Source organism: Mesobacillus foraminis, assembly GCF_004340465.1.
In the GTDB taxonomy this organism is placed as follows: Bacteria; Bacillota; Bacilli; order Bacillales; family Cytobacillaceae; genus Mesobacillus_B; species Mesobacillus_B foraminis.
The window spans coordinates 1-115,343 of record NZ_SLVV01000007.1 but is presented as its reverse complement, the minus strand read 5'-3'; the positions used below and the strand labels follow the sequence as shown (position 1 = coordinate 115,343).

The following is a 115,343-nucleotide window of genomic DNA, read 5'->3' as shown; positions in this document are numbered from 1 at the left end:
AGGATTCTTTCCTTCGCATCCATTTGAAGCTGAGATCCCTGTATCAGCGAATGGAGATGAAACAGCCAATTATCAAACTTTGAAAAAAACTGCTCCTGGACTCCTTCAGGAAGCAGCGAAAACGACCCTTCCAAATATCTGTCATAAGCTAGCTCAAGATCATTTGGTTCATAGTCGGCAAGGAGGTTTTCCCAGTTTCTTAATTCAGCGAGTACTTTCTTTTCCCTTTCCGTAAGTGACATTCTTAACCCTCCAGCATCGTGTTTTTATTAGTATAGCACACCCGAAAAATAAAGCATTCTTCCGCCCAGTGCAAATAAAAAAGCAAAAGCCGGCGGCCTTTGCTTCTTTTTCAATTACTTTGTCAGACGGAGAATATCTCTTGCAATCATGACTTCTTCATTTGTCGGAATAACCATTACTTTAACAGGAGAATGCGGATAACTGATAAAGGCTTCTTCTCCATGTACCTTATTTAAAGCAGGATCCCAATAGACGCCCATAAATTCAAGACCTTTAAGAACACGCTCGCGAATAGCAGTGCTGTTCTCGCCAATTCCGGCTGTGAAAATAATAGCATCCACGCCGCTCATGCGGGCAGCATAAGAACCAATATATTTGTGGATTCGGTCACCGAAAACCTGAAGGGCTAATTCTGCACGCTTGTTCCCTTTATCCGCTTCTGTCTGAATATCGCGAAGATCACTTGAGAATCCGGAAACACCAAGCATGCCGCTCTCCTTGTTTAATACATCCAGTACTTCGTCAGCTGTTTTATTTGTTTTTTCCATTATATAAGGAATTAGCGCAGGGTCAATATTACCTGAACGGGTCCCCATCGTAACACCCGCCAAAGGTGTAAAGCCCATTGAAGTATCAATCGATTTACCCCCTTCAATGGCAGCGATGCTTGCACCGTTGCCAAGGTGGCAGGAAATCAAGCGCAAATGCTCAATCGGGCGTCCCAGCATTTCAGCAGCACGCTGGGAGACATACTTATGGGATGTACCATGGAATCCATATTTTCGGATGCCAAACTCCTTATAGTAGTTATAAGGCAAACTGTACAGGAAAGAATTCTCAGGCATAGTTTGATGGAAAGCTGTATCAAAGACAGCTACCGCCGGAACATTTGGCAATACCTGCTGGAAAGCACGAATTCCTGTAAGGTTGGCTGGATTATGCAGTGGTGCGAGTTCCGATAATTTATCGATTTTAGCCAAGACTTCATCTGTAATTAATACAGAATCATCGAATTCCTCACCGCCATGAACTACACGGTGCCCGACCCCTTCAATTTCATTGAGTGATTGAATGATTCCGTTGCTGATCAGCTTATCCAGCAGCATTTTAACCGCAACTTCATGATTCGGAATATCCAGCACATCTTTGATTTTTTCACCATTTACCGAGATAGTGAAGATTGAATCCTTTAGACCGATCCTCTCTACTAATCCTTTTGTAATAACCTCTTCACTTGGCATCTCAAATAATTGAAACTTTAAAGATGAGCTGCCTGCGTTAATCGCAATCATTTTAGCCATAGCTTGTACCGCTCCTTTATGTAGAAACTTGTGCAATCATTCATGATGAGTCCATATTTATTCTGTGCAACAAGCTCATATTATATCTCTCAATTTCCAATTAAAACACTGTCCAATTTACATTTCAAGCCACTTTCGGCTTGTCAGCGTTTCCATCTAAAATGAGTTTTTATTCAGACTTCCTAAAAATTCAGTCACCTTAATTTACCCTGAAATTTTCTGGATAAGCGGATTCATTCTAGCTTTTTATGCAAAAAAATAAACCGGTTTCCCGGTTTATTCGCTTTTTTACTTTTTATTGCCAATTAACCAGCTGTCTATGTCTGCAAGGATCCTGTTCATTGCCGGGCCATCAGACATCTTTGGAAGATCAACAAGGAGTGCACTTTTTGGCGGAGTGGTTCCTTCTCCTTTTCTTTGCAGTATTAATATACTTTTAGCACTCTGTTTATTCTTAAACATTGCTTCCGGGAGCTGAATGATTCCCTGGATGATCAAATTATTCTTAATGTACTCGTGAAGGTGGCTTGATTGCTCGCTCTCAAAGAGACCATTTGGTATAACCAGGAACATAAATCCCCCCTCTTTTGTGTGGCGTGCACTTTGTTCAATGAACAGGTGGTGGGCATATGTATGCCCTGTTTTTGCATGAATTTCAAATTCAGCTGCCCTGACATCATTTGGGTAGTATCCGACTGGAAGGTCGCAAACGACCACATCCACAGGGTCGATGAATAAAGGAGCAAGGCTGTCCTGATTAAAGAGCTGGACCTGATGCATTAAAAGATTTGCATTTACATAGGCAAGTCTGATCAGGATGTCATCGATGTCTATTCCTGCCGACTCGACACTTTTGTCCAGCTGGTTCAGCACGGTGGCCAAAAGATTGCCTGTTCCAACCGCCGGGTCAAGGATGCGAATGGCTGGTTTTTCAACAAATTTATTAACAAGGTAACCAATAAACATTCCAACAGAATCCGGTGTCATTTGGTGATTGGACTGAACGTTTTCCTGCATCCCCTTTAAAATGGCTAGCTGGAAAGCCTGACGGATCTGTTCTTTAGTAAATTCCTCAAGATTTACTTCACTATATGCCTTTAGGAGTCTTCTCTCGGTTAATTCACTTAACTCTTCCTGAAGTATTTTTTCATGGAATAAATTTTCCCCGGTTTCTGCAAGACCCTCGAGATATGTACAAGATAATTCGTCTTTTAAGATGTCCGCCGTGACATTAAAAACCGTGAACAGTTTTTCAACTAATGCTATGCTCACTTTTTTTCCTCCTGCAAAACTTGATTTTACTATTTTAACCTTGATAAGCCTCTGAAACAAGCGTCAGGACTCCATCATTCGCGCATAAGAAAAACCGCAGAGTAATCTGCGGCCCTTCATTCTTATTTCGCCTGGCCTGCTGCCTGGACTGCTGCTTCATAATCAGGATGGTTTGTCGCTTCGCTTACATATTCTGCATAGGTTACTTTATCGTTGGAATCCACAACGAATACTGCACGAGCAAGAAGGCGCAGCTCCTGAATTGCTACCCCGTACGCTTCCCCGAAGGAAAGGTCGCGGTGGTCAGAGAGAGTTTGAACATTATCAATTCCGTTTGCTCCGCACCAGCGTTTCTGCGCGAAAGGAAGATCCACACTCACAGTAAGTACTTTAACATTATCGAGCTTTGCCGCTTCTTCATTGAACCGGCGTGTCTGTGCATCACAAACCCCAGTGTCTATTGAAGGGACAACACTGATCAGGCGCACAGAACCCTTAGAATCTTGAAGAGTCACTTCTGACAAATCGTTAGCAAGCACGGTAAAATTTGGGGCTTGGTCTCCCACCTTTACTTCGTTTCCAAGCAGTGTAACCGGGTTCCCCTTAAATGTAATAGTAGCCATTTTCCTCATCCTCCACAATCCAATAATATGTACAGTGTAAATATATCTTTTAATGGGTAATTTTTCAAATAATAATGACTATTATCAAAATAAAAGTTAACCTTCCTAATTGGAAAAGTTAACCCGGCTTGAAAATTAAATATCATAATCCTCTTCTGGAGGTTTGGATCCGCCTGATTTGTCTTCCTTCTTTTTACCGCCCTGATTCTTGGACATCAACTGCTGTATTTTTTCAACGGCCTGAGGTGCAGCGTCAAGAATTTTTTCTATTAAATGAGTAGACTCATCAAGGTGCAGCATTCTCACACCACTTGAGTTAACGATTAAAAAGGCGATTGGGGTTATAGAAACACCTCCGCCGCTTCCGCCGCCAAATGGATGCTTTTGGCCTTCGGACGATCCTTTATCACCGTCCATGACAAACTCGCTTCCTCCTGCCGCAAAGCCAAAGCCTACCTTGGAGACCGTCATGATTACACTTCCATCTGGAGTTTCAACCGGATCCCCAATGATGGTATTTACGTCTATCATTTCTTTTAAGTTTTCCATTGCAGTGGTCATCAATCCCTGGATTGGATGATCGGACATTCTATTTCCTCCTCAGTAAAGGTTTAATCACTAGATAGAACGGAAAGAGGCTTCGTTTTAAAACTCGGCCTTCCACCTCTCCAATATTTAATCAGTTTTATTCCTGCCCAAATAGCATTCCCGATTCGAATTTGAAAAATACATTTCAGCTGTATTTGTGACATGAATTGCTGAAAATTAGGAGTGACGGTGACCACAGGCAGCTCTGCAAGTCTCATATACCTGCTTAACAGCCCGATGATTCCTCCTTTCATGGCCCAAACTGTCCCACTCAGGACCGCTGTAGAGGCGGCATCTCCAATCCCAATAACCGTATGCCATTCCAGCTTTTTAATCGTTACTTTTCTTAGAAATTGCCGAACTAATACATGCATCCCCACTATATGTTCGAGTAAAGCTTTCAGGTCATGAAAACCTTTTAACACTTCATCCTGCTCTAATTGCTTTTCTTGTGTTTCTCCTGGTTCCTCATCTGGCCCCAAGCCGGCTTCTTCTTCAAAAACTAAGGAAGGGCTGTCATCATCGACTGCAATCATCGGGATTTCTTTTTTATAACGAATGAGGCCTCCCCAGGCCTTTACTTCCATGTTTATAAAATCATTATCCTTGCCGTGGTAAAAATAGATAATTATTTTGACCTTTGTAACAGTGATTACCACAATCAGGGCTAACGCAAGCAGCGAGAGCAACAACAGCCACTTCATATCTTTCACAACCTTTCAGCCTATTATTATCGGCATAAGAGCATAAAAATAAACCTGCCTTAAAAGGCAGGTTTCAGACTGCAGACAAACTAAATAAGAATCGAGCTTGTCAACAGTCTTTTGTGTTTATGAATGGGACTGTTGACTTCCGTTCCAGGCGTTTCGCTTTCCACGGGGCGGGCGGTGAGCCTCCTCGTCGCGAATGCTCCTGCGGGGTCTCACCTGTCCCGCTGATCCCGCAGGAGTCTTCACGCCTTCCACTCCAGTCAACAGGTTTCTTGCAGTAGATATAGCAGGTAAACTGAGCCTATTTTAAAATAGACATATATAAAGTTTCAGGTGATGAAGGTGCTTTCGAAAAAATCCAGCGGGACCAACTTGAGATCGTTGTTTTAGATCAATTCAGCAGGATCATTGGCCGAGAGACGGAAGCTTGATTTCTGACTTTGTGAAGGAATGTGTTCGGAAGTGGACCGTCAAAGCCTCGAACCGTCATTTTAATAAACTCACTTTTATTTAGTATACCTTTGACATCTGCTTCATGTGCCGGACCACCGACAAACTGAAACCTGCCTTAAAAGGCAGGTTCGCATCAGTGTTCATGGATGACCGTTGTATCTGCAAATAAATCATGAATCCCTTGTTTTTTAGGAAGGAATGCTACAACTATATAGGCAATCATGATGAAGCCTGAAATGAAACGTCCAACCCATTCACGGAATAGGACGGTCCCCCAAGAAAGGGATTTTCCTTTCAGAGGGACTACCTTAAGTCCAAAGACCATTTTTCCTATGGTCTGGCCAAAGTATTTAGTCATCAGGACAAAATACAGGTAAAATATAATCGCTGTCGCAATCCCGACCGGCTCAAATATACCTTTATCCAACGGTAGTCCAATGGCTCTGAAGACAGGATAAATCAACAATCGATTCAGGCTTCCTATTACAATCAAATCGAGCAAATAAGCCCAAAGCCGCATCCAGAAACCTGCATAGCGATAGACTTGAAGGCTCCTGCCATCGTTATGATTTTCTTCCCCATTTATCTCACTTGGCACCGGCATAGGCGCAGTGCCTTTTTCCTCATATTCGTAAGTATCCACTGAATGATTCTCCTCCTTATTCAGCATATAAATACATTAGTCTAGGAGAATTGGGCTGAGAAAGCAGCTTCATCAGTCCTGCCATTTCCAGGTCCTCCCCCATCATTTTCCTGGTACTCATTCCAATCAGGGATCCAAAGCCCATATTTTCTGTATAACTGACCACTTGAGCTCCATTAAGCTTATGGTCCTTTTTGAGTGCATCAATTACATCTTCAAAATGACCAAATCCATCGATTAAATTCAGTTCCTTTGCCTGTCTTCCATCATAAATGCGGCCATCTGCAATTTTTTTAACCTCATCTGCTGCTATCCCCCGGCCTTCGGATATTACTTTGACAAAACCTTCATAGGAATTATCAATCATGCTCTGGAGTATCTCTCTCTCTTCTTCCGTCATTTCTCTGGAAGGACTCATTATATCCTTATAAGGACCGCTTTTAATCGTAACAAAATCCACTCCATACTTTTCAGCGAGCCCGGCATAATTGACGCTCTGCATGATCACTCCAAGAGAACCTGTCAGTGTTTCCGGACTGGCAAATATTTTATCCGCAGGTGCAGAGATGTAGTACCCTCCAGAAGCAGCCATGGAGCCCATTGATACGTAGACAGGCTTCTTTGTTTCTGCCTGTATTTCTTTTATCTTATCGTGGATTTCAGCGCTTTCCACCACGCCCCCTCCAGGCGAATTAACCCTTAGAACAATCGCTCTTACATTCTTGTCTTCTTTAGCGTAATCGAGCCGTTCCATAAAAGTCCTGTGATTATAGCCAGGGCTTTCAAAAAATGCACTTGGGCTTCCAGTATCCTGAATGGTACCCTCCACGTCCAGCACAGCAATTTTCTTGTATTCATTGCCTTCTTCAATAACTTCCTCCATCACTTGTTCTTCACTCGTTCCAAACATGTCTGTAAATGTTGATTCCGCTTTGGTAAATGTGAAAGATGACAGAGCATTGACAGCCACTGAAAGTACAAATAACAGTGCAGCTATTGCAACAGCCACCCACCTTTTTTTATTCATGTTAATGTTCCTCCTTTAACCCTTTTGGCTTTAAGTTTCAAACTGTTCAACAAACATGGTAAACTGTTGTCAATCCCCCCTATTTTAACAAAAGATGGGGATAAAAGGGTATTTGTTAATCTTAATAATGATCATAAATTGTCAGGAGGAGTTATTTTGCCTAATCGCCGTAATGTTTATTTTTACCATAAACCAGATGCTGAGATGAAGGAAAAGGTTGCCCCACTATATGAATTGGCAAAAAGATATGATTTTACATTAGTAAAGGATTACCGTCACGCAAATATTATTGTAAGCGTTGGCGGAGATGATACGTTTCTTCAGGCAATAAGGAAAACGGGCTTTAGGGAGGACTGTCTTTATGCCGGTGTTTCCACAACAGGGAAGCGTTCCATCTATTGTGATTTTGAATATGATGACCATTCCACAATGATCGAGGCCGTGACCAGGTCATCGGTGGAAGTCAGAAGGTATCCTACCATCGATGTAAAAATAGATGACGAAACATCTTTCCTTTGCCTCAATGAATTCAGTGTCCGTTCCTCGATTATAAAAGCATTTGTCATGGATGTTTTTATCGATGACCTGCATTTTGAAACATTCCATGGAGACGGAATGATTGTTGCAACACCGACGGGGAGCACCGGTTACAATAAGTCAGTTAATGGAGCCATTGTGGATCCGCTCCTGCCTTGCATCCAGGTAAGTGAGCTTGCTTCGGTTAACAATAATCAATACCGTACACTGGGGTCCTCTTTTATACTGGGCGGCGACCGGAAGCTTTCCCTAAAAGTGGTCCAGGACGGGAACGATTATCCGATAATGGGAATGGATAATGAAGCCCTCAGCATTCAGCACGTCGAAAAAATTGACGTGCAATTAAGCGGGAAATACGTCAAAACAGTAAAACTAAAAGACAACTCATTCTGGGAAAAAGTAAAGAGAACGTTCTTGTAAGGCAGGTAATCTGATCGTGACTGCAGTTCTAGGCACACGCCGCAGAGCATTCGCGATACAGGAGGCTCACCGCCCCGCGGAAAGTGAAGCCCCTGAAACGCAAGTCAGCATTCCCCGTTCAAAAGTTAAAATAAAAACTGCAGACAAGCTCTTATTCCATCGAGTTTGTCTGCAGTCCGGGAGCCCTTTTTAAAAATCAGGGGCTCTTTTTTACATATGGGAACTTTTTTCTTTACGCCACTTCACTTCGAGTGCAATGGCAAGCTTTGTCCTCGATAATGAGTAGATGGTCAAAGCAGCCCAGATAAAAGTAAAAGCAAGTAAATGTGTTTTAGAAAAGGCCTCTCCGTAAATGAAGATTCCAAGGAGCAAAGTCAAGGTTGGGGCAATATATTGCAGGAGCCCCAGCATTGAAAGCGGAATTTTCTGTGCCCCCTTTGCAAAGTAAAGAAGCGGAACAGCTGTTGCAACACCCGCGCCAATAAGCAGGAAACTCGTACTCCAGGAAACTGTAAACAGCGTACTTTTATCATTTATAATAAGAAGAAGCAGATAAATAGCTGCAATTGGAGTCACGACCATTGTTTCCAGGGCCAGCCCTACAGCAGAATCAACTTTAATCAATTTCTTTGCTAATCCATATAGTCCAAATGACAAGGCCAATGTCACAGCAATGAACGGAAATTTCCCATAGGAAATCGTCATGATCAGTACCCCAATGGCTGCAAGCGAAAACGAAAAGATTTGTGCTTGCGAAAGCTTCTCTTTAAAAAAGATAAGACCCAGCAGGACGGAAACAAGAGGATTAATATAATAACCCAGACTTGCTTCAATCATCTGACCGGTATTTACAGCCCAAATATATAGGAACCAGTTAATGCTGATCAGGATGGAAGCAATCGAAAGAGCAAGCATTTGACGCTTATTTGCGGTGAATCCGCGAATGGTTTTAATAAACACCTGCCACTTATTCGTTAGAAGTAATACTAAAAGCATAAAGACAAACGACCATAAAACCCGGTTGGCCAGTATCTCTTCTGCCCCTACATGATCAAGGAACTTCCAATAAATCGGAAGGATCCCCCACAAAATATAAGAAAAAGCAGCGTAAATAACTCCTTTTTGCTGTTCTGAGTTATTATTCATGCCGCAACACCCCCATAATATTTCTAGACACGAAATAACTTCATTATAAAGGGGGGTTAAAGTACTGGCAACCTTTTTTCACCAAAAATGCAGGCGATAAACTCGCCTGCATTCTCCCCTATACTTCCAGTTCTATTTGGCGAAGTTCGACACGACGGATCTTTCCGGATGTGGTTTTCGGCAATTCATCAAGGAATTCGATTTTACGGGGATATTTATAGGGTGCTGTCAGCCCCTTTACATGCTGCTGAAGCCTTGGAATAAGATCAGGGTCATTTCGATCGACACCATCCCTTAAAACAACAAAAGCTTTGACCACATTGCCGCGGACCTCATCAGGTGAGGCCACAACCGCACACTCTTTTACAGATGGATGCTTGACAAGGGCATCTTCCACTTCAAATGGTCCAATTGTATAGCCGGAAGTGATGATGATATCATCAGCCCGACCTTCGAACCAGAAATATCCCTCTTCGTCTTTTTTCGCCCTGTCTCCGGTGACGTAATAATCCCCCCGGAACTGCATGGCTGTCCGTTCAGGGTCTTTATAATAACTTTTGAACAATGCTGGGGTACTGATATGGACGGCAATATCGCCCACTTCTCCCGTTTGGCACGGCTCCCCGTTTTCATTGACAATCTCTACTCTGTTCCCGGGTGTCGGTTTACCCATGGAACCTGGCTTTAGCTCCATCTCCTTGGTAATTCCTACAAGGAGAGTATTCTCCGTCTGCCCATATCCATCTCGCACATCGATATTAAAGTGCTTCCTGAAAGTATCAATCACTTCCCGATTTAATGGCTCGCCTGCTGAAACGGCACTGTGAATCGCGCTAAGCTCGTACTCAGAAATATTTTCCACTTTTGCCATTAGCCTGTACTCTGTAGGCGTACAGCATAAAACATTAACTTGATAGGATTGCAGCATGTCAAGGTATTTTGTCGGTTCAAACCTTCCATGATAAACTAAACCGGTTGCCCCAGAGCCCAAAACGGAAAGGAATGGACTCCAAATCCATTTCTGCCAGCCTGGTCCAGCAGTCGCCCAGACAATATCTCCTTCTTCAATCGACAGCCAGTTTTTCGCAGCCGTCTGTAAGTGAGCGTAGGCCCAGCCATGTGTATGTACGACTCCCTTTGGGTTTCCTGTAGTGCCGGATGTATAGGATAAAAACGCCATATCCTCCCGGTCAGTATCAGCCATTTCCAAATATTCCGCAGCGGTTAGCTGTTCCTTATCCAAATCGATCCAGCCATCAACGTGCTTTCCAACGGAAAACTTCAATAGACTGCTGGCTTCCTCAATCCCGGCAAACTCCCCGACAAACGGGTAATAAGAGATGATTGCTTTAACATCCCCGTGAGTAATTCGGTATTGATAATCCTTCGTCCTCAGCATTTCAGAACTTGGAATAACGACAAGCCCTGATTTCAGCGCCGCAATATAAACCTGATATGCATTGATTAGCCGCGGTACCACTATTAATACTGTATCGCCTTTCATTAAGCCAAACTTTTTAAATACATTTCCGATTCTATTGGCGGTGTCGATAAGGTTTTTATAGGTAATTTCTTTTCTCTCTCCTGCCTCGTTTTCCCATTGAAGTGCCAGCCTGTCCGAATTATGAGCAAACTTCTCGATCTCTGAAATTAAATTATATTTTTGAGGCGCAATCAATAGTTCCCTATCCATTATTAAATCCTCCCCCAATTAGCACCTAGTAATAATACCTAATTCTATTATACAGATTTTGTGGATTTTTTAAATGAATACTTGGGAAGGAACAATAAAAGGAGGCAAGGATTTCTCCTGCCTCCTGTAGCCATTTTATTTATCTGTGATTATCTAGAGAAACCGCTCATTTGTTGTTGAGCCATAGAAACTAGACGCTTGGTGATTTCTCCCCCAACAGAACCGTTTGCACGGGAAGTTGTGTCTGCACCAAGGTTTACACCAAATTCTTGAGCAATTTCTTGCTTCATTTGGTTAAGAGCTTGTTCAACGCCAGGAACTAAAAGGTTGTTTGAGTTGTTGTTAGCCATGTGATTTTCACCTCCTTGTTGAGTATAGAGTGTGTAGAATCACATGACTTCATTCAAAATAATTGTTGGAAAATGTTCACAAAAAAGGAAGGATCGTACGGTGTACGATCCTTGCATAAATAAAAGCCTAAAATAAGTCGTCTTCAAGCAAGGACTGTTCCATCCCAGGATTAATGGTCAATGTTTCCGTATTATTCACCGCTTTTTCAATCAGCGGTTCAAAATCAAAAAAGCTCTCAAAATGCTGTACTTTTTCCAGCTTGGGCTTCGTCTTTGGCGATGAGGGAACGAAGACCGTACAGCAATCCTCATAGGGCAGATTGGAAATTTCCAGTGTTTCTATTTCCCTTGCAATGCCCATTATATCGGTCTTGTCCATCGTAATCAAGGGACGGATAATAGGCGTACTTGTGACTTCATTAATGGCGTACATGCTTTCAAGTGTTTGGCTTGCTACCTGCCCGAGACTTTCTCCCGTAATAATAGCAAGTCCTCCATGCTTCTCGCGGAGTCTGTCCGTAATCTGAAGCATCAGTCTCCTCGTCGTAGTCATAGTATAGTTTGCAGGCACCTGCTTATGGATGCTTTGCTGTATTTCTGTAAATGGGACAATATGGAGTGTGAACTGACCGCCAATTTCCGCTAGCTTTTTGGATAAATCAATCACCTTTTGCCTTGCCCGGTCACTTGTGAAAGGAGGACTGAAGAAATGCACACCCTCAACGTCAAGTCCGCGTTTCATTGACAAATAACCCGCCACAGGACTGTCGATGCCTCCGGAAAGCATGAGCATTGCCTTTCCGCTCGAACCCACTGGCAGTCCGGCAGCCCCGGGGATTGTTTCCGCTGACAGGTAAACAGCCTCACTTCTGACCTCTATCTGAAGATTGATATCTGGATTCCGTACATCGACCATTAATCCAGGGATGTTTTTTAATAAATGTCCCCCAAATTCATGGTTGATTTCATTTGTGTCCAATTCGAATTTTTTATCGGACCTTTTGGCCGTTATTTTAAACGTTTGGCCTTCCCTGTATAGACGGGAGAACAGATTAAGAGCGGCTGCTTTCATTTTCTCAAGATCTTTTTCCACTTTAATTGCAAGGCTGAAGGATTGGATTCCAAACACTTTTTTGAGCCTACTGGCAACCTCATTGCCATCCTCTCCATTTAGGAGGACATACATCCTGTCCCTGTCGGATTCAATTACAGCATTGGGAAAATCACTTAAAGTAAGTCTTACACTTTTGCGCAGCTTATCAATAAATTTATTTCTGTTTCGGCCTTTTGTTGAGATTTCGCCGTATCGGATTAGAATTCGATCATATATCATTTATTTTATTACCTCTCCTAGTTGGATTGCCGTATCTGAAACAGCCTTAAGCAGAATTTCCGCTTCCTCTAAGCGGTTGTCATACGAAAGGCTTACTCTTATTGCACTTTCAGCAAGGCGTGCCGGTACGCCCATGGCAAGCAAAGTCTTGCTTGGTGCATGCCTTTTGGATGAACATGCGCTGGTCGTCGACACGTAAATTCCTTTTTGTTCGAGCGCATGGACAAATACCTCCGCCTTCAATCCCTCAATCGAAAAATTGAGGATATGAGGAGCCGCAGAATGTACCGGAGTATGAATTGTTACCTCAGGCAAAATTTCCAGACCGGCTCTTATTGTCCCCAAAATCTGTTTTAAATGGGCAGACTTTTTATCCTGAAGGTCCAGTGACATCCTCAAAGCTTTAGCCATCGCCACCATGCCCGCAACGTTTTCCGTGCCGCCGCGTTTTCTCCCCTCCTGGTCTCCACCTGAGAGAAGCGGAGAAATGTTGACTCCCTCTCGAATAAATAAAGCTCCCGTGCCTTTTAAGCCGTGGAATTTATGGCCTGATATCGTACATAGATCAATCCCGCAGTCATACAAATCCAGCGGCAGCTTTCCCGCTCCCTGCACATGATCGACATGGAATAGGATTTTGGGGAATCCTTGAAGCATCTGGCCAATTTCCCAGATGGGCTGTACAGATCCAACTTCATTATTAATATGGATGACTGAAACGAGGATTGTATCTTTTCGAATTGCTTTTTTTATATCAGCACTGCTCACCTGACCTGCAGCATTAACTGGGACATATGTTACCTCAAACCCTGACTCTTCAAGCTGCTTTACAGCATTGTGTACGGAAGCATGCTCGATCGTTGTTGTAATAATATGCTTCCCGCGCCCTTTATGAGCAAGCGCGGTTCCCTTAATGGCTAAATTATTGCCTTCCGTGCCTCCTGAAGTAAAGACAATTTCAGAAGATTTGACACCGAGAAGCTTGGCTGTTTGCGATCGAGCCTGAGATAAAAGCTTCTCTGCCTGGCCCCCTGCTTGGTGAAGGGAGGAAGGGTTCCCATAGTAGTCAGAAGATACTTTTACAAATGCATCGAGCACTTCTGTATATGGTTTTGTTGTTGCACTATTGTCAAAATAAATCATGCTGCTCCCTCCTTTTTACCGGAACCTGTTTTGCTGACAAAGAATTTTAACATAAATGCAGTGGTTTGAAAATGCCTAATATATGCAAAGGCCGGTTTAACAGACGGTAGCCAAACAGTTATCAAGATCATAAAACAGCAATAAATAAAGCCTCCAGGGTTTTGGAGGCTTTACTTTAAAGCTGCTTTTCGTAAAAAAGGTCTTCTATTTTCTTGAGGGCCCCCGGTTCTACTTTCTCAATTGCAGTTGCAGCCTGTTCAAGGGCCTGGCGGTATTCATATTTCCTGAAAGACTCTTCGGCTTCCTGCAATCCCTTGGACACTGAAGGATATCTGCTGCGATACCGGTTCCCGTACTGGATAAGCCTTTCTGCCAAATGGACATTCTCCACCGTTTCCATGGTAGTATTTGTCAGCTTTTCAACGGTTAATTCTGCAATTTCCAGATGTTGCTGAACAGCAGGTATATCCAAAGGTTTTTGTTCCAGTTTATCCGAAACCTTTTGGATGCTCTCTTTGGCATCATCGAGCAAATATTTATAGTTTTGGGATAATCCTGGGAGGTTGCTCTTTGTAACAAGCTTGAGGATCTCCGTTACCTTTCTTGCAAGTTCCCTGACATTTTCCCTTGCTGCCATCTCATCTTTTCTCAGCGCATTGAGCTTTTCCTTAAACTCCTGTTGCTCCTGCAAGCAATCATCAAGTTCCTGCTTTAGTTCGGTTAGTTCTTCTTTAAGAAAGCTTTGGGCTGTTTCCCCCTGAGCAATTTTTGCAGCAAGAAGCTCATATCTCCTTGTTAACTGCTCCAGCTGGCCGTCTGCAATAAAATGGGCATCAAGCTGCCTGTCCGGCAAGTGATAACTTTGTTGAACGGCTTCCATTTCTTCCTGTATCTTTTCACTTTCATCAATCGCAGCGATTAAAAGATCACGTGTTTCTTGATGATTTTTATGGATAAATTGTTTGGATAAAACCTCTTTTTCAAGTAGGTCAAATAATTGATCCAGTGTTGATTTTAATTCATTGACGATTTGCCCAACTTCGGCTATTTCCCCGTTATCGATCCTTTGGCGGCAGTCGGAAACCTTTTCCTCAACCTTTCCAATTTCCGGTTCAATCCCAAGATGATCAAGAACATAGCCCTGCTGTGCCATTTCCCGGCAGCCCTCTTTCAGTTCGCTGATTTGAGCCGGCAAACCCGTCTGGCAATCGTGCAGCAGCTGAGGGATTGTCTCCATCTTAAGGGAAATATCCTGAAGAATGATCTGAATACCCATGACAATTTCGCGTGCTTCCAGGTAATTTCCATTTTCCGTTTTTTCATCAAAATCCTTGAATCTCTCCACTAGACTGTTCAGCTGATCTTCAAGGCCCGCTTCCGCCTTTCCGTAACTATGGCGGTGAGCAAGGAGATTTTTCCGGCTTTCCCGGTAAACCTCTTTTAAAGTCTCAATCTCCGACCTGTTTTTTTCCTCACTTCCAACCAGCTCATTTAATTCATCGAGAATATTTTTGATACTGGCTTCAATTGATGTAAGCTTTTCGTCAATCCTGGCCATCGCTTCCTTTGCCTTCTTAAATCTAAGCTTGTCCGTATAATCCTCGGCATCAAACAAATATTCCTCGATTCCCGGCAGATCGGAAGTTACAATGTCATCCCATTCTTTCCGCCAGCGCTCGAACAGTTCTTCTGTCTGGCCAGTCATATTCAGCTGTTTGACTTTGGATAGTTCATCAAGTACTGGGCGATTCATAATATCAATCTTCCAGGCTTCATATCTATCAACTTCAGCAAAATACTTCCTCTTCATTAAATATCCTGTTAGGAAAAGAATTATTAATACACATATTGCGCCGATTAAATATACCATTGCTATCCCCCTGGGTCTCTTGCAAAAATCAGATCTGTTACCGATGTATATAAAAAAGTAAATGTTAATTTTATTTATTTATGATACCATGTAAACGACATTTTTTGACCAGTAAATTCATTTTTTTGTTCAAATTATCGAAAATCATCATAAGGTGTCATGATTATCCCCTTATAGACTGCAAGGAGGTGCTGCCATATGGTTAAAGACGGCCATGTACATACCCATTTTTGTCCGCACGGAACAAACGATCCGTTTGAATCCTACATCGAGAAAGCATTATCTCTGGGATATACGGAAATTTCTTTTACCGAACACGCCCCGCTCCCCCTTTCTTTTACCGATCCTACCCCGCTGAGAGACAGTGCAATGGATCATAGTGACCTCGAAGAATACTTCGCGGAAGTTAACGCACTTAAGAAGAAGTATGGAGATAAAATCAAAATAAATGCAGGGCTGGAGGTCGATTACATCGAGGGCTATGAAAAGGAGACCGCGAAGCTTCTTGATAAAATTGGACCTAAGCTGGATGACTCCATCCTTTCTGTCCATTTTTTAAAAGATCCTTTCGGATACTCCTGTATCGACTATAGCCCCGACCATTTTAGGTACATGATTTCTGCCTATGGATCCATTGAACAAATCCATGTGAATTATTACCGGACACTAATCCATTCAATCCTGGCAGACCTGGGTCCTTACAAGCCTAAGCGGATTGGCCATATAACGCTGGTAAACAAATTCCAGCTAAAGTTTCCTGCACCTCGCACTTTCTCAGAGGAAATCACACAGGTGCTTAAAGCCATGAAGGAATACGGCTATGAACTGGATTATAACGGAGCAGGCACCTCCAAGCCGCTCTGCAGGGAGCCCTATCCTCCTGCAGAAGTCATTGACCAGGCAGTTTCCCTTGGCATTCCGCTGGTTTACGGGTCCGATGCCCACCGTGCAAAGGAGCTGGGGCAAGGGCTGGATTTAATGAGCAAAAAATTAGAAAACCGGCAATAGCTGCCGGTTTTCTGTTTATACAGAAATAATCCTTCTTTCTGCTAATGGCTTGGCTTCACAAAGTGCCGATTCAATCCACTTACAGATTTCCCGGCTGTATTTTTCGGCAAAATACTTTTCATGGGGCAGGATATGCAGTACTTCATTTACATAATACATATTTAAAAATGGCGTCGTCAAAAATCCCTTCAGCTGGAGGATGATATAAAGAACGGTATGGTTCTTAAATTCCTTTGTCCTCATTCCTTTCTCCAGCACCTTTTTCAGGTAATACCGTTCCTTTACATAATAGGTCGACATAACCTCCCTTACCATTTGCGAATCCAGTGTCATCTCCCTTAAAACAAAGCGTGTCAGCTGAAGATTCCTGCACTGGTATTTTAACAGGTTATCAACAATCAATTTCAGGCAGGACTCTGCACTTTCATCGAGCAGCTGGTAGCCTGCTTCTAATTCTTTTAGGTAATCTTCAAAAAAAGCTGTAAAACAATATTCCAGCAGTCCATTTTTATTTTGGAAATAATAGGCGATATTTGCTGGGTTTATTTCTGCTCTCGCAGCAATATCCCGGATGGATGTGCCGCTGAAACCTTTTGTGTTAAAAAGAAATACCGCTGCTTCCACAATAGCCTCTTTAGAATTTTTCCGCATTCTCCTCACCTGCCTCTTTTGATTGTCTTCTCCTTGCATTCCTTTTAAGTCCGCTCAGATAGCCTTATCGTATTATTTTCTTGAAAGCTTTGTTTTTTCCTTTATTTATCTATCGACAATTTCACGCGTTTTTCCTGTCTTTCTGGTAAAATGTATAATACATTTTCAAAAAAAAGGGGGAAAAACATTGTTTGAAGTCGAATCCTATAAAGGGGACCGCAGTGGAAATTACGATTTGCTGATTAAACAGCTAAAAGCACTTCTTGAAGGCGAAAAAAATTCCATCGCTAATTATAGCAATGCGGCAGCCTTACTGAATCAATTTCTCGACCGGATTAATTGGGTTGGGTTTTATTTAATAGAAGAGGGAGAATTAGTATTGGGGCCTTTCCAGGGTCTCCCGGCTTGTGTCAGAATTCCGATTGGCCGTGGAGTTTGCGGAAGTGCTGCAGAAAAGCTCGAAACAGTCAGGGTTGAAGACGTTCACCTCTTCCCTGGACATATTGCCTGCGACGCAGCTTCCCAATCGGAAATTGTCATCCCAATGCTTGACAACGGCAGGCTTGTCGGAGTGCTTGATATTGACTCCCCGGAGAAGAATCGTTTTGATGAACTTGACCAGGAAAAATTGGAGGAATTTGTCTTCGTTTTAATGCAGCTTTATAAAGGATGACACAAAAGGCAGCTGGAAAGCTGCCTTTTGCTTTCAATTGAAATTTTTCAGCCTTTTTCCAGAGCTTGTTTAAGGTCTTCCCAAATATCCTCCCATCCCTCGAGCCCGACTGAAAGCCTCAGTAAGTTATCCGTAATCCCCATTTGTTGTCTTGATGCTGCGGGAACAACAGCATGAGTCATTGTAGCTGGATGCTGAATTAATGTTTCCGCATCACCAAGGCTTACCGCTATTTTGATCAGCTTCAATCTGTCCATAAATGCCTGTGCATCATCTTTTGTCCCTTTTATTGTAAAAGAGACCAGACCGCCAAATTTTCGCATTTGTTTTTTTGCCGTCATGTAGTCCTCATTTGTGGGGTCTCCTGGATAAAAAACACCTTCTACAGAAGGGTGGCGTACAAGAGCTTCAGCCAGCTTTTCAGCATTCTCACAATGGCGGTCCATTCTGACGGCCAGTGTTTTTAAACCTCTCAATAACAGCCAGGCGTCAAAAGGGGAAACAACTCCCCCAATATCTTTCTGGGTAGTCTTAGAGATTTTCTCCATTATTTTGCGGTTCCCGGCAGCAATTCCTGCAATCACATCCCCATGACCACAAATATATTTAGTAGCACTGTGGACTACAATATCACAGCCTAGCTCGATAGGCTTTTGAAGATAAGGGGAACAGAAAGTATTATCAACAATAACCGGGATCCCCTTTTCACTTGCAGCCTCGGAGGCCAGTTTCAAATCGACCACCTTCATTGTCGGATTGATGGGTGTTTCGATATAGATACAGGAAGTATTATGCTGAATAGCACTCAGGAAATCTTCTTTGGTCCGCATTTGGGAAAAAGTATGGGTGACGCCAAATTTTTCTTTCATTAATTGGAGGAGGCCAAAAGTACAGCCATAAACACCTTGGGAACAAAGGATATGGTCTCCCCCCTTAACCAGTGAAAACAGGACAGCAGATACAGCCGCCATTCCAGAACCAAAAGCCAGGGCCTTCTCTGCCCCTTCCAGTACAGCCATCCTGTCTTCCAGAATTTTTACGGTTGGATTGCCAAGCCTGTAGTAAACAAACCCCTCCTCTTCTCCTGCAAACCGCTTTTCTCCCTGATCAGCACTATCGAAAGTAAATGTACTTGTTTGATATAATGGCGGTACAAGGCTGCCAATATGTGCATCATCGTTATAACCCGCATGTATGATTTCCGTCTCCAACAACCTCTTTTTCACGCTTTTCCCTCCACCTCATCCTTGCATTGAGCCTTTGCTATCAATATATGTTTTGTCAGATTGTTCGGAGAGGATTTTCTTTCGTTAACATAGAACTTTTCAGGACAACCGGAAAACGATCAGGCCGCTTACCGTTGCAGGTTTCAGGAATATAATAAAAAGATGCCTTGACTTCAGCCTTTCAATAGTTATATAATACTCTTTGTGTAAAATATCGCAGCCTATGTGAACGCCTTTATGACGGAATTTTGTTCCTCAAGAAATGCAATATGCTTTTTTTGATGGTGCATCTCGTAACCCGCTGCTGCTAGGGCGAAGGTGCATGAAAACAAAATACGCATAATTGAAGTCTCACACACTGTTTTTATTTTACAAAATAAAAACTAAGGAGGAGTCATTCATGGCTCGTTATACCGGCCCAAGCTGGAAACTATCCCGCCGTCTTGGAATTTCACTAAGCGGTACAGGTAAAGAATTAGAAAAACGCCCTTACGCTCCAGGTCCTCATGGTCCTAACCAGCGTAAAAAGCTTTCCGAATACGGACAGCAATTACAAGAAAAGCAAAAGCTTCGTCATATGTATGGAGTAAACGAGCGCCAGTTCCGCACTCTATTTGACAAAGCCGGCAAAATGGCAGGCGTACACGGTGAAAACTTCATGGTTCTTCTTGAATCACGCCTTGACAACGTTGTTTACCGTCTTGGCTTGGCTCGCACTCGCCGTGCAGCTCGCCAGCTTGTAAACCACGGCCATATTCTTGTTGACGGATCTCGCGTAGACATCCCGTCTTACCGCGTAGCTCCAGGCCAAACAATCAGCCTTCGTGAAAAGTCACGCAACCTTGATGTTGTTAAAGAAGCAGTTGAAGTGAACAACTTCGTACCTGACTATCTTACTTTCGATGCTGACAAGCTAGAAGGAACATTCACTCGTTTCCCTGAGCGTTCTGAACTTCCAGCTGAAATTAACGAAGCTCTTATCGTTGAATTCTATTCTCGTTAATAGTGAAAAAATCCCTGCCGCCTTTGGCAGGGATTTTTTTGTGTGTTTGAGGTTTTAGAACACGTTCCCTTCTCTTAATCATAAATTAGACACCGGTTTTTCAATAAATGCATTTAATCTATGTATAAATCAAACTAATCGAAGCATAAGTAAAAAAAGTCGATCTATAAATGTCCCCGAACAATCGATAAATTAAAACTGCCTCCTCCTTACTCGTAAATAGACCTCCTTTCACTCCGGAAATCCGCTGTTTCCACTTCAAATTCCACGGAACTGGTTCATCAGGGCACATTTTCACAGCTTAGACGTTAATTTTCATTGGTGAGATTGCAGGATTTTACCCAAAAAAGAACCCTCCGAAGTCCGGAGGGTTCATCAGCTTAATATTTAATTAGGAAGTATTTCTTTTTTCCCCGGCGAATGATCGTAAACTGTCCTTCAATGCGGTTATTTTCGCTCAGGACGTAGCTGACATCCGTAACACGGTCACCGTTAATGGAGACCGCCCCATTTCCTACATCTTCACGCGCCTGCCGTTTTGATGGGCTGATTTTGGCGGCTACGAGCAGATCCACTAAAGTCAGTTCTTCATCCGAAGCAGCCTGAAATGAAGGTACATCCTTGAAGCCTTGCTTGATCTCTGCTGCAGAAAGATTCTTTACTTCCCCGCTGAAAAGGGCATGGGAAATCTTGATCGCCTGCTGCAAAGCCACTTCCCCGTGAATCATTCGGGTCATTTCTTCTGCAAGTGCTTTCTGGGCTTTTCGTAAATGAGCTTCCTCCTGTACCGACTTTTCCAGTTCCTCAATTTCATCTTTTGTAAGGAAGGTAAAGTATTTTAAGTATTTTACAACGTCTGCATCCGCCGTATTGATCCAGAACTGATAGAACTCGTACGGCGAGGTTTTTTCAGGATCGAGCCACACTGCTCCGCTTTCCGATTTGCCAAACTTGGTTCCATCCGCTTTTGTTACGAGAGGAATTGTAAGCCCGTATGCCTTTGAGCCTTCCGGAGCCATTTTCCTGATCAGCTCAAGGCCAGTGGTAATATTTCCCCACTGGTCACTGCCTCCAATCTGGATCTTGCAATTGTGATTCTCGTAGAGGTGAAGGAAATCCATCGCCTGCAAAATCGTGTAGGTAAATTCCGTAAACGAAATCCCAGTTTCCAGCCTTGAAGCAATGGTATCCTTTGCCAGCATGTAATTAATGCCCACATGCTTCCCAAAGTCCCGCAGGAAGGTCACAATATCCAGCTTGCTGGTCCAATCATAGTTGTTCACCATGATGGCGCCGTTCTCTCCTTCAACGCTAAAGATCTGCCTGAGCTGTTTTTGAATGCCCTGGACATTTCTTTCTACGTCATCCAATGTTTGAAGTTTTCTTTCCTCACTCTTGCCGCTCGGGTCTCCAATTAATCCAGTCGCTCCTCCGACAAGCACGATGGGACGATGGCCATGATTCTGGAACCGCTTCAGTGTTAAAAATGGCAGCAAATGGCCAATGTGCATACTGTCCGCAGTTGGATCTACACCACAGTATAGAGACACCTTTTCCTTATCAAGCAGTTCTTTTGTGCCTTCCTCATCTGTCTGCTGGTAAATAATCCCGCGCCACTGTAAATCTTTTAATAATTCCATTCTATTTTCCTCCAAAAGTATTCATCTGCGCAAAAATAAAAAGCGCCCCTGCAAATAATGCAGGGACGCTGTATGCGCGGTACCACCCAACTTGAAAACAAAATGTTTTCCACTTAAAGAATAACGGTCAAACCGTCCGCTGCTACTGCTTACTTTTCACAACGGCGCTCAGGGAGGTAATTCATCGTTCTATATGTACCGGCTCGCAGCTGCCGCCGGCTTTCTGGAACAGGGATAGAAAAACTACTGTTTTCCCTTCAAAGCTTTCGATATAAAGTTATTAAAGCATTTTTACCACAATAACAAGATATTTGTCAAATAACATTCTGAAAATATAAGGAAATTGTAAACGCTTGTCATATTTCCCCTGCTGTTTATGCTATAATGTATGTGATTTTAGGGGGAATGTTTATGAATCAAGAAAAACGAGGCTGGAAAGATAGATTAGCATCCTGGCAATCATTTTTTACGAATAAAAAAACAGTAAAAAGCGCCCGGATCACTTATGGTGTCGTCTGGAACCTGCTGCTCCTGCTTGTCATCGTTATGGTGGTGGGTGCTGGATTTTCCGGAGGAGCCGCAGCAGGCTATTTTGCTTCTTTAGTAAAAGATGAGCCTGTGCGCTCTTACGAAAAGATGAGAAAAGACATTTACAATTATGAAGAAACATCGGATTTGTATTTTGATGATAATGTTTATCTCGGTAAACTAAGAACAGACCTTTACCGTGAGGAAGTTAAACTGGATGATGTGTCGAAGCATCTTGTCAATGCCGTGGTGGCTACGGAAGATGAATATTTTTATGAGCACGATGGAGTTGTTCCTAAAGCGATTCTCCGTGCACTGTTCCAGGAAGTGACAAACTCTTCCACACAATCAGGCGGAAGCACCCTGACACAGCAGCTCATTAAAAATCAAATTTTAACAAATGAAATCTCCTTTGAAAGAAAAGCGAAAGAAATTCTTCTGGCGCTGCGACTGGAGAAATTTTTCGATAAGAAAGAAATTCTGGAAGCCTACCTGAATGTTGCCACCTTTGGGCGAAATGCGGCAGGAGACAATATTGCCGGAGTCCAGTCGGCAGCAAACGGAATTTTCGGGGTCGACGCAAAAGACCTGTCCCTTCCACAGGCTGCCTTCATTGCCGGGCTGCCGCAGAGCCCGTTTGGCTATACCCCTTTCAGCTCTGATAACGGAAAGCTCAAAGAAGACCTTGAGCCCGGGCTGACCCGAATGAAAACCGTACTCTCCAGGATGCATGCCGGCGGCTTCATCACTGAGAAAGAGTACAACACTGCCGTTGCCTACGATATAACAAAAGACTTTATTAAAAAAACCGACAGCGGAAGCACAGTGGATGAATATCCTTACCTTACATTTGAAATTGAGAAACGGGCCGTCAATATTTTAGCCGGAATATTAGCAGAAAAGGCAGGCTATGAACAAAAAGACCTGGAAAAGGATAAAAAGCTTATGGGAGAATTCCAGGAACTGGCGGACCGGAATCTGCGCCAAAATGGCTATAAGGTTCATACAACAATCAATAAGAAAATTTATGATCAAATGCAGAAAACCGCCAAAAACTTCCGATTATATGGAAATGACAAACCGGAACAAGTAAAAGACCCTGAAACCGGGGAAGTAAAAACGATTCAGGAGCCGGTTGAAGTTGGGGCCATCTTGATTGAAAATAAAACAGGGAAAATTATCAGCTTTGTCGGAGGCCGTAATTTTGAACGGGAGCAGCTCAACCACGCAACAGACGCCAAAAGACAGAATGGGTCGACCATGAAGCCGCTTCTCGTATACGCTCCTGCAATGGAACTTGGACAGATTCAGCCTGGCACCGTTCTGCCGGATGTGGAAGTTTATCTGAATGGTCCCGGCAGCCCTTGGCCGCACAACTACGACAGAACCTACAGTGGACTGACAACGGCGAGAAAAGCATTGACGAAGTCCTATAATGTGCCAGCGGTCATAGCCTATAAAAACATCCTTAACCAGAAGCCAACCCAATACCTTGAAAAGATGGGCTTCACTTCTTTAGCAAAGGATGACCATACAAATCTCTCCGCTGCCATTGGTTCAATAGCTGGTGTGACCGTTGAAGAGAACGTCAATGCATTTGGGACGTTTGCAAATGGAGGCAAATTCGTTGATGCTTATTTAATTGATAAGATTACAGATAAAGATGGAAATATTGTCTTCAAGCATAAACCGAAGCCTGTAGATGTCTTTAGTCCGCAGACCGCGTATCTGACTCTCGATATGATGAGGGATGTTATCAACCAAGGGACTGCAACTCCACTCCATAACCGCTTGAAGTTCAGCTCTGACTGGGCAGGAAAAACCGGTACGGGGCACAACTATTACGATTCTTGGTTTGTTGCAACGAACCCAAATGTCTCTTTTGGCGTATGGAATGGCTATGATACTCAGAAATCGCTCGAGCTCAGATACAATGGAGTCAGCTATGGGGCAAGGAATATCTACCTGTGGGCTGATTTGATGAATGCAGCGTATGATGTGGCACCTGAATTGGTTGACCCTGACAAACGGTTTGAAATGCCAGGAGGGATTGTCAGAAGGTCCTTTTGTTCAGTTTCAGGCTTGCTTCCATCTAAAGCCTGCTCGTCAGCAGGACTTGTACAGACTGATCTTTTCAATGCCAAGTTCGCTCCAACCAGGGTTGATGACAGCCTGAGTACAAACAGATTTGTCCGCGTTGGAGACAGACGCTACTTCGCCCTAGATTCCACTCCATCAGAGTTTGTAGAAACAGGCGGAGTAACCATTGATCCAAGCTATATGGAAAGCCTTATTGGCCATAAGATCGGCAATGCTGCCCAGCTTATGCCTCGACAGGAGAATTCAAAAATCCTGGTTGCAAGCTCAAAGCTGTCGGATAATGGCAAAACTCCTGCTCCGTTAGCGATTAGCGGATCCGGAAAAGCTGTTAGTTGGGGCACACACCCTGAAAATGATATCATCGGTTATCGAGTTTACAACAATGGCAAAAAAGTGGCCACGGTAAGGGCTGGATCTTCCCTTTCCTATACTGGCGGAAATGGTTCTATTCATGTAACGGCAGTTGATATCGCCGGAAGGGAATCTGCAGCTTCCAATATTGTCAAAATTGGAGAAGAAAAACCGAAGGAAACACCAAAGCCGGCAGACGAAAAAAAGCCTGAGGCAGCCAAGAAACCTCAGGAGGAAAACAAACCTCAGGTAGAGAATAAGCCTGAGGAAAAGAAAAAACCTGAAGCCGGATCCAATCCCCCGGAAGAAGCACCTTCCGGGCAAGGAAACGGTCAATAAAAAACAAGGCCGCGCCAGTGACTGGCGCGGCCTTGTTTATTTATGAGCTGCTCTAAAGCTATCTTCACAATACCTCAATCTTCCATTGTGGATAGATCACCGGTTGGCAAATCCAGTTCCCATGCTTTTAGGACACGGCGCATGATTTTACCGCTGCGAGTCTTTGGAAGTTTATCCCTGAAGTCAATTTCCCTTGGTGCTGCGTGGGCTGCCAATCCTTGTTTTACAAATTGCCTAATCTCTTCCTTCAATTCATCGGATTGCTCATATCCATCTCTAAGAGCGATAAACGCCTTAATAATTTCTCCTCTTACAGGGTCCGGTTTACCGATCACACCGGCTTCTGCGACAGCTGGGTGTTCTACCAGCTTGCTTTCAACCTCAAACGGTCCTACTCTCTCCCCCGATGTCATAATGACATCATCTATCCGGCCCTGGAACCAGAAATAGCCTTCCTCATCCATGTATGCGGAATCACCGGAGACATACCAGTCTCCCGGCATAAAATAAGACTCATATTTTTGCTCATTATTCCAGATGGTATGCATCATCGAAGGCCAGCCTTTTTTAATGGCCAGATTCCCCATCCGGTACGGCGGAAGCTCCTGCCCCTGATCATCAACAATGGCAGCCTGGACTCCAGGAATTGGTTTCCCCATTGACCCCGGCTTAATTTCCATGCAAGGATAGTTGCAAATGAGCTGTGCGCCTGTTTCGGTCATCCACCATGTATCGTGGATACGAAGATTAAATACCTTCATCCCCCAGCGAATGACTTCCGGGTTCAATGGCTCTCCGACACTGACTATATGGCGCAGACTGCTGAGATTGAAGGCCTTTACGATCTCATCCCCCGCCCCCATCAGCATCCGGAACGCTGTTGGAGCACTGTACCAGACTGTCACTTCATATTCTTCAATCATTTTGTACCAGGATTCCGGACTGAAACGGCCACCAATAATAACATTTGATGTCCCTGTAAGCCATGGGCCAAAGATGCCGTAGGAGGTCCCTGTGACCCATCCCGGGTCAGCGGTGCACCAATAAACATCGCCCTCTTTCAAGTCAAGAACCCATTTTGCGGTCTGATAATGCTGGATCATTGAATTATGTACGTGCAGCACGCCTTTCGGCTTCCCGGTTGAACCCGAAGTATAATGAAGGATGAGTCCATCATTCCTGTCCACCCATTCAACTTCAAGAAACTTGCTCGACTGCTCAAACTTTTTATTAAAATCCTGGATTTTGCCGGACTCTTCCACATTGCTTCCTACCACGAAGATATGCTTTAATTCAGGCAGTTCATCAACAGGAACCCGGTTTAAAAGCTCGGGAGTGGTGACAAGGACCTTGGCTCCGCTGTCCTGAAGCCGGTCGCGCACGGCCCCTTCCATGAACGCCTCGAATAGCGGACCTACAATTGCTCCTAATTTAATTGCTCCCAGGACAGTAAAATAAAGTTCCGGTGAACGAGGCATAAAAATAAATACCCTGTCACCTTTATCGACATCTCCATATGCCTTCAGAACATTCCCGGCCTTATTCGACAGTTCCTTCATCTCTTTAAAAGTGTACTTCTCTTTGCGTGTCCCGTCTTGGTAATATAATGCAATTTTATTTTTCCTGGCCCCCTCCGCATGCCTGTCGATTGCCTCATAGGCCATATTAACCTTCCCTGTTTCTGACCAGGAGAATACTTTTTCAGCATCCTTCCAATCAAACTGGCCATACGTTTCCGCATAATTTAACAAGTTATGTTCCCCTTGAATAACTGGTAGCGCTTCCACTTTCATCGACTCATCTCCCCTTTAACACAATTTGTTTAAAGATTATTATAGTATAAAATTTTTATTTTCACAATTTTTTAAATTATGGAGTGCTAATACTAATCTTTTTCATCAGCGGACAGGTGTTTCATAGAATATAATACTGAAAGCGCTTTTAATTAATAGAATTTATGTATAATAGAATTAGACAATTTTGTTTTGGTGGTGAAGTGGATGGAACATAAAAAAACATACAATGCAAAAGAATTGAAGAGTCCGCATGGAAGTTTAATCGTGGAAGGGCCTGTTTCTCCCGAAATACTTGCCAGCTATGAATTTCACCGCGATCTTGTTGCATTTCGCCCCCCTGCCCAGCAGCACAAAGCCCTTATTGAGATTGCGGGTCTGCCAGAAGGAAGAATCATTATAGCCAGAAATGAACATATGATTGTGGGGTATGTGACATACCTTTATCCAGATCCTCTTGAGCGTTGGTCGGAGGGAGGCATGGAGGATTTGATCGAGCTTGGCGCCATAGAGGTAATTCCGCAATTCCGCGGTGCTTCCGTCGGGAAAAGCCTCCTGACTGTTTCAATGATGGATGATGCGATGGAAGATTACATCATCATAACAACCGAGTATTACTGGCATTGGGACCTTAAGGGAACCGGACTGAATGTTTGGGAATACCGGAAAATAATGGAGAAAATGATGAATGCCGGCGGTCTGGTATGGTATGCCACTGACGATCCAGAAATAAGCTCCCATCCTGCAAACTGTCTTATGGCGAGAATTGGGAAAAGAGTGAGGCCTGAATCAGTTGAAAAATTTGACCGTTTGCGTTTCATGAACCGTTTCATGTATTAATCTCGGAGGTCTTCTATTTTTAAGTTTGTAAGGGGGATTAACATGATTGTTGAAGAAATAATGATAAAACAAGTAACCACCCTAACAGCAGATCATACAATTGCGGATGCGATGAAATTATTGGAAGACAAAAAAATCCGGCACCTTCCGATTGTTGATCGTGAAAACCACATCGTCGGGCTCGTTACTGACCGGGATATCCGGGATGCGGCCCCTTCAATTTTCAGGTCAGACCTTCACCGGGAGGACTTGGAAAACCCAATCAGGAACCTTATGAAAACCAACCTGATCACCTGTCACCCTCTTGATTTTGTAGAGGAAATTGCTGCACTCTTTTATGAACATCATATTGGATGTCTGCCTGTGGTAAATCACGGAAAATTGGTGGGGATTATAACAGAAACTGATTTATTGCATACTCTCGTTGCGTTGACCGGAGCCCACCAGCCCGGCTCGCATATCGAAATTAAGGTTCCAAACAAGTCGGGGATGCTCAACGAAGCCGCTGCAATCATAAGCGGAAGAAAGGCAAATATATCAAGTGTGTTGGTCTACCCAGACCCCAGGGACGACAGTTTTAAAATTCTGGTGTTCCGGGTTCAGACAATGAATCCGGCGGGGATTATTGAAGACCTAAAAAATAGCGGATTCAATATTCTCTGGCCAAACCTGCCGGGGGGATCTTCATGAGTGACCGCTCAGTATTCGTCTATTCAGATGAACTCTTAAAATATAAGTTCAGCAGCAATCACCCTTTCAATCAAGTACGCTTAAAGCTGACCCTTGATTTGCTGAAGAAGGCGAATGCCATCGCTGACGAACAGATTATACCGCCCAGGCATGCTACGGATGAAGAGCTGTCCCTGATCCATGATCCTGATTATATTAATGCTGTTAAACTCGCCGGTCTTGGTCAATTAAAGGATTCTGCTGCAGAAAGCTATGGGCTTGGCACAGAAGATACCCCCATATTTGCCGGGATGCATGAGGCAAGCTCCCTGCTTGTAGGAGGGACTCTGTCGGCTGTAGACTGTGTCATGACTGGAAAAGCCAAACACGCCCTTCATTTGGGAGGAGGACTCCACCATGGGTTCCGCGGGAAAGCTTCTGGTTTTTGTGTATACAATGACAGTTCGGTAGCAATCAAATACCTGCAGGAAAAGTATCATGCACGTGTGCTCTATGTTGATACAGATGCTCATCACGGTGATGGTGTTCAGTGGTCTTTTTACGATGATCCTTCTATATGCACCTTATCCATACATGAAACAGGAAGATACCTTTTCCCCGGAACAGGAAACATTAACGAACGAGGCCAGGGAAAAGGGTACGGATATTCCTTCAACGTACCTCTGGATGCATTTACTGAAGATGAATCCTGGCTTCACGCCTATACAAATGCTTTCACTGAGATAGCAGAGTTTTTCAAGCCGGACGTTATACTCACCCAGAATGGGACGGATGCACATTATTATGACCCGCTGACACATCTTTCGGCCTCCATAGAAATTTACCGGGAAATTCCCAAACTGGCCCACCAGATTGCCCATCAGTACTGTGATGGGAGATGGATAGCCGTAGGAGGCGGCGGCTACGACATCTGGCGTGTTGTTCCTAGGGCATGGGCGCTTATTTGGATGGAAATGACGGAAAACACAAATTGTCATGGATCTTTGCCAATGGAATGGATTAATGACTGGCAGCCAAAAAGCAGCCTCCCTCTCCCTCATCATTGGAATGATCCACAGGATTTGTATCAGCCGATTCCCAGAAAGCAGGAAATTACGGAGAAAAATGCCCAAACCCTAGAAAAAGCACTGTATCCAATCCGAAATCAAAAATCAACGCTTTCGGCAGAAAAATAAAAAGACCGCCCTGATTGATGCGGTCTTTTTCTCTTATTGTTTAGTCGAGTTCCGGTATTCAATTCTGTGCGGAAGTACCACTGCCTGATCCTCGACCTGCTCTTTGTTCATCAGTTTTGTCAATAACCTCATTGCCACTGCACCAATATCATATAAAGGCTGGACAATGGTTGTCAGCTGCGGACGCACCATAAGAGTAAGCCTTGTATTATCGGAAGATATCACTTCAAACTCATCTGGAATTTTATGCCCGCGGTCTTCTGCACCATGAACAACCCCAAGAGCCATTTCGTCCGATCCGACAATGATAGCTGACGGCTTTGAATCCAGTTCGAGAAGCCTCTCAATGGCTTCAATTCCTGAATCGTAAGTATAATCGCCTTCAACTACCAATTCTTCATCATAGTCATAGCCTGCCTGTTCCAGGGCACGTTTATAGCCTGCCAGCTTCTTTTCCTGATTAATCGGTTCCTGCAAAGGTCCAACAACGAAAGCAATTCTCTTATGCCCTTTATCAATAAAGGCTTGTACTGTATCAAACATTGCCTGTTCGTAATCGATATTGACTGAAGGAACTGTTTCAGATTCCTCAACAGAACCAGCAAGGACGATGGGTACAGGAGACTTCTTAAATTCCTCAACATGGTCCTCTGTTATGTTGCCTCCCATGAACACAATGCCATCCACCTGTTTCCCAAGCATGGTATTTAACAAGTGAAGCTCTTTGTCCTTATTTTGGTCAGAGTTGCTAAGAATGATATTGTATTTGTACATGGTGGCAATGTCCTCAATTCCTCTTGCCAGTTCAGCAAAAAACGGGCTTGAAATATCGGGAATGACCACACCTACAGTTGTGGTCTTTTTGCTTGCCAAACCTCTGGCTACCGCATTTGGCCGGTATCCCAGGCGGTCAATTACTTCCATTACTTTCTTTCTGGTGACCGGCTTTACATTCGGATTGCCATTGACAACGCGAGAAACCGTCGCCATTGAAACATTCGCTTCCCTTGCTACATCATATATGGTTATATTCATGATTTCACTCCTTATTTCCGTTAACAAAGCTTTTTCTATTAGTTTGCTGCATAATTGGCAAGAATAATCATTCTTCTGATTGTGAATATCCGTACATAGATAATTACGATATTAATCATACGATATCATTACAAATACCGCAATGTGAAGAGCTTGATTTCTTTCATATTTTTTTCATAAAAATAAATAACCCCCCCTTAAGGGGAGGCTTTTGAAGATTACACTTAAATCTGAACAAATGCTGAGGAACGCAATGAAGAAACGAACTCATCAAATTGCTTAAGATCCATCTGCTGGGCATTATCAGAAAGGGCAACTGCCGGATCTGGATGGACTTCAGCCATGACACCGTCCGCACCAATGGCGATCGCTGCCTTTGCTGTCGGAAGAAGAAGGTCTCTTCTTCCTGTTGAATGCGTAACATCCACCATGACCGGAAGATGTGTTTCCTGTTTTAAAATTGGAACTGCGGAAATATCCAGGGTATTCCTGGTTGCTTTTTCATATGTCCTGATACCGCGCTCACACAGAATGATCTGGCCATTGCCCTGGGACATGATGTACTCTGCTGCGTTGATAAATTCCTCGATTGTAGCTGAAAGTCCCCTCTTAAGAAGGATAGGCTTGTTAACTGCCCCTGCAGCTTTCAGCAGCTCGAAATTCTGCATGTTCCGTGCGCCGATTTGGATGACATCGAGATAGTCCACTGCTGTTTCAATGTCATTCGGTGTAACGATTTCACTGATCACTGCCATGTCATATTCGTCGGCAACTCGCTTAAGGATCTTCAACCCTTCTAGCCCAAGGCCCTGGAAGTCGTAAGGGGATGTTCTTGGTTTGTAAGCCCCGCCGCGAAGAAGTTTAAAACCTTTTGCCTTAACAGCCGCTGCAACAGTTGCCACTTGTTCGTAGGACTCCACGGAGCAGGGCCCGAATACAAACTGCTGACTGCCATCGCCAATCTTTACCCCTTTAACGTCAATAATGGTATTTTCCGGTTTCTTTTTTCTGGAAACAAGAAGAGCCTTGCGATGGTCATCCTCTTGAAGTTCAAGTCCTGCTTTAAAGATTTGTTTGAATATATGTTCAATTGTAGAGCTTTCGAATGGCCCATTATTGTTTTCCTTTATTAAATCAAGCATATGGCGTTCACGGACAGGATCATAGCGATAAACTCCCTGCGTTTCCTTTGCACGTCCAATTTCCTGTACAAGCAGTGCTCTCTCATTTATAAGCGAAAGCAGCTCCAGATTTAATTCATCTACTCGCTTTCTCAGCTGGTCCAATTGGTTATTGCTCATTTCGTCCCGTCCCTTCCTCTTTTTCTGAATGTACAGCATTTTCTTTAATTAGGGTTATTATATATGAATTATTTACAGTTGTCACGGAATTCTTTAATAATTAAACGCTTTTATGCGTTAAACCGATAACGAAATGACTCAAACCAAAAGAAAAAACACCCGCAGATTATGGGTGTTAACGATTTTGTGTCAATGCTTCCTCTAATGATTGATGCGTAATTTTCCAATGGGAGGCATGCCAGACGGGTGTTGAACTGGAAAACAGAATGGCTTGCGGCGATTCGTGCCTGATCATGAATTTTTCTGCTATATGATTGGAAAGAGGCCTGGAATCTTGCACTGCCAGATAATAGCAAGGTACGTCTGTACTGCCCGTGAATTTATTATATTCCTCAAAGGCAGCGTGACTTATCGGGCATGTAAGGCTATGTTTGACGAGGAAAAACAAATCATCACTCGCTGCGAGCTGATTAAATTCTTCAATTGAATCGATTTTTCTCATGATCATCACTCCTGACAAGTAAACGGTGAAGTAATCTTATCACTTCACCGTTCTGTTGACAATTTTTATTGATTCAGTTTATTTTCGGTTTCATCAAAAGCCCGCTGTGTTTCCTCAAGCTTTCTCTGAATTTCTTCTCCTGTTGCAGTGTGGGTTTGTTCCATGGAGCTTGTCTCAGCCATTGAAGTAGGAATTTCCTCAAGCCCTCCCTCTGGCAGCTGGCTTTCCTCCTGGCCTTTATCGTCCCTGACTTTGCTCAACAGGCTGTTTGACTGCTGGGAGACCGTTTGAGCTAATGAATTGGCCTTTTCTTTAGCAGCAGATGCGATTTCATTGGTTTTCGTCATGGCAGTATTTTTCACTTTATCAGTTTTCTCCAGGATATTGGACGTCTGCTGATTAAAAGAAGTTCGCAGTTCCTTTCCTGATTTAGGAGCGAGCAAGAGAGCAGCAGCTGCTCCTGCCAATCCTCCAATGATGGCACCAACCATGAAATCGCGCGAGTTCGTGCCAGGTTCATTTTTAGAATTCAATTCCCTGCTATTCATATCTAATCCTCCTTCTCTTTTAATACTTTGCCCTTTCTCGTTGCCTGGTAACCAGTTGTCCTCCATCAAGCTGATGATCCACAGGACTCATCCTTCTTGACTTCCACTTATCCTTAAGCTCAAGAAATACATTGCTCCACTGAACCACCTGGGAAATCTTGTCCTGGTTTTTGTCAATCTGATTATCCACCATTGACGAAATGCTATGGATGGATTGGTTAAACCTCTGAACAGAGTTTCCTACATCCTTTACTGCTGAAACGACAGAGTTGAGGCTTTCCGACTTTTGCTGAATATCATCTGCCAGTGTGTTCGTCTTATGTAACAACACTGTTGTTTCCCGTGTCACACCGTCCAGCTGTTTCTCCAAACCAGTCAGTGTATGCGCTACACTATCAAGCGTTGACTGTAAAGACTTTAACGTTTTTGCCAAGTAGATGGCAAGAATTAAAAATGCTACGGCTGCCACAGCAGCGCTTAAATACAGAATAATTTCCATTTTATACACCTCCGTTAACTTACAATGTTTTTACCCGGACAGTAGGGACATAAACCCCTGCCTCCCCATGTAACCCCTTACTTTATTATTCTCCCTCTATCATAAGGATATCAAACGGCAAAATCCAGGTATTTCGGGTACAATAGAGATATGTTTTTTTCATAATACCATTTGGAGGGATATGAATGAAAGACCCACGCATAGGGACTTTAGCTAAAAATCTAATTAATTATTCCGTAAAGCTGAAAAAGGGGGAAAAAGTACTGATCGAAAACTTTGGCCTTCAGCGCGAACTGGTCAACGCCCTGGTTAAAGAAGCTTATGAAGCCGGGGGCTGTCCGTTCGTACTCCTGAAAGACCATCAGGTAGACAGAGCCCTGCTCCTTGGCGCCCAGGAAGAACAATTTAATATGATGGCCGAGTTTGAAGCAAATGTAATGAAGCATATGGATGCCTACATAGGTCTAAGGTCAGGCAACAATATCAATGAACATGCAGATGTTCCGGATGATAAGATGAAGATTCACGGAAGCACAATTGGAAAGAAAGTACATAGGGACATCCGGGTTCCCAAAACAAAATGGGTCGTGCTTCGCTATCCTACCTCTTCAATGGCCCAGCTGGCTAAAATGAGCACTGAAGCATTTGAGGATTTTTACTTTGATGTATGCAATCTGGATTATGGGAAAATGGATAAAGCCATGGACAGTCTGGTTGAGTTAATGAACAAAACGGACAAAGTCCGGATTACGGGTCCTGGCACGGACCTGTCTTTTTCAATCAAAGATATACCAGCGATAAAATGTGCTGGGGAAATGAATATTCCTGATGGAGAGGTTTATACCGCACCTGTGCGTAATTCAGTGAATGGGAGAATTACATACAACACCCCATCGCCTTATCAGGGCTTCACCTTCGAGAATGTCACCCTGACATTTAAAGACGGAAAAATAATTGAAGCATCGTCCAATGACAGCGAACGGTTAAATAGAATCTTTGATACAGACGAAGGCGCCCGTTATATTGGAGAGTTTGCCATTGGAGTAAACCCTTATATCCAGCACCCAATGCAGGACATCCTGTTTGATGAAAAGATTGATGGAAGCTTCCATTTCACCCCCGGCCAATGCTATGAAGACGCCTTTAATGGCAACCATTCAAACATTCATTGGGATATGGTCAATATCCAACGCAAGGAATATGGCGGGGGAGAAATCTATTTTGACGATCATCTCATCCGCAAAGATGGCCGTTTTGTGTTGCCTGAACTTGAAGGGCTGAATCCTGAGAATTTAAAATAGGACATAATGAAAAAGGATGCGAAATTTCGCATCCTTTTTCGTTTCCTTATAATCCTTTTTTTATACTTGCAGTTGCTTTTCGTAAGCTTCCTGAAACTTCTGGATATCCCCGGCTCCCATAAACAAGAGAACACCGGTCTCATGTTTTTTCAGGACAGACATATCCTCCTCGGCAATAATTTCCGAGCCCTCAATTTTATCCTGTAAATCCTGAATGGACAATTTGCCATGATTTTCACGGGCAGAGCCAAAAATTTCACAAAGATATACTTTATCTGCCCTGCTTAAGCTCTCGGCAAATTCAGCCAGGAAAGTCTGTGTTCTAGTAAAGGTATGCGGCTGGAATACTGCAATAATTTCACGTTCGGGATACTTTTGATTGGCTGCATCAATCGTTGCTTTGATTTCTGTAGGATGGTGGGCATAATCATCGATGATGACCTGTCCCCCCATTTCCTTTTCAGAGAATCTTCTCTTGACTCCTTTAAAGGAGCCCAGATACTCGGAAATAATTTTGGAATCGATGCCTTCATAATTGCACAGCGCGATAACCGCCAGGGCATTAAGCACATTATGATCGCCAAAACTTGGGATAGAGAATGTCTCATAAAAAGTATTCCTTACAAACACATCAAAGGTAGTCCCATTTGTTGATTTAACCACATTCCGAGCCTGGAAGTCGTTCTCCTCTGCAAATCCGTAGAACACGACAGGCACTTTTGCCTGGATTTTTTGGAGCTGCTCATCATCCCCGCAGGCAAAAATTCCCTTTTTCACTTGCCAGGCCATTTCCTGAAAAGCTGAGAAAACATCATCGATGTTGGCAAAGTAATCTGGATGGTCAAAATCAATATTGGTCATGATTGCATAGTCAGGAAAATAGGATAAAAAGTGGCGCCGGTATTCACAGGCTTCAAACACAAAGTACTCCGCATCCCTGTCCCCTTTCCCCGTTCCGTCCCCGATTAAGAAAGACGTGGGTTTTCCCCCTTTCATTACGTGGGCAAGAAGACCGGTCGTCGAAGTTTTCCCATGTGCGCCTGTTACCGCAACACTGATAAACTTTTCCATAAAATCACCCAGAAAGCGGTGGTAACGAATGACAGGAAGGTCCAGATCCACTGCCTGCTGGATCTCTTCATGAGTATCCGGGTAGGCATTACCCGCAATAACCACCATTCCTGGCTGTATATTATCCTTATTAAACGGAAGGATCTTTATTCCTGATTGTTCAAGGGCAAACTGGGTAAAAAACTGTTTTTCATAATCAGAGCCCTGTACTTGATAGTCCATATCATGGAGAACCTGAGCAAGTGCACTCATACCAGACCCCTTTATACCTACAAAATGGTAAATAGTCATATAAAGAACCTCCAACAAACGTCTGTATGTATCACAGTATATGACAGATATCCTTTTTTGCGCATGCAAAGCCGGCACCCAAACGTTTCGCAAATTTATTCTTGATAGTATTGCAATATTATATCATTTTTAAAAGGTAAAAACTATGTCTATAAAAAAGAGGGAAAAAGGCCTATCCGGGTTATTCCCTGTTTCATTGACACTGAAACCTCAGGAGAAGCCTTTTGATTCGTTTTTTTTAAAATGACGATATACTGCAGTCCTAAGCATTCTAACTTCAAATAAGAATACCATGAATCCTTACAATGTACTAGTCTCCTGGAAGGATTCCAGATCGGAAGCTGAAATCAGGACATCCCGCGGCTTGCTCCCGCGGCCTTCAGAGATGAAACCATGCTGTTCCATCATCTCAATAAGCCTTGCGGCCCGATTATACCCTACTTTGAAGCGCCGCTGAACACTGGATGCGGACGCCCCTCCTTGCTCGATAACGAATTCGCATGCCTCATAAAAAAGCTCATCCTCTTCTTCTGAATGCTGGGATTTCTTGATAAGTTCATCCTGTTCGAATAAATACTGTGGCGCGCGCTGTTTTCTCACAAAAGCAACAATATCGTCTATTTCCTGATCGGAAACAAAAGTTCCCTGCAGACGGAATGGCTTGGATGAACCATTCTCCAAAAACAGCATATCACCGCGTCCCAGCAGTTTCTCCGCACCACTGATATCGATGATTGTCCTGGAATCTACCTGGGATGAAACAGAAAAGGCAATCCTGGTAGGAACATTTGCTTTGATAAGGCCAGTAATGACATCGACGGAAGGCCTTTGGGTAGCAATGATCAAATGGATTCCGCATGCCCGTGCTTTTTGGGCTATCCTGCAAATCGCCTCTTCAACGTCTGCCGGAGACATCATCATCAAATCAGCAAGTTCATCAATGACAATAACGATATAAGGCAGCTTTTCTGCATACCGTTCATGCTCGATGGCAAGTTGATTGAATCGCCCTATATCGCGTACACCTGCATGCGCAAACAGCTCATATCTCCGCTCCATTTCTTCGACAGCCCACTTCAACGATGCTGTTGCAGCCTTAACATCCGTTATAACAGGACTGACCAGATGGGGGATATGATTATAAGGAGCAAGTTCAACCATTTTGGGATCAATCAAAAGCAATTTAACATCGTCAGGGTGTGCTTTATAAAGCAGACTCACCAGCATGGTGTTAATGCAGACGCTTTTTCCCGACCCTGTGGCACCAGCAATCAATCCGTGAGGCATTTTCTTTAAGTCTGTTACGATCGGCGTTCCGGCAATATCAAGGCCCAGAGCAACGGCCAGCGGAGATTCCGAATCGTTAAAATAACCCGTTTTTAAAATCTCGCTGATCAGGACTGGCCGGCTGGTTTCATTTGGGACTTCGATCCCGATTGTATGCTTGCCGGGAATCGGCGCCTCCATTCGGATATCCCTTGCGGCAAGGCTTAGCTTGATATCATCAGCTAAATTCGTAATCTTGTTTACTTTTACTCCTGGTTCTGGCTGGACCTCGAAACGGGTGACGGATGGTCCCTGAGTCACGTTTACTACTTTCGCGCCTACATTGAAGTTTTTTAGTGTTTCACTTAAAGCCTGTTCCTGTATGTTAAGCCAGTCTTTGCTGGTTTCGATTGTAACAGGCGGCTTGAGGAGCTCAAGACCAGGAAACTTATAAATATCTTTATTCTCACTTATAGAGTTCGCTTCGGAGCCTTCGGTTTTGTCCATAGCATGATGAGTAATTTCCTGGAGCTCCGGAGTACTAGATTTTTCTTCCGCTTGAGAAACAGCTGGTTTTCTTTCATCCAGCCTGCGCCGGTCCTGCTTAAGCATCAGGACATTGAATGGAAGATTCCTTTTTTGGGAAGTGGCTGGGGCTGCGCCTGCAGCTGCATCTCCCTCATTTTCATCAGCAAACTGGACAGGCTCTTCTTCAGGAACTGATTCTTCAGCCACAACAGCCTTTTCGTGAAGTCCTGCTTCAGCGGCATGCTGTTCTTCATAAAACGGCTGTTCTTCAGTCTTCGAAGCAGCCACCCCGGAAACCTGCTGAATTGCCGTATTCAGTTCCGTTGCAGAATCACTCATTTCCTGCGGATTTTCTTCATTTACCGGAATCTCTGTCCGTGAATGATCTTCGGAAACAGCTGTACCCTTAGACTCCACCGCCTCCCCTTTATTGCTCGGCAGCAGATGTACCTGTTCTGTCCCTCGGGGTGCTTCAACAGATAGTTCGTGAGCTTCTGAATCCTTTTTTTCCTTCTGGATTGCTTCCTGCTCCATGATTCGAGCGCTATTCATTTCAGGCTCTCTCAAAGTATTTACGCTAATGGATTCTTCTGTAGCCGCATTTTTGCTAAGGGCAGCTTCTTCTGGCTGCGAAGCAATTAACTGTAATGGTTCCTCTTTTAGAGCCCCAACAGCCTCGGGAGCCTCTTTTGTCTCCGCTGATTGGAAATCTTGATAAACGGACTCAGCTTCTTCATTCTTTCCCTTTTCAGTAAGGTCAGGCGGAACTGAGGGGCCTTGTTGTTTGATTGAAGGCTCATTTGAATCAATCGCCTGGATCATTTCTGAAGAACGCTCTTCTCCTGGCGCTTCTTTACCTGACATTGTCTCACTCTCGGATGCTGCCTTCATAAATCCATTCAGTTCATATTCGACCGTCCCGCCGGTCTTTGGCCTGCTAAAAGCAAAAACGGGTGAAGGAGTCTCCGTTGGACGAAACGGCTGACGATTGCCCACCGGGATTTTTACGGGTTTTACGGGTTTCACATATTCCTGACGTTCCCCTTCAAACTCTGCGGGGTTGGATTTTACTGGTGGAGATTCCTTCTTCTGGCTTCTATGACTCTGCGTCTCAGACCTCTCTGTTGTCTTGGAATCCGGTATTAAAGGGAATTTAAACTGCCCCTTTGGATATTGATATAATACTTTTGCTTCAGGTTCTCTCCTGATTACATTCCTGTCATTTGAATATTCATGGAATTTCTTTTTTGTCTCGTAATGCTCTCGCTCAATTTCTTCGCCTTCTCCTGCAAACATTTGGAAAAGCTTTTTAATCCAACTCAACTGCAATCACTCTTTCTATTTTGTATCACTCTTATTTTAACAGGTATTCTTTAATTTTCGAGATAAATTAGAAGAATAGGAAATATCTCTTACATCATTGGAGAGCGCCCCAAAATAAGTAAAAGCCCAATGAAGGGCTTTCAAGTTTGCAAGATGGTTTCATTCGTTATTTCGTTTTATTTTTTCCTAAAATAAAAATCGGCTCCAGTTCATTGTCTTCATACAGGAAAGATAATGCCGTTATTGGTACCCGTCCGCTCGCAAAAAAGCTCATTGTCATTTGCGCCAAAATATCGTAGCCGGTGTGATTCCGAATATCAGCGATGATCAGAACATCCTGGTGCGGGACAGCTATCGCCATTGTCCCCTCCACTTTTGACTTCATTTCTCCTAAAAGGCGTTCATTCAGGATTCTGCTGGCATCGTAGCCATCATTTGAATTCAGGAAGTAAAAGATGTTGCCTGCCACCTGGTCCTCCTTAAAATTCGCCGAAAGGGACCTTACATTGAACAATGCTGTTTCTCTGATTTGTGTTTCTTTCCAGCCTTCCAGCTCCAGAAGCTTTTTATCAATCAACCGGTATGTTTTTCCCATATCAAGGGCATAGTAGATTCTCGTTTCAGCTGTATGGCTGTCAAAAAAGAATGGAACCCCCTCTTCTGCCTCTTCCGGGAAAGAAGTAGAACGTATCACTGGGAAAATGTTCTTTTCCTTTCCTGAAAGCTGGACATCTCCTGTCATGGCCGAAAGCCCTTCAGCAACATAATAGACGGTTTCCTCAATAGCCTTTTCCTTTTGTTCCTGCCACTTGGCAATGATCCCGGGCAGGGCAACCGTTATGCCACGTCCAGTTTGTTTGTCTTCGATTCTAAGCTGGTCTTTTTCCCGGTCATAAAGGAATGTTCTCTCCGGACTCTTTAGCCGTTCCTCCAGCTCTCTCCTCATTTTTTTACTATTCATATTTTAGGCCAGGCCTCCAATAAACGCTTCAATTTGTTCCTGTGTCTTGCGGTCTTTGCTTACAAACCTGCCCAATTCCTTTCCGCTTTCATAGGCAAGAAAGCTTGGAATCCCGAAAACATCCAGCTGGATGCACAGGTCGATGAACTCATCCCTGTCTACATATACAAAAGTATACTCAGCAAATTTCTGTTCAATTTCAGGCAGGACTGGCTCAATGATCCGGCAATCAGGGCACCAGTCTGCAGAGAATAAAAATATATGTTTACCGCCATTCTTTAACGATTCAAATTGTTCAACAGATTCAAGTTTTTTCAAGTCTATTCCTCCAATCAATTTCCTGTTTTCATTTTAAACTTCCTCTATTGAAAAAGAAACTAAACTGTCCTTTACTGAGTAAAAAAGCGCCATCCCAATGGATGACGCCCCTTATTTTACCTTGACAGAATTTGCAATATTCATCATTAGTGCCGCATCCGATTGAAGATTCTTCGTTTCCGTCGTTACCTTTACTCCTCCAATTCCAGTCACAACCTGATAAGCATCATCTTCCAGCCCTTTGATCAGAAGATAGCCAAACTTTTCTTCCTTTTTAAAGGTATGCTTTACATCCCAATCAGGCTGCTGCTCAAGAGTGGATTCATAGACAATCCGACTTTGTGCATTTTCATGGGGATTATAGAAAAGAATATATGTTTTTGATCCATTTTTGAGCAATATATTGCTAGGAGTCTCCTTTTCCAATTCGACTCCAAAAGGCAAATGATACTCTATCTCCTTATTGCCGCTGTTTGCTTTTTCCTGTTTGGAGTTCATCTCGGCTTCAGCAGCCTCGCCTGCCTTTTTTTGCTCTTCTTCAAATGACGGGGAACAGCCTGCCAGCAGCAGGACAGCTGTTAAGATAATAGATGCCTTCCACCCATTCAGTCGCATTGATGTCCCTCCTCGCCAACGAAAGCCTTTTTAGCAGCTCCCTGGGCATAAAGTTATATTAAAATAGTAATAGTTCTGTACTATCATACCGTTTTAGTTAAGCCAGTGACAACCCTTCAAAGTCAATTCCCATTTCTATCCTGCCATAAAAAAATGGTAAAATATTTATGACTTGAAGAATGGAGGGAACAATATTGGAATTGACCGTTTATCTTGCAGGAGAAATTCACAGCAGCTGGCGCGAAGAAATTAAAGAAAAGGCACATTCTCTCAAACTTCCAATTACCTTTGTAGGGCCAATGGAGAATCATGATCGTTCTGATTTAATCGGAGAGGAAATTCTCGGAAAACAGCCGGGATCCGTGTTTCGTGATGAGGCAGCATCGAGCATCAACAATCTGAGGACAGAAGTGCTCCTCAATAAATCGGATCTCGTCATCGCTTTATTTGGGGAGAAATACAAACAATGGAATACAGCAATGGACGCCAGTGCTGCACTTTCACTTGGTAAACCGCTGATATTGATCAGGCCTGTTGAACTGCACCATCCCTTGAAAGAGCTTTCCCGCAAAGCGAATGTAACCGTTGAAAATGTTGATCAGGCAATAAAAGCTTTGTCCTATATTTTTGAAGAACTGTGAGGCCACATTTGGGAAAAGAGCATTTGAACTTGGTATTTTTATTAGTAACTAAAAAACACGCGGAGAAAAACATATTTTTCTCCGCGTGCATGATTGTTGTTTCAATCAGACCTTCCTATCCTAACGTACGGTCCCGGTTCTTTAACTGATATTCATACTGACCAAGTAATAGCTTCATGACATGAGAGAACATTTCCGCCCTGTTGACATATTCATTGGTAAAAATACCAACTGCTCCCTCATTTTTGCGGACGTTTTGCTTTTTCGAGTACTCGTCCATTACCGGACCTAATTCCTCCCCGGCCATAAGACTCGTGGCAATCTCCTCCGGCAACAGGATTCTGGCTCCTCCAGCGATAATAGGCTGCATGCCTTTTGCTGCCAGTGCGCCCCAATTGCAAAGCAGCAGTCCATAATCACTTTGATGGACACCTCCTTCAAGTCCGATGCCAATATCCGCGCCGGCCATTTCAGCTGCGGCCTGCGCGCGGTTAACCGCTCCTTTTATTGTTTCTTCATCTGAAAAAGGCTGTTCATTTACACCAGAGGGAACATCAATCGGGATAAGGTCAATTTTGTAGTCCATAAATGCATTTTCCGCTGCAGCAATTTTAGCAGGGTTTTTGGATCCAATCGCAATCAGCATGCCGTCCTCCTTTTCTTTTTCAGCAAAAAGAGGCAGATGACTGCCCCTCTAGCTGTTCTGCCTAATCGTTTCCACTGTTGTTTTATCACATGCCCTGACCAGCTTGACCAGCAATTCTTTCGCCGCTGCGTAGTCATCGACATGGACAATGGAGGCATGGGTATGGATATAACGGGAACAAATCCCTATCACACCGCTAGGAATTCCTTCGTTGGAGATATGCACCCGACCTGCATCCGTACCTCCCTGCGAAACAAAGTATTGATATGGAATGCTGTTCGTTTCAGCTGTATCAAGAATAAATTCTCTCATTCCCCGATGGGTAACCATGCTTCTGTCCAGAATCCTTAGAAGTGCTCCTTTTCCAAGCTGGCCAAATTCATTTTTATCCCCTGACATATCATTGGCCGGGCTTGCATCCAGCGCAAAGAAAATATCAGGCTTGATCAAGCTTGCAGAAGTCTGCGCCCCTCTCAATCCAACTTCCTCCTGTACAGTGGCACCGGAATAGAGAATATTTGGAAGGGTTTCATCCTTCGTTTCCTTGAGCAATTCAATCGCAAGACCGCATCCATAACGATTATCCCATGCCTTGGCCATAATTTTCTTGTTATTCGCCATCGGAGTAAACGGACATACTGGAACAATTTGCTGGCCTGGTTTAATGCCGATTTTTATCGCATCTTCTTTATCATCAGCACCGATATCAATCAACATGTTTTTGATATCCATCGGCTTGTTGCGCTTTGAATCATCAAGCAGATGAGGAGGGATGGACCCGATCACTCCCATCACCGGACCATTTTCTGTCCAGATTTGGACGCGCTGTGCCAAAAGGACCTGGCTCCACCAACCGCCAAGTGTCTGAAAGCGAATCATCCCATTTTTTGTAATGTTTGTCACCATGAATCCAACTTCATCCATGTGACCCGCCACCATGACTGTCGGTCCATCAGCATCTCCTCGTTTGACACCGAAAATACTTCCTAAACCATCCTGGACGATCTCATCTGCATATTGGCCAAGCTGGCTGCGCATGAACCCGCGGACTTTATGCTCAAATCCAGAGGCTCCAGGCAGCTCAGTCAATGTTTGGAACAAATTTAATGTTTGCTCATTCATACTCTGGCTCCTTTTTTATCTTTTATTTAGCGTATCTAATTATTATGTATTCCAACTGTTATTTTACAGAAGTTTTCTGAGGTTGCCAATAATTACCCCGCTCCCTGTGAGGCGGTTTGAAGAATGGGATATGATTTTTCTTTGATAGCATATAGTTATTTGATATGATGAGTAAAATAAGTTTTTTGACAATTGAACGGAGGTCAATATGAACTGGAAGTATTTTCTTGTCGGAGTCGGTACAGGTCTTGCGGGTGCCTATGCAGTAAAAGAAGCCGTTTCACGTAAGGATATTTCGCCAGAGTATGTTCTGGAGCAGGCGAAGGCAGCTTTTAAAAAAGCTGGACCCATCAGCGGTTCATGGATCAATATGAATCCTGAGAATTATTCCCGGCCGCCCATTGAGTATAAAGTCTACAGAGGCGGTATCAGCAGAACTCTTGATGGCGTACTTGAACAATTCGAATTTGTTGCTGATGCAGCTTCCGGAACTATTCTTGAAACCAATAAACTGCTCTAAAAGAAGGCCTGGCACTGTTCCAGGCCTTTACTTGTTTAATTCCCTGTTAACGGCCGCCTGGATATCGCCATTCTCCTTGAGCTTTATGGCCCGGTATATGGCGTCATGGTAAAAAGTGAACCATGCATTTCTTTTCACCCCGAAGTCCAGCCACTCTTTCTTTGCCTGAATGGAGTCGATCGGATAGTCATCATAGGCCATAACCCAAAGAGGATTCTGATGGGCATGGGTTGCCATTAGGTCGGCCATGTGAACAGCCGTTACTCCCTCGTCTTCTATGATTAGAATGGAGTGTCCATTGCTGTGACCGCCAGTATGGATCATTCTTAAAGGGCCTTCAGACCATTCTTTCTTAAAAGTTACCACCTGCTCTTGAACGGGCTCCCAATTTTCTCTCCAATATGTATTTCTGGAACGAATATTGGGATTCCTCATTTCGTCCCACTCAACCTCGGAGGTGACAATTTTGGCATTGGGATAAACAGAAAAATATCGCCCCTCTTTTTCTCTAGTTAACCCGCACGAATGGTCATAATGCATGTGAGTCATGAGTACGTAGTCAATATCCAATGCCGAAAGCCCCAATTTTCCTAAAGAATCTTCTACTTTTGATTCTTCCTCTACACCGAAGTTGCGTTTCTGTTTATCAGACAGCTTCCCATTCCCTATCCCTGCTTCAACCAGGAAATTGTTTGAACCAGTTTGAATCAAAATGGGATCTGTCCTTAATTCAATTTGGTTTTTTTCATTCACTTTGTATTTTTTGGCCCATAGCGCCTTAGGCACAACTCCAAACATCGCACCTCCATCAAGGTGGGTCACTCCTCCATTGAGCCACGTAAAAGTGCAGCTTCCTATCTTTAACTGTTCCATCATGTCCCCCCTGTCATCATACTCCTATTCATTCTACCTGAGTTTACAGACAATTGAAAATAAAAAAAACACCAGGCTTCTGCCAGGTGTTTTTATCTTATTTTGTCCGATATTGGACCTCAGCCCTGTAAATCCTATTTCCCCTTGAAGAGAACTTTTCTTCATATTCGGTCATGATATTGCCTTCAAAATCACTGTGATGCAAATCAAGACTGACATATTTCAACAGCAAGCCATAAGCGGAAAAGCTTGTTAACGAATACTCAAAAAGCCCCTGGTTATCTGTTTTAAAATGAATTTCTCCATTCGGAACGAGGATCTCTTCATAAGTGGACAGGAAACTCTTATATGTCAGCCTTCTTTTTTCATGCCTGGTTTTTGGCCATGGATCAGAAAAATTAAGGTAGACACGGTCAACATCTCCGCGGGCAAAATATTTTCCCAGCTCCGCAGCATTTACGTTCATTAATTTGCAATTATTCACTTCTGCTTCAATCACCCTGTCCAGTGCGGAAACAATGACACTCTCCTGCAGCTCAATTCCAATGTAATTAATCTCAGGATTAGCCTTTGCCATTTCCGTAATGAAACGGCCCTTTCCAGTGCCGATTTCAATATGAAGGTGCTGGTTTTGTTTAAAAAGCTCGTTCCAGCGGCCGCGGTATTGCTCAGGTTCATGGACAACGTACTGGGGATTATCTGAAAGTTTATCTTTAGCCCATGGCTTATTTCTTAATCTCATCAAGACACCTCTGTAAAAAATGATATCGTTCAAACCATATCACGTGCCAGTACTAAATATCAAGCTAAATAAGTTCTCATTCATACCTAGTATAAACAAAAAAAGAATCCACAAAATATCTATGTGGATTACTTTTTTAAAATGCAGATGCGTACGAGCGAATAGTTTTAATAAATTAGTGACGAAAGGGTGAATGGCATGCCTCTTAATCATCATGATCAAGTCAATCTTTTAAAAGATATATTAACAAACCACCAAACCGACTGCTGCGGTTCAGTTTCCGAATGTGAACAACTGGAACGGCTTGTGAAGTCATTGATGGTGAATAACAATCTTGACAGCAATGTAAAGCCGATCTTACAGGAAATATATAATTACAGCCAAAATGGAAAATACTCTGCAGACCTCGATGAGCATATCCTTTCCAACCAGACCAATTTATCCTCCTGGGTGGATGATATTGGACAATTTTCTTAGATTGCCTTTTCAAGATATTGCACCCATTTTTCCATTTCTGGAAATCTCTTTTGGCTTTTATGCCATTGGATGTGGGTCAATACCTGGGCAATGAAGTACCACTTCATGCGAATCTTAAGACCTGGTGTCAAAGGTATTCCATATAGGCGAAGCCAGTCTTCCCATTTCTCCTCAGGGATATACGAATAGAGGAGCATGCCGAGATCGATGGCAGGGTCCGCAATCATGGCTCCATCCCAGTCAATTAAAAACAACTGGTTGTCGTCTGCCAACAGCCAGTTGTTATGATTTACATCACAATGGCAGACAACTTTTTCATTAACATCAATATGCTCCAATTCACTTTCAAGGAACTTAAGAGCAGCCGCTACAGCAGAAAGCCTGTATACTTCTTCATCAATGCTGTCCTTGAGAACCTCCAAAAGGGTCGCAGGCTTCAACGGAGTCTTGCCAAGTCTTTTCAGCATTCCAAGCAGCGGTTTTGAGCAATGGATTTTCTTTAAAAGCTTTGCCACACTCTCATCATGCATGTCTGCCGACTTTAATTCCCGCCCATTAAGCCATTGCTGGGCAGTAATTACATCGCCTGTTTCCAGCCTTTTTGTCCAAACAAGCTTGGGGACAATCCCTTCAGCGGATAGAACTGCAAGAAAAGGTGAAGAATTCCGCTTTAAAAACAGGCGTTGTTCTTCATGCCGGGCAAAATAGGCAGCTCCGGTGGCACCGCCTGCAGGAACGATTTCCCAATCCTGTCCAAATAAATCTTCCAAAGTTGTTCACCTTCAATTTATGTCACTATTTCCATTCCATAGCTAAGATTGTGAAACTAATATATGTTTACGGATAACATTCCTAAGAATAAAAAAGACAGCTATTGATTAAGATATCGTACAATAGCTATCTTTATAAATTTTATCTCCAACTTGCTTTCCTCGTCAAGTACATGACCACTTATTTAACATTTTACATCAAAGGTTTCCCGCTATCCATAAGAAATCTTTAATGTTCATCGGACTGCAATAAGCAAGGAGCATGGCGGCAGCTCAGCGCTTTTGCCAGTTAAAACTCCAATAGGCTCTGCTGAAGCCTGCTTTCCGTCAGCTAAAATTTTCCAGTCCCCTTCCCCAGGCAATTCTGCACTTTTCTTATCAAGAGAAGGATTAAAAAAAGCGGCAATTGTAGTCCATTTCCCGAACATTCCAACATCCGAAAGAGTGTATCCAATCACTGGAGGAGGCTGAGGCGAGAAACTCATATGCGTGCGGATTAAAGATGTATTAGGTAATCTGAACGCTTGGTGTGAGCGGCGAATGGACAAAATCCCTTGAATATACCTGACATTTTCCAAATTGGCATCCCTTAGCTCCCAGTCCAGCCAATTTACGTCATCAGGTGACCGATAACTGTTGCCAGTTCCCCTTTTTGTTCGGAAAAACTCCTGTCCGCTATGAAGGAAAGGAATCCCCTGTGCAAGGAGGACCATCGAGGTAGCAAGACGGTGCCTCTTTTCAATGCTGTCCTGCCCGCAAGCCTCCATCTTATCCCAAAGAGTATGATTATCATGAGATTCAACGTAATTTACCGACTGAGCAGGCTCCAGGAACAATCCTGTTTTTCGCTTACCGATCCCGATACTTCCGGCCATTACCTGCTTTGCCGATTCTGTGTACCTTTCATTCCCCAGCGCATATCCACGATCATAAAGATTAAAGGTGCTTCCTTTAATTGTGTCCCTGAACCAATCGTTGAATTGACCGATCCGCGGGATTTTCGCCTGATTTCCGATGCTCGCTTTTTCTTCATTTGGAATAGGGGTGTTCAGGTCCCATCCCTCCCCAATAATCAGGGCTGAGTGATCGATTTCATCAACTTTTTTTCTGACAGCCTGCATAGTTCCAATATCAAGAATTCCCATTAAATCGAAACGTAACCCATCGAGGTGAAACTCCTCCATCCAGTAGCGGACCGAATCAACAATAAATTTCCTTGCCATGGCACGTTCAGAGGCAAAGTCATTTCCAACTCCTGTTCCGTTGGAAGGGAGGCCGTCTGCATCGTGGCGGAAATAGTAACCGGGTACGATTTGTTCAAATGGAGATTTTTCCCTGATATAAACATGATTATAAACTGCATCCATAATGACTCTCAGGCCCTGGGAATGTACCGCAGAAATCAGCTGCTTTAATTCACTGATCCTTTTATATGGGTCATTTGGGTCCAGTGAATAGCTCCCATCAGGCACATTGAAGTGGACTGGATTGTAGCCCCAGTTGTATTCCTTTAAAGGATCCAGCTCATCTACACCTTCAAAGTCATGAAAAGGGAGAAATTCAATATGAGTAATGCCTAGATTTTTAATATAAGAAAGTCCGGTTGCTTCACCTGAAGGACTTTTAGTGTCCAATTCTGCAGCTCCCAGATATTTTCCTTTATGAATAACACCGCTTGCAGGATGAATCGTCAGGTCCCGGACATGGGTTTCATAGATCACCGCATCACATGGATGATCAAAACCAGGTAGCACCTGTTTCGTGCGTCTCGTTTTTTCCAGGTTGACGATAACCCCGCTTTTTCCATTGGCCGTCACGGCCTTGGCATATGGATCGGCTGCTTCCCTCCATTCGAGATTAATGCAGACAAGGAAGCTGTATCGATATAGCTCAAGGCTGCCATCTACTTCTATTGACCAGACTCCTTTATCCCCTCGGTGCATCACTCGCAGTTCGGGTGCACCGTCGTCTTTATTCCATAGTTTCAGCTTGACCTGGGTAGAGGTTGGCGCCCAAATTTTAAAGAGCGTCTTATCAGGAAGGAGTGTGACTCCTAAATCATCGCCTGCATATGAAAAGCTCTGGTCAAACTCCGTTGTGCGGATAACTGCCCCGATCTGCAGGTCCGTTTTTCCACCATGCTCATCAAGAACCGGATACATCTTTCCAATATCTGGTCTAAAAGTTGTATGGCATATATATTTAACACTATCTGCAAGCGGTATCTTTTCTTTTATGACAAGTGGGATATTCTCGTTCCCATCATGTATATAAAATGCTGAAGAGGAACCATGATGGTAAGAATGCGGGAGTAGTATAGTGATCGTCTGCATTTCATCTAGATACGCGTCAAACATCCGTTTTATTGCAATCATAAATTTTTCATCTCCTCAGCCCTTCTCTATCTTCTCAGTTTGTCAAGATTCCAGCTACAGGAACTGCACCCCTGCAGACCTGGATCATTACTGGGGTCTCTCCAATCACTTCTCCGTCAGCATGCACCCGGACTTTCCGGCCCGACCGTATAGATACCTTCATCCCTCTGCAGGTCCAAACTTCCTGAAAGGCAGCATGGCCTCCCCAAAATACTGTAATAAAGACAAATAATAGCTTTAATCTGGAAAGGCTGTAGACAACCGTCATATCAAGCAATCCATCCGTAGGCACAGCATCAGGTGCGATTTTCATTCCCCCGCCATAGTATATCTGGTTTGAAATGGCCACAAACCAGACTTTTTCAAATTTGTATTTTTTCCCGTCTACCCATATCTCCATATCGGTCCTTTTATAAGTAAAAAGGAGCTTCAATAATATATATACATAAATTAGTCGACCAAGTAAAAAGCGGTTAAACAGGCTTTTCATCTCCGATTCATTCGATCCCTTTGCTACATCAGCATCAAAGCCCGCTCCCATACTGTTAATAAAATAGGTATGGTCCCTGCCTTGTTGAGAAATCCTGCCACTATCAATAAACTGGACAGTCTTTTGGTCCATGCTTTTTAAAAGCTGGGATATGGCTCTCTTAGCATGTTTTGGAATGCCTAGACCTCTTGAGAAATCGTTGCCTGATCCAGCCGGAATAAATCCTAAAGTGATATTCCGGTGCTCAGCGGACCCGTTAACAACTTCATGAAATGTTCCGTCACCGCCTACTGCAGTTACAAATGCTTCATCGCTCGTGAGAAACCTTCCTATGGAATCGGCTAAAATTGCCGCATGGCCCGGATATTCAGTAAAAAACGCTTTATATGAAACTTTTTTTGCCTTTAATTCCTTTTCAATTATTCCCCATGTCTTTCGGCAGCCCCCATTTTTAGCATGGAGGTTGACAATAAAGTATATCCTCTTCATATATTTCCGCCTTATTTGGAAGGGTTTTATCCATCTGTTCTCCATTCGGCCCTTCTCACCGATGTCGTTAGACAGTGTGCAAGTAGTGCCTGCGCTCCCTTTAACTGCACATGCTTAAGAGGGGAGCTCAAACTTCTCATAGACTGGAACCATTCCGGGTAATTTCTCTTATCTATAAACTGTATGCCATAGGGCGGGAAAGAATAATCGATATAGCCGTTTCGGGAAAGAATTGCTTTAAAGACCGGCATATCGATGTCTAAATCATTAAATAGATGCTGGACAATTTTTTCTGTCCTGTCCAAAGCAAGCAATGGGTTCAGGAGCTTAACCTCTTGATTGCCTGTCTTTTTATTCCAAAAGTGCTCCTTTGAACCAATATAAACAGCATCTGTTTCGTCCTCCAGGAAAGTGATGCACCAAGCTGCAGTTGGGGTGATAAGGATACTTTCCCCTTCCACTGGAGCGTTCCTCAGCAGGAAAACTGGTTTGTACATGACCAGGAATGTGTCAGGAAACCTTTGAAGGAAATATCTGAGATTTCCATCTCTAAAGAATGACTGATCAGGGAACGATCTTTCCATTAAGGTAGAGCTGGCCCATTTCAACTGAAAAGGCAGCAGGCGATCTAGATAATACTGCTTTAACTCTATCTCTGTTTGAATGTTAGAAGGAATTTCTGATACCTCCAGTTCCTCATCCTCACTTTCCTTTTTACCCAAATCTTCCATCTCCTGTTCAAGCTCTTTACGCTTAATGAAGACTTTTTTCATCTTTTGCAGAAAATCCTGTTTCTTCTTTCCAGCTTGATTCATGCCAGACAGTATATTTTCATTTCCCGAAGGCGGCTCATTCTCCCAAGCCATTTTTAACCCTTGCCATTGCTTCTGTTTCAGACGTACATACCGCGAGGGATATACAAAAATATCCTGCTGATAGCGTGACACATAGTCATGAAGCTTAATTAGTTGCGCCATACTTTGCCCTGTCCTTTACATATCAAATTTCGATTTACCTGAGAGGAAAAACTTTAACTGGCTCATATTTAGGTTCTTTCCCTAAATTGGTCTTGTATAAAACGATTTTATCTCCACTTAATAGCACCGGATCCTTGAGGAATGGATTTTTCATCTCTAAAAGCTGTGGTGAAAACGGCTCATTCCCTGCCCACTTTCTTGCTAACGTTATATGTGGCTTAAATGGCCGTGTTTCCAGCTGAAATCCAGAAGCTTTGCATGACGCGTATACTTGTTCTCTCGCATCATTTAATTTTGGTTCGTGGTTAACACCGGCCCAAAAGATCCTGGGTGAGTCCATTTTTCCAAAGACACCTAGCTTCTCGATTTGCAGAGAAAACTTTCCGGGATTTAAAGTGGCCTCCAGGTTTTTTATAGAAGCATTGAGTTTTTCTTCCGGAGCATTCCCCAGGAAAGCAAGAGTAATATGCAGATCCAGCGGATGGACCCATCGTTTAAACGGAAATTGTTCCTGCAGCTCTTTACCTGCTGCCGATAGGCACTCCTTCGCTTCATCAGGCAATGCCAAGGCATAAAAATAATGGTGTTTTTCATCAGACATACGTTAAACGCCCTTTCTGTTTCATGATCTATTTTAACAAACCAATGGAGGAACCGGAGAGATTCATGATTTGATATTGTGTCTGTTTTATTAGTATTATTAAAAGGATAACCTTTATTTTTATAAAAATAAGGCAACCTTATACTTAGTGAACAACACCGAAAGAAGGGAATTCAATTGAAAGCAGTAAATAATATTGCTGATTTGATCGGCGACACGCCACTTTTAAAATTGAGCAGGCTCGCACCTGAAAAAGGAGCTGCGGTATATCTCAAGCTGGAATTCTACAATCCGAGCAGAAGCGTTAAAGACCGTGCTGCCTACAATATGATTGTCACGGCCGAAAAAGAAGGAAAGCTGAAACCTGGCGCAACCATCATTGAGCCGACAAGCGGGAATACAGGAATCGGCCTGGCGATGAATGCAGCGGCAAGGGGATATAAAGCCATTCTAGTTATGCCGGATACGATGACGGCAGAGAGGATCAATATTCTGAAAGCATATGGAGCAGAAGTAGTGCTGACTCCGGGAGACGAAAAAATGCCTGGATCAATAAAGAAAGCGCAAGAACTGCTAAAAGAGATACCCGGCAGCTTCATGCCTATGCAATTTGAAAACGAAGCGAACTCGGATGCCCACAGGAAGACAACGGCCAAAGAAATCATTGAAGCTATGGAAGAATTAAAAATGTCCCTGGGCGCATTTGTGGCGACAGCAGGAACAGGCGGAACGATTACCGGCACAGGGGAAGCACTTAAAGAAAAGTATCCCGAAGTCAAAGTCCACGTAGTTGAGCCCGCAGGTTCCCCGGTCCTCTCGGGAGGAAAACCTGGCAAGCATAAACTTGTTGGGACCAGCCCCGGCTTTATTCCCGAGATCCTTAACCAGGATGTATACGATGAAATCCATAACATTGAAGATGAAGAAGCCTACAATACTGTTAGAAGGCTTGCAAGAGAGGAAGGAGTCCTTGTAGGCCCGTCCTCTGGAGCTGCCTGCTTTGCGGCCATCAATGTCGCAAAGAACCTGAGTCCTGATCAAGCGGTAGTCTGCATCGTTTGTGACACAGGTGAGAGGTATCTTTCAAGCGATCTATTCCAGTTTGAAGGGTAAAAATTGGTTTGGAGAAAGGGATTGCACAGCAATCCCTTTTTTTAGTCGTATTATAATCTTCCGCATTGATTTTCAATTTCAGCTTTAAACCAGTTTTGCAGCTTTCTTGTAACAGGCCCTGGCTTGCCGCCCCCTGCACTTTTCCCGTCCAGCTCAATAACCGGCATAACCTCCACCGTGGTCCCCGTAAGGAATATTTCATCAGCATCTTGAAGCTCTTTAACAGTAAAAGGTTCCTCAATCACCTGTATGCCTTCACGGGCGCAAATCTCCAGCATTACCCTTCTTGATATTCCGTTAAGTATATAATTGTTGGCTGGATGTGTATAAATCTTTCCACCCTTCACGATGGAAATATTGGAATGGCTTCCTTCTGTGACTCTGCCGTCCCTGTTCAGGATTGCTTCATCACAGCCTGCTTCCGCGGCCTTTTGATTAGCCAGGAGGTTCCCCAGCAGATTTAAGCTTTTAATATCACAGCGGAGCCAGCGAATATCCTCTGTCTGAATCGCTTTGATGCCGGAATGCAGTTTTTCCTCCGGACGTCCCACTTCTTTGGTATAGGCAACAAGTGTTGGCTTTACATCGTCAGAAGGAAAAGGATGTTTCCGGGGAGCAATCCCGCGGGTGTATTGCAGGTATACAGTTCCCAGAGACAACTTATTTTTTTGTATAAGCTGTTCAAGGAGATCCTTGAGCTCTTCCCTTGAATGTGGAATAGTAATCCCAATGGAGCTCGCACTTTTCCACAAGCGCTCCAAATGCTCATTGCCTGTGAACATTTTACCATTATAAACCCTTATGACCTCATACACACCGTCGCCAAATTGATAGCCCCTGTCTTCAATATCAATATAGGCGTTTTTTCTGTCAATCAAGTTGCCGTTCACTGCCACATATTGTGTCATTTTCTTAACACTCCTTTATTTTCCTGCCAATTCATAGATTGCCTGGGCATAAATGGCGGTAGCCTTAAGCATATCTTCTATTAAGATATATTCGTCTTTCTGATGTGCTACATCTTCTCGCCCCGGGAATAGAGGACCAAAAGCCACTCCCGATGTCAATGAACGGGCATAGGTTCCGCCGCCGATCGATATGAGCTCTGCCTTTTCCCCGGTCTGTTCCTCATATACCTTTTTTAATGTTTGGACCAGGAATTCATTTTCATCTACATGGTGCGGTTTAGAATTGCTGAAGTTCTCGACTGTGAATCCCTCGACTTCGGCCACTTTTTCAATGGCAGCCTTTACCTTCTCAAAGTCGGTTGTAACCGGGTAACGCATATTCAAACCAAGCCGTCCGCCTGCCTGCTTTGTATAACTCAAGATTCCTACATTGATCGTCAGGTCGCCAGTTATATCATCAGAAAAGGCAACTCCAAGCTTTCTCCCCCGCGAATCCTTAAAATACTCGCAGGTAAATTCAAAAAACTGATTGGCACTGGAATCGATATTAAGCCCTGCCAGGAATCTTGACATGTGCAAGCCGGCGTTCTTGCCGTTGTCCGGCTCCATCCCATGGGCAGAAATTCCTTCAAATTCCAGAATGAGCATCCCGCTGTCTACGTGACACTCTCCTCCAAGGCCGTGCTGTTTTTTATATTCCTCGTACCGCTGCAAAATCTCATTCTGGGCTTTAAAAACATCAAGAGAAACGGTAGCAAAATCAGGCACCATATTGTAACGTCTGCCGGAAGAGAAATTTAACACCTCAACATCATGGCCTTCTTCGCGATCATCTTCCCGCTTAGCTGACACTAAATCAAAATCGGCAATCCCTTTTTCAGCATAGATGATCGGAAAATCAGCATCAGGGGCGAATCCCATCGAAGGCATTTCTTCATGTTTAAAATAATGTTCAACACACCGCCAGTTGCTTTCTTCATCTGTCCCAATGATCATTCGGACACGCCGTTGTAAAGGGAGTTCCAGTTCTTTAACAATTTTCATGGCATAATAGGCAGCCATGGTTGGGCCTTTATCATCAATAGCTCCACGGGCAAATATCTTACCGTCACGAATTTCTGCACTGTATGGCGGGCTCGTCCACCCATCTCCTTCAGGCACCACATCAACATGACAAAGGATTCCGACAATCTCGTCCCCTTTGCCGAATTCAAGATGGCCAGCCAAATCCCCAACATTTTTTGCAGTAAATCCATCTTTTTTTCCTATCTGAAGCATATAGTCAAGTGCTTCTTTTACCCCCTTTCCCAGCGGGGCATCAGCTGTCGCATTTTCCTCATCAAGCACACTTTTTATTTTTAAAAATTCTTGAGTGTCGCGAATCAATTGTTCCTTCCTTTTATCTACTTCCTCTGTCCAATTGATCGAAGTCACGTGAATCCCTCCATATGTCTCTTTTATTGATTATATCTCTTTAGGAAATGTAGGAAATGCAAATGCTTTCACTTTTTATAGTTTCCTTCATCTTACCGCTCTTCCCCTTTTTTTTAAACTGATTTGTCCTATTCACACTTTTGTGTGCCAAAATAACCTGTCTGTTTTTCTAAATTTTCAATCTTCTATTCATAATTTGCCTGTCTTTCGCCATATTGTTAAGTGAGAGTAAAAAGAAAGGGGGATTTCCGAACATTTAAGTTATAAAACAGATTAATATTTTGTAAATTTGGTCAACTTTGTAGAATTCTATCTTAAAAAAGGGTAGAATAGTCGAAAAGGTGCCAATACAAAACCTGTTTTACAACGGGAACTGTAAAGGAGATGGCTGGAAAGAAGAAAACTACATAAGTCGAAGATTCATCTTCATTGAACTGTCGGTTGCTGGAATATGCCCAGGGTTTAATAAAGGATAGGGAGTGGTTGTTTGAAACCTTCAACTAACCGGATGATAAACCGTATCAAGTCCATCTACATGTTCATTAGAAAGAATGGGACGGTAACAACCCAGGATCTTGTAGAGGAGTTTGGCATCACCCCCCGGACCATCCAGAGGGATTTAAATGTCCTCGCCTATAACGACTTAGTAAAAAGCCCCAGCCGTGGAAAATGGACCACGACACAAAAAAAAGTTAAATTGACGTCCTAAACAATATGAAAAAAAATAGAACTCTGCCACTATTATAAGCGGGGTTCTATTTTTTATGGTATTTGATATTATTTATCCTGCTTCATCAAAAGTTCAATTTCTTCATCGGTCAATTCCCGATACTCCCCAAGTTCCAGCGTCTCATCCAGCTTAAGCGGTCCCATTGAAAGTCGTTTGAGATAGATCACCCTTTTTCCAACAGCCTGAAACATCCGCTTCACTTGATGAAACTTTCCTTCCGTGATCGTCAGTTCAATGTCGGAAGTCAGCCCTGCTTTTATGATTTTGAGATCACCGGGCTTGGTTTTATAGCCATCATCAAGGATGACCCCCTGCTGAAAGGCTATGATATCTTCCTCTGTCACTTCCCCTTCAATAACGGCAAAATACGTTTTTGGTACGTGCTTTTTCGGCGATAGCAGCCTATGTGCTAGCTGGCCGTCATTTGTAATCAGCAGCAGCCCTTCTGTATCCTTGTCCAGTCTGCCTACAGGAAAAGGCTCGTAGATTGAGTCTTCTAGCTCAAGGAGGTCGATGACAGTCTGATCATGATGATCTTCTGTGGCTGAAATGACTCCTGGAGGCTTGTTCATCATTAAGTAAATGAACTCCCGGTAGCTGACCTCTTCACCGTGGACCAAAACAGTATCTCCTTTCACATCAACATGATGACCCGGGTCTTTAATCGTCATACTGTTTACTTGAACTGCACCATCTTTAAGAAGTTTTTTTACTTCTCTCCGGCTGCCAAATCCCGTATTGGAAAGCATTTTATCAATTCGCATTTTTATCACTCCTGTTTTAATGGGCTTTAGCCCACTCCTTTTTACCATCTCCACATAGACTGTTATCATGCTTTACCTGTTAATTGACAAAGGAGATGAATGATCATGATGGATTATCGTCAGCAAGGGCAATTTTTCCCTGGATTCCCCGGGGGTGGCAATGTTAATCAGCGATTAGAACGGCTTGAACGCCAGGTACAAAGGCTAGGCAATCAGATTAACCAATTAGACCGACGCGTTGATCGGATTGAACGCCGCTTGGGGCTTACTCGTCCTGACTATGAAACCTACTATTAAGATTCCCCCGCTATAAAAAATGGGCCCCGCGCTTTGGCAGGGGCCTGCTTTTATATGGGCAGCCGAAGCTTTCTTTTAATTTTGTCCACTTTATCCCCAAAGAGCAGATCAACCAATCGGGAACGGAAGCTAAGATAGGCATATATGGCTGCACCAAAAAGTGCACATATGACAATGATTAAAATGGAGCCAGGCTTGGAAGCTGGAGAAATCAATTCGCTCAGTCCCTCATAGGCTGCAAGGGTTCCTGCTCCCATTACTGCTGAGAAAATCAGGATCAAGACTATTCGTCTAGCCACAAATTTAAATGGATAACGCGCAAAATATTTGATAACAAAAAGGTTGATCAGAATGGCAGCTGTATATCCAAGAGCTGTTGCGAGTACAGCCCCTTCTGTCTCAAAATGCTGAATCAATGGAATGTTAAGGCTTAATTTCACCAGCAGGCCCGTCAGCAGGCTCAAGACGGTAAACCTCTGTTCGTTTATTCCCTGCAGAATCGCTGCCGTAACGGAAAATAACGCAAATAATATAGCAACAGGTGCGTAGGCCCTTAAAATCTCGGTTCCCAGCTCTTTGTTTTCATAGAAAACAGTAAAGGCCGGCTCTGCAAGGATCGACAGCCCTACTACTGCAGGAACCGTCAGATACATAAGTACCTGGAAAGTCTGATCAAGCTGCTGATTCAAGCTTCTCCTGTCATTTTCCACAAATGACTTCGTGATGCTCGGGACAAGCGTCAATGAAAAGGCAGTAGCAAGGGAAACAGGTATGATAACCAGCTTATGTGTCTGGAAATTAAGGACCGAAAAAGCCGCAGTTGCCTGGTCTTTCAATCCAACTGAGGCCATGGCCCTGCTGAAGGTAACCTGATCAATAAACTGGAAAAGCGGATTGGCAACCCCGACAAAGACAAAGGGAGCAGCATACAGCAATATTTCTTTATAGATTTCTTTTAAAGAAATATCCATTGTACGCTTATCTTCTGTTAATAGTTTGTCTAGATTGGATTTTCGCTTATACCAGTACCAGCCCAGAATGGCAAGGCTTCCGAGGGCCCCAATAAAGGCTGCAAAGGTTGCCACACTGACAGCACTTACCAGGCTGCCATCCATCACCTTGTATACGACAAATGCTCCGCCCAGTACAAAGATAATCCGGACAAGCTGCTCCACCACCTGGGAGACTGCCGATGGGCCCATTGACTGGTGTCCCTGGAAAAATCCGCGGACAAGGCTCATGACAGGAACGACAATTAGCGCAAAACTTACGGCACGGATGACTGTAGTGACATCCTCAATGCTTATTTTTGCGTCCTTAGTTTCAGAGCCAATTGACATTGCGGCGAGTCCCGGAGCCGTGATATACATGATAAGAAATGAAATTATACCACTTGCCAGCATAATCAGGATTCCGGACTTAAACAGTTTTCTTCCTACTGCATATTCTTCAAGGGCATTGTACTTCGAGATGAACTTTGAAACCGCCAGCGGAACTCCTGCCGTGGCTATACTGATAAAAATGGTATATGGCACATAGGAATACTGGTAAAGCGCAGTCCCCTGATCTCCCACAATCGCATAAAACGGAATGACATAAAACAGCCCCAGGACTTTGGACAGGATGGTCCCGAGGGTCAAGATAAAGGTCCCTCTCAACAGCTTAGATGACATAATATCCCTTCCTACTTGAAAAGCGTGCTCGCTTCCATAAAATATACAACACATTATCGTCTCAAAACTTTATTTTAACATAAACGCTCTGCATTAGTATAAATTAATCTTCCATGGCAGGCCTGGTTCAATCCGCCGTCACAGTATATTTCGGGGCATTGTTTCATTTCCGCCCATTATGGAAATGTTATAATGATAAAATCCTTTAGTAAATAAGTTGGTGAAAAGAAATGAAATATGATTGTATTATACTGGGCGGAGGTCCATCCGGCCTGATGGCAGCGATTGCGGCCGGTGAAAAAGGAAGGAAAGTGCTCCTCATCGATAAAGGAGACAAGCTTGGAAGAAAGCTTGCCATCTCGGGGGGAGGCCGCTGCAATGTGACAAACCGGCTCCCTATCGAAGAAATTATTAAACATATTCCTGGCAATGGGCGATTTTTGTACAGTGCCTTCTCCATTTTTAGCAATGAAGACATTATCGCGTTTTTTGAAAAGCTAGGCATTGAATTAAAGGAAGAAGATCACGGCCGAATGTTTCCAGTCAGCAACAAAGCCCAATCAGTTGTAGATGCATTGATATCAAGACTTAAGGAGTTGGATGTCGATGTTCGGGTGAACTGTCCTGTTCTGGACGTTCATTACAAGGACGGAAGAGTTGAGTCCGTGGAACTGCCTGGGAATGAGATCTTATCGGCTAAAAGTGTTGTTATTGCCGTAGGGGGTAAATCTGTTCCCCATACAGGCTCTACTGGTGATGGCTACGCATGGGCTGAAAAAGCAGGCCACACTATTACAGAGCTATTTCCTACAGAAGTCCCTCTTCTCTCCGATGAAGGATTTATTAAGGAAAAGGTCCTGCAGGGGCTATCTTTAAGAAGTGTTGCTTTAAGTGTGCTCAATCCCAAAGGCAAGCCTTTGGTTACGCATAAAATGGATATGATTTTCACTCATTTTGGGATTAGCGGCCCCGCTGTCCTGAGATGCAGTCAATTTGTGGTTAAAGCAATGAAAAAATGGGACCTCAAGAGAGTTACAGTGAACCTTGATGCGCTTCCGGAGAAAAAAACGGAGGAACTGTTCCAGGAGATCAACTCCCTTATCAAGGCAGAACCAAAAAAATCAGTCAAAAATGTGCTAAAAGGCCTGATTCCCGAAAGATACCTCTTGTTTTTACTTGAAAGAAATGAAATCGATCCTTCAGCCCAGGGCGGTCAGGTATCAAATGAAAAAATCAGGAGTTTTGCGGCCAGCTGCAAGAATTTCCAATTTACCGTCAATGGTACACAGCCACTGGAAAAAGCGTTTGTTACAGGGGGCGGCGTTTCGGTTAAAGAAGTTGAGCCCCAAACAATGGCCTCGAAGCTGATGGGCGGGTTGTATTTCTGCGGCGAAATCCTTGATATCCACGGCTACACCGGAGGCTACAATATCACCTCGGCCCTAGTGACCGGCCGGCTGGCTGGTTCCAATGCGGTGGAATATGCGATGGAATAACCTGTTTTTATTCAGCGACTTCTAGAAACGGAAACAGGTTCCACTCAGTAGGACATGCAATGGATGAGATTGTCCAGCACCGGGAATGCCATGCAAGGCGCGTGGTCAAAAAATAGAGCCTGACAGCTTGTCAGGCTCTATAAACCACCATCGCACTGAAACAGTAAATCTGCTCCTGTTCCTCTTCTTCCTCTTCCTGAATGGCTGCCACATTATACTTAATATCCACCAGTTTATCTTCATCCAGCACCTTGAGAAAGCGGTTCATTTCAGCTTCGAGGTCCTTTTCATGCTCGTGGTCAAAGAGTTTGACCTGAATCATGGTATCCTCTCCCTTGACTTTTTTATCCCTATTATGGTCAGAATTTTGAATCTTTAGACACAATTATGTGCCTTGTAAAGCAATTGCTAGTTTCATACTATTGAAGGAAAGAAAGGAAGTGGGGAATGTTTTATAAACCAAGACTGGCAACTTCAGAATTAAAACTATTAAGACTGCTAAATGCACGCATGAATCTGACTGGGAGGGAAAAACAGCACTACTTAAACCTTGAAAAAGGATTTGAAGGCGAATTGAAGTTTGATTTATTACTGGATGGACTTACAGGAGAAAGGCTCATATTAAATGACCTGCTGCTTGAAATCAACAATACCTCCTTCCAGCTCGATTCGCTGATGATTGTCCAGGACACGATTTATACTTTTGAAATTAAGAACATGGAGGGCGAATTTTATTATGAAAATCATTCCTTTCATTCCATCAGCGGAACCGAGATAAAAAACCCCAATCATCAATCACAGCGCAGCAAAATCCTGCTCCGCCAGCTCCTAAAAAATATAAATCTTCATTTTCCCGTCGAAGCATTTGTCATATTTGTAAATCTGCATTTCACCCTCTATCAGGCTCCGCGGGAACTTCCAATTATTTTGCCTACCCAGCTTCATTCCTTTATGACAACCTTAGCCTCAAAGCCTTCAAAATTAAATTCCCGGCATACGAAGTTAGCTGAAACACTTCTTTTAGAACATCACAATGAATCACCTTATACCAGGCGGCCTGCTTATCATTATAGACAGCTAAAAAAAGGAATTACATGTCCAAAGTGTCATGCATTCATGTTAAAGACTGAAAACAGAATGCTTATGTGTGGGAGCTGTAGCTGGATGGAAAATCTAGATTCCGCCGTCATGCGGATCATAGAAGAATTTAAGCTGTTGTTTCCTGATCAAAAGATAACGACAAGGGTAATGGTGGATTGGTGTGGGGGGGATTATTCAGATAAAACAATAAGGAGAATATTAGTTCAAAACCTTAGTCTAAAAGGTTATGGCCGATGGACTTATTTCGAGTGAATTCTAACCAGCCACTTTGCCTTTAAGTGGCTGATTTTTTATGCTCCACTCACCTGTTCCCTTGGTTTGTTATATTTCTCTTGCTACTTGACCGCCTCTCTTCTATTTCATCCTGGGCAGGCACGTAGACCCCTTCTACTTGACTCTTCTTCTCCTTTTCCTCCTGGAAGGGCACGTAGACTTCTTCTACTTGACCTTTTCTTCTCTTTTTCCTCCTGGAAGGTCACGTAGACTCCTTCTACGTGACCTCTTCTTCTCCTTTTCCTCCTGGAAGGTCACGTAGACTCCTTCTACGTGACCTCCTCTTCTCCTTTTCCTCCTGGAAGGGCACGTAGACTCCTTCTACGTGACCTCTTCTTCTCCTTTTCCTCCTGGAAGGGCACGTAGACTCCTTCTACTTGACCTCTTCTTCTCCTTTTCCTCCTGGAAGGTCACGTAGACTCCTTCTACGTGACCTCCTCTTCTCCTTTTCCTCCTGGAAGGTCACGTAGACTCCTTCTACTTGACCTATTCTTCTCCTTTTATCCTGGAAGGTCACGTAGACCCCTTCTACGTGACCTCCTCTTCTCCTTTTCCTCCTGGAAGGGCACGTAGACTCCTTCTACGTGACCTCTTCTTCTCTTTTTCCTCCTGGAAGGTCACGTAGACCACTTCTACGTGACCTCTTCTTCTCCTTTTCCTCCTGGAAGGTCACGTAGACCCCTTCTACGTGACCTCCTCTTCTCCTTTTCCTCCTGAAAGGGCACATAGACCACTTCTACTTGAACTCCTTCTTATTACCGCAGGCGGTCTCGTAGACGGGACCTTTTCCTCAACCTCTACCCTAGGAAAACAAAAAAACCAGCACCACCCAAAATAGGCAGCACCGGCTCACTTGCAAACGATTATTTTGTTTCCCCGCTCCAGTTCATCATCCCGCCGACCATGTTGCGCACTTTATAGCCTTGATCTTGCAGGTAAAGACATACGTTATGGCTGCGGCCGCCTGAACGGCAAATAAAAATATACTCTGTGTCTTTATCGAATTTATCCAAATTCTCCGGGATTGTTCCCATGCGGATATGCCTGGCACCCGGTATCATTCCTTCTGCTACTTCTTCATCTTCCCTGACATCGACGAGTTCAAGCTTTTCGCCGGCTTCGAGCTTTTCCTGTAATTCATCGGTTGTAATCGTCTCAATATTGTCCATTTATAACACCCCTTATTGTTCTGCCACCAATACCAGTTTCAGTTGGCTTACCCTGTTCATTATACAAAAACTCATGTACGAAGGAAAACTAGACTGCCTGCACAGCAGCCCCCTGCAGCCGGCGATACCTTAAAGAAACAAGACCATAAGATTCTCATCCAGGTACTGATCACCCTGTTTTATCGCTTTTTTGTCCCTTCCATATGTTTGGAACTTAAGATTTTTATATAAGTTGATTGCTGCTTCATTATTTGCAGCCACAGTCAAGTAAACCTGTTCGACTCCCTCCAGCTTCCCCGCCTTGGTGATGGCTTCGTTCATCAGCATTTCCCCCCCCCCTTTCCCGCGAAACGCGGGGGATACAAATAGAGCAAAGATGCTGGTCCTGTGCCTTAACTTCAGTTTTTTTTCCCTCACCAAGGTGACGACTCCTGCCAGCCTTGCCCCTTCAAAAGCACCATAAGTAAAAGTATCTCCCTGCTGAAGCCTCTCCTCAAAAACGGATTGTGGCAAAAGAAATTCTTCTTCATAGCTGGCGGCAAATGCTGCAGGGTTGCTTTTAAGTGCAGCTAATCGAATATCTCTGTACAAATTTGCATCCTCCGGAGTTAAAAGCCTTATATTCATCTACTTTCCCCCTGTTTCAAAAAGCCCCTTCCTGCAGGAGGAAGGGGTTCTGATTTAGTTGGCAACGATATTCACTAGCTTTCCTGGCACGGCAATGACTTTTCTTACAGTCTTGCCATCAATCTGTTCTTTTATTGTAACATCACCCATGGCGATTTGTTCAAGCGTCTCTCGATTGGCATCGGCAGGTACTTTCATTTTGGTTTTGATTTTCCCGTTGATTTGGATAACAATCTCGATTTCTTCGTCTACCAATTTTGCCTCATCGTACGCAGGCCATGCTGCATAGCTGATGGTTTCTTTATGACCAAGCTTTTCCCACAGCTCCTCGGCAACGTGAGGGCAGATTGGAGCGAACATCTTCACAAAGCCTTCAATGTAACTCTTAGGCAGGACATCAGCTTTATAGGCCTCGTTAATGAACACCATCATTTGAGAAATCGCTGTGTTGAAGCGAAGTTCTTCAAAATCCTCGGTTACTTTCTTGACGGTCTGGTGGTATACCTTCTCTAGGCTTCCGGTTTCCTCGGTATCCTGGATTTTTGAATTCAGGCTGCCATTCTCTTCCACAAACAGGCGCCAGACTCGGTCGATGAAACGGCGTGACCCGTCAAGGCCGTTTGTAGACCAGGCAATGGATGCATCCAGAGGTCCCATGAACATTTCATAAAGCCTTAAAGTATCAGCGCCATGACTGTCGACAACCTGGTCAGGGTTTACTACATTCCCTTTGGATTTACTCATTTTTTCATTATTTTCGCCCAGGATCATTCCCTGGTTAAACAGCTTCTGGAATGGCTCTTTCGTGTGGACAACACCTAAATCATAAAGAACCTTGTGCCAGAAACGTGCATAAAGCAAGTGAAGCACCGCATGCTCGGCTCCGCCAATATAAATATCGACAGGAAGCCATTGTTGCAGCTTTTCAGCATCCGCCAAAGCCTGTTCATTTTTAGGATCGATATAGCGCAGGTAGTACCAGCAGCTTCCAGCCCATTGAGGCATGGTATTGGTTTCCCGGCGGCCTTTTTTGCCAGTTTCCGGATCCACTACATTCACCCATTCGGCGATGTTAGCCAGCGGAGATTCACCTGTACCTGAAGGCTTGATTTCTGTTGTCTTCGGCAAAACTAGCGGCAGCTGATCCTCTGGAACAGTTGACATGGTGCCATCTTCCCAATGAATGATCGGGATTGGCTCACCCCAGTAGCGCTGGCGGCTGAACAGCCAGTCACGCAGACGGTATGTTACCTTCTTGGTGCCCAATCCTTTTTCTTCAAGCCAGGCAATGGCTTTGCTGATTCCTTCTTCTTTGTTCAATCCGTTCAGGAAGCCTGAATTTACATGCTCTCCATCACCGGTATAGGCTTCTTGCTCAACATTGCCTCCCGCGACGACTTCCTTGATCTCAAGGCCAAATTTCCTCGCGAACTCGTAGTCACGCTCGTCATGAGCCGGTACAGCCATGATGGCGCCTGTACCATAGCTCATCAACACATAATCGGCAATCCAGATTGGCATTTTCTCGCCGTTTACTGGATTGATGGCATAAGCACCTGTAAATACACCTGATTTATCCTTGGCAAGGTCGGTACGCTCCAGATCACTCTTGCTTTTGATTTGGTTAAGGTAAGCATCGATTGCTTCACGCTGCTCTGCCGACGCGATTTTCTCGACAAGATGATGTTCTGGAGCAAGAACAGCGTAAGTGGCGCCAAATAAGGTGTCAGGGCGTGTTGTAAATACTGTGAAGGTGCCTTCGTGCCCATCAATCTCAAATGTTACCTCTGCCCCTTCCGAGCGGCCAATCCAGTGGCGCTGCATTTCTTTAATGCTCTCAGGCCAGTCGACTTCCTCAAGATCCTCAAGCAGACGGTCCGCATAGGCAGTTATTTTCAGCATCCACTGCCTCATCGGACGGCGTTCTACAGGATGGCCCCCGCGTTCACTTTTCCCATCGATAACCTCTTCATTAGCAAGCACTGTACCCAGGGCAGGGCACCAGTTAACTGCAACTTCATCAATATAGGCAAGGCCTTTTTCATACAGCTTCAGGAAAATCCATTGGGTCCATTTATAATAAGAAGGATCCGTTGTGTTTACTTCCCTGTCCCAGTCATAAGAGAAACCAAGCGCCTTGATTTGGCGGCGAAAATTATCAATGTTCTGCTTTGTAAATTCAGCCGGGTCATTACCTGTATCAAGCGCATATTGCTCAGCTGGGAGGCCGAACGCGTCCCAACCCATCGGATGAAGGACGTTATAGCCCTGCATCCGTTTCATGCGGGATAAAATATCGGTTGCTGTATATCCTTCCGGATGGCCTACGTGCAGACCGGCACCCGAAGGATAAGGGAACATATCCAGTGCATAGAATTTCCTTTTTCCTTCATCCTCGGTTGTTTTAAACGTTTTATTCTCTTCCCAGTATTGCTGCCACTTCTTTTCGATTTCATGATGGCTGAAGCTCATCTTGTTACCCTCCTGCTATATTGATTTCCATTGTGTGATGGGTTTGTTTTAAAAAATAAAAAACTCCCGTCCCCAAGAAAGGGACGAGAGGTTATGTATGTTCTCCCGCGGTACCACCCACATTAGTGACAAGTCACTCGCTTCGTTCATCCTTAACGCGGAACACGGCAGGCATTACTGTTAGTTCATGCCGGCGACTATTAAGGCGAGTTCATGATTGGCCCGGCTGACTTGCACCTTCCGTCAGCTCTCTAGTTTTTCAGGCTCTCCTCATTACTACTCCTTCATCAAACGTCTTTGCTTATAAAGTATATGGTATATTGTAAACAAATTCCCCTCCAGTTGCAAGAGGCAGGATAGCCTGCTGCGAAAATCCCCTGGTGAGGAACTATTTTTATCGTATGCTGATTCCTTTTCAACAGTGATATCCAATTTTGCACACTGTGTATACCTGGCACTCTTATTTTATTGTAAAATGGTTGGTATGAAAATGTTGATCATAAAAGGGATGCGGGGGCTCGAACTTGAACTATAAAAAAATAAAACCGAAAAAAATATATGAAGAAGTGGAAGAAGCCATTCATGAAATGATTAGAACCGGTCAATTAAAGCCTGGAGATAAACTGGATTCGGTCCAGCAGCTGGCTGAAAACTTTCAGGTAGGCCGGTCAGCGATAAGAGAGGCATTGACTGCACTTAAGGCCATGGGACTGATTGAAATCCGCCAGGGCGAAGGAACCTACGTGAAGGAATTTGAGGCCACCCAAATCGCCTTTCCGCTGTCCTCTGCCATTTTAATGAACAAAGGAGATATCGATCACCTGCTGGAGGTACGCAAAATCCTTGAAATCGGGACTGCTTTTTCAGCCGCACAAAATAGGTCAACAGAAAACCTGAAATCAATGGAAAGAGCGCTTGAGGAAATGAAACGTGCCAACGGGAATGGAGAGCTGGGGGAAAAAGCCGACCTGCAGTTCCACATAGCCATTGCGGTAGGATCCAATAATCCTTTGCTCATGAACTTGATGAACCATGTATCGGGGCTTATGGGAGAAACAATGAAGGAAACACGCCGGCTTTGGCTGTATTCTAAACAGACGACTACCGACAAACTTTACGCTGAGCATTTTTCCATTTACAAGGCGATTCAAAATCAGGAAGCAGAGCAGGCCAGGACGCTGATGCTCCAGCATATCGAACATGTCGAAGAGGTTTTACAGAAGTATATGGAACAAATCGAACCTCGTTAAATAGAGAGTGATAGAAAAATAATCTTTGAAACCCCTTTCTATGTTTATTACAATTATAGTAGTATTAATTTTATAAAAACTTATTTTTCAGGTCATCAGATGACCGGTTAATTAGATGTCTATTTTATGGATGCTAAATAGGAGTGGTTAAAATGAAAGTATCTCTGTTTGCAACTTGCCTGGTTGATATGTTTCAAAGCGATGTAGGAAAAGCGACGGTCGAATTGCTTGAGCGGCTGGGCTGTGAAATTGATTTTCCCGAATCGCAGGTCTGCTGCGGACAGCCTGCCTATAACAGTGGCTACGTGAAAGAATCAAAAGAAGCAATGAAAAAGATGATTGATGCCTTTGCCAGCGCCGAGTATGTAGTATCTCCGTCCGGGTCCTGTGCGTATATGTTCCATGAGTACCCCCATATTTTCAAGGGAGATCCTGTATGGGAGACAAAAGCGAAAAGGCTGGCGGAAAAAACCTATGAACTAACACAATTTATTGTCGAAGTCCTGAAAGTGGAGGATGTGGGAGCCCGGTTTGAAGGAAGGGCCACCTATCATACTTCATGCCATATGACTAGATTGCTGGGTGTAAATAAAGCTCCTATGACTCTTTTAAGCAATGTAAAAGGACTTGAATTTACGCAGCTTCCCGGGAAGGAACAGTGCTGCGGATTCGGAGGAACCTTTTCGGTCAAAATGGCCCAAATTTCAGAGCAAATGGTTGACGAGAAGGTTCAGCATGTCGAAGAAACGCAAGCAGATTATTTAATTGGCGCCGATGCAGGATGCCTGATGAATATTGGCGGACGCATTGACCGGAAAGGCAAGCCGATAAGGGTATTGCATATTGCCGAAGTTCTGAACAGCCGCTGAATGGAGTCATTTTCAAGCTGGCCTAAATGGACGTACCAAGCTTTTTTGAATGGAGGGAAACGATTATGGCGATGAAAATAGGGGTTGAAGAATTTAAGGAACGTGTAGGAAAAGGGATAAATGATTCCTTTATGCGTGGGGCTGTAGCCGGTGCCCAGGATAGTATGGGCACCCGAAGGCTGAGCGCTGCTGAAGAGTTGGGAAACTGGGAAGACTGGCGTTCCCACGGGGAGGAAATTCGAAAACATGTCCTTGAAAACCTCGACTATTATTTAGAACAGCTAAGCGATAATGTGGCAAAACGCGGTGGTCATGTTTTTTTCGCATCCACTGCCGAAGAGGCGAATGACTATATCCGGGGAGTCGTTGCCAGTAAAAATGCAAAGAAAGTCGTGAAAGCAAAGTCAATGGTAACGGAGGAAATCCACTTGAATTCGTGCCTTGAATTGGCTGGCTGCGAAGTGATTGAAACGGATCTGGGAGAATACATACTTCAGATTGACGACCATGATCCCCCTTCCCATATTGTGGTTCCGGCCCTTCATAAAAATAAAGAACAAATCCGCGATGTTTTCACGGATAAACTTGGCTATCAAAAAACATCCAAGCCTGAGGAGCTAGCCGGACATGCAAGGGAAACACTTCGCCAGGATTTTCTGACAGCGGATATTGGAATTACAGGCTGCAACTTTGCGGTCGCCGAGACTGGCTCCTTTTCTTTGGTTACCAATGAAGGAAACGCAGATCTCGTCACTTCGCTGCCTAAAACACAAATAACGGTCATGGGAATGGAAAGACTTGTCCCTACCTTTGAAGAAATGGAAGTGCTGGTAAGCCTGCTGACAAGAAGCGCTGTCGGCCAGAAACTGACCAGCTACATCACCGTCCTGACAGGCCCAAGGGAAGAGCTGGACGTTGATGGGCCTGAAGAGTTTCATTTAGTTATCGTTGATAACGGCAGATCAAAAATTCTTGGTACAGAGTTCCAGTCCGTCCTCCAATGTATCCGCTGTGCAGCCTGCATTAATGTTTGCCCGGTGTACCGCCATGTCGGCGGGCATTCTTACGGATCCATTTATTCAGGTCCTATAGGTGCTGTACTCTCGCCTTTACTTGGAGGTTATGAAGATTACAAGGAACTTCCGTATGCATCTACATTGTGCGGTGCCTGCACGGAGGTTTGCCCAGTCAAAATTCCTTTGCATGAACTTTTACACAAGCACAGGCAGGAGATTGTCGAGAAAGAAGGAAAAGCCCCTATATCCGAAAAACTGGCAATGAAGGCTTTTGGATTGGGTGCTGCTTCACCTGCTCTCTATAAAATCGGATCAAAGCTGGCTCCGGCAGCAATGAATCCATTTACTAATGGAGATAAAATTTCCAATGGTCCTGGCCCATTAAAAGCATGGACGGAAATCAGGGAGTTTCCAGCCCCTAATAAGGAGCGATTCAGGGACTGGTTTAATAATAGGGAGAAAGGCGGCAACCAATCATGACAGGCACCATCCAAAACAGGGAATCATTTTTAAATACTATTGCATCCAGTCTTGGAAGGGACCGCCATCCAGGAAAGATTGAAAGACCAGTCTGGGAGTTCCAGCCGCAAAAAGAGGTCCTGAAAGGGGCCACTCCCGACCAATTAGTCGAGGTCCTTAAGACCCAATGCCTGAGAATTCATACAAGCGTTGTGGTTACAGATCAAACAGGACTGGCGGAAACGTTGGCGGAAACAGTTGCCAATTATGGCGGCGGTCCGGTTGTTACCTGGAAGGACAATCGATTTTCAGAGTGGGGCCTGGATCCCCTCTTTCACAACGAATGGCCTGAACAGGACATAGAATATTATGAGTGGGATCATACAAAAGGCAGAGAGAATATCAGACAGGCTGAAAAGGCCAATATCGGAATTACCATCAGTGAAATAACACTGGCCGAATCAGGCACGGTTGTTCTTTTCAGCGATCAGGATAAAGGCCGAACCGTCAGTTTTCTGCCTAAAAGCTTAATTGCCCTTGTACCCAAAAGCAGTCTTGTGCCGAGGATGACTCAGGCCGCCCAAAAAATGAGACAAATGCATCTAGAAGGCAAACAGGTAGCATCCTGCGTCAATTTTATCACTGGCCCCAGCAACTCTGCCGATATCGAACTGAATCTGGTTGTGGGTGTTCATGGTCCAGTTAAAGCAACTTATATTATCATTGATGATTTATAAAAAAACTGGCATGAACCAAGGGTTCATGCCAATTTTTTTATTTTTTCTAGTAGGTAGCCTCAGAGAATTGCCCTTGCAGTTTTTCCTTCGCTTTTAATTTCCGGTCATAGATTGCAGTGGTAAATATAGCAATAAAGAATAAAACGGTAAGTACAGCAAATAATGCGGCCATGCCATAAACATCGACCAGGATGCCGCCCAGCAATGGACCAATCATTCTTCCGCCTGTCGCGGTGCTGTTAACAATTCCCTGGTAGAAGCCTTCCCTGCCCTTTGGAGCAAGCGCATCAGCTATTGTTGGAACCGCAGGCCACACCAGCATTTCACCTATGGTCATGATCACCATGGCTGTCATAAAACCGGAAAATTCTCCTGCACCTGCCGCAACCATAAAGGAACCAATAAATATGAGGATACCTATAGTGATCTGGGCCTTTATATTTTTCTCAAACGGCTTAACAAGCCGGTTCACGAGCGGCTGTCCCAAAACAATCAAAGCTCCGTTTACAGTCCATAGCAAGCTATACTGGCTAAGCGGAATATCAAGCTCTCTTGTATAGGCAGATATCGTTGACTGCCACTGGACATAGCCAACCCAGCAGAGAAGGTAGCCGCCGCATAGAATCAATAAAGCATATAGCTTATCTCTGTTTTTAACTGCTCCATTTTCCTGCAGGTTGGTGGTTTGCGTTGGCGAAAACGACTCAATGGCACGGTAACCGAAAACCGCTATGAGCAGGAAGATGAAATACAGAACTGCGTTTGCGAAAAAGATCAGCTGAAAGGAATAAGAGGCAACCAGGCCGCCCAGAGCTGCCCCAACAGCCACCCCCAAATTCTGGGCAACATAGATAGAATTAAAGGCCTTCCTCCCGCCCTCTTTCCAAACAGATCCTGCCATGGCATACATGGAAGGAAAGACAATTCCAGACCCGAACCCAATAATCGTCAGGAAGACGATATATTGCGGCCAGCCGTGCCAGATCGTTAACCCTGCCAATGACAAAAGGGTAATTACGATTCCCATTATAATGGACCTATAGCCGCCCATTTTATCAAACAGGGTCCCGCCAATCAAATTCCCAATAACAGTAGCTGCTGAGTTCAGCATTAAGACGACACCGGCAACGGATAAAGATTTCCCGAGATGCTCGTGGATATAAATTGTATTTAAAGGCCATAAAAAGGATGAACCGGTCACGTTTACCGCCATCCCAATAACAAGCAGCCATAAAGCTCGTGGCATATAAATTTCCCCTTTCAAAAACACTTCCGGGCTTGCTGTCCCATTCACTGTGATGATCTTATATCAAAAACAAGGGAAGAGCTACAAAATTAAGCCCAGGACTTTCTGCTAACAAAGCAGAATACGGTTCAGTTCGATAACCTAAGTAATTTTAGAGGTTTTCAAGCTGTCTTGCAATAACAAAACCCACAATCCTAATAGTAAAAAAATACTGTAAGTATTGAATTTTCCCACACAATAAAAACCTCATTCCCTAAAGGAAATGAGGTTGCACGAGCTTTTTATTTTTAACGGGCCTGTTCCGGTTCAGGATGAAATTTGGACTTTACTGGCTGCCCGCCAGAGTTTTCATAACGTTTCTTCGCTTCCTTAACAGGATCATATTCTTTTCCAAATTCGGCATCCTGATTATTATGCCCGTTTCGAGTCTTTTGCTCAGGATTATTTTGGTCTGAACGCTTTTTCATCGCTGGCCCTCCTTTTAATGATCAAGCAGTGTCATTTTATTTTGAACCTGCTGAAGCTGAAGCCTCATCCGATGCAGCCGCTCCCGCTGCTGGTCATTGCAGCTTAAGGCAAGCTTTGCCAGTTCATTATAGGACTGCTCCAATTGCTGAAGGCTGCTCGTAAACTCAACGTCGCCGTAGTGCTCCTGTAAGCTGGCTCGGTCATACTGTTCCTGGGCGGATTTTAGAGCATTCTCACATTGATGGATATGTTCATCGACCGATTGTCGCGTTGCCAATGAAAAGGCCCCCTTTTTTTCAAAAATGAAGCTGGAAACTTGCTTCCCTTATATTTTGTTCACATCCCCGCTTCCTATCACTTTTCCTGCATGTTTAATGCTTCCAATTGCCATTTTGCATTGGATTCCGTTTGACTGCATGATACAATTCTTTTCATGACAGAGGTCCTGCACGGACTTACACGAGGAATTATAAAATAGGAGGCAGCTCTATTGGCTGATACAACGAACTTTCAATACGCTAGTGATCAAAAACGGTATCACACCTGGAATTACCATTTGCGCCAGCATTTTGGCCATAAGGTATTCAAGGTGGCCCTTGACGGAGGATTCGATTGCCCCAACCGGGACGGTACTGTCGCTCACGGCGGATGTACCTTTTGCTCCGCAGCAGGTTCCGGAGACTTTGCAGGAAATCGGGCTGAAGACCTGGAAACCCAGTTCACTAACATAAAAGAGAAAATGCACAACAAATGGAAAGATGGCAAGTATATGGCTTATTTTCAGGCATTCACCAACACCCATGCGCCTGTACATGTCCTCAGGGAAAAGTATGAAACAGTCCTAAAGCAGGAAAATGTTGTCGGCTTGTCGATTGCGACGAGGCCTGATTGCCTTCCCGACGACGTAGTTGAATATCTTGCAGAATTAAACGAAAGAACATACCTTTGGGTCGAGCTGGGTTTGCAAACCGTTCATGAACGGACTGCTTTAATGATCAACCGTGCCCATGATTACCAAGCTTATGTGGAGGGTGTCCAGAAGCTCCGGAGGCATGGCATCCGAATTTGTACCCATATTATTAATGGACTTCCCCTGGAAACTCCGGAAATGATGATGAAAACGGCTCAGGAAGTAGCCAGGCTGGATGTTCAAGGAATAAAAATCCACTTGCTCCATCTGCTTAAGGGGACACCGATGGTAAAGCAATATGAGAAGGGACTGCTGGAATTCCTTACCCTAGAGGATTATGTGAATCTGGTTTGCGATCAGCTGGAAATTCTTCCTCCGGAAATGATCATCCACAGGATTACAGGAGATGGACCCATTGATTTAATGGTTGGCCCGATGTGGAGCGTCAATAAATGGGAGGTTTTAAATTCAATTGACGCTGAGTTAAAGCGGCGCGGCAGCTGGCAGGGGAAATTTTTTAATCCTTTAGTGGCAGGTGCTGCAAAATGAAGCTTGAACGGATCCTTCCTTTTATGAGAACTCTCCTCGAAAAAGCAGTTTCTGCTGGAGACGTGACAGTCGATGCAACTGTAGGGAATGGGCACGACACGCTTTTTCTCGCAAATCTCGTCGGTCCAGAAGGAAAGGTTTATGGTTTCGATATACAAGAGGAGGCCATTCAATCCTGCAGTTCAAAATTATCCGCACAAAATCTAAATGAACGAGTTTCGCTTTTCCAAAAAGGCCATGAGCATGTGAAAGCTTCTGTCCCGGAAAAGGATCACGGAAAAATTACGGGTGCAGTCTTTAATCTCGGTTACCTCCCTGGAGGCGACAAAAGCATTGTGACAGGGCCGACAACAACGATTGCCGCAGTTGAACAGCTGCTTGACATCATGGCTCCCGAAGGAATCATCGTTATTGTGATTTACCATGGACATCCTGAAGGGCAGCTGGAGCGGGACAGCCTGCTGGAATATGTAAAAAACATCAAGCAGGACGAGGCTCATGTGCTGCAATACCAATTTATAAATCAGCAAAACCATCCACCCTTTATCCTGGCTATTGAAAAACGATAAAACTAAAGAACCGGCACCATTTTAATGCCGGTTCTTTTTATTTCGATAACGATTTTACAAAACTTGCTGGCACCCATTTTTGGAAGGAGCGGTAGGCGCGGCCGTTCAGATAAAAGAAATAACTGACTGGCCCTCCGCTTTTAATCATTTCCTTTGCCAGCTTTTTAATATTTCGGTGCTGCTGGACCTTTTCATCCGACAGGTAGACACCAAGCAGTCCCCGATTGATCAGCCGGTGAAATCTTTGGTGAGGCAGCTTTGATGTATGGCGGTCTGCGTTCACCAAAAAATGCTTCAGCCGCTCAAATAAAGCTTCTTCACTGTCATAATAAAAACAAAAGTTCAAATCTCCCCCCTGCCTGTCCTCATCCTGGTCGATGAAATAATCCAGGAGAATATGAAGCCCCTGTATGTATGGAAAATATCCGCTCCAGATACTTTCGGCAAATTCCGGTTTAAAATCAGTGCGCATCGCATAGGAAACCAGACAGAAAATACCGAGAGTGGATCCAGTGCAGGCTGAGAATTCATACCATTGCATATCGGGTATATTTTCTTTGTGCATGTCAAACCAGCTTTTCAGCCTCGGCACCCGCTCACTGTGCTCGACATGTTTGTGAATTTGCAGGTCACAATAATAGCGGCAAAGTTCAAACAAGTACCCTGAAATCACATCATAGTGCTCAAGCGCCTGAAGTTCCTCCCTGCATGTGGTGACTAAAGCCTGCAAATAGCCCCCGTCATCCCTATCCTCTCTCTCTCGATAATAATCACGAAAATCTCTACTTATGGACAGAGCATCCTCCATTGATTCATGCAATGCAGCAAAGTCATCAGGATCAAGAGAGGTACTCCGATCACAGAGGTTATCAAGATAATCACTGATGGTCTGGTAGGCAACGATAAACCGGATGGCACTTTGGTATTTTCCCATCGCTGTAAGGCTCATGATAGCCCCGCCCTCGCAGTGGAATGTTTTGCTTTCAATACTGGCAAGCGCCTGCCTCCTTAATTCTGGATTGGGGATAGCCTGTGCTTTTTCCCTCCAGAAATCAAGCTCTCGATGGACGGCAGGAAACACTTTTCGGTAAACATGGTACATTAGGCCAACTGGCATTACTGGAATCGACATTTGGGCCTCCTTTCTAGTATACGTACCCAATTGCCTTTAACTGGCTGATGACAAAATCCTTTGCATACTCAAACACTTCTTCCCGTTCGGGTTCATTAAAAATTTCATGATAGCATTTTGGCCATTCTTTATATCGCTTTTCAGACAATGGGGCATAATTGAACCACTCTTTAACAGCACGCTTATCAACAATTTTATCTTCTCCGGCCTGCATAAGCAGCATCGGGATATCGTGAGTGTTTTCCATATTCTCGAATGCCTGTTCCATCGCTTCGGACAGTTCACGGTACCATCTTATCGAAACTTTTGTAACGTATAATGAATCATTTAAATCTGCTGCTTTAACATCCTTGTTCCGAGTTGCGTCTTCCACTGTCAGCCCGGGTGAAAGCCTTAAAGCAGGCATCACTACATTTAATCCGTGAGAAACAAAGTTCAGGAACTTTGAAGGCTGCTGAAGGATGCCAAGACAAGGAGATGAAAGGATGACCCCTGCAAGATTCAGCTTTTCCTCCTGAAGAAGGCGGATTGCAATCAGCCCGCCCATGCTGTGCCCAAGAAGAAAAACAGGCAAATCAAATTCCAGGGCAGCCTCTACCCATTCTTTTACCTCGAGAAGATACTCATTAAAGGATTCAATATGACCCCTGTTTGCTCTCGTTGTCATTCCCTGACCGGGCAAATCACCCATAATGACATGAAAACCGGACACGCGCCACATTTCGATCAGCCAGCCGTACCGGCGATGGTGCTCAAGCGCCCCATGCACCATTACAATCACGGCCTTTGCCTCTCCTTCCGCTTCCCATTTCCACATGATCTATTCCTCCTACTTTGTACACTATAAAAAAAACTATAATATATAATAAACAAAAAAGGGGAGAAAAAGCCTTGATGCAAGAAAGGCTATTATCCATACCTTTATTCTAATTTTACATTAAAAAAGGGAGAGTGTAATATGATTTATCCTTATAAAGGCAAGATGCCCCAAATTGCTGATTCCGTTTTTATTGCGGATTATGTAACGATCTCGGGGGATGTTGAAATTGGCAAAGAATCAAGCGTTTGGTTCAATACATCCATTCGGGGAGATGTCGCACCAACAATTATTGGCAATAAAGTGAACATCCAGGACAATTCAGTCCTTCATCAAAGTCCGGGTAATCCCCTCATCCTTGAAGATGAAGTAACAATCGGCCACCAGGTGATTCTCCATAGCTGCATCATCCGAAAAAAAGCCCTGATTGGGATGGGCTCCATTATTCTTGATCAGGCCGAAATCGGCGAAGGTGCTTTTATAGGAGCGGGGAGCCTCGTTCCACAGGGCAAAAAAATCCCCCCTAACACACTTGCTTTCGGACGGCCGGCTAAAGTGGTTCGCGAATTAAACGCAGACGATATCAAGGATATGGAACGCATTTCAAGAGAATATGCCGAGAAAGGTCAATATTATAAATCCATACAATCCCGGTGAAACATCATCCAGTAGATGACCATATTAAATCTGGTATCAAATGTCACTTAAGAAATCCGGATTATTGCCGATAATAATCAATATACTTTACCCATTCCATCCCTGGCATATGCGGGATTTCAAAGGTGAATTTTCATGATACTGCTTTGCATAATGATCAGCTTCCTGATTGTTTTATTGCTCATTGCTTTCTTTACGTTAAAAAAACAGTCAACCGCGCTAAGGTCCATTCTTAGTTTTATGACCATTTTCCTGATTCTGGCCAGCGGTCCTATTCTGGAAAGCCCGGAGTCTCTTCACATGGACAAGGCCGTGGACTTGGTCAAAAAATGGATCCAGCCTGTGGAGGCCCAGACAGAGCCTGGTAAAAATGATGTGTTTGTACCCGTCATTAAAATCAAGGACCATGTAAAAATCAACGCCCCCTTGATTTCACAGCTGCCTGAACTCCCAAGAGGATGCGAGGTCACCAGTCTTGCGATGCTCCTTCAGCATGCCGGTGTTCCTGCAGACAAAATGGAGCTTGCCAAAGAGATTAGAAAAAATCCAGCAGCAAAAAAAGTGAAACACGGAAAGATATATTATGGCGACCCGAATGAGGGCTTCGTTGGAAATATGTATACTTTTTCCAAACCCGGTCTCGGTGTTTATCATCAACCCATAAAGGAACTGGCCGAGCTATATTTGCCAGACAGAGTTCTGGACTTAACCGGAATTCCCTTTCAGGAGCTGAAGATTCATTTATCCGATAGCAGGCCTGTCTGGGTCATCATCAACACTAGCTATAAAAGGCTGAATCAAAGCCAGTTTGAAACCTGGTACACACCAAATGGCGAGATTTCAGTCACATATAAAGAGCATGCGGTTCTGGTGACTGGATATGATGATAAATACGTTTATTTTAATGATCCACTGACCGGTAAAAAAAATAAAAAAGCACCCATCTGCCATTTTGAGGAAGCATGGGTGCAAATGGGAAAACAGGCGATTACCTACCTCCCAAATTAATTGGTCTGAAGTGACTTATTCAATTCATACTCCTTTTGAAAGGAGTATTTTTTTTCTACATATACATCATGCCACAGCATGAACATTAAAACAGTCCAAATTTTACGGCTGTTGTCCGCCTTATTTTGGCAATGGTCGTCAAGAAGCTTTAACAAGTAGGCCTTGTTAATTAAATGATCAGTATTGCTTTCCTTAATCAGATTCTTTGCCCACTCATTCATTTCATTCTTCAGCCAGTGACGGATCGGCACAGGGAAGCCCAGCTTTTTGCGATCAAGCACATGGTCCGGCACTACTCCCCTGGCAGCCTTGCGCAGGATATATTTTGTTGTGTTATTTGCTGTTTTTAAGCTGGTTGGTATTTTGGAAGCTGTTTCGAACACAGCCTTATCCAGGAACGGAACCCGAAGCTCAAGTGAATGAGCCATGGTCATTTTATCTGCTTTAAGCAGAATATCACCGCGCATCCAGGTATGGATATCAATGTATTGCATCCGGTCTACTGGGTCATATCCCCTGCTTTCATTGTAAAGAGGTTTTGTTACGTCTGTGTATTGCAGCCCCTCTTTATAGGAAGTCAGCAAGCCCCGTTTTTCTTCTTCAGTAAACATCTTGGCGTTCCCGATATACCGTTCTTCCATTGGGGTTACACCGCGTTCGATGAAGCTCTTTCCCTTCATGCCCTCCGGCATAATGGTCGCAATCCCCTTTAAAAGCGATTTGCCAATGGCAGGAATCTTATTGAAAACCTCCAGATCCTGCGGTTCACGATAAATGTTATAACCGCCAAAAAGCTCGTCAGCCCCTTCTCCTGACAGTACGACTGTCACATGCTTGCGGGCTTCGCGTGCGACGAAATATAAAGGAACGCATGCTGGGTCGGCCAATGGATCATCCATATGCCACATGATTTTTGGAAGCTCGGCCATATATTCCTCCGGGGAAATAATATAGCTGATGTTCTCAACCCCAAGCTTCTCTGCTGTTTCCTTCGCAACATCGATTTCACTGAACCCATTTTGCTCGAATCCTACAGAGAAGGTCTTAATGGCTGGGTGGTATTCTTTGGCTATGGAAGCAATGATCGATGAATCAATCCCGCCTGACAGGAATGAGCCGACAGGAACATCGCTTCGCATATGGATTTTTACCGAATCATACAATACATCCCTGATTTCTTTCGTAAATTCATCTTCAGACTTAACTACTGGGTGGAAATGCGCTTTCCAATAACGTTTAATATCCATCGGGGAGCCAATTTTTTTGGTGAAGTAATGCCCCGGCTCTAATTTTTGGATTCCCTTTGACATCGTGTTAGGCTCCGGAACGAACTGGTACGTCATATAATGCTGCAGGGATTCATAGTCAAGAACGTCGTTTTCAAGGGCAAGGAGGATGCTTTTCTTTTCCGAACCAAAGAATGTACGCTCTCCATCATTAAAGTAGAAAAACGGCTTAATGCCAAAAGGATCTCTTGCGCCATAAAGGCTCTGCTCTTCTTTATCCCAAATGACAAATGCAAACATCCCGCGAAGCTTCTCAACAGCTTTTTCCTTATAATGGCTGTATAGGGCGATGATGACTTCCGTATCGGAATGAGTGGCAAAGTTCAGGCCTTCTTTAAGAAGTTCCTCACGAAGCTCAACATAATTATAGATTTCTCCATTAAAAATGATCCAATAACGTTCATTTTCATAGGTAAGAGGCTGTGCGCCACATTCAATATCAATAATGCTTAAACGGCGAAAGCCAAATTGAATATGTTCGTCGAAATAATAGCCGTCGTCATCAGGTCCTCTGTGCGTGATGATGTCATTCATATTTTTAAACAGCTGTTTTTGTTCATTGCTGTATTCCTGTGTATTTTCATGTACACAACCGATAAAACCACACATTATGTACGTCACCTACTCCATTCAAAAATTATTGCTGCTCAAATCTGCAACAAAAGCATACTCTCTATACTACCATTAAATCCTTTCATTTTGCATTAACGAACCTAAAAATTTTTCGCGGGAAAAATAAACCAATAACATACATATTCCACATATTTGCCAAAGCTAAAACATTTGTGGGCAGCATGGTAACTGTATCTCCAATGATTAAACCCTTCTTTTTTCACAAATAGGAAAAGACGGCTTTTAGTTCCTTCCACCTATTTAATTGGAAGCTGCTGCATAGCTTCCAATTAAACTTTTTATAGAATGCAATGAGGAATTATATACCTTCACTCTTCCCGTTTTTCCTCTGGCTAGGACACTTAGGACTCTTCCACCTTCCCTTTACTCAGGGGTTCTCCCTAAATAGGGCACGTAGCCATCCTCTACCTTCCCTCCACTCAGGGTTTCCCCCGAATTGGTCACGTAGCCCTACCTTCCCTCCACTCAGGGTTTCTCCCTAATTAGGGCACGTAGCTCCCCTCTGCCTTCCCTCCACTCAGGGTTTCTCCCTAATTAAGTCACGTAGCCCTCCTCTACCTTCCCTTTACTCAGGGGTTCTCCCTAATCAGGACACGTAGCCCTCCTCTATCTTCCCTCCAAACCATGTTTTCCCTTAACATGACTGCAGAACTCCAACTTGGATTAGCTATTAATTCCTCCCCAATTGTCACTTTTTATGTAATCTCCGCTGCCCTTAATGAAACCTGCAAAACACAAGTGCCAAACAGCTTCCCATTTCCAGCCCTAAATCTCCTCTTCTCTTCCAATTATTCAAAAACGCAAACAGGAGTTACATCGAAATGTAACTCCTGATACAAAACTTGTTAAATGCGTGCCTGCTCGCGAAGCGCTTCTGCTTTATCGGTACGTTCCCATGGCAGATCTACATCCGTGCGGCCAAAGTGGCCATATGCTGCTGTTTGCTTGTAAATTGGCTTGCGAAGGTCAAGCATGTTGATGATTCCTGCAGGTCGAAGGTCGAAGTTAGTGGATACCAGGTCAATTAAAGTATCTTCACCCACTTTTCCTGTACCGAACGTATCAACGGAAATGGATACCGGCTTCGCCACACCAATTGCATAGGCAAGCTGCACTTCTACTTTATCAGCAAGTCCGGCGGCAACCAGGTTCTTGGCAACGTAACGGGCAGCATAGGCAGCTGAACGGTCAACCTTTGTTGGATCTTTTCCGGAGAAAGCACCGCCGCCGTGGCGTGCATACCCCCCGTAAGTGTCAACAATGATTTTGCGGCCAGTCAAGCCTGCATCTCCTTGAGGCCCGCCGATAACAAAGCGGCCAGTCGGGTTGATGAAATACTTTGTATTTTCATCAATCAGTTCTTTCGGGACAACCGGGTTAATCACGTGTTCTTTAACATTTCGCTGAATTTGTTCAAGCGAAATTTCCGGGTGATGCTGGGTGGAAATAACAATGGTATCAATTCGAACAGGCTTATCATTTTCATCATATTCAACCGTAACCTGTGTTTTGCCGTCCGGACGGAGGTAAGGAAGAATTTCCTCCTTGCGAACTTCAGTCAGGCGGCGGGAAAGCTTATGAGCCAAAGAGATTGGCAAAGGCATTAGTTCCTTTGTTTCGTTGCAGGCAAAGCCGAACATCAGCCCCTGATCTCCTGCACCAATTGCCTCGATCTCTTCATCAGACATCTGTCCTTCACGAGCTTCAAGAGCCTGGTCAACACCCATTGCAATATCAGCTGATTGTTCGTCGATTGATGTCAGGACTGCACAAGTCTCAGAATCGAATCCATACTTTGCGCGAGTGTACCCAATGTCCTTAATTGTATCGCGGACAATCTTAGGAATATCTACGTATGTAGAAGTAGTAATTTCCCCTGCTACCAGCACAAGGCCAGTGGTAACAGAAGTTTCAGCTGCAACGCGGGCATTGGCATCCTTTGCTAAAATTGCGTCCAAAATGGAATCAGAAATTTGATCGCAGATTTTATCGGGATGGCCTTCTGTCACTGATTCAGAAGTAAACAAACGACGTTTGGTTGACATCCGATTTCCTCCTTAATTTTATGAAATAACGCAGGATCGGCTGATCCCCGGATTGATACGGTACTCATTCCCTATGTAGTATGAAATAAACGCCAAGTTTTTATGAGAAAAATGACGCAAAAATAAAAACCTTTCCATCTTGAGGAAAGGTTTGATGCATCAAATTCGCGCCTTTCACTCTTATCGTTCAAGGAGTGTTTCCTTGCATCAGGTTAGCACCTTTGCTCAGAGAATAAACCTTCCACTGGTCATTTCTTCTACAGCAGGTTGCTGGGTTTCACAGGGCCTGTCCCTCCACCAGCTCGGGATAAGAGAGTATCCGTTCAAAACCCAATGATACTCAACATTAAAAATATAGTCAAATATTTTGTGAACTGCCAGCATAATTCATCATCCATTCTATAAGAGCATTAAAACAAAATAAGGATGAATTTTCAGATAAATAGTATAAATTATTCCCCTTAATGTGTTATACTAATGTAGAGATGTAAATGCTTTCATCCAATTCATATATAAAGGAAGGTTTTCATCAGATGGCACAAATACGTGTAAAAAATGAAGTTGACCAGTTGCTGCAAGGGGGGAATATACAATTCCAGCTATCTGTTCCCCGCCTGGTTGAAAAGGTACTTTCACGGAGGGAAGGAAGCCTAACAGCCACCGGGGCTGTGTGCGCCTCTACTGGCAAGTATACCGGGCGTTCACCCAGGGACAAATTTATAGTCAAAGAGGCTTCCACTGCCGGATCCATTGATTGGGGAAGTGTTAATGAACCTGTTTCCGATGAGGTATTTTCAAGGCTTTACACCAAAGTGCTCGATTATTTAAGAGGCAAAGAAGAAGTATTTGTGTTTAAGGGGTTTGCTGGAGCAGACAAAAAATACAGACTTCCAATTCAGGTCATAAATGAATATGCATGGCATAATTTATTCGCCCATCAGCTGTTTATCAATCCTTCCGAAGAAGAACTGGAAAGCCATGCAGCCGAATTTACCATTATTTCTGTCCCGGATTTCAAGGCGGTGCCTGAGTTGGATGGAACAAGATCAGAGGCCTTTATTATGATTTCATTTGAACAAAGGGTCATACTAATCGGGGGCACTCAATATGCAGGTGAAATGAAGAAGTCCATCTTTTCTGTCATGAACTATCTCCTGCCTGAAAAGGGTGCACTTCCTATGCATTGTTCAGCCAATGTTGGCCGAGAGGGTGATGTTGCCCTGTTTTTCGGTTTATCCGGCACAGGAAAGACCACACTTTCTGCCGATCCCAACAGAAGGCTTATCGGAGATGATGAACATGGCTGGTCTTCCAACGGAGTTTTCAATATTGAGGGCGGCTGTTATGCAAAGTGTATTAATCTTTCAAAAGAAAAAGAACCTCAAATATTCAATGCAATCCGTTTTGGCTCTGTTTTAGAAAATGTCGTTGTCCGTCAGGAGACGGGTACCCCGGATTATAATGATGGCTTTTTAACTGAAAATACAAGAGCTGCCTATCCAATCGGGGCAATTGATAATATTGTTGTCCCAAGTGTAGCAGGACATCCCAATACGATTGTTTTCTTGACAGCTGATGCTTTCGGCGTGCTGCCGCCAATATCAAAATTATCAAAAGAACAGGCGATGTACCATTTCCTGAGCGGTTATACCTCCAAGCTAGCAGGAACAGAACGTGGCGTTACTTCACCGGAAGCGACTTTTTCCGCTTGTTTTGGTTCTCCGTTCCTCCCGTTGCCTGCTACCAGATATGCCGAGATGCTAGGTGAAAAAATTGATGAATACAACACGAGAGTGTATCTGGTCAACACAGGATGGACCGGCGGTAATTATGGAACCGGAAGCAGGATTAAACTTGCTTACACACGGGCAATGATCCAGGCAGCACTGGAAGGGGAATTAAATGATGCTGAAACAGTAAGGGATGAAATATTTGGCCTGAAGATACCCCTTCACGTACCAGGGGTGCCGGATGAAGTGCTGATGCCTGTTAAAACGTGGGCAAATGAGGAAATGTATTTCAAACAAGCACGGGATCTTGCTGAAAAGTTTAAAACAAACTTTAAAAAGTTTACAGGCGTTTCTTCTGAAATTGAAGAAATAGGAGGCCCTTTGGCCTAGCACATGACAGAACAGGGCAGCTGCAAACGAAGCAGCTGCCCTGTTATCATTTTTTATCTATTTAATTCGTTGTGTTGAGTGATAACAGCTGGTAGGTTAATACAGTAGATTCATCCGCCCATTCCACTTTTTTGATTACGGCAGTTCCGCTGGTATCCCCTTCAATCGTCTTTTTTACTTCAAGCGGTATCCCTAAAGGATATAGCCTGTAGCCTTCCTTCCGAAGAACAAACAAATTTTCTTCAATTCTTTCCTCCCGGCCTTTCGTGACAATCATTGTATTTAGCTCTAGCGGCATCCCCATTTGACGCACTCCTTCCAGGGTTCTTTATCTTATTTTATCATTTTTGGGCCTGACTTTTCATCCACTTCGTTAAATCTTTTACCACCCGGCGGTTCATCGCAGGAGGGAAATAATGTGTATATTCCTGGAAGTACCAGCTTGTCACCGGTTTGCTCAATTCATTAAGCCGCTTCTCCAAACGAAGCGAGTGCTCTATGGAAACATTTTTGTCTTTTTCTCCATGAATGATTAACACTGGGGATTCGAGCTGCTCCAGATTATACAGGGGGGTTCTGTAGCGGTAACGTCCCGGAAATTTTGCCGGAGTGCCTCCAATCACTCTTTTCATCATTCTCCTTAAGTCTTTTCTTTCCATATACGTCAAAGCAAGATCGCTTACTCCTCCCCATGTGACCATGGAAGCCGCATCCGGGTATTGAATCGCTGTCAGCAAGGCCATCACCCCACCGCGCGAGAAACCAAATATATGTACTTTGTTTACTCCAGGGCAGGCTTTTAATAACTCATATCCTGCAAACGCATCCTGTCTGTCACTGCCTGCAAAATCCTCGTTTCCCTCTCCTCCCCGATTTCCACGGTAAAAAGGAGCAAAAACTACAAAGCCTTCCGATGCAAACTGCGCAATTCTTGCCGGTCTTACCTGGCCTACATTCTTGATTCCGCCCCGTAAATATAAAAATCCATCGAATCCGTCTCCTTCAACCGGCTTTGCCAACAATCCCTTCACTTTCAAGCCCCCAGAGTAATAAGTAACCATGGAAAGAGTCACATTCGGATTCGGGGAAGGAAACTTGTAAGAGGAAATAATCTTTCCATCCGTTTTCATTATGTTCACCCCTTGCCCTTATTCGTGAACGACTGACATAGGCATTCACACATTTTTATGGATTTCATACGATATCACTAACCAATTACAATAATTATGCTAATTCAAAAGGAGGTATATTCGATGAAAAAGTGGATCAAACCAGCATTAACTTTATTCATTATTCTCGTTTTGATTATTCCTTTGGCTTCCTGTGGGCAGGAAAAAATCCAGACCATTCGCATAGCCGAGGTCACCCGCTCTATCTTTTATGCTCCCCAATATGTTGCCCTTGCAGAAGGTTTTTTTGAGGATGAGGGATTAAAGGTCGATTTGGCCACTACTGCGGGAGGCGACAAGACCATGACAGCGCTGCTTTCGGATGGCGCCGATATTGCCCTTGTGGGTTCTGAAACCTCCATTTACGTTTACGCCAGGGGATCGAGTGACCCAGTTATCAATTTCGCTCAATTAACACAGACCGACGGCACCTTCCTCGTTTCCAGGAAAAAAGTTGAAAACTTCACTTGGGACCAATTGAAAGGATCCACCTTTCTCGGACAGCGCAAGGGCGGGATGCCTCAAATGGTTGGCGAGTTTGTTCTAAAAAAACACGGAATCGATCCTCGCAATGATTTGAATCTGATTCAGAACATTGATTTTGCCAATATTGCCACTTCCTTTGCGTCCGGAACTGGCGACTACGTCCAGCTGTTCGAACCAACTGCCAGTATCTTTGAAAAAGAAGGCAGAGGTCATATTGTCGCATCCTTTGGTACAGAGTCCGGTCATGTACCATATACCACTTTTATGGCAAAACAAAGCTTTATAGATGAAAATCAGGAAATAATCGAGAAGTTTACCAGAGCAATCTACAAAGCACAGCAATGGGTATACTCTCACAGCTCAAAAGAGGTTGCCGAGGCAATCCAGCCTTATTTCGAAGACACAGAAGCCAAAGTTATTGAAATGGTCATCGACCGATACAAAGGACAGGAATCTTTTGCAAAGAATCCAATTTTGGACGAAGAAGAATGGAAGAACCTGCAGAATATCATGAATGAAGCAGGGGAACTTCCACAAGAAATCAATCATGATACCCTTGTGAACACAAAGATTGCCGAAGGAGTCATGAATTAACGGAGGGAGAGAAGGTAGATGGACTTTTTAACTCTAAAAGGGATTTGCCATACGTATTTCACTAAATCCTCCTTCACAACGGCTCTGACCGATATCTCGCTGGATGTCAGGGAGGGTGAATTCATTTCCTTCCTGGGACCAAGCGGCTGCGGAAAGACCACCCTGCTCTCAATCATAGCCGGCTTGCTGAAGCCAACAGAGGGGTCTGTCCTTCTTGAAAATAAACCCGTAGAATCCAAAAAAAATGACATTGGCTATATGCTTCAGCAGGATTATCTTTTCCCCTGGAAAACCATCGAGGAAAATATCCTCCTGGGCTTAAAAGTAAACGGCCGCCTGACTGCGGACAGTAAAGCAAAAACGCTGCACCTTCTTGAAAAGATGAGCCTGGGGAAGGTAGAAACGTCCTATCCTAAACAGCTGTCGGGCGGGATGCGTCAACGAGTGGCTCTTGTCAGGACTTTGGCTACTGAACCTAAGCTGCTGATGCTGGATGAGCCTTTTTCCGCACTTGATTACCAAACGAAACTAAAACTGGAAGATCTGGTTTCCTCCACCTTAAAAAGCTTTAAAAAAACCGCTATTCTTGTCACACATGACATTGGGGAAGCAGTTGCCATGAGCGACAGAGTATTCCTGCTCTCGCCCAGACCAGGCAAGCTTCACAAAACGTTTTTTATTCCGGAGGAGATACGGTCAATGTCCCCTTTCAATGCCCGCAGCCACCCAATGTTCAATGAGCTTTTTCAGTCCATATGGAAGGAGCTGGAGTCCCTTGAGCCTGAATAATGACATAAAGCTTCTTCATAATAAATATTTAACGGGCTTAAAACGTGAAAAAAAACTGGTTCGCTTTTATCAGCTGCTTATCTTCCTTTTGTTTTTTTCCAGCTGGGAAATAGCCAGCCATCATTCCTGGATCGATCCCTTAATCTTCAGCTCCCCATCAAAGATTTGGGACCTGTTGATCATAAAAATCCTTGATGGCTCCCTTGCAGTGCACCTTAGCTTCACCCTTCTTGAAACGGTTTTGGGGTTTATCATCGGAACATTGTCAGGAACGCTGCTCGCAGCAATTTTATGGTGGTCTCCAATCCTTTCAAAGGTTCTCGATCCTTATCTGGTCATATTAAATGCAATGCCAAAAGTAGCATTGGGGCCAATATTGATTGTTGCTCTCGGGCCTACCCTAACCTCCATCATTGCCATGGGTGCGATTATATCTGTCATCATCACAACGATTGTGGTCTATACATCTTTTAAGGAGGTAGATCCCAATTACTTGAAAGTATTGCAAACCTTCGGGGCAACGAGGTCACAATGCTTCAAAGAAGCGATTTTGCCTGCATGTTTCCCAACAATCATCTCTACATTAAAAGTAAACGTCGGATTGTCATGGGTGGGAGTCATTGTAGGAGAATTCCTTGTTTCATCCAGAGGACTAGGCTACATGATCATTTACGGTTTCCAGGTGTTTGATTTTACCCTGGTGCTTCTTTCCTTGCTGGTCATTGCCGTATTTGCAACGATTATGTATCAGCTTGTAGAACTTCTGGAAAAGAAACTGATAAAAAACGGATCAGCTTAGCAGTGAAAAGCGGCCTGCTTTACCGCCTGGCCGCTTCCAGATGCAAAAGGCACATCCGTACTACATCATCTTTCATGATAAAACTGTAATGGGGCTTAATCCGCTCAGCTAAAATGTCTCCAGACTCAATTACCGGGCCATTGGTTTCAAGATAATCATTCCTCGGATCGATACTGTCTATTTCCGCATAATAGATTCGCTTGATAAAGGAACCAACAGGTGCTTCTGAAGATACTTGATATTCGCCAAGAAACGACAGCTTGCTAACAATCCCGCCCGTTTCCTCATAAACCTCACGGGCAGCCGATTGTTCCAGCGTTTCGCCATTTTCTTTTTTTCCACCGGGGAATTCCCAGCCTCGCAATTTATGGTCAGTCAACAGCCAGCTCTCCTGATACTTGCATAGAACAAGTACATGATCAGGCTCTCTTCCAAACGCATTCAAATTAAACGAGAGCACAACTTCATAACCGTTCGCATCTTTAAAATGCTCCATATATATCCCTCGCAAATCCATAGTTTTCCCTTTTATGATTATACAACGAATAGCTGCGAGGGCAATGAACATTGTTTTTATCCAGCCTGCCTAATACTTTTACTTATTGCCAGGCAGGATTCCCATGCTTTCAATATGACTTTTTGCTTCTTGATCCCCAAGCTTATGGATCATTTCATATATTCGCAGCAAGGATTGATCCTGGGCATCATTTTCCCTGTCATAGTGATATTGGACATAAGGAACATGGGCCCGGAAGAAATTTTGCCAGTCCGTTGAATAATTTTGGTCAAATTCCTCCCTGAGCATCGTGATTTCCTCGTCATTTGCGTCAACTTTAAAATTCCAGGAAGATGCGGTCGCACTTTGCGATATTTCCCCTCTTCCTACGTCAATATAGTAGGTTTTTTTTCCGTCTGCCATGGATTATTCACTCCTTTGATGCCTTTTATTTTCTCCATCTGCCTCCATTAATACTCTTAGATAAAAAATCAGAATATATACTGTTTGCCAAGTTTGTTTTCGTGTTAAAATAAAAATGAAAAAGGTATTGTTTATCATTGAAAAGGAATAAATACTTTATTGAAGGGTATCTACTAATTATAAAACATCAGACTTGCTCAATGGATAAGAATCAAACTTGAAAGAAGAGGTGAGAAACATGAAATTGATCGACGAACTTTATGAGTTATATCGCAATAAATTGACTGGTGACGAAGAAGACATTGATATGCTTGCTTTTGCCTTCCTGGAGGAAATGAATCGGGAAGACTTGCTCCATATTATTAAAGAATTGGACACTCAGGAACTTTATGACCTTATGGGTATTTACCTCATCGAAAGCCTGAAGGGAAAGTTTGCCCAGGAGGAGTATGGTCAGCATCGTGCTCCATTATTTCCATCGCGCAATATCCATTGATCCATTTCAATACATACATATTAAAAGCCCGCCTTTAAGACGGGCTTTTAATATAGAAAAATAAGCTTGCAGACCTCGTTAAGCCTGCAAGCTTTTTTATTCTTAACCGAGATATGCTTTGAACATCCATAAGTGCTTACGGACGCTTTTCTTGACGCCCAATAGCATATCGGCAGTGCCTTCATCTTCAACCTTTTGTGCCAGCTCGATCCCGGCCTGCAATTCATCCACAATTCTAGAAAAATCACTGCTTAGAGCCTGGATCATATCATTCTCATTTTCATTTCCTGTTGCCTCTTCAACTGTAGCAAGCTCAAGGCATTCTCTCATTGTCCCAACAGGTTTTCCGTCAAGGGCGAGAATTCGCTCTGCAAACTCATCCACTATTACGGCCGCTTCGTTGTACAATTCCTCAAACTTAGTATGAAGAGTAAAGAAATGTGGTCCTTTTACATACCAGTGAAAGTTATGCAGTTTTGTGTAAAGGACAGTCCAGTTCGCTACCTGCTGATTGACAGCTTGTATTAGTTCGTTTGACATAAAAAATCATCCTCCTAAAGCATATATTCCCCAGGCCCGTACCTATTAAAACATTTAAGGCAGTTAACTCCTTGCACAGAAACATGATAAAATCATTATGTAGCAAAGGAGGACTTTTTATGTATGCTGTACTGGTCGTTTCTGTCATCATTGTTCTTGCCGTACTGCTGCTCGCTGTTTTGACAACATCGAAAGCCTATACTTATAAGCACACCGTCGATCCTCTTGATGAGAATCCCAACATTAAAACGGATTCAAATTCAATTGATCAGGAAAAAAAATAACGAAGCCTGTTATCGGCTTCGTTATTTTTATGCAAACACTTCTTTAAGGTCTTCTTTGCTCTGATCCAGCCAAAAGCGCATCAAACGCTTCGCACCTTCCAGATCATGAAGCTTTGCCTGGCCACATTGTTTTTCATTGGCCGCAGGAATTTCAGTAACCTCGACTGCCGCTTTCATCGTATCCTCAAGAAGATCAATAATGTCCTCAACAGTAGGTGTACCGCTTACCACTAAATAGTACCCCGTCTGGCATCCCATCGGAGAAATATCAATAATATCAAAGTGGCTGTGTTTCTCGGCATGTTCACGGATATTAAACGCTAAAAGATGCTCGAGAGTATGGATCGTATCGGGCTTCATAGCCTGTTTGTTCGGCTGGCAAAAACGAATGTCATATTTATTCACAACTCCATCGCTGCCCACCTTATGGACACCACAGTGTCTTACATAAGGAGCTTTAACGGCATTATGGTCAAGTTCAAAGCTTTCTACTGAAGGCATATATCAATCACTCCTTTTCGTTATCCCCATTATCATACATGAAATCCCTTGTTCTTTCATCAGTTTTCTCACTTTTTCATCTTTAGACGATAGAGAAAAGATATGGTATTGTGAAGATAAAAGGAGTGACCTGCCTTGTTAAAAAAAGCATTGTTAAGCTTATTTCGCTTTTATCAAGTCGTTATTTCGCCGCTTAAACCCCCAAGCTGCCGATTTTATCCTACATGCTCCCATTATGGTATTGAAGCTGTTCAGCGATTTGGGCCTTTTAAAGGCGGACTGTTAACCTTCATCCGAATTATGAAATGCCACCCATTTCATCCTGGAGGCTTTGACTACGTACCGACGGAGTGGCCAAGAAAAAAGAGAATTAAGACTCGTAGCCGTTAATGACCAGATCAAGCTTTCCTGTAGCGGGATCAATGACTAGTCCATGCACCGGAATTTCTTTAGACATCAAAGGATGGTTGTTGATCATGTCCACACTGTGGGCTACGCTTTCTTTTACATTTTCAAATCCCTTCAGCCAGCCGTTAACATCAATTCCTGAATACGCGAGAGTTTCCAGCGTTTCTTCACTGATGCCTCGTTTTTTCATTTCCTCAAGCATAATTTCCGGCTTCATCCCGCTCATCCCGCAATCATGATGCCCAATTACCAAAACCTCATCAGCCTGCAGCTGGTAAACAGCGACAAGCAAACTCCTCATAATACTCCCAAAAGGATGCGCCACAAGAGCCCCTGCATTCTTGACGATTTTTACATCGCCATTTCCCACATTAAGAGCCTTTGGCAGAAGCTCCAGCAGCCTTGTATCCATACAAGTTAAAATGACCATCTTCTTATTGGGAAATTTAGTTGTTTCAAACTCTTCATACTTTTTTTCAGCAACAAACTTTTCATTGTGATTCAAAATGTTTTCCAGTAATTTCATAAGATACCTACTCCCTTAAAAATTATTCTTTATTCAATAGGATACCTTAATATTTTTTCTTCGCCAAATATCTTCCTTGATTTTTTTTAATTTTTTATGTAAGATACAAAAGTACAAATCGTAATCATTACGTATTATTTGATTTATTAAGAATATGAATATCTTGTAAATCGTAATCAATTCGTTTTAAAACATGGAGGTATTTATGAAAAAAAATGGGTTATTGACTGTCATATTAATAATTGGTTTGCTCCTTACAGGCTGTGGAAATGCTGAAAAGGAGAAAGAGAACGAGGCTGCGGAAGACGCTCTTCAGGTGTTTACCACTGTCTATCCACTACAATATTTCACCGAGAGAATTGGCGGAGAATTTGTAAATGTCCAGACCATCTATCCGCCTGGTGCTGATGAGCATACCTTTGAGCCTTCGCAAAAGGATATGATCAAGCTTGCGGACGCCGATTTATTTACTTATGTCGGCCTGGGCCTTGAAGGCTTCGTAAGTAAAGCAGAAGGTATCCTGGAAAAAGAAGATGTTGTGATGCTTGCTGCAGGTGAAAACATTCATTTTGAAGATACTCAAGGGGTAGAAAACACCCATGAGGAGCATAGTGAAGAAGAGCATTCTCATGAAGATGAATCCGGCCATGAGCATGATGACCATGACCATGATGGCCATGACCATGGCGATATTGACCCCCATGTGTGGCTGGATCCCATTTACTCCAAAGACCTTGCCGCTGCAATCAAAGACCAGTTAGCGGAATTGGCACCGGATCATAAAAATGTCTTTGAACAGAATTTGGCTGACCTTGAGAAAGAATTGGATGAACTTAATTCAGGGTTTAAAAAGGTCACTCAATCTGCAGCCCACAAGGAAATTATTGTTGCCCACTCTGCGTACGGATACTGGGAAGAACGATATGGAATTGAGCAAATCAGCATTTCGGGACTTTCTACGGCAAACGAACCTTCACAGAAGGAATTGCAGGAACTGATTGATCATGCGAAAAGCAGCGGCTTGAAGTACGTTCTCTTCGAGCAGAATTTCAACTCAAAACTGGGTGAAGCGGTACAAAAGGAATTGGATGCGAAAGCCCTGACCCTTCACAATCTTTCCGTTTTAACTGAAGCAGATATTGAACAGGACGAAAATTACTTCAGCCTTATGGAGACAAATCTTGAAACGCTTGATACTGCTTTAAATAAATAGATTCCTCCTCCCTGACCGGGGAGGATTTTTTTTTACATTTCATCCTGTTATTACATAGGTTAAGCAAGGCGGTACAGAGAAGAATAAATCATGTATCAACCAATAAAAGGAGTGATACCGAATGGCAAAGGATGTTTTATGTGAAGTGAATAACTGTCAATACTGGGCAAAAGGCAATCTTTGCAGTGCAGACCGGATCTATGTTGTGAGTAATTCAGGAGAAACCGCTGATAACAGCAGGGAAACCGACTGCAAAACGTTCGAACCTGCAGACGCGTTAAGTTAAATAAAACAGGCAGAGGATTCTGCCTGTTTAGACCGCTCATTCCAAATTCCCCTTAGGACCAAAAAACTCAAAATGGATACGTTCCTCTGGCACTCCCAGTTCTCTTAAGGAAGCGTTAATTGATTTCATAAATGGAACTGGCCCGCAAAAATAAAATTCCGCATCATCCAGTTTTATATAATCTTCGAGCCATTCTCTTGATATATATCCCTTAAAGTCGAATAAGTTCTGCTCCTGGTCCTCATTCAATGGCTGGTCATAAAAAACAATTGATTTGGCATTCCCTCTTGCTGATGCACGTTCAATTTCGTCACGAAGAGCATGGACTTTACTATTTCCAGCAGCATGGATAAACGTAACCGGCCGTTCCGGCTGCAAATCCACGATGGCATTGAGCATGCTTGCCAATGGAGTTATTCCGACACCTCCACTTATTAAAACGAGTGGGTTATCCTTCTCCATATCAAGGATAAACTCTCCTGCAGGAGCACTGATGCTCACAGCATCCCCTTTATTCACGGCGTCGTGGAGATAGTTGGAGACAATTCCCTCCGGTTTATCATTTCCAGATTCCCTTTTTACGCTGATCCGATAATAATCCTTTCCGGGGGCATTAGACAGGCTGTATTGACGGATATGCGTAAATCGTTCTCCTTCTGCCTCAATCTTAATTGAAATATATTGGCCCGGCTTGAACTGTGCCGGTAAAAATCCATCCTCGGGCTTCAAATAAAACGAAGTGATTACGTCACTTTCTTTTACCTTATCGACTACAACAAATGGCTTAAAGCCTTCCCAGCCTCCCAGCTGTTTTTTTGCTTCGTCATACATTTCTGCTTCAATGCTGATGAAAACATCTGCAATTATGTTATAAGCCCTTCCCCACGCCTCGATGATTTCGTCGGTCGCAGCTGGCCCGAGTACATCTTTTATCGCTCCAAGCAGATGAGTTCCGACAATAGGGTAATGCTCGGGTTTAATTCCCAGACTCCGATGCTTATGGGCGATTTGCTTTACAGCAGGAATAATGGCTTCCAGGTTGTCTATGTAGCTTGCAGCTGCATAAACAGTGGCCGCCAATGCCTGCTGCTGCCTCCCTTGCTTTTGGTTTGCATGATTAAAAATATTCAACAGTTCTGGATGGGCTTTAAACATTTGCTGATAAAACACCGTGGTGATTTTCTCACCGTATTCAGCAAGCACCGGAACAGTAGATTTAATCACATCAATGGTTTTTTGATCTAACAAAGCCAACACTTCCTTATCTTTTTTAACATTTACATAGTGATTATAAAAAAAATTGAAAGTAAAGGAAGTGATATAAATCACACTAAATGCAAAAAAAAACGATCTGTTCCAACAGATTGTTTGGGACTAGACATACTTGATGAAAATCGAGTTGATCTGCAGTCTCTTTTTAATTTTGTCTGGCTGTAAAACTGGCTGTTGACTTCCGTTCCATGCGTTTCGCTTTCCGCGGGGCGGGCGGTAAGCCTCCTCGTCGCTAATGCTCCTGCGGGGTCTTACCTGTCCCGCTGATCCCGCAGGAGTCTTCACGCCTTCCACTCCAATCAACAGGGTTTTAATAATCAATGTGCAGCAAACCCATCCCCTCAAGCGTTATATATGTCCATTTTAAAATAAGATGCAACTTCGGATCGTAATGATTTGTCCTGGGAACAATTGTGACGCCAGGCAATATGCAAGACATTCTACTCCTAGAGCCAATAGTGAATCAAGTGATCGAGAAGGCCGGAAAGCCACAGGCCGTTACCGCTGCATCAGCTTATAAAAACACCTGCCATTGCAAAGTTACTGATTTAAAACGAGATGACATATACGGCCAAGTAAATGGATTTTTCCGAAAGCATGATTATGCTTATGACGAACACTAAGACAGTTACATTTCCCCGGCTCGTGAAATCCCCAAGGTATTCGAGCAGTGTCAAGGAGGGATAACGCGAATACAAATCACTGAAGAGAATTTGCGCCAGCTGCACATAAAGCCGGGATCATCAAATGGTGGTATGTGGAAGAATACCACATTAGGCATAAACAAGAAGGAAAAGGACATCTATGCGAAACGGAAGGAAACCATCGAGCATATATTCGATGATATAAAAGAAAAACGACAATCTGAACCGATCTGTTCCAACAGATCGTTCTACCATTAGAAGTCAAAAACTTCTTCTGAAACCGTAACTTCCTTCAGTCTTTTTAAGTTTAGTTGAAAACCGATGCCTGGTTTAGTTGGCACTTCGATGAATCCGTCTTCCACCTTTATTTCCGGAGTGACAATATCTTCTTCCCAATAACGGTCAGAGCCTGATATATCTCCTGGAATCGTAAACCCCGGCAATGAAGCCAGAGCAATGTTATGTGCCCGGGATACCCCATATTCAATCATCCCGCCGCACCAGACAGGGAGCCCTTTTTCCTTGCACATATCATGAATCTTTACAGCCGTATAAAGTCCGCCCACTCTCCCTATTTTAATGTTAATTACCTTGCAGCTTCCAATTTCGATGGCTTTCCGTGCATCTTCATAACTGACGATGCTTTCATCAAGACATACAGGCGTGGCAATTTGTCTCTGCAGGACCGCGTGATCGATGATATCATCACTCGCCAGAGGCTGTTCGATCATCATTAGTCCAAATTCATCAAGTGCTTTCAGACGGTCGACATCTTCCAGGGTGTAGGCAGAATTTGCATCAGCCATAATATCGAGGGTTGGAAACCTCCGTCTAAGTTCCCTGACAAACTCAATATCGTGATCCGGGAAAATTTTTATTTTCACACGCTGGAAACCTTTCAGGATATAATCCTCTATGTGCGAAATCGCATCATTTATGTCAGGCGTTCCAATAACCACTCCAGAGGGAATTCGTCCAGCCGTGCTTCCCAATCGTCGTGCAAGGGACACACCCCTCCTTTTTGCGTCAAGATCCCATAACGCTGTTTCAATCGCCGCCTTTGCCATCTGATTTCTCCGAATGGAACGAAACAGATGTTCAATCTCTGCGGGATGATGAACCGGCGACCTCTTTAGCAACGGAATAAGGAAGTCTTTGAGCATATGGTGAGAAGTCTTTACTGTCTCTTCTGTATACCACGGGGAGGAGAACGCCACCCCTTCCCCGTATCCTTGCGCCCCATCCTTCCCTGTCGCCTCAACCAGTATGGATTCCCGTTCGGAAACAGTTTCAAGATGGGTAGAGAAAGGAATTTTCAACGGCATTTTTATGACTGTCAGCTTAATCCTTTGAAGGTTCATGCGTTTCTCCTTGTCCTGCGGCCCAGTCACGCAGTTTCCTTCTTAAAAGTTTTTTGGAAGCGTTGCGGGGAAGTGACTCACTAAAAACAATCCCTTTTGGAACTTTATACTTTGCAAGACTGTCTGTACAGTAGGAAATCAGGGAGGATTCATCAATCGCTGCCCCGGCCTTTCTGACGACGAAGGCCAAAGGAACATGACCCCATTCAGGGTCAGCTACACCAATCACTCCAGCATCCTCGACTGCTTTATGACCCAGCAGGACTCCTTCAATTTCCGCAGGGTAAATATTCTCCCCACCTGAAATAATGAGATCTGTCCTGCGGTCAAGAACATAAAGAAATCCATCCTTGTCCAGGTAGCCGAGATCTCCTGTATGAAGCCAGCCTTTTTTAATTTTTTCTTTTGTTTCATCTTCTCGATGCAAATAACCTGGAGTGACATTCGGCCCTTTCACAATGATTTCCCCTTCCGATTGTGCAGGAACTTCGATCCCCAGTTCGGAAATAATCTTAATTTGATTCGGAAAAAGAGCTTTACCTGCAGATCCAAGCTTCTCCAGGCTGTACTCAGGAGCAAGAGTCGCAAATTGTGAAGAGGTTTCCGTCATTCCATAGGTTTGATACACAGGTATCCCCTTTTGCTTGCATGTTTCCAGCAGGGAAAGGGGGGCTGGTCCTCCTCCCAGAAGCAAGCACCTGAAGAACTCGGGGAGACGTGTTTCCCCAAGAGCGTCGGTCAGCCTGAGCAGCATTGTGCTGACCGCAGACATAATCGTTACCCTATGTTGTTCAATTCCTTCCAGAACAATCCTTTCATTAAAGTTTCGGTACAAAACAACACACATTCCGTAGACAAGGCTGCGCATCAGAATTGAATAGCCGCTGATATGAAAGATTGGAACTGCACAAAGCCATTTATCATTTTCCTGCAATCCGATGTTCAACGCGGAGGCCGCGGCACTCCACCAGTGGTTCCCGTATGTTTGCAAAACTCCTTTAGGTGACCCTGTTGTTCCTGACGTGTACATAACCGTTGTAACCTCGTCCAAATGATATTCCTCTAGAAGTTGGAAGTCTGCTTCGGGAAATTGAAAGATCTTTTCCTTGGGCAGGATTTTTATCGTACTCTCCTTTTTAATCTGACTCAGTTTTTCCTCAAAGCTATCTTCGCTGATAAGAGCAGCTGCATCCGAATCCTCAAGCTGCCAGGCTAGTTCCTTGGCAGTCAGCCTATTATTTAAAATGACAGTCCGTACTCCCATCATTTGGAGTGCATAAAGGATCATCACTGAATCGGAGTGATTTGGCAGCAGGACAGCTGCAACCTCACCAGAACTGATTCCTGCGAAGGCCAATTGGCCTGCAGCCTTGGAGGCTGATTGATATAATTGCAGAAATGTATAGCTTTTATTTTCAAAAATTAATGCCGTCCGCTCCGGTGTTAACTCAGCACGCTTTTTTAGCCAGTTTGGCATTTGCTGTTCCATAAAAAAACCATCCTTTTTCCTTTTAGCCTAAAAATCTGTCCTTTTGTAACAAAACAGCCTGATGGATATCCATCAAGCTGTTTCAGAGTGAATCTATGTGATCAAGGGAAACGAGGAAACTGTCCAAAATCAGGCTTGCGTTTTTCCTTAAACGCATCACGGCCCTCTTTCGCTTCATCTGTTGTGTAATAAAGGAGTGTTGCATCCCCGGCAAATTGCTGAATTCCTGCCAGACCGTCAGTATCGGCATTCATCGCAGCTTTCAGGAAGCGAAGTGCCGTCGGGCTCTTTTCAAGGATCTCCTCGCACCATTTAATCGTTTCTTCCTCTACTTGTTCCAAAGGTACTACGGCGTTGACAAGTCCCATGTCGAGAGCTTCCTGGGCATTATACTGCCGGCAAAGATACCAGATTTCCCTAGCCTTTTTATGGCCGACAATCCTGGCAAGATAGCCTGAGCCATAACCTGCGTCAAAGCTTCCGACCTTAGGGCCGGTTTGTCCGAAGATGGCATTATCAGCTGCAATGGTAAGGTCACAGACTACATGAAGCACATGACCGCCGCCAATTGCGTACCCTCTTACCATTGCAATAACAGGTTTAGGAATAATGCGGATTAAACGCTGCAGGTCCAATACGTTTAGGCGTGGAATCTGGTCGTCTCCAACGTAACCTCCATGGCCGCGCACTTTCTGGTCCCCGCCGGAACAGAATGCCTGATCCCCGGCCCCCGTAAGGATAATAACGCCAATATTGGAGTCATCGCGTGCATAGGCAAATGCATCAATTAGCTCCGTAACGGTCTTAGGGGTGAACGCATTCCTGACCTGAGGGCGATTAATCGTAATTTTTGCGATTCCATTATATGTTTCATATAAAATATCTTCGTAAGATCGTTGTGATACCCACTCGACTGCCATTCAAACTCCTCCTAATATGTACATATAATCTAATTTGGGCTTTTCAGTCATTCTTCGACAAAAACCCACTTACTATTGTACCAAATTTCTCTGGTTCTTCCACATGAATTGCATGGCCGGCATTTGCAATGGATACATGCTGGGCTTTTGGAATCAAGTTTTTCATTTCACTGCCGATTTCGCAAAATTTAGCATCCAGATCTCCAGTAATGATCAGAGTTTCATAGCTAAATTCATCCAGGGCTTCCCACCATGAGGGCTGGGCACCTGTCCCCATTCCGATTAGACTGTTGGCAAGGCCTTGAGGATCATTTTGCAGGCGCTGCTTTCTTATTTGTTCCCTTACGGATGCAGGGAGATGCATCTGCGTCTTGAATAGAGGGATGTCTTCCCAGTAATTGATAAAATTTTCGAGGCCGCTCGATAAGATTCTTGCGGCGAGGTGCCGATCCCTTTTTATGCGGGCATCCCGCTCCTCCTGGTTCTTTAATCCCGGACTCGTGCTTTCTAGCACCAGCTTTCTGATTTTATCAGGAAATAGGGCAGCAAAAGTGATTGCCAGCCTCCCTCCCATAGAATATCCCAGTAAATCAACCTTCTCATACCCTAATTCTGCAAGCAAATCATTTAAATCTGCCGCAGCTTCTTCTATTCTGTATCTCTCCGGCAATAAAGGGGAGTCAGTTCTCCCATGCCCGATAATATCCACCATAATGAGCTTCGTAGTTGGCAAAACTGGTGAAAGAGGCTTCCATGTAGAGGCGGCACCAGTAAACCCATGAAGCAAAACAAGCGGAAAACCATTCCCGCTTATTTCAATATGATAGTTTAAACCTCTGATCTTAACCATCATTCTTTGCATCATCCAACAGATTCCTTATTTCCCGGGAAACAGATTTCCACAAATCTCGATGTTCCGTTAAATTTCTGTCTCTTGCTGTCGAAACCTCAATCACATGCAGCCCTTGCTGTCCTTTAGTCTCATTAAACGCTTGTTGATATTGATCCCAGTCCTTTACGGATATAAAAGTCCCTCCGTACATTTTTACTGCATGGCTGAAATCAAGGTCAAGTGGAGTTCCAAACAGCTTTTCAAAATGCTTGGGCTGTTCTGCCTGCGGCAAAAAGGAAAAAATGCCTCCTCCGTTATTATTTACTAAGAGAATAGTGATATTTAGTTCAAAAAGCTTCGCTGCAATCAACCCATTCAGGTCATGGAAAAAGGTTAGGTCACCAAGAACAAGATACATTGGTTGATGAACGGTGGCAGCCCCCATTGCAGCTGAAACCACTCCATCAATTCCATTCGCCCCCCGGTTTGCCAACACCCTTATTTTTTTATCGTTCTTAAGGAAGAAAGTGTCCAGATCACGAATCGGCATAGAGTTCCCGACGAACAGGGCTGCCCCCTTTGGCAGCATATCGGCCAGAAGATGAAACAGTTTCCCTTCGCTAAGTTCTGTCAGATCTCTGACTCCCTTAATCTGTTCCTTTGTGTGCAGGTTGATATTACGCCACATGTCCAAGTATTCCGTACTCTTTGAAGGACTTAGATGCTTAACCAGGGCGTTGCATAAATACGTTTCATCGCAATAAACCATATCACTTGCCGATATAAGCGGATCTCTCCACCCGCCTCCGCCATCAATAACAATTTGTCTGGCATTGGGATTTTCCTTGATAAAAATAGTGGTCGCTTTTGAAACGGGCATCGCCCCGAACCGGATGATCAAGTCCGGTTCCAGTGCCGCCTTAGCTTCCTCACTGCGAAGAATGGTATCATATGCATCAATAATCAATCCGCTGTCTTGTTGGCAGCTTCTCAACTGGGAAAGAGGATCTGCAAGCACAGGAAACTTCAATAGCTCTGCAAGTTTTAATACAGAACTGGCAAATCCGTTTTCCTCCAAGGGGCCGGCCACAATGATTCCCCTTTTTGCAGAAGTTAACGCCGACGCCATAGCCTGGATTGCTTCATCCGGAAGTGTGAGCACTCCTTGCATGATGTCCACAAAACCCTCCGTACGTTCCTGCAGATTAAAAAGACGATCATCGAGGGCTGGTATTAACGGTTCACGGAGCGGAAAATTCAAGTGAACCGGCCCAGAAGGGTACTTCATTGCCGTGGCTGCTGCACGTGCACAGACAGTACGGGAGTAACGGATCATTTCTTCCCGGCTATCCGGCAGGGACATTTCAACGAACCACTTTACATTATGGCCGTACAGGTGGATTTGATCAATGGCCTGAGGTGCCCCTACATCCCTGAGCTCATGAGGGCGGTCTGCCGTCAAAACGATTAACGGAATCCGGGAAATCCCAGCCTCAATAATAGCTGGATAGTAATTGGCAGCAGCAGTTCCGGAGGTGCACAGAACAGCAACTGGTTTCTTTTTTGCTTTGGCAATACCAAGCGCAAAGTAAGCGGCCGATCGTTCATCGACATGAACAAAAAGGTTCAAATCGGGATGCTCCGCCATCACCATCGCAATGGGGGTAGAGCGGGAGCCCGGGCTGATCACTACGTCCTCTATCCCTGCGGCTGAAAGTTCTGCCACAAATGCTGCTATATAAGTAGTTAGTGCTTCCTGATGATTCATTTCTCCTTACCCCCTAGCGCTGTCAACATAGGACGGAACTTAATGCTCGTTTCATTAAATTCACTCTCGGCATTAGAATCGGCCAAAACACCGCAGCCTGCAAACAGGGAGGCTTCCTTGCCCTGCACGAGAGCTGACCGGATCGCAACTGCAAACTCACCGTTTGCCTTATAATCCATCCATCCAATTGGAGCTGCATAAAAACCTCGGTCCAGGTCTTCTATCTCTCTGATTTTCTCGATTGCATCCTGTTTAGGCAGCCCTCCTAGTGCAGGGGTTGGATGCAGACGGTCAACAAGGTGCAACAATGAAGTTTCTGCTCTGCTCTTGCCCACAACTGGTGTATACAAATGCTGGATATATTTCATCTTCATAAGCTTGGGACTGTTTGGGATTTTTACTTTTTCACATGTTTCAAGCATTGCTTCTGAAATCATCTCAACGACATATTGATGCTCATTTAAGTTTTTCTGGTCTTCAAGCAGAGCCTTGCCAAGCATCCTGTCTTCCTCAGGTGTGCCGCCCCTGGCTATCGAACCGGCAAGGCACGTCGAGAAGACCTCGTCCCCCTCCTTTTTGACCAGCCTTTCCGGAGAAGCCCCGATAAAGCAATCCCCATTTGCTTCAAAAGCAAAAAGAAAACTGCCTCTCTGTTCCACGACCAGATGAGAGAGGACCTTCTCAATTTCGATTTCCTGATTAAAAAACAAACGGATTTCCCTTGCAAGCACGACTTTTTTCAAATGGCTGTCCTTTAGAGAAGCAACAAGTCTTGAAACTGTTTCTTTCCACTTTTCGGGGTTCTTCTCTTCCACTTTTTTCAGTTCAGCACTTCTATACCGACCATCATCATAAGCGCTTGTAAAAACCGATAATCTTTCCTGATTTACTTTTTCAAAGAGTGAGTCATCATCGTGCTGCGTACATACCACATTTGTTGTTAAAAATGCCTGTCCGCCTTTTACTGTCAGCATATATTTTGGAATATGGAAGAGCGAATCGGAGAACTTGGACCAAAGCCCTGTCTTTTCCTTTAACGGATCAAAAGAAAAACCTCCAAACATGGCGGGTCCGGTACCAGTTGCAGTTTGATCCCCTACGATAATCGCCGTTTCGATAAAGCGCTTCCACTCTGATTCAGTATGGTTAAATCGATCAGGTGCAGAATCTGCATGGATTTGTCTGGTGACCCCTAATCCTGCAAGAGCCATAGTTCCATCGGGATCCTCCCAGTAAAACCTCTCGCCTAAAAAACGGCTCCTTCCAGCCGCAAAAAAATTAAAAGCCTTAAAATACTCGATACGCTGAATTTCGCTTACCAATACCGATTGAGATAACTCTTTAGCGCGGTCTATTGCTGCGATGATTCCTTTCCTCAATTCTGTATCTTGTATGGTAACCAAATTAATTCCCCCCAATAACAGCCTCTCATCTGTTATCATACGTTTTCAAACTTATTTTAAGATACACTTCATAGTTGACTATGTCAACAATTGCAAACCCTGCACTCCTAGTTTTATCCTTATTATATATTTCACTTATCGCCTTCTATATAAGCCCAATTTTATAAGGGAATAACATCCATTTAAAACAACAGTGGACTATTGACAGCAGGTGTCTAACCTTCTACACTTTGAATGTAACTTACACATTATATCCATGTATTTTTGACATACCATTCAATTTCTGTTAATATTATATAGTTTGTTCATTATAAAAATTAGGGGAGAGAATGAGAATATGCAAACACCTCTTCAACCTGGTTCTTCAGCCATTAAACAAGATCAGGGCTGGCAGGTATGGTGGCAGCTGACACGCCCTCATACATTGACTGCTGCATTTGCTCCTGTTTTGCTTGGAACCGCCTTGGCTATGGAATTGACAGACATTCATATCATGCTGTTTTTGGCAATGCTCGCTGCCAGCCTGCTGATACAGGCTGCTACGAATATGTTTAACGAATATTATGATTATAAAAGAGGCCTTGATACGGAAGATTCAATAGGAATCGGCGGAGCCATTGTCCGCAACGGAATCAAGCCCGGAACTGTTCTTGGACTTGCTCTGTCCCTCTACGGCATCTCAATTTTGATTGGCGTTTATATCTGCATGAATACGAGCTGGTGGCTCGCTTTGATTGGCCTTGTCAGCATGCTGATTGGCTACCTTTACACAGGAGGCCCATGGCCGATTGCCTACACTCCTTTTGGAGAAATATTCGCAGGATTCTTTATGGGACTCCTGATTATCCTTATTTCTTTTTACATTCAGACAGGCACCGTAACTACAACCTCTGTGCTTGTTTCCATTCCAAGCTTCCTGCTTGTTGGCGGGATATTGCTGTCAAATAATATCCGTGATTTTGATGGGGATAAGGAGTTTGGCCGAAAGACCCTGGCGATACTGGTCGGCAGGAAAAATGCAATTAATCTGCTGGCAGGCATTTTTCTAGTGTCGTATATATGGATTGCAGTTTTAATAATTGCGGGAGTTATATCACCCTGGTTGTCCATTGTAGCCTTGAGCCTTCCAAAAGCGATTAAGGCAGTAAAGGGTTTTATCGAAGGGACAAACCCGCTTCAAATGATGCCCGCAATGGCTGCGACCGCTCAAACCAATACTATATTTGGATTCCTATTATCGATTGGACTTATTATTGGGAATTTGTTCTAAATGTTAATACGCTATTTACTTCAAAGCTTCCGCCGCTGGCCGGAAGCTTTTTTCTATGTTTCCCATTGGCGGGAAAGGGTATCAATTAGGTAAGTTTCCGTTTCTATCTAATCGATTGATACTTAAGAGGATGTGAAAAATATTATGCCAAATGAGTTTTTAACTAAATTTAAAACAATCCTTCTGGATGAAAAGGAAAGTCTTGAAGCACAAATAAAGGGAAACGAGGAGGATGGCTATCTTGACGGCAATGTCCGGGATTCCACTGGAGAGCTGTCCCTTTACGATAATCATCCAGCTGACAGTGGGACAGAACTCTTCGAGCGAAGCAAAAACCTTGCTATGGACGAGCACCATGAAGACCAGCTCGAAAAAATCAACCTGGCTCTGGATGCGATCCAGGATGGATCATATGGAAGGTGCAGGGAATGTGGAAACAAAATCCCGGAAGAAAGACTTGAAGCCATTCCTTATACTTTATATTGCCTAGATCATACACCTGAACAAACCATTTCAGATGACCGTCCAGCGGAAGAAGAAGTATTAGAACAGACGCATACCACTGGATTTCAGCGCCGTCAAAACAGTGAGATGGCCGATAATGAAGATAGTTTTCAGGATGTTGCTCAATTTGGTACCTCCGAAACACCGGCAGATGTTAACGGCGACCATGACAATTATCAAGACCTTTACGATGAAGGGAATGAAAATAAAGGGTTCACAGAAGAGTATGAGTCGTTTTCTGCTAATGATATTGAAGGGGATGACAGAGTGGTTGTTCCAAATAAACAAAAAGAAGATTACGAGGAGATGCTGGATGATTCAGGACTGGAGTCACAGCTTGGGGACATTCCTTATAAAAATAAAGACAGTTATATACAGGATAAAGCCAGTGACAATGACTAAATTCATGGCATAGAACAAAGCGCTTAACATCCTTAAGCGCTTTGTTCTTTCCTAATTCACAATATTTTTCCCATAAAATATTTCATCCATTTCCAGGTTGAGACTTTCTGTAATTTCCTCCCTCTCCTCCGGACTGAGCTTGTCTTTTGTATATCCAAACAGGTAATTATTCAAATCGAACTCCTTCAGTTTACATTTCGTATGAAAGATATTCTCCTGGTATACATTTACATCAAACATCTGATAAAGATTTTTCACATCATCAGGAATGTAATTTTGAATAGAACTGATGTCATGGTCGATAAACAGCTTATGGCCGCTTTTATCCCTCGTAAATCCTCTAACCCGATAATCAATCGTCATAATATCAGTGTCAAAGGACCGGATTAAATAATTTAAGGCTTTAAGAGGAGAAATTTCTCCGCATGTGGATACATCGATATCGGCTCGGAATGTGCTGATTCCTTCATCAGGGTGATATTCAGGATAGGTATGGACAGTGATGTGGCTCTTGTCCAGCTGCAGAACAACGTTATCTGGCAGTGGGCCAGGAGATTCTGCAAATGATTCATTAGGTACCTCAACTACCGGCCCTTCTGAAACCAGCACCGTGACACTTGCCCCTTGAGGAACATAGTCCTGTTTTGCGACATTCAATACATGGGCACCAATTATATCCGATACATGTGTCAATATTTTAGTCAGCCGATCGGCGTTATATTGTTCATCTATATACTCAATATAGGCTTCTCGCTCTTCCTTTGTCTTCGTATAGCAAATATCATACATATTGAAACTTAAAGACTTCGTTAAGTTATTGAATCCATGTAATTCAATTCTCTGCTGGTGTGTCAATTTCATCTTTATCTTCCCCTTCTGCTTTCGTTCGTCCGCTGATGGCAGACATCCTTTTGTTAAATATTTTTATGATACCCATTCCTGACAATAAAAAACGGTTTTGTCCCAAACGGTTGAAAGCATGGTCAAGAGTCTGTAGATGAATTTATATCTCTGTGCCTTCCTCACTCGTTATAAAAATCATCATCAAAGCAGCTGATAATAGAAATAATAAAGGGGCGATAAATAGCCATTTGAACAGCCCAGGGGAAAATGAAAAATAAATAGTAATGGGGAGGCACCATACGCCTGACACCATTAAAGGTAAATAGCTGGCTTTCTGGCTGGAGCGGAATGCAAGCACGGACGGTGCAACGAACAGGAAAAACAGGATGAAAATGGTATCCGGCGCCACGGGATACCCAGTATATGGATTGAAAAACATAAAGATAAAAATGTAGACAAGAGCGCCTGCCGAACTGGCAATACCTAAAACCTTGGGGGCATTCATAACTTGCTCCTCCTTTGGAATGAATTATTTATATAAAACCTTAGTCCAAAAAAGCAGGGTTTATGCATATGAAAAAAACCGGCCCTTAAAGACCGGTTTTAATTCATCATCATTTTTTATGTCCTGGTGCAATCTTCCAGATCTCGTCAGCGTATTCGCGAATTGTCCTGTCGCTGGAAAAGAACCCTGACTTCGCGATGTTGATCAGGCTTTTATCAAGCCAGGCATCTTTTGCGCGATATTCATCGCCGATTCTTTCCTGGATATCAACATAGGACGCAAAATCACGCAAAACAAAATATTGGTCGTTATGATCCAGCAATGAATCATAAATGGCCGTAAACTCATCTTCCGTATCAGGAAAGAACCCGTTTACTAACTGCTCTGTCACGTCACGAATTCTTTGGTCATAGTGGTAATACTCACGGGAATAATATCCGCCATTTCTTTGGAAATCCAGGACTTCTGAAGCACTTAAGCCAAAGAGGAAAATATTTTCTTCCCCTACGAGCTCGGTAATCTCCACATTGGCTCCATCAAGCGTTCCAACGGTAAGGGCGCCATTCATCATGAATTTCATATTCCCGGTTCCGGATGCCTCCTTGCTTGCTGTAGAAATCTGCTCGGAGATATCGGCAGCTGGAAAAATATCCTCTGCAAGAGAAACACGGTAATTTTCAAGAAAGACCACTTTTAGTTTTTCGTTAACAGCGGGATCATTATTTACTTTCTCAGCAACAGTGTTGATCAGCTTAATGACCTTTTTCGCAAAATAATAGCCAGGGGAAGCCTTCGCTCCAAAGATGAACGTTCTTGGATATAGATTAAAATCTGAATCCGACTTTAAACGATTGTATAAATACATGATGTGAAGCACATTAAGGAGCTGCCTTTTATAAGCATGCAAACGTTTGACCTGAACATCAAAGATCGAAGCTGTATCGACGGCAATTCCCGTTTTTTCAAGGATAATCTCCGCCAGCTTCTGTTTATTGGCTGTTTTGATATCTCCCAGCTTTTCCAGGAATGCTGAATCGTGCTTGAATTTCAAAAGAGCTTCCATTTTTTCAGGATTGGATATCCATGCAGGCCCAATGGATTCCGTTACAAGGTTCGCAAGCCTCGGATTGGCCTTCAGGAGCCACCGCCGATGGGTAATTCCATTGGTTTTATTATTAAACCTTTCAGGAAAAACCTGATAGAAGGAGTTCATTTCCCTTTCCTTCAAAATGTCCGTGTGAAGTTTGGCTACACCATTTATACTATGGCTTCCTACTATTGCCAGAGGGGCCATCCTGACCTCTCCATGGCCGATGACTGCCATATTTTCAATCCTAGACCAGTCGCCCGGATATTTGTCCCACAGCTTTTGACAGAAACGTTCGTTAATTTCCTCTATGATCATAAATATTCTTGGCAGCAGCGGCTGGAAAATCCGGATTGGCCATTTCTCGAGCGCCTCTGAAAGCGTGGTATGGTTGGTATACGACAGTGTGTTTTCTGTAATATTCCAGGCTTCATCCCACCCAAGGCCTTCATCGTCCATCAGGATCCTCATCAATTCTGGGACTGCCAGGGCAGGATGCGTATCGTTAATATGAATGCTCACATGATTATGGAAGTCCAGAAGACTGCGTTTTTGCTTTTTATAGGACCGGACAATCGATTGAAGGCTGGCTGCGACTAGCAGATACTGCTGCTTAAGCCTCAGGATTTTCCCCTCATCATGAGTATCATCCGGATATAGCAGCTCAGAGATGGATTCTGTCTCTTTCTTATATTTGAGAATATCCACATTGGCAGTAAAACGGGAAGGCTCGGCGCTCCATAAGCGGAGAGTGTTAACTGTCTCCGTCTCATATCCAATGACTGGAAGATCGTATGGAACCGCTGTAACAGATTCTGCATTTAGATGGCGAAATACAAATCGCCCATTCTCATGGTAGCTTTCCACACTGCCCCAAAAAGGGATTTCAACTGCGTCATCGGCTTTCCTCACTTCCCAAACGTGCCCATGACGAAGCCATTGTTCCGGAAGCTCGACCTGATACCCATCCACAATTTTCTGCTCGAAAAGTCCATGCTTATACCGAATTCCACAACCGTGCCCCGGAAGGCTTAAGGATGCGAGAGAATCGAGGAAACATGCGGCAAGCCTTCCCAGTCCGCCGTTTCCAAGTCCTGCATCTGCTTCAATCTCTTCCAGGTCATCCAGTTCAATGCCAAGTTCGTTCAAACCTTCACTTACAACTTGTTCAATTCCCAAATTCATCAGGTTATGACGCAACAGCCTTCCCAGCAAAAACTCAATGGACAAATAATAGACTTGTTTCTGGCCATTGGTCCTGTACTGTTCATTTGTTTTGATCCAGTCTGTACTGACATACTCTCTGATCATGAGTCCCAGTGTCTGGAACTGTTCCCGCTTGGTGCTTTCTGCAAAACTGGTGCCATGGGTCATTTCAAGCTTTTTTAAAAAAGATGCTTTAAACTCCGTTACACTCGAAAACATGCAATTCACTCCTTGAGAACAGGTCCATGTACAGTTCCTGATAAATTTGCGCAGACTTTGCCCAGCTAAAATCCATTTGCATGACCTTTTCAACCAGGCTGTACCACTCCCTGGTATCCCTGTAATAGCCTAAAGCTCTTTCAATTGTAAACAGCATGTCATGGGCATTGAAATGAGTAAAAGTAAATCCATTGCCTTTGCCCGAGATTCCGTCATAAGATTTGACTGTATCGTTCAGGCCGCCAGTCTCTCTTACAATAGGTATAGCCCCGTATCGCAATGCAATCAGCTGGCTTAAGCCGCATGGCTCAAACTTGGACGGCATTAAAAATATGTCGGCACCTGCATAAATCCTGTGTGCCAAGCCTTCATCAAACCCAATAAAAACACGGCACTGGTTATAGTATTTGGCAGCCATATGGCTGAAGAAGTATTCGAATTCCCTTTCACCTGTACCTAATACAATCAATTGAGCGCCAGTTGCCATTATTTCATGGAAGACTCCTCTTACAAGTTCCAGACCTTTTTGCTTTGTCAGTCTTGTAACCATCGCAATCAGGGGGATGTCCTCATCCTGTTTTAATCCAAATTGCTTTTGGATTTCCAGCTTATTTAAGAGTCTTTCGCCATGATTCTTCGGACCAAAAGAAGCAATCAGCGCCTCGTCCCTTTCCGGGTTATATAGATCATTGTCAATCCCATTCAATATCCCGACAAGATCAGCATTTCTTTTTCTTAATACTCCATCAAGATTTTCCCCAAAATAGGCTGTTTGGATTTCTTCCATATATGTAGGGCTCACGGTTGTGATTTTATCAGCAGAAACTAGTGCCGCCTTCATGAAGGATACATTTCCATGGAATTCAAGCTGATCGGAGTTGAAGTAATGATCCTCAAGCCCTAGCAGATCTCCGAGTATCTCTTTGGGGAATATCCCCTGAAACTGCAGGTTATGGATGGTAAAAACCGTCTTTGTGGACTCGTAACCCTCAAGATGCCGATATTTTTCCTTCAGCAAAAAAGGGATCATCCCAGTATGCCAGTCATGGCAATGGATAACATCGGGGTAGAAGCCAATCTCCCCGATGCTGTCAAGGACAGCTTTGTTAAAGTAAGAAAATTTCTCGCCCTCGTCGAAATCCCCGTACATCTGGCTGCGCTTGAAATAATATTCATTATCGACGAAGTAATAGAGCACCCCGTCGAGCTCCAGCTCTTCAATTCCGCAATATTGATTCCGCCAGCCCACAGGAACGGTGAACTCAGCGACCTTTTTCATCTGATCTTTATACTCTTCTGGTATCATTTGATACTTTGGGAGGATAACCCTAACATCAATCCCAAGTTTTTTAAGTTCTTTCGGCAGCGAACCGGCTACATCAGCAAGTCCACCCGATTTAATAAACGGTACACATTCCGATACTGCAAACAAAACCTTCACGAGTTCAGCCACTCTCCCTGTACAGATCCTTTTCGCAGGATATTTGGTGAATTCTTTGTTCCAGTAATGATTGCACCTGCTTCAATCCTTACATCCTTATCAAGGATAGCATGATCGAGGATACAGTCTTCCCCTATCCTTGATTTCTGCATAATAATGCTATTTTTCACAACTGCTCCTTTGGCAATTTTTACGCCTCTGGCAATAATACTGTTTTCAACAGTTCCTTCTATATCTGCCCCATTGGCAATCATGGAGTTTTGAACACTTGCCGATTTTGAGTAGCGTGTTGGGGGCTCATCCTTTACTTTAGTAAGAATAGGCCTCTCTTTTAAAAATAGCTGTTCCCAAATTTCCGGTTTGAGAAGGTTCATGCTCTCGGCATAATAAGTCTCAACAGTATCAATCATTGTTGCATAACCTTCATAATTATAATAACAAAGCTTGTAGGGGCTGTTAATGTCGGTTACTACATCCCTCATGCTAAGGTAGCCCGTTTCCTTTCTGGTTTCAATTAACTCCATAAGAAGGGATGTTTTAACAAGATAGATTCCCAAGGTCGCACCATTTTTGCGGACCTCCGTAATATCGCAGCCTGTATGGACATGCCATTCAAGAAGCGGATTAAAATCCATGTTAAAAACAGTATAGGCATTTGTAATTAAAGCATACTCCTGTGTGCTTCGATTAAAAAAATCGATATTTGCTGCAAAATGGTCAAGTGACCCAATCCCAGTTACCGGTTTATCCAGGCTTGGGGACGGGAAGAAAAATAATCCGTCCCGTTTTCTGTTTAAGTCCCAATTCCTTCCCGATCCCAAATGGTCCATTAGGGAACGGTACTGGTACTTAGGAAAAATCGCAACACTCTGTATTCCCGAATTCACCATATTTGATAGAACGAAATCAATCAGACGATAGCGCCCACCGAATGGAATTGCCGCCACAGAACGGTGGCTGGTCAGGTCGCTTAAATCCTCATGATAAGTTGTTGCATCTATTACACCCAGTAAACGTTTATTCAACTTAAATTCCCTCCCGATGTCTTCCGTTTAATTGGATACCATTTCCTCTAATGTTTCTTCGGATACTAGAAGAATTTCGCCATCATCCTTTGGGCGGATTACTGAACCATCCGGCACTTTAATGCCCGGTGAAACGATTGCTTTCTCGATGATACAACCTTTTCCAATAACAGCATCCGGCATGATAACTGTTTCATTCACAACTGCATCCTTTTTAACAGTCACACCCTGAAAAACTACTGTCCTAGTTACACTTCCTTCTATTGTACATCCTTCATTGACCAGAGAATCGGTCAGCTTTGCATCCTTGCAAATATACTGAGGCGGCTGATTAGGATTGACTGAATAAATCCGCCAGGACTGGTCAAATAAATTAAGCTCTGAGCTCTCATCCAACAGATCCATGTTTGCTTCCCACAGACTTTGCACAGTTCCTACATCCTTCCAATAACCGCGGAATGGATAGGCAAATAGTTTCTTATCGTCTTTCAGCAATAGAGGCAGAATGTCTTTCCCGAAGTCATGGCTTGAATCATCATTTGCATCATCCAGCAGCAGATACTCCTCAAGCAGCTTCCAGTTAAAAATATAGATTCCCATTGAGGCAAGATTACTTTTAGGTTCTTTAGGTTTTTCGTCAAATTCAACCACTTTCAGATCTTCGTCCGTATTTAGAATTCCAAAACGGTTTGCTTCATCCCATGGAACTTTTATGACGGAGATCGTAACGTCTGCTTCCTTTTCAATATGGTAATCTAGCATTAATTCATAATTCATTTTATAAATGTGATCCCCGGATAATATCAGAACATAGTCGGGATTATACTGGTGCAGGTAGTTTAAGTTTTGAAAGATGGCACTTGCCGTTCCGGTATACCATTTTACTTCCTTACTGGCTGTATATGGAGGAAGAACGGTTACCCCGTCATCTTTCCTGTCAAGGTCCCACGCACTTCCGATGCCAATATAGGAATTCAAAATAAGAGGCTGATATTGTGTAAGTACTCCAACAGTATAGATTCCTGAGTTCGTGCAATTGCTCAGCGGAAAGTCTATAATTCGGTACTTTCCTCCAAATGGAACGGCAGGTTTAGCTAGATTCTTCGTCAAGGAGTTCAATCTGCTTCCTTGGCCCCCGGCCAGAAGCATTGCCACGATTTTTTTCTTTTGCATCGGTTACTTTCCCCTTTCTTTTTCTAACAGGACGTAATATAGAAATCCCGAATGGTGATATATTCATCTCGATTGAGTAAGGTCTTCCATGAAACCCGATTTTGTCGGTCTTAATAGTTTTGCTGTTTATAACGCCAGAGCCTCCGAACGATGTTGAATCACTATTTAATATTTCCCTGTAAGTCTCTGGTCCAGGGACACCAATTCGATACCCGGAATAGGTCTCAGGTGTGAAATTACAAACAATTACAACATAATCATCAGCTTTCTTTCCTTTGCGAATAAACGAAAAAATGGATTGTTGATGATTATCGGCGTCGATCCATTCAAACCCCTCATACACACGATCCAGCTCATAAAGCGGTTTTGAACGTTTATAGATTTTTATCAGTTCTTTAACAAAATGATTAAGCCTCTCATGCATTTCATAATCGAGCAAATGCCAATCCAGTTGTTCCTTGTCCTTCCATTCTGCAAATTGGCCAAGCTCTGTACCCATAAACGTGAGCTTTTTGCCAGGATGGGAAGTCATATAGCCCAGAAGCAGCCTCAATTGGGCAAACTTCTGCCAGTAATCACCGGGCATCTTGTCCAAAAGAGATTTTTTTCCGTGTACAACTTCATCATGGGAAAACGGTAATACAAAAGCCTCGGAAAAAGCATATAAAAAGGAAAAGGTCACTTTATTATGATGATGTTTCCTATCATATGGGGGTGTTTCCATGTATTTTAACATGTCATTCATCCAACCCATGTTCCACTTGTATGTAAAACCCAATCCTCCATGTTCAGGTGATTCGGTCACCTTCGGCCAGTCGGTGGAGTCTTCCGCTATCATCAATGCACCAGGGTAATTTTTGGCCACGGCCGTATTAAGCTTCTTTAAAAACTCAATGCCATAAGGATTTACTTCCAGATCGGAATTAGGCCAATAAATAATATTGGCGACAGCATCTACACGGAAACCATCAATATGGAACTTTTCAAGCCAGTATAAAGCACTGGAAATTAAAAAGCTTTGAACTTCTTTTTTTCCCAAATCAAAATTTGCAGTTCCCCATACAAAATTTTCCCTGTCCTTTGTATTCTGATATTCAAAAGCATAGCTTCCGTCAAAGCAATAAAGACCATGGGCATCTTTGCAAAAATGTCCAGGTACCCAGTCAAGAATTACTCCAATCCCGTTCTCATGGCATTTGTCAACAAAGTACATAAACTCTTGCGGAGTTCCAAATCGGCTTGTAGCAGAAAAATAGCCTGTTCCCTGGTATCCCCAGGAAATGTCGAGTGGATGCTCGGTTAGGGGTAATACTTCAATATGGGTGTAGCCGTGGGAAAGAACATAAGGGATAAGCTCATCAGCAAGCTCCTTATAATTAAGCAGGGAACCGTCTTCTGACAGTTTCCATGAACCAAGATGAACTTCATAAATAGCTGTCGGTTCTTGAAGCGTCTGTTTCTTCTCCCTTTTACGAAGCCATTGCCGGTCGTTCCACTGATAGCCTTCAAGGGGGTAAACAATCGAGGCGGTATTGGGTCTTACCTCAGAATAAAACGCAAAAGGATCTGCCTTTAACTTTTTCTCACCTGTTGGTCCGGTAATTTCATACTTATAAAGGGACCCTGTTAAATCTTCCTTTACATGCAGAATCCAGACTCCTTCACCATTAACTCTTTCAAATTCATATCCGTCTCCATTCCATCCATTAAAATCTCCCGCCAATTTAACACTTTTAGCAGCTGGCGCCCAGACACAAAACCGAGTATATGTCTCAAAATCACTTTTTATGACGTGGGCTCCAAATAATTCATGACTTTTAAACAGGGACCCTTCATGGAATAAATGCAGCTGATATTCTGTAGGATGTGAAACCATCCTTCTTCACCTGCCTTTTCTAATCAGCCTTGTCACTATTATTCTCTTTATCTAAAAAAAACCCTTGCAGATTTTAACTAAATCGTTCGACGATATTCGCCATATTACTCATAACAACGTTTTCAATGGCGGTATATCAACTCATATAATTCTGCAAAAAATAAAAACTTTTTTTATAGAATAAATTCCCTAGATTTCAATATATTAAACCTGTACTATAAAAAAAGTGAAAAAAAACAAAAAAAAGCTGCAGACTTTATGTCTGCAGCTTTTTTTGTTTTTTTTCGTATGACCCCTACGGGATTCGAACCCGTGTTACCGCCGTGAAAGGGCGGTGTCTTAACCGCTTGACCAAGGGGCCTTATGGCGGAGAAGGAGGGATTTGAACCCTCGCGCCGGTTGCCCGACCTACACCCTTAGCAGGGGCGCCTCTTCAGCCACTTGAGTACTTCCCCATAATATGGCTCCGCAGGTAGGATTCGAACCTACGACCGTTCGGTTAACAGCCGAATGCTCTACCACTGAGCTACTGCGGAATAGTATAAGTATAAACAAAATGGGCCTAAATGGACTCGAACCATCGACCTCACGCTTATCAGGCGTGCGCTCTAACCAGCTGAGCTATAGGCCCATATGGAGCGGGTGATGGGAATCGAACCCACTACATCAGCTTGGAAGGCTGAGGTTTTACCAGTAAACTACACCCGCGTATTTAGATAAGATGGGGCGACTGATGGGAATCGAACCCACGAGTGTCGGAGCCACAATCCGATGCGTTAACCACTTCGCCACAGCCGCCATAATTCCTTTTAGCGTCACGGCTGAAAAATGGTGGCTCAGGACGGAATCGAACCGCCGACACAAGGATTTTCAGTCCTTTGCTCTACCGACTGAGCTACTGAGCCAAAACAAATAAATGGCGGTCCCGACGGGAATCGAACCCGCGATCTCCTGCGTGACAGGCAGGCATGTTAACCGCTACACCACGGGACCAGATTGCGGGGGCAGGATTTGAACCTGCGACCTTCGGGTTATGAGCCCGACGAGCTACCGGACTGCTCCACCCCGCGATAATATTATTTACACTGTATTGTTTATGCCCAGTGTTTGGCATGGACTGTCCCGATCTCAGGATGCTAAAACAAGAAGCAGCTCGATCGGTATAACTCGCAGATGATTCGGTGAAGAGTTGCTCGTTGCTCCACCCCGCGATAATATTATTTAAAATGGCGGAGGAAGAGGGATTCGAACCCCCGCGCGGTTTAACCCGCCTGTCGGTTTTCAAGACCGATCCCTTCAGCCGGACTTGGGTATTCCTCCGCAGTAAATAATGGTGGACCTTGTAGGACTCGAACCTACGACCGGACGGTTATGAGCCGTCTGCTCTAACCAGCTGAGCTAAAGGTCCCTTTTAAATTGATAAGTTGGTAGCGGCGGAGGGGATCGAACCCCCGACCTTACGGGTATGAACCGTACGCTCTAGCCAGCTGAGCTACACCGCCAAGTTATTTATTTTAAAAATGGTGGAGCCTAGCGGGATCGAACCGCTGACCTCCTGCGTGCAAAGCAGGCGCTCTCCCAGCTGAGCTAAGGCCCCGTTTAATAATGGTCGGG

At 43.8% G+C, this 115,343-nt stretch carries 112 protein-coding genes, 13 tRNA genes, 1 riboswitch and 2 other annotated features (1 of these 128 running past the window's edge); of the genes, 37 read left to right on the top strand and 88 right to left on the bottom strand.

Going from position 1 to position 115,343, the window contains the following annotated elements; genetic code table 11:
- From EV146_RS13805 to sppA, 8 genes are all read right to left on the bottom strand, one after another.
- Positions 1-242, bottom strand: the 5' end (the start) of a protein-coding gene (locus EV146_RS13805; protein WP_132007182.1) for an EcsC family protein. The gene continues 610 nt to the left of window position 1, outside the view; the window shows 242 of its 852 coding nt (coding positions 1-242); the start codon lies at positions 240-242; the stop codon falls past the left edge of the window.
- 114 nt (positions 243-356) lie between these two features.
- Entirely contained in the window at positions 357-1,544 is a 1,188-nt protein-coding gene (locus tag EV146_RS13800) for an acetate kinase (RefSeq protein WP_132007179.1), read from the bottom strand.
- Positions 1,545-1,832: 288 nt separating this feature from the next.
- Complete coding sequence (locus EV146_RS13795; protein WP_121613926.1) at positions 1,833-2,816, bottom strand: class I SAM-dependent methyltransferase; 984 nt, start codon at positions 2,814-2,816, stop codon at positions 1,833-1,835.
- Positions 2,817-2,938: 122 nt separating this feature from the next.
- Positions 2,939-3,439, bottom strand: coding sequence for a thiol peroxidase (gene tpx, locus EV146_RS13790; RefSeq protein ID WP_121611428.1), 501 nt, complete (start codon positions 3,437-3,439; stop codon positions 2,939-2,941).
- 135 nt (positions 3,440-3,574) lie between these two features.
- Positions 3,575-4,027 carry a GerW family sporulation protein gene (gene ytfJ, locus EV146_RS13785; protein WP_121611427.1) on the bottom strand — a complete coding sequence of 151 codons (453 nt, stop codon included), beginning with the start codon at positions 4,025-4,027 and terminating at the stop codon, positions 3,575-3,577.
- A gap of 23 nt (positions 4,028-4,050) precedes the next feature.
- Complete coding sequence (locus tag EV146_RS13780) at positions 4,051-4,731, bottom strand: DUF2953 domain-containing protein (protein WP_132007176.1); 681 nt, start codon at positions 4,729-4,731, stop codon at positions 4,051-4,053.
- Between the two features lie 592 nt (positions 4,732-5,323).
- A complete protein-coding gene (locus EV146_RS13770) occupies positions 5,324-5,857 on the bottom strand; it encodes an RDD family protein (protein WP_373566068.1) in 534 nt (177 codons plus the stop codon).
- The gene (sppA, locus tag EV146_RS13765; RefSeq protein ID WP_132007170.1) at positions 5,850-6,860 is read right to left on the bottom strand and encodes a signal peptide peptidase SppA; all 1,011 of its coding nucleotides are present in this window, start codon (positions 6,858-6,860) and stop codon (positions 5,850-5,852) included. The genes EV146_RS13770 and sppA overlap by 8 nt, the downstream gene beginning before the upstream one ends.
- Positions 6,861-7,016: 156 nt before the next feature.
- Here sppA and EV146_RS13760 point away from each other — a divergent pair, with 156 nt between their 5' ends.
- A complete protein-coding gene (locus tag EV146_RS13760) occupies positions 7,017-7,817 on the top strand; it encodes an NAD kinase (protein ID WP_132007167.1) in 801 nt (266 codons plus the stop codon).
- A 210-nt stretch (positions 7,818-8,027) separates the two neighbouring features.
- On the opposite strand, the gene rarD is transcribed toward EV146_RS13760, so the two are convergent.
- The 6 genes from rarD to ezrA all read right to left on the bottom strand — a co-directional run bounded on the left by rarD (position 8,028) and on the right by ezrA (position 15,352).
- Positions 8,028-8,963, bottom strand: coding sequence for an EamA family transporter RarD (gene rarD / locus EV146_RS13755; RefSeq protein ID WP_132007164.1), 936 nt, complete (start codon positions 8,961-8,963; stop codon positions 8,028-8,030).
- A 118-nt stretch (positions 8,964-9,081) separates the two neighbouring features.
- On the bottom strand, positions 9,082-10,656 hold the full coding sequence (gene mbcS, locus EV146_RS13750; protein ID WP_132007161.1) for an acyl-CoA synthetase MbcS: 1,575 nt from the start codon (positions 10,654-10,656) through the stop codon (positions 9,082-9,084).
- Positions 10,657-10,805: 149 nt separating this feature from the next.
- Positions 10,806-11,006, bottom strand: a complete 201-nt coding sequence (locus EV146_RS13745) for an alpha/beta-type small acid-soluble spore protein (protein WP_121611420.1) — start codon at positions 11,004-11,006, stop codon at positions 10,806-10,808.
- Positions 11,007-11,133: 127 nt separating this feature from the next.
- Complete coding sequence (thiI, locus tag EV146_RS13740) at positions 11,134-12,339, bottom strand: tRNA uracil 4-sulfurtransferase ThiI (protein WP_132007158.1); 1,206 nt, start codon at positions 12,337-12,339, stop codon at positions 11,134-11,136.
- Complete coding sequence (locus EV146_RS13735; protein ID WP_132007155.1) at positions 12,340-13,482, bottom strand: cysteine desulfurase family protein; 1,143 nt, start codon at positions 13,480-13,482, stop codon at positions 12,340-12,342.
- A gap of 175 nt (positions 13,483-13,657) precedes the next feature.
- Positions 13,658-15,352, bottom strand: a complete 1,695-nt coding sequence (gene ezrA, locus EV146_RS13730) for a septation ring formation regulator EzrA (protein ID WP_132007152.1) — start codon at positions 15,350-15,352, stop codon at positions 13,658-13,660.
- Positions 15,353-15,550: 198 nt separating this feature from the next.
- Here ezrA and hisJ point away from each other — a divergent pair, with 198 nt between their 5' ends.
- Positions 15,551-16,360: a histidinol-phosphatase HisJ gene (hisJ, locus tag EV146_RS13725; protein WP_132007149.1), complete on the top strand. Its 810-nt coding sequence runs from the start codon at positions 15,551-15,553 to the stop codon at positions 16,358-16,360.
- A gap of 15 nt (positions 16,361-16,375) precedes the next feature.
- On the opposite strand, the gene refZ is transcribed toward hisJ, so the two are convergent.
- Entirely contained in the window at positions 16,376-17,011 is a 636-nt protein-coding gene (gene refZ, locus EV146_RS13720) for a forespore capture DNA-binding protein RefZ (protein ID WP_132007146.1), read from the bottom strand.
- 187 nt (positions 17,012-17,198) lie between these two features.
- On the opposite strand from refZ, the gene EV146_RS13715 reads away from it, so the two are divergent.
- Positions 17,199-17,684: a GAF domain-containing protein gene (locus EV146_RS13715; protein ID WP_132007143.1), complete on the top strand. Its 486-nt coding sequence runs from the start codon at positions 17,199-17,201 to the stop codon at positions 17,682-17,684.
- A 47-nt stretch (positions 17,685-17,731) separates the two neighbouring features.
- Here EV146_RS13715 and megL read toward each other — a convergent pair whose 3' ends face one another.
- Entirely contained in the window at positions 17,732-18,910 is a 1,179-nt protein-coding gene (gene megL, locus EV146_RS13710; RefSeq protein WP_132007140.1) for a methionine gamma-lyase, read from the bottom strand.
- 400 nt (positions 18,911-19,310) lie between these two features.
- On the opposite strand from megL, the gene rpsD reads away from it, so the two are divergent.
- Positions 19,311-19,913 (top strand): 30S ribosomal protein S4, encoded by a 603-nt coding sequence (rpsD, locus tag EV146_RS13705; RefSeq protein WP_121611412.1) that lies wholly within the window; start codon positions 19,311-19,313, stop codon positions 19,911-19,913.
- Between the two features lie 380 nt (positions 19,914-20,293).
- Here rpsD and tyrS read toward each other — a convergent pair whose 3' ends face one another.
- Positions 20,294-21,553 (bottom strand): tyrosine--tRNA ligase, encoded by a 1,260-nt coding sequence (gene tyrS, locus EV146_RS13700; protein WP_132007137.1) that lies wholly within the window; start codon positions 21,551-21,553, stop codon positions 20,294-20,296.
- Between the two features lie 58 nt (positions 21,554-21,611).
- Positions 21,612-21,823, bottom strand: a binding site (T-box leader).
- 141 nt (positions 21,824-21,964) lie between these two features.
- Here tyrS and EV146_RS13695 point away from each other — a divergent pair.
- A complete protein-coding gene (locus tag EV146_RS13695; RefSeq protein WP_241993917.1) occupies positions 21,965-24,871 on the top strand; it encodes a transglycosylase domain-containing protein in 2,907 nt (968 codons plus the stop codon).
- 74 nt (positions 24,872-24,945) lie between these two features.
- Here the strand turns inward: EV146_RS13695 and acsA are convergent, their stop codons facing one another.
- Entirely contained in the window at positions 24,946-26,664 is a 1,719-nt protein-coding gene (gene acsA / locus EV146_RS13690; protein WP_132007131.1) for an acetate--CoA ligase, read from the bottom strand.
- Between the two features lie 207 nt (positions 26,665-26,871).
- Here acsA and EV146_RS13685 point away from each other — a divergent pair, with 207 nt between their 5' ends.
- From EV146_RS13685 to EV146_RS13675, 3 genes are read left to right on the top strand one after another with little or no spacing between them, the layout of a single operon-like run.
- Entirely contained in the window at positions 26,872-27,504 is a 633-nt protein-coding gene (locus EV146_RS13685) for a GNAT family N-acetyltransferase (RefSeq protein ID WP_132007128.1), read from the top strand.
- A 42-nt stretch (positions 27,505-27,546) separates the two neighbouring features.
- Entirely contained in the window at positions 27,547-28,194 is a 648-nt protein-coding gene (locus tag EV146_RS13680) for an acetoin utilization AcuB family protein (RefSeq protein ID WP_121611407.1), read from the top strand.
- Positions 28,191-29,369: an acetoin utilization protein AcuC gene (locus tag EV146_RS13675; protein ID WP_132007125.1), complete on the top strand. Its 1,179-nt coding sequence runs from the start codon at positions 28,191-28,193 to the stop codon at positions 29,367-29,369. The genes EV146_RS13680 and EV146_RS13675 overlap by 4 nt, the downstream gene beginning before the upstream one ends.
- Positions 29,370-29,402: 33 nt before the next feature.
- Here the strand turns inward: EV146_RS13675 and ccpA are convergent, their stop codons facing one another.
- From ccpA to EV146_RS13650, 5 genes are all read right to left on the bottom strand, one after another.
- Entirely contained in the window at positions 29,403-30,404 is a 1,002-nt protein-coding gene (gene ccpA, locus EV146_RS13670; protein ID WP_132007122.1) for a catabolite control protein A, read from the bottom strand.
- A gap of 224 nt (positions 30,405-30,628) precedes the next feature.
- Positions 30,629-31,705, bottom strand: a complete 1,077-nt coding sequence (locus EV146_RS13665; protein WP_121611404.1) for a bifunctional 3-deoxy-7-phosphoheptulonate synthase/chorismate mutase — start codon at positions 31,703-31,705, stop codon at positions 30,629-30,631.
- A 175-nt stretch (positions 31,706-31,880) separates the two neighbouring features.
- Positions 31,881-32,207, bottom strand: coding sequence for a bacillithiol system redox-active protein YtxJ (ytxJ, locus tag EV146_RS13660; RefSeq protein WP_121611403.1), 327 nt, complete (start codon positions 32,205-32,207; stop codon positions 31,881-31,883).
- 65 nt (positions 32,208-32,272) lie between these two features.
- Positions 32,273-32,755 carry a YtxH domain-containing protein gene (locus EV146_RS13655; RefSeq protein WP_121611402.1) on the bottom strand — a complete coding sequence of 161 codons (483 nt, stop codon included), beginning with the start codon at positions 32,753-32,755 and terminating at the stop codon, positions 32,273-32,275.
- A 19-nt stretch (positions 32,756-32,774) separates the two neighbouring features.
- Positions 32,775-33,254 carry a DUF948 domain-containing protein gene (locus EV146_RS13650; RefSeq protein ID WP_121611401.1) on the bottom strand — a complete coding sequence of 160 codons (480 nt, stop codon included), beginning with the start codon at positions 33,252-33,254 and terminating at the stop codon, positions 32,775-32,777.
- Between the two features lie 185 nt (positions 33,255-33,439).
- Here EV146_RS13650 and EV146_RS13645 point away from each other — a divergent pair, with 185 nt between their 5' ends.
- Positions 33,440-34,555 carry an aminopeptidase gene (locus EV146_RS13645; protein ID WP_121611400.1) on the top strand — a complete coding sequence of 372 codons (1,116 nt, stop codon included), beginning with the start codon at positions 33,440-33,442 and terminating at the stop codon, positions 34,553-34,555.
- Positions 34,556-34,615: 60 nt separating this feature from the next.
- Here the strand turns inward: EV146_RS13645 and murC are convergent, their stop codons facing one another.
- From murC to EV146_RS13620, 5 genes are all read right to left on the bottom strand, one after another.
- Positions 34,616-35,917, bottom strand: a complete 1,302-nt coding sequence (gene murC, locus EV146_RS13640; protein WP_121611399.1) for a UDP-N-acetylmuramate--L-alanine ligase — start codon at positions 35,915-35,917, stop codon at positions 34,616-34,618.
- A gap of 300 nt (positions 35,918-36,217) precedes the next feature.
- On the bottom strand, positions 36,218-39,034 hold the full coding sequence (locus EV146_RS13635; protein WP_132007119.1) for a DNA translocase FtsK: 2,817 nt from the start codon (positions 39,032-39,034) through the stop codon (positions 36,218-36,220).
- Between the two features lie 166 nt (positions 39,035-39,200).
- Positions 39,201-39,995: a DUF1444 domain-containing protein gene (locus EV146_RS13630; protein ID WP_132007116.1), complete on the bottom strand. Its 795-nt coding sequence runs from the start codon at positions 39,993-39,995 to the stop codon at positions 39,201-39,203.
- A 3-nt stretch (positions 39,996-39,998) separates the two neighbouring features.
- Positions 39,999-40,313 (bottom strand): thioredoxin family protein, encoded by a 315-nt coding sequence (locus tag EV146_RS13625; protein WP_121611397.1) that lies wholly within the window; start codon positions 40,311-40,313, stop codon positions 39,999-40,001.
- Positions 40,314-40,424: 111 nt separating this feature from the next.
- Positions 40,425-40,928, bottom strand: coding sequence for an outer membrane protein assembly factor BamD (locus EV146_RS13620; RefSeq protein WP_132007113.1), 504 nt, complete (start codon positions 40,926-40,928; stop codon positions 40,425-40,427).
- 194 nt (positions 40,929-41,122) lie between these two features.
- Between EV146_RS13620 and EV146_RS13615 the strand changes: the two genes are divergently transcribed.
- Entirely contained in the window at positions 41,123-41,569 is a 447-nt protein-coding gene (locus EV146_RS13615; RefSeq protein WP_132007110.1) for a YtoQ family protein, read from the top strand.
- Positions 41,570-41,684: 115 nt separating this feature from the next.
- Here the strand turns inward: EV146_RS13615 and EV146_RS13610 are convergent, their stop codons facing one another.
- Positions 41,685-42,215 (bottom strand): DUF84 family protein, encoded by a 531-nt coding sequence (locus EV146_RS13610; RefSeq protein WP_132007107.1) that lies wholly within the window; start codon positions 42,213-42,215, stop codon positions 41,685-41,687.
- A gap of 48 nt (positions 42,216-42,263) precedes the next feature.
- Entirely contained in the window at positions 42,264-43,337 is a 1,074-nt protein-coding gene (locus EV146_RS13605) for a M42 family metallopeptidase (protein WP_132007104.1), read from the bottom strand.
- Between the two features lie 208 nt (positions 43,338-43,545).
- Between EV146_RS13605 and EV146_RS13600 the strand changes: the two genes are divergently transcribed.
- Entirely contained in the window at positions 43,546-43,857 is a 312-nt protein-coding gene (locus EV146_RS13600) for a PepSY domain-containing protein (RefSeq protein WP_121611392.1), read from the top strand.
- Positions 43,858-43,884: 27 nt separating this feature from the next.
- Here the strand turns inward: EV146_RS13600 and EV146_RS13595 are convergent, their stop codons facing one another.
- Both EV146_RS13595 and trmB read right to left on the bottom strand, forming a co-directional pair.
- Entirely contained in the window at positions 43,885-44,730 is an 846-nt protein-coding gene (locus EV146_RS13595; RefSeq protein ID WP_132007672.1) for a YtnP family quorum-quenching lactonase, read from the bottom strand.
- A 97-nt stretch (positions 44,731-44,827) separates the two neighbouring features.
- Positions 44,828-45,472, bottom strand: coding sequence for a tRNA (guanosine(46)-N7)-methyltransferase TrmB (trmB, locus tag EV146_RS13590; RefSeq protein ID WP_132007101.1), 645 nt, complete (start codon positions 45,470-45,472; stop codon positions 44,828-44,830).
- Between the two features lie 198 nt (positions 45,473-45,670).
- Between trmB and EV146_RS13585 the strand changes: the two genes are divergently transcribed.
- Positions 45,671-45,949 carry a YtzH-like family protein gene (locus EV146_RS13585; RefSeq protein ID WP_121611389.1) on the top strand — a complete coding sequence of 93 codons (279 nt, stop codon included), beginning with the start codon at positions 45,671-45,673 and terminating at the stop codon, positions 45,947-45,949.
- Here EV146_RS13585 and EV146_RS13580 read toward each other — a convergent pair.
- The 5 genes from EV146_RS13580 to thpR form a co-directional block, all read right to left on the bottom strand.
- The gene (locus tag EV146_RS13580; protein WP_121611388.1) at positions 45,946-46,719 is read right to left on the bottom strand and encodes a phosphotransferase family protein; all 774 of its coding nucleotides are present in this window, start codon (positions 46,717-46,719) and stop codon (positions 45,946-45,948) included. The genes EV146_RS13585 and EV146_RS13580 overlap by 4 nt on opposite strands.
- Before the next feature lie 236 nt (positions 46,720-46,955).
- A complete protein-coding gene (gene pulA / locus EV146_RS13575; RefSeq protein ID WP_132007098.1) occupies positions 46,956-49,094 on the bottom strand; it encodes a type I pullulanase in 2,139 nt (712 codons plus the stop codon).
- A gap of 34 nt (positions 49,095-49,128) precedes the next feature.
- On the bottom strand, positions 49,129-50,073 hold the full coding sequence (locus EV146_RS13570; protein WP_158287102.1) for a diacylglycerol/lipid kinase family protein: 945 nt from the start codon (positions 50,071-50,073) through the stop codon (positions 49,129-49,131).
- 26 nt (positions 50,074-50,099) lie between these two features.
- Complete coding sequence (locus EV146_RS13565; RefSeq protein ID WP_132007092.1) at positions 50,100-51,050, bottom strand: NERD domain-containing protein; 951 nt, start codon at positions 51,048-51,050, stop codon at positions 50,100-50,102.
- A gap of 34 nt (positions 51,051-51,084) precedes the next feature.
- Positions 51,085-51,651, bottom strand: a complete 567-nt coding sequence (gene thpR, locus EV146_RS13560) for an RNA 2',3'-cyclic phosphodiesterase (protein WP_132007089.1) — start codon at positions 51,649-51,651, stop codon at positions 51,085-51,087.
- A 177-nt stretch (positions 51,652-51,828) separates the two neighbouring features.
- On the opposite strand from thpR, the gene cysK reads away from it, so the two are divergent.
- A complete protein-coding gene (gene cysK, locus EV146_RS13555) occupies positions 51,829-52,764 on the top strand; it encodes a cysteine synthase A (protein ID WP_132007086.1) in 936 nt (311 codons plus the stop codon).
- Positions 52,765-52,814: 50 nt separating this feature from the next.
- Here the strand turns inward: cysK and dat are convergent, their stop codons facing one another.
- Positions 52,815-53,672: a D-amino-acid transaminase gene (gene dat / locus EV146_RS13550; RefSeq protein ID WP_132007083.1), complete on the bottom strand. Its 858-nt coding sequence runs from the start codon at positions 53,670-53,672 to the stop codon at positions 52,815-52,817.
- Positions 53,673-53,687: 15 nt separating this feature from the next.
- Positions 53,688-55,106 carry a dipeptidase PepV gene (gene pepV / locus EV146_RS13545; RefSeq protein WP_132007080.1) on the bottom strand — a complete coding sequence of 473 codons (1,419 nt, stop codon included), beginning with the start codon at positions 55,104-55,106 and terminating at the stop codon, positions 53,688-53,690.
- 487 nt (positions 55,107-55,593) lie between these two features.
- Here pepV and EV146_RS13540 point away from each other — a divergent pair, with 487 nt between their 5' ends.
- On the top strand, positions 55,594-55,815 hold the full coding sequence (locus tag EV146_RS13540; protein WP_121611380.1) for a DeoR family transcriptional regulator: 222 nt from the start codon (positions 55,594-55,596) through the stop codon (positions 55,813-55,815).
- Between the two features lie 68 nt (positions 55,816-55,883).
- Here the strand turns inward: EV146_RS13540 and EV146_RS13535 are convergent, their stop codons facing one another.
- Positions 55,884-56,600, bottom strand: coding sequence for a pseudouridine synthase (locus tag EV146_RS13535; protein WP_132007077.1), 717 nt, complete (start codon positions 56,598-56,600; stop codon positions 55,884-55,886).
- A 105-nt stretch (positions 56,601-56,705) separates the two neighbouring features.
- On the opposite strand from EV146_RS13535, the gene EV146_RS13530 reads away from it, so the two are divergent.
- Positions 56,706-56,897: a hypothetical protein gene (locus tag EV146_RS13530; RefSeq protein WP_373566064.1), complete on the top strand. Its 192-nt coding sequence runs from the start codon at positions 56,706-56,708 to the stop codon at positions 56,895-56,897.
- A gap of 50 nt (positions 56,898-56,947) precedes the next feature.
- Here EV146_RS13530 and EV146_RS13525 read toward each other — a convergent pair whose 3' ends face one another.
- Positions 56,948-58,570, bottom strand: a complete 1,623-nt coding sequence (locus tag EV146_RS13525; RefSeq protein WP_132007071.1) for a putative polysaccharide biosynthesis protein — start codon at positions 58,568-58,570, stop codon at positions 56,948-56,950.
- A 230-nt stretch (positions 58,571-58,800) separates the two neighbouring features.
- Here EV146_RS13525 and EV146_RS13520 point away from each other — a divergent pair, with 230 nt between their 5' ends.
- Entirely contained in the window at positions 58,801-60,066 is a 1,266-nt protein-coding gene (locus tag EV146_RS13520; RefSeq protein WP_132007068.1) for a BaiN/RdsA family NAD(P)/FAD-dependent oxidoreductase, read from the top strand.
- A gap of 130 nt (positions 60,067-60,196) precedes the next feature.
- Here EV146_RS13520 and EV146_RS13515 read toward each other — a convergent pair whose 3' ends face one another.
- Entirely contained in the window at positions 60,197-60,388 is a 192-nt protein-coding gene (locus EV146_RS13515; RefSeq protein ID WP_121611375.1) for a sporulation protein Cse60, read from the bottom strand.
- Positions 60,389-60,513: 125 nt separating this feature from the next.
- Here EV146_RS13515 and EV146_RS13510 point away from each other — a divergent pair, with 125 nt between their 5' ends.
- The gene (locus tag EV146_RS13510) at positions 60,514-61,419 is read left to right on the top strand and encodes a nuclease-related domain-containing protein (protein ID WP_132007065.1); all 906 of its coding nucleotides are present in this window, start codon (positions 60,514-60,516) and stop codon (positions 61,417-61,419) included.
- 394 nt (positions 61,420-61,813) lie between these two features.
- Here the strand turns inward: EV146_RS13510 and EV146_RS27060 are convergent, their stop codons facing one another.
- The 4 genes from EV146_RS27060 to leuS form a co-directional block, all read right to left on the bottom strand.
- Positions 61,814-61,957, bottom strand: a complete 144-nt coding sequence (locus tag EV146_RS27060) for a hypothetical protein (RefSeq protein WP_158287101.1) — start codon at positions 61,955-61,957, stop codon at positions 61,814-61,816.
- A 346-nt stretch (positions 61,958-62,303) separates the two neighbouring features.
- Positions 62,304-62,609 (bottom strand): rhodanese-like domain-containing protein, encoded by a 306-nt coding sequence (locus tag EV146_RS13505; protein WP_132007061.1) that lies wholly within the window; start codon positions 62,607-62,609, stop codon positions 62,304-62,306.
- A 129-nt stretch (positions 62,610-62,738) separates the two neighbouring features.
- Positions 62,739-63,236: a GNAT family N-acetyltransferase gene (locus EV146_RS13500; RefSeq protein ID WP_132007058.1), complete on the bottom strand. Its 498-nt coding sequence runs from the start codon at positions 63,234-63,236 to the stop codon at positions 62,739-62,741.
- A 54-nt stretch (positions 63,237-63,290) separates the two neighbouring features.
- Positions 63,291-65,708 (bottom strand): leucine--tRNA ligase, encoded by a 2,418-nt coding sequence (gene leuS, locus EV146_RS13495; RefSeq protein WP_132007055.1) that lies wholly within the window; start codon positions 65,706-65,708, stop codon positions 63,291-63,293.
- Positions 65,709-65,784: 76 nt separating this feature from the next.
- Positions 65,785-66,009, bottom strand: a binding site (T-box leader).
- 223 nt (positions 66,010-66,232) lie between these two features.
- Between leuS and EV146_RS13490 the strand changes: the two genes are divergently transcribed.
- The 4 genes from EV146_RS13490 (at position 66,233) to EV146_RS13475 (ending at position 70,039) form a co-directional block, all read left to right on the top strand.
- The gene (locus EV146_RS13490; RefSeq protein ID WP_132007052.1) at positions 66,233-66,958 is read left to right on the top strand and encodes a FadR/GntR family transcriptional regulator; all 726 of its coding nucleotides are present in this window, start codon (positions 66,233-66,235) and stop codon (positions 66,956-66,958) included.
- A 152-nt stretch (positions 66,959-67,110) separates the two neighbouring features.
- Positions 67,111-67,827: a (Fe-S)-binding protein gene (locus EV146_RS13485; protein ID WP_132007049.1), complete on the top strand. Its 717-nt coding sequence runs from the start codon at positions 67,111-67,113 to the stop codon at positions 67,825-67,827.
- 65 nt (positions 67,828-67,892) lie between these two features.
- Positions 67,893-69,323: a LutB/LldF family L-lactate oxidation iron-sulfur protein gene (locus EV146_RS13480; RefSeq protein WP_132007046.1), complete on the top strand. Its 1,431-nt coding sequence runs from the start codon at positions 67,893-67,895 to the stop codon at positions 69,321-69,323.
- Positions 69,317-70,039: a LutC/YkgG family protein gene (locus EV146_RS13475; protein ID WP_132007043.1), complete on the top strand. Its 723-nt coding sequence runs from the start codon at positions 69,317-69,319 to the stop codon at positions 70,037-70,039. Before EV146_RS13480 ends, EV146_RS13475 begins: the two co-directional genes overlap by 7 nt.
- A 46-nt stretch (positions 70,040-70,085) precedes the next feature.
- On the opposite strand, the gene EV146_RS13470 is transcribed toward EV146_RS13475, so the two are convergent.
- The 3 genes from EV146_RS13470 to EV146_RS13460 all read right to left on the bottom strand — a co-directional run bounded on the left by EV146_RS13470 (position 70,086) and on the right by EV146_RS13460 (position 72,030).
- Positions 70,086-71,285, bottom strand: coding sequence for an MDR family MFS transporter (locus tag EV146_RS13470; RefSeq protein ID WP_132007040.1), 1,200 nt, complete (start codon positions 71,283-71,285; stop codon positions 70,086-70,088).
- Between the two features lie 287 nt (positions 71,286-71,572).
- Positions 71,573-71,752 (bottom strand): glycogen biosynthesis protein GlgD, encoded by a 180-nt coding sequence (locus EV146_RS13465; protein WP_132007037.1) that lies wholly within the window; start codon positions 71,750-71,752, stop codon positions 71,573-71,575.
- 14 nt (positions 71,753-71,766) lie between these two features.
- Positions 71,767-72,030: a YtzC family protein gene (locus tag EV146_RS13460; RefSeq protein WP_132007034.1), complete on the bottom strand. Its 264-nt coding sequence runs from the start codon at positions 72,028-72,030 to the stop codon at positions 71,767-71,769.
- A 213-nt stretch (positions 72,031-72,243) separates the two neighbouring features.
- On the opposite strand from EV146_RS13460, the gene mnmL reads away from it, so the two are divergent.
- Together mnmL and mnmM are read left to right on the top strand one after the other, a co-directional pair.
- A complete protein-coding gene (gene mnmL / locus EV146_RS13455; RefSeq protein WP_132007032.1) occupies positions 72,244-73,212 on the top strand; it encodes a tRNA modification radical SAM protein MnmL/YtqA in 969 nt (322 codons plus the stop codon).
- On the top strand, positions 73,209-73,781 hold the full coding sequence (mnmM, locus tag EV146_RS13450) for a tRNA 5-(aminomethyl)-2-thiouridylate-methyltransferase MnmM (RefSeq protein WP_132007029.1): 573 nt from the start codon (positions 73,209-73,211) through the stop codon (positions 73,779-73,781). Before mnmL ends, mnmM begins: the two co-directional genes overlap by 4 nt.
- A 37-nt stretch (positions 73,782-73,818) precedes the next feature.
- On the opposite strand, the gene EV146_RS13445 is transcribed toward mnmM, so the two are convergent.
- Positions 73,819-74,913: a tetraprenyl-beta-curcumene synthase family protein gene (locus EV146_RS13445; RefSeq protein ID WP_132007026.1), complete on the bottom strand. Its 1,095-nt coding sequence runs from the start codon at positions 74,911-74,913 to the stop codon at positions 73,819-73,821.
- A 13-nt stretch (positions 74,914-74,926) separates the two neighbouring features.
- Positions 74,927-75,730 (bottom strand): alpha/beta hydrolase, encoded by an 804-nt coding sequence (locus EV146_RS13440; RefSeq protein WP_132007023.1) that lies wholly within the window; start codon positions 75,728-75,730, stop codon positions 74,927-74,929.
- A gap of 141 nt (positions 75,731-75,871) precedes the next feature.
- On the opposite strand from EV146_RS13440, the gene EV146_RS13435 reads away from it, so the two are divergent.
- Together EV146_RS13435 and EV146_RS13430 are read left to right on the top strand one after the other, a co-directional pair.
- Complete coding sequence (locus EV146_RS13435) at positions 75,872-76,387, top strand: gamma carbonic anhydrase (protein ID WP_132007020.1); 516 nt, start codon at positions 75,872-75,874, stop codon at positions 76,385-76,387.
- Positions 76,388-76,522: 135 nt separating this feature from the next.
- Positions 76,523-77,395: a C39 family peptidase gene (locus EV146_RS13430; protein ID WP_132007017.1), complete on the top strand. Its 873-nt coding sequence runs from the start codon at positions 76,523-76,525 to the stop codon at positions 77,393-77,395.
- Here EV146_RS13430 and asnB read toward each other — a convergent pair.
- Entirely contained in the window at positions 77,392-79,290 is a 1,899-nt protein-coding gene (gene asnB, locus EV146_RS13425) for an asparagine synthase (glutamine-hydrolyzing) (protein ID WP_132007014.1), read from the bottom strand. The genes EV146_RS13430 and asnB overlap by 4 nt on opposite strands.
- 869 nt (positions 79,291-80,159) lie before the next feature.
- Positions 80,160-81,359: a methionine adenosyltransferase gene (gene metK, locus EV146_RS13420; protein ID WP_121611357.1), complete on the bottom strand. Its 1,200-nt coding sequence runs from the start codon at positions 81,357-81,359 to the stop codon at positions 80,160-80,162.
- Between the two features lie 177 nt (positions 81,360-81,536).
- Positions 81,537-81,673: riboswitch (SAM riboswitch) on the bottom strand.
- Between the two features lie 219 nt (positions 81,674-81,892).
- Between metK and pckA the strand changes: the two genes are divergently transcribed.
- Complete coding sequence (gene pckA / locus EV146_RS13415) at positions 81,893-83,479, top strand: phosphoenolpyruvate carboxykinase (ATP) (RefSeq protein WP_132007011.1); 1,587 nt, start codon at positions 81,893-81,895, stop codon at positions 83,477-83,479.
- Positions 83,480-83,540: 61 nt separating this feature from the next.
- Here the strand turns inward: pckA and EV146_RS13410 are convergent, their stop codons facing one another.
- Together EV146_RS13410 and EV146_RS13405 are read right to left on the bottom strand one after the other, a co-directional pair.
- A complete protein-coding gene (locus tag EV146_RS13410; RefSeq protein ID WP_132007008.1) occupies positions 83,541-83,783 on the bottom strand; it encodes a DUF2584 domain-containing protein in 243 nt (80 codons plus the stop codon).
- A gap of 37 nt (positions 83,784-83,820) precedes the next feature.
- The gene (locus tag EV146_RS13405) at positions 83,821-84,609 is read right to left on the bottom strand and encodes an alpha/beta hydrolase family protein (RefSeq protein WP_181215877.1); all 789 of its coding nucleotides are present in this window, start codon (positions 84,607-84,609) and stop codon (positions 83,821-83,823) included.
- Between the two features lie 123 nt (positions 84,610-84,732).
- Between EV146_RS13405 and EV146_RS13400 the strand changes: the two genes are divergently transcribed.
- From EV146_RS13400 to EV146_RS13390, 3 genes are read left to right on the top strand one after another with little or no spacing between them, the layout of a single operon-like run.
- A complete protein-coding gene (locus EV146_RS13400; RefSeq protein ID WP_132007005.1) occupies positions 84,733-85,728 on the top strand; it encodes an ABC transporter substrate-binding protein in 996 nt (331 codons plus the stop codon).
- Between the two features lie 18 nt (positions 85,729-85,746).
- On the top strand, positions 85,747-86,517 hold the full coding sequence (locus tag EV146_RS13395) for an ABC transporter ATP-binding protein (protein ID WP_132007002.1): 771 nt from the start codon (positions 85,747-85,749) through the stop codon (positions 86,515-86,517).
- Positions 86,504-87,316 carry an ABC transporter permease gene (locus tag EV146_RS13390; RefSeq protein WP_132006999.1) on the top strand — a complete coding sequence of 271 codons (813 nt, stop codon included), beginning with the start codon at positions 86,504-86,506 and terminating at the stop codon, positions 87,314-87,316. Before EV146_RS13395 ends, EV146_RS13390 begins: the two co-directional genes overlap by 14 nt.
- Positions 87,317-87,335: 19 nt before the next feature.
- Here the strand turns inward: EV146_RS13390 and ytkD are convergent, their stop codons facing one another.
- Complete coding sequence (ytkD, locus tag EV146_RS13385; RefSeq protein ID WP_132006996.1) at positions 87,336-87,812, bottom strand: RNA deprotection pyrophosphohydrolase; 477 nt, start codon at positions 87,810-87,812, stop codon at positions 87,336-87,338.
- A gap of 99 nt (positions 87,813-87,911) precedes the next feature.
- Positions 87,912-88,235: a hydrolase gene (locus EV146_RS13380; RefSeq protein WP_121611352.1), complete on the bottom strand. Its 324-nt coding sequence runs from the start codon at positions 88,233-88,235 to the stop codon at positions 87,912-87,914.
- Between the two features lie 238 nt (positions 88,236-88,473).
- Here EV146_RS13380 and EV146_RS13375 point away from each other — a divergent pair, with 238 nt between their 5' ends.
- The gene (locus EV146_RS13375; protein ID WP_121611351.1) at positions 88,474-88,731 is read left to right on the top strand and encodes a DUF6154 family protein; all 258 of its coding nucleotides are present in this window, start codon (positions 88,474-88,476) and stop codon (positions 88,729-88,731) included.
- 102 nt (positions 88,732-88,833) lie between these two features.
- Here the strand turns inward: EV146_RS13375 and EV146_RS13370 are convergent, their stop codons facing one another.
- Positions 88,834-89,271, bottom strand: coding sequence for a Dps family protein (locus tag EV146_RS13370; protein WP_132006993.1), 438 nt, complete (start codon positions 89,269-89,271; stop codon positions 88,834-88,836).
- A 119-nt stretch (positions 89,272-89,390) separates the two neighbouring features.
- Here EV146_RS13370 and ytzI point away from each other — a divergent pair, with 119 nt between their 5' ends.
- The gene (ytzI, locus tag EV146_RS13365; protein WP_132006991.1) at positions 89,391-89,555 is read left to right on the top strand and encodes a YtzI protein; all 165 of its coding nucleotides are present in this window, start codon (positions 89,391-89,393) and stop codon (positions 89,553-89,555) included.
- Positions 89,556-89,582: 27 nt separating this feature from the next.
- Here ytzI and EV146_RS13360 read toward each other — a convergent pair whose 3' ends face one another.
- Positions 89,583-90,056 carry an S-ribosylhomocysteine lyase gene (locus tag EV146_RS13360; RefSeq protein ID WP_132006988.1) on the bottom strand — a complete coding sequence of 158 codons (474 nt, stop codon included), beginning with the start codon at positions 90,054-90,056 and terminating at the stop codon, positions 89,583-89,585.
- 135 nt (positions 90,057-90,191) lie between these two features.
- On the opposite strand from EV146_RS13360, the gene yidD reads away from it, so the two are divergent.
- On the top strand, positions 90,192-90,446 hold the full coding sequence (gene yidD, locus EV146_RS13355; RefSeq protein WP_132006985.1) for a membrane protein insertion efficiency factor YidD: 255 nt from the start codon (positions 90,192-90,194) through the stop codon (positions 90,444-90,446).
- On the opposite strand, the gene EV146_RS13350 is transcribed toward yidD, so the two are convergent.
- Positions 90,427-90,990, bottom strand: coding sequence for a beta-class carbonic anhydrase (locus tag EV146_RS13350; protein WP_121611346.1), 564 nt, complete (start codon positions 90,988-90,990; stop codon positions 90,427-90,429). The two genes, yidD and EV146_RS13350, sit on opposite strands and share 20 nt — an antisense overlap.
- 205 nt (positions 90,991-91,195) lie before the next feature.
- Here EV146_RS13350 and EV146_RS13345 point away from each other — a divergent pair, with 205 nt between their 5' ends.
- Positions 91,196-92,203, top strand: a complete 1,008-nt coding sequence (locus EV146_RS13345) for a metal ABC transporter solute-binding protein, Zn/Mn family (protein ID WP_132006982.1) — start codon at positions 91,196-91,198, stop codon at positions 92,201-92,203.
- Between the two features lie 121 nt (positions 92,204-92,324).
- On the top strand, positions 92,325-92,489 hold the full coding sequence (locus tag EV146_RS13340) for a DUF1540 domain-containing protein (RefSeq protein WP_121611344.1): 165 nt from the start codon (positions 92,325-92,327) through the stop codon (positions 92,487-92,489).
- 36 nt (positions 92,490-92,525) lie between these two features.
- Here the strand turns inward: EV146_RS13340 and hmpA are convergent, their stop codons facing one another.
- Both hmpA and EV146_RS27055 read right to left on the bottom strand, forming a co-directional pair.
- Positions 92,526-93,737, bottom strand: a complete 1,212-nt coding sequence (gene hmpA / locus EV146_RS13335; RefSeq protein ID WP_132006979.1) for an NO-inducible flavohemoprotein — start codon at positions 93,735-93,737, stop codon at positions 92,526-92,528.
- Positions 93,738-93,863: 126 nt separating this feature from the next.
- Positions 93,864-94,055, bottom strand: coding sequence for a hypothetical protein (locus EV146_RS27055; protein WP_338419215.1), 192 nt, complete (start codon positions 94,053-94,055; stop codon positions 93,864-93,866).
- Positions 94,056-94,516: 461 nt separating this feature from the next.
- On the opposite strand from EV146_RS27055, the gene EV146_RS27580 reads away from it, so the two are divergent.
- Positions 94,517-94,663: a hypothetical protein gene (locus EV146_RS27580; RefSeq protein ID WP_199232683.1), complete on the top strand. Its 147-nt coding sequence runs from the start codon at positions 94,517-94,519 to the stop codon at positions 94,661-94,663.
- Here the strand turns inward: EV146_RS27580 and menC are convergent.
- From menC to EV146_RS13305, 6 genes are all read right to left on the bottom strand, one after another.
- Complete coding sequence (menC, locus tag EV146_RS13330; RefSeq protein WP_132006976.1) at positions 94,660-95,766, bottom strand: o-succinylbenzoate synthase; 1,107 nt, start codon at positions 95,764-95,766, stop codon at positions 94,660-94,662. The two genes, EV146_RS27580 and menC, sit on opposite strands and share 4 nt — an antisense overlap.
- Complete coding sequence (locus tag EV146_RS13325; RefSeq protein ID WP_132006973.1) at positions 95,747-97,255, bottom strand: o-succinylbenzoate--CoA ligase; 1,509 nt, start codon at positions 97,253-97,255, stop codon at positions 95,747-95,749. Before EV146_RS13325 ends, menC begins: the two co-directional genes overlap by 20 nt.
- A 101-nt stretch (positions 97,256-97,356) precedes the next feature.
- Entirely contained in the window at positions 97,357-98,175 is an 819-nt protein-coding gene (gene menB / locus EV146_RS13320) for a 1,4-dihydroxy-2-naphthoyl-CoA synthase (RefSeq protein WP_121611341.1), read from the bottom strand.
- 43 nt (positions 98,176-98,218) lie between these two features.
- Positions 98,219-99,040 carry a 2-succinyl-6-hydroxy-2,4-cyclohexadiene-1-carboxylate synthase gene (gene menH / locus EV146_RS13315; protein ID WP_241993916.1) on the bottom strand — a complete coding sequence of 274 codons (822 nt, stop codon included), beginning with the start codon at positions 99,038-99,040 and terminating at the stop codon, positions 98,219-98,221.
- On the bottom strand, positions 99,018-100,775 hold the full coding sequence (menD, locus tag EV146_RS13310; RefSeq protein ID WP_132006970.1) for a 2-succinyl-5-enolpyruvyl-6-hydroxy-3-cyclohexene-1-carboxylic-acid synthase: 1,758 nt from the start codon (positions 100,773-100,775) through the stop codon (positions 99,018-99,020). Before menD ends, menH begins: the two co-directional genes overlap by 23 nt.
- Positions 100,772-102,178: an isochorismate synthase gene (locus tag EV146_RS13305; RefSeq protein ID WP_241993915.1), complete on the bottom strand. Its 1,407-nt coding sequence runs from the start codon at positions 102,176-102,178 to the stop codon at positions 100,772-100,774. The genes menD and EV146_RS13305 overlap by 4 nt, the downstream gene beginning before the upstream one ends.
- A 337-nt stretch (positions 102,179-102,515) precedes the next feature.
- Between EV146_RS13305 and EV146_RS13300 the strand changes: the two genes are divergently transcribed.
- On the top strand, positions 102,516-103,448 hold the full coding sequence (locus tag EV146_RS13300; protein WP_121611338.1) for a 1,4-dihydroxy-2-naphthoate polyprenyltransferase: 933 nt from the start codon (positions 102,516-102,518) through the stop codon (positions 103,446-103,448).
- Between the two features lie 144 nt (positions 103,449-103,592).
- Positions 103,593-104,354 (top strand): TraR/DksA C4-type zinc finger protein, encoded by a 762-nt coding sequence (locus EV146_RS13295; protein ID WP_219916316.1) that lies wholly within the window; start codon positions 103,593-103,595, stop codon positions 104,352-104,354.
- Between the two features lie 51 nt (positions 104,355-104,405).
- On the opposite strand, the gene speD is transcribed toward EV146_RS13295, so the two are convergent.
- The 20 genes from speD to EV146_RS13195 form a co-directional block, all read right to left on the bottom strand.
- The gene (gene speD, locus EV146_RS13290; RefSeq protein WP_132006964.1) at positions 104,406-105,215 is read right to left on the bottom strand and encodes an adenosylmethionine decarboxylase; all 810 of its coding nucleotides are present in this window, start codon (positions 105,213-105,215) and stop codon (positions 104,406-104,408) included.
- A 142-nt stretch (positions 105,216-105,357) separates the two neighbouring features.
- On the bottom strand, positions 105,358-105,702 hold the full coding sequence (locus EV146_RS13285; RefSeq protein WP_132006961.1) for a hypothetical protein: 345 nt from the start codon (positions 105,700-105,702) through the stop codon (positions 105,358-105,360).
- Between the two features lie 109 nt (positions 105,703-105,811).
- Positions 105,812-108,214 carry a glycogen/starch/alpha-glucan phosphorylase gene (locus EV146_RS13280; RefSeq protein ID WP_132006958.1) on the bottom strand — a complete coding sequence of 801 codons (2,403 nt, stop codon included), beginning with the start codon at positions 108,212-108,214 and terminating at the stop codon, positions 105,812-105,814.
- Positions 108,189-109,655 (bottom strand): glycogen synthase GlgA, encoded by a 1,467-nt coding sequence (glgA, locus tag EV146_RS13275; RefSeq protein WP_132007660.1) that lies wholly within the window; start codon positions 109,653-109,655, stop codon positions 108,189-108,191. The genes EV146_RS13280 and glgA overlap by 26 nt, the downstream gene beginning before the upstream one ends.
- Positions 109,652-110,680, bottom strand: coding sequence for a GlgC family sugar phosphate nucleotidyltransferase (locus EV146_RS13270; protein WP_132006955.1), 1,029 nt, complete (start codon positions 110,678-110,680; stop codon positions 109,652-109,654). Before EV146_RS13270 ends, glgA begins: the two co-directional genes overlap by 4 nt.
- Before the next feature lie 27 nt (positions 110,681-110,707).
- Positions 110,708-111,853 carry a glucose-1-phosphate adenylyltransferase gene (locus EV146_RS13265; RefSeq protein WP_132006952.1) on the bottom strand — a complete coding sequence of 382 codons (1,146 nt, stop codon included), beginning with the start codon at positions 111,851-111,853 and terminating at the stop codon, positions 110,708-110,710.
- Positions 111,771-113,729 (bottom strand): 1,4-alpha-glucan branching protein GlgB, encoded by a 1,959-nt coding sequence (gene glgB, locus EV146_RS13260; RefSeq protein ID WP_132006949.1) that lies wholly within the window; start codon positions 113,727-113,729, stop codon positions 111,771-111,773. The genes EV146_RS13265 and glgB overlap by 83 nt, the downstream gene beginning before the upstream one ends.
- 289 nt (positions 113,730-114,018) lie before the next feature.
- Positions 114,019-114,090: transfer RNA gene (locus tag EV146_RS13255), tRNA-Glu, on the bottom strand.
- Positions 114,091-114,093: 3 nt separating this feature from the next.
- Positions 114,094-114,184, bottom strand: a tRNA-Ser gene (locus EV146_RS13250).
- 6 nt (positions 114,185-114,190) lie between these two features.
- Positions 114,191-114,265: transfer RNA gene (locus EV146_RS13245), tRNA-Asn, on the bottom strand.
- 21 nt (positions 114,266-114,286) lie between these two features.
- Positions 114,287-114,360: transfer RNA gene (locus EV146_RS13240), tRNA-Ile, on the bottom strand.
- A 3-nt stretch (positions 114,361-114,363) separates the two neighbouring features.
- Positions 114,364-114,437 (bottom strand) — tRNA-Gly (locus tag EV146_RS13235).
- 14 nt (positions 114,438-114,451) lie between these two features.
- A tRNA-His gene (locus EV146_RS13230) sits at positions 114,452-114,527 on the bottom strand.
- Positions 114,528-114,558: 31 nt separating this feature from the next.
- Positions 114,559-114,634, bottom strand: a tRNA-Phe gene (locus EV146_RS13225).
- Positions 114,635-114,646: 12 nt separating this feature from the next.
- Positions 114,647-114,722 (bottom strand) — tRNA-Asp (locus EV146_RS13220).
- Between the two features lie 3 nt (positions 114,723-114,725).
- Positions 114,726-114,799: transfer RNA gene (locus EV146_RS13215), tRNA-Met, on the bottom strand.
- Between the two features lie 157 nt (positions 114,800-114,956).
- Positions 114,957-115,049, bottom strand: a tRNA-Ser gene (locus tag EV146_RS13210).
- Between the two features lie 11 nt (positions 115,050-115,060).
- Positions 115,061-115,137 (bottom strand) — tRNA-Ile (locus EV146_RS13205).
- 17 nt (positions 115,138-115,154) lie between these two features.
- Positions 115,155-115,231 (bottom strand) — tRNA-Met (locus EV146_RS13200).
- 19 nt (positions 115,232-115,250) lie between these two features.
- A tRNA-Ala gene (locus EV146_RS13195) sits at positions 115,251-115,326 on the bottom strand.
- Positions 115,327-115,343 lie beyond the last annotated feature (17 nt).

Excerpts from the sequence above, each read along its gene's own strand:
- hisJ (WP_132007149.1), top strand. The coding sequence starts at position 15,551 with ATGGTTAAAGACGGCCATGTACATACCCATTTTTGTCCGCACGGAACA.
- tpx (WP_121611428.1), bottom strand. The coding sequence starts at position 3,439 with ATGGCTACTATTACATTTAAGGGGAACCCGGTTACACTGCTTGGAAAC.
- EV146_RS13480 (WP_132007046.1), top strand. The coding sequence starts at position 67,893 with ATGGCGATGAAAATAGGGGTTGAAGAATTTAAGGAACGTGTAGGAAAA.
- acsA (WP_132007131.1), bottom strand. The coding sequence starts at position 26,664 with ATGAAAGTGGAAGCGCTACCAGTTATTCAAGGGGAACATAACTTGTTA.
- menH (WP_241993916.1), bottom strand. The coding sequence starts at position 99,040 with ATGATGCAAAGAATGATGGTTAAGATCAGAGGTTTAAACTATCATATT.
- ytzI (WP_132006991.1), top strand. The coding sequence starts at position 89,391 with ATGTATGCTGTACTGGTCGTTTCTGTCATCATTGTTCTTGCCGTACTG.
- asnB (WP_132007014.1), bottom strand. The coding sequence starts at position 79,290 with ATGTGTGGTTTTATCGGTTGTGTACATGAAAATACACAGGAATACAGC.
- EV146_RS13745 (WP_121611420.1), bottom strand. The coding sequence starts at position 11,006 with ATGGCTAACAACAACTCAAACAACCTTTTAGTTCCTGGCGTTGAACAA.
- EV146_RS13500 (WP_132007058.1), bottom strand. The coding sequence starts at position 63,236 with ATGAATATAAGGCTTTTAACTCCGGAGGATGCAAATTTGTACAGAGAT.
- menB (WP_121611341.1), bottom strand. The coding sequence starts at position 98,175 with ATGGCAGTCGAGTGGGTATCACAACGATCTTACGAAGATATTTTATAT.
- EV146_RS13265 (WP_132006952.1), bottom strand. The coding sequence starts at position 111,853 with ATGCAAAAGAAAAAAATCGTGGCAATGCTTCTGGCCGGGGGCCAAGGA.
- EV146_RS13340 (WP_121611344.1), top strand. The coding sequence starts at position 92,325 with ATGGCAAAGGATGTTTTATGTGAAGTGAATAACTGTCAATACTGGGCA.
- thiI (WP_132007158.1), bottom strand. The coding sequence starts at position 12,339 with ATGATATATGATCGAATTCTAATCCGATACGGCGAAATCTCAACAAAA.
- EV146_RS13395 (WP_132007002.1), top strand. The coding sequence starts at position 85,747 with ATGGACTTTTTAACTCTAAAAGGGATTTGCCATACGTATTTCACTAAA.
- EV146_RS13565 (WP_132007092.1), bottom strand. The coding sequence starts at position 51,050 with ATGGCGCAACTAATTAAGCTTCATGACTATGTGTCACGCTATCAGCAG.
- EV146_RS13445 (WP_132007026.1), bottom strand. The coding sequence starts at position 74,913 with ATGTCGATTCCAGTAATGCCAGTTGGCCTAATGTACCATGTTTACCGA.
- metK (WP_121611357.1), bottom strand. The coding sequence starts at position 81,359 with ATGTCAACCAAACGTCGTTTGTTTACTTCTGAATCAGTGACAGAAGGC.
- tyrS (WP_132007137.1), bottom strand. The coding sequence starts at position 21,553 with ATGGAATTATTAAAAGATTTACAGTGGCGCGGGATTATTTACCAGCAG.
- EV146_RS13345 (WP_132006982.1), top strand. The coding sequence starts at position 91,196 with ATGAAAAAAAATGGGTTATTGACTGTCATATTAATAATTGGTTTGCTC.
- leuS (WP_132007055.1), bottom strand. The coding sequence starts at position 65,708 with ATGAGCTTCAGCCATCATGAAATCGAAAAGAAGTGGCAGCAATACTGG.
- EV146_RS13780 (WP_132007176.1), bottom strand. The coding sequence starts at position 4,731 with ATGAAGTGGCTGTTGTTGCTCTCGCTGCTTGCGTTAGCCCTGATTGTG.
- EV146_RS13695 (WP_241993917.1), top strand. The coding sequence starts at position 21,965 with ATGAATCAAGAAAAACGAGGCTGGAAAGATAGATTAGCATCCTGGCAA.
- EV146_RS13400 (WP_132007005.1), top strand. The coding sequence starts at position 84,733 with ATGAAAAAGTGGATCAAACCAGCATTAACTTTATTCATTATTCTCGTT.
- EV146_RS13285 (WP_132006961.1), bottom strand. The coding sequence starts at position 105,702 with ATGAATGCCCCCAAGGTTTTAGGTATTGCCAGTTCGGCAGGCGCTCTT.
- EV146_RS13665 (WP_121611404.1), bottom strand. The coding sequence starts at position 31,705 with ATGAGCAATAACCAATTGGACCAGCTGAGAAAGCGAGTAGATGAATTA.
- EV146_RS13280 (WP_132006958.1), bottom strand. The coding sequence starts at position 108,214 with ATGTTTTCGAGTGTAACGGAGTTTAAAGCATCTTTTTTAAAAAAGCTT.
- EV146_RS13675 (WP_132007125.1), top strand. The coding sequence starts at position 28,191 with ATGAGTGACCGCTCAGTATTCGTCTATTCAGATGAACTCTTAAAATAT.
- ytfJ (WP_121611427.1), bottom strand. The coding sequence starts at position 4,027 with ATGTCCGATCATCCAATCCAGGGATTGATGACCACTGCAATGGAAAAC.
- sppA (WP_132007170.1), bottom strand. The coding sequence starts at position 6,860 with ATGAATAAAAAAAGGTGGGTGGCTGTTGCAATAGCTGCACTGTTATTT.
- EV146_RS13360 (WP_132006988.1), bottom strand. The coding sequence starts at position 90,056 with ATGCCTTCAGTAGAAAGCTTTGAACTTGACCATAATGCCGTTAAAGCT.
- thpR (WP_132007089.1), bottom strand. The coding sequence starts at position 51,651 with ATGTCTGATGAAAAACACCATTATTTTTATGCCTTGGCATTGCCTGAT.
- pulA (WP_132007098.1), bottom strand. The coding sequence starts at position 49,094 with ATGATTGCAATAAAACGGATGTTTGACGCGTATCTAGATGAAATGCAG.
- EV146_RS13375 (WP_121611351.1), top strand. The coding sequence starts at position 88,474 with ATGAAATTGATCGACGAACTTTATGAGTTATATCGCAATAAATTGACT.
- EV146_RS13680 (WP_121611407.1), top strand. The coding sequence starts at position 27,547 with ATGATTGTTGAAGAAATAATGATAAAACAAGTAACCACCCTAACAGCA.
- EV146_RS13405 (WP_181215877.1), bottom strand. The coding sequence starts at position 84,609 with ATGAAAACGGATGGAAAGATTATTTCCTCTTACAAGTTTCCTTCCCCG.
- EV146_RS13620 (WP_132007113.1), bottom strand. The coding sequence starts at position 40,928 with ATGCGACTGAATGGGTGGAAGGCATCTATTATCTTAACAGCTGTCCTG.
- EV146_RS13595 (WP_132007672.1), bottom strand. The coding sequence starts at position 44,730 with ATGGAACAGTTAAAGATAGGAAGCTGCACTTTTACGTGGCTCAATGGA.
- rarD (WP_132007164.1), bottom strand. The coding sequence starts at position 8,963 with ATGAATAATAACTCAGAACAGCAAAAAGGAGTTATTTACGCTGCTTTT.
- EV146_RS13470 (WP_132007040.1), bottom strand. The coding sequence starts at position 71,285 with ATGCCACGAGCTTTATGGCTGCTTGTTATTGGGATGGCGGTAAACGTG.
- refZ (WP_132007146.1), bottom strand. The coding sequence starts at position 17,011 with ATGCGGAAAAATTCTAAAGAGGCTATTGTGGAAGCAGCGGTATTTCTT.
- ytkD (WP_132006996.1), bottom strand. The coding sequence starts at position 87,812 with ATGGAGCATTTTAAAGATGCGAACGGTTATGAAGTTGTGCTCTCGTTT.
- EV146_RS13610 (WP_132007107.1), bottom strand. The coding sequence starts at position 42,215 with ATGCTGATTGCGATTGGATCCAAAAACCCTGCTAAAATTGCTGCAGCG.
- EV146_RS13515 (WP_121611375.1), bottom strand. The coding sequence starts at position 60,388 with ATGATTCAGGTCAAACTCTTTGACCACGAGCATGAAAAGGACCTCGAA.
- EV146_RS13570 (WP_158287102.1), bottom strand. The coding sequence starts at position 50,073 with ATGAAGAGGATATACTTTATTGTCAACCTCCATGCTAAAAATGGGGGC.
- rpsD (WP_121611412.1), top strand. The coding sequence starts at position 19,311 with ATGGCTCGTTATACCGGCCCAAGCTGGAAACTATCCCGCCGTCTTGGA.
- EV146_RS13430 (WP_132007017.1), top strand. The coding sequence starts at position 76,523 with ATGATACTGCTTTGCATAATGATCAGCTTCCTGATTGTTTTATTGCTC.
- EV146_RS13435 (WP_132007020.1), top strand. The coding sequence starts at position 75,872 with ATGATTTATCCTTATAAAGGCAAGATGCCCCAAATTGCTGATTCCGTT.
- EV146_RS13410 (WP_132007008.1), bottom strand. The coding sequence starts at position 83,783 with ATGGGGATGCCGCTAGAGCTAAATACAATGATTGTCACGAAAGGCCGG.
- EV146_RS13685 (WP_132007128.1), top strand. The coding sequence starts at position 26,872 with ATGGAACATAAAAAAACATACAATGCAAAAGAATTGAAGAGTCCGCAT.
- EV146_RS13465 (WP_132007037.1), bottom strand. The coding sequence starts at position 71,752 with ATGAAAAAGCGTTCAGACCAAAATAATCCTGAGCAAAAGACTCGAAAC.
- EV146_RS27580 (WP_199232683.1), top strand. The coding sequence starts at position 94,517 with ATGTGGAAGAATACCACATTAGGCATAAACAAGAAGGAAAAGGACATC.
- EV146_RS13325 (WP_132006973.1), bottom strand. The coding sequence starts at position 97,255 with ATGGAACAGCAAATGCCAAACTGGCTAAAAAAGCGTGCTGAGTTAACA.
- EV146_RS13300 (WP_121611338.1), top strand. The coding sequence starts at position 102,516 with ATGCAAACACCTCTTCAACCTGGTTCTTCAGCCATTAAACAAGATCAG.
- EV146_RS13485 (WP_132007049.1), top strand. The coding sequence starts at position 67,111 with ATGAAAGTATCTCTGTTTGCAACTTGCCTGGTTGATATGTTTCAAAGC.
- EV146_RS13735 (WP_132007155.1), bottom strand. The coding sequence starts at position 13,482 with ATGATTTATTTTGACAATAGTGCAACAACAAAACCATATACAGAAGTG.
- speD (WP_132006964.1), bottom strand. The coding sequence starts at position 105,215 with ATGAAATTGACACACCAGCAGAGAATTGAATTACATGGATTCAATAAC.
- EV146_RS13600 (WP_121611392.1), top strand. The coding sequence starts at position 43,546 with ATGAACTGGAAGTATTTTCTTGTCGGAGTCGGTACAGGTCTTGCGGGT.
- pckA (WP_132007011.1), top strand. The coding sequence starts at position 81,893 with ATGGCACAAATACGTGTAAAAAATGAAGTTGACCAGTTGCTGCAAGGG.
- EV146_RS13350 (WP_121611346.1), bottom strand. The coding sequence starts at position 90,990 with ATGAAATTACTGGAAAACATTTTGAATCACAATGAAAAGTTTGTTGCT.
- EV146_RS13630 (WP_132007116.1), bottom strand. The coding sequence starts at position 39,995 with ATGAATAGTAAAAAAATGAGGAGAGAGCTGGAGGAACGGCTAAAGAGT.
- EV146_RS13440 (WP_132007023.1), bottom strand. The coding sequence starts at position 75,730 with ATGTGGAAATGGGAAGCGGAAGGAGAGGCAAAGGCCGTGATTGTAATG.
- ccpA (WP_132007122.1), bottom strand. The coding sequence starts at position 30,404 with ATGAATATAACCATATATGATGTAGCAAGGGAAGCGAATGTTTCAATG.
- menD (WP_132006970.1), bottom strand. The coding sequence starts at position 100,775 with ATGAATCATCAGGAAGCACTAACTACTTATATAGCAGCATTTGTGGCA.
- EV146_RS13605 (WP_132007104.1), bottom strand. The coding sequence starts at position 43,337 with ATGAATGAGCAAACATTAAATTTGTTCCAAACATTGACTGAGCTGCCT.
- EV146_RS13505 (WP_132007061.1), bottom strand. The coding sequence starts at position 62,609 with ATGGACAATATTGAGACGATTACAACCGATGAATTACAGGAAAAGCTC.
- glgB (WP_132006949.1), bottom strand. The coding sequence starts at position 113,729 with ATGGTTTCACATCCTACAGAATATCAGCTGCATTTATTCCATGAAGGG.
- EV146_RS13655 (WP_121611402.1), bottom strand. The coding sequence starts at position 32,755 with ATGAATAGCAGGGAATTGAATTCTAAAAATGAACCTGGCACGAACTCG.
- EV146_RS13295 (WP_219916316.1), top strand. The coding sequence starts at position 103,593 with ATGCCAAATGAGTTTTTAACTAAATTTAAAACAATCCTTCTGGATGAA.
- EV146_RS13800 (WP_132007179.1), bottom strand. The coding sequence starts at position 1,544 with ATGGCTAAAATGATTGCGATTAACGCAGGCAGCTCATCTTTAAAGTTT.
- EV146_RS13525 (WP_132007071.1), bottom strand. The coding sequence starts at position 58,570 with ATGTCATCTAAGCTGTTGAGAGGGACCTTTATCTTGACCCTCGGGACC.
- EV146_RS13645 (WP_121611400.1), top strand. The coding sequence starts at position 33,440 with ATGAAAGACCCACGCATAGGGACTTTAGCTAAAAATCTAATTAATTAT.
- menC (WP_132006976.1), bottom strand. The coding sequence starts at position 95,766 with ATGAACCTTCAAAGGATTAAGCTGACAGTCATAAAAATGCCGTTGAAA.
- dat (WP_132007083.1), bottom strand. The coding sequence starts at position 53,672 with ATGACACAATATGTGGCAGTGAACGGCAACTTGATTGACAGAAAAAAC.
- EV146_RS13520 (WP_132007068.1), top strand. The coding sequence starts at position 58,801 with ATGAAATATGATTGTATTATACTGGGCGGAGGTCCATCCGGCCTGATG.
- mnmM (WP_132007029.1), top strand. The coding sequence starts at position 73,209 with ATGAAGCTTGAACGGATCCTTCCTTTTATGAGAACTCTCCTCGAAAAA.
- EV146_RS13650 (WP_121611401.1), bottom strand. The coding sequence starts at position 33,254 with ATGGAAATTATTCTGTATTTAAGCGCTGCTGTGGCAGCCGTAGCATTT.
- ezrA (WP_132007152.1), bottom strand. The coding sequence starts at position 15,352 with ATGGTATATTTAATCGGCGCAATATGTGTATTAATAATTCTTTTCCTA.
- mbcS (WP_132007161.1), bottom strand. The coding sequence starts at position 10,656 with ATGGATAGGGAACTATTGATTGCGCCTCAAAAATATAATTTAATTTCA.
- EV146_RS13380 (WP_121611352.1), bottom strand. The coding sequence starts at position 88,235 with ATGGCAGACGGAAAAAAAACCTACTATATTGACGTAGGAAGAGGGGAA.
- murC (WP_121611399.1), bottom strand. The coding sequence starts at position 35,917 with ATGACTATTTACCATTTTGTAGGTATAAAGGGGTCTGGTATGAGTGCA.
- trmB (WP_132007101.1), bottom strand. The coding sequence starts at position 45,472 with ATGAGATTAAGAAATAAGCCATGGGCTAAAGATAAACTTTCAGATAAT.
- ytxJ (WP_121611403.1), bottom strand. The coding sequence starts at position 32,207 with ATGAGAAAAATCGATTCAATTGAAGAATTTAATCAGCTCGCAGCGAGT.
- EV146_RS13535 (WP_132007077.1), bottom strand. The coding sequence starts at position 56,600 with ATGCGAATTGATAAAATGCTTTCCAATACGGGATTTGGCAGCCGGAGA.
- EV146_RS13530 (WP_373566064.1), top strand. The coding sequence starts at position 56,706 with ATGATGGATTATCGTCAGCAAGGGCAATTTTTCCCTGGATTCCCCGGG.
- EV146_RS13510 (WP_132007065.1), top strand. The coding sequence starts at position 60,514 with ATGTTTTATAAACCAAGACTGGCAACTTCAGAATTAAAACTATTAAGA.
- EV146_RS13585 (WP_121611389.1), top strand. The coding sequence starts at position 45,671 with ATGCCTCTTAATCATCATGATCAAGTCAATCTTTTAAAAGATATATTA.
- EV146_RS13370 (WP_132006993.1), bottom strand. The coding sequence starts at position 89,271 with ATGTCAAACGAACTAATACAAGCTGTCAATCAGCAGGTAGCGAACTGG.